Below are 115,343 nucleotides of genomic sequence, written 5' to 3'. Positions count from 1 at the left end.
TTGTATTCACCATCATCCAGCCCGGTAGCAGACATCGCGTCCGTGATCAGTACGATCTGATCGGTAGATTGCTTCAATTGTGCGATGATGGAGATCGCCGCTGGGTGTACATGGATACCGTCTGCAATGACCTCTGCACTGATGCGGGAATCACTGAGCACCGCTCCGGCGGCTCCGGGATTGCGGTGATGGAGCGGTGTCATCGCATTGAACGTATGCACTGCATGATGCAGCCCGGCTTCGACCGCAAGCTGTACTTCTTCATAGGTCGCATCCGTATGCCCTAATGCCGCTGTAATACGCTGCTCGCGCAGCCACGAAATGACTTCCAGCGCTCCCTCACGTTCCGGCGCCAGGGTAACTTGACGGATCAGACCCGGATATTGTTTTTCCCAAGCTTCGAGCCAGGATACATTAGGCAGTACGATATGATCCGGATTTTGTGCGCCGGGCCATTTGGGACTGAAAAAAGGCCCCTCCAGATGTACACCTTCCAGCTGTGCAAAAGGCATGTCGCCGGAACGATAGCTGTCCACTTCAGACAATACCCGATCGAGACTGTCTTTGGGCGCTGTCATGGACGTAGCCAGCATTGCAGTAGTCCCCTGTGTGCTGTGGAATGAAGTGATTTTATCCAACACTTCCTTACTCGCGTCCATAAAATCTTCTCCGTTACCACCATGTACGTGGATATCTATAAATCCAGGGACAATGACGCCATGCTTGGAAACAGGCACAGATACGGCTTCACGGCGAATCTGTTCAGATAATCCCTCTGGTGCGCCAGCATAAAGGATTTTTCCATCCGTCCAGACAAGTACACCATCCTCCATTACACCATCGGGCAGTACGATTTTACCTCGAAGAAGGGAAATGGTTTTTTCATTCTCTTGCTCCTGGTTTTCCATAGGTTCTACGTTCATTTCACCAACCTCCCAGCAGCACGGTCCAGCAATACCACCACATTCGGATGACATTGCAGCAGCGAAGCGGGACATTGTGTTGTAATCGGCCCCATAAAGGCTTCACGAATAATTTCGGCTTTCTCCTCACCACGAGCGATCAGCAAGATTTGTTTGGCTTTTAGAATCGTACCTACACCCATCGTGATTGCCTGCGTCGGAACTTCTTCAATATTATTAAAAAAGCGGGCGTTTGCTTTTCTGGTCTCTTCTTTGAGATCCACCACATGTGTCCGTCCTGTGAGCTCGGTTCCAGGTTCATTAAAACCAATGTGACCATTATGCCCGATGCCCAGCAGCTGCAAATCTACAGGCCCGCGATCGTCAATCCGTTGTTCATAGGAAATACATTCTTGTCCCAAATCCGAAGCCTGCCCATCCGGCACTTGGGTTCTGGCGAGATCGATATCAATATGGGAAAACAATTGTTCATTCATAAAGCTGCGGTAGCTTTCGCGATGCTCTACAGGAAGACCGACATATTCATCCAGATTGAAGGAAGATGCCTGGGCAAAACTGACCAGACCTTTCTGATACAACGTAATAAGCTGTTTATAGATACCTACAGGAGAACTTCCAGTCGCAAGCCCCAGTACAGCCCGGGGTTTCGTCTGTAGCAAACTGGCAATCACACCTGCACCTGTGGCATTCAAATCTTCTTCATTTTCAAAAATACGTATATTCATCTTCTTAGGCACCTCCGTTATGTTGAACTCGATAAGACTGTACATTGTGGTACGATTGTTCCAATTTGGGGATAAAACGGTCAAAGTCGGCACTCACCATACCCGTGAACAAAATATCAATGACATGCAGCAGTGCAATCCGTGAAGCCATATCCCCCCGCCTCATGCCTTCTTCCAGAGAGGATGTAAAAAGCGGAATATCCGACACCCCCGCAAGTTTGTTATTCCCGTAGGATGTCAGCGAAATGGTAGAAGCTCCCGCCTGTTTGGCACAATGCAAAGCATCAATCGTCTCCGGCGTTTCCCCCGAATAGGATACCGCCATCGCCACATCCCCTTCACCTAGTGAAGAAGCCGACGTAATTTGCATATGCGAATCCGAGAAGGCGGTACAGCTTTTGCCGATCCGCACCAGTTTCTGGTAGAAATCCTGCGTAACAATGGACGAGGTTGCAACCCCGTAGAGATCAATGCGACGGGCATGACATAATAACTGAACTGCATGCTCCAGCCTGCCCAGATCCAGCAAGCGGGTGGTATCTGCAATGGATGCGAGATGATTGGCTTCGATCGCTTCCACAATTTTGGATAAAGGATTACCCGCCACGATATCCTGATATGCCGTTTCATTGGATGAATGGGACAATTCTGCAGCCAGCTTCATTTTAAAATCAGGGAAACCCTTAAAATGAAATGATTTGCAAAAGCGGGTTACCGTAGCCGCGCTTGTTCCGCTCTGCTGCGCAAGATGGTTAATGGTCCAGCCCGGAATATCGGATGGAGACTGTAAAATCACCTCTGCTATTCGTCGTTCCTGAGACGGAAGTTCCTTCAGCTCTTGCCGCAACGCATGTAGTATGGCTGCCATAAGCACTCCTTTTTCTGAAAATTATTTTTATAAAATTATAATAAATTAAGAAAATTATTTTTATATCCTCATTTTAATTCAGACTATGTCGCAAATCAAGTGGATTCTCACTGCTTATTCGCCGTAGGCATGATGAAAGATTGAGAAAGCATCTTCTTGATTAAAAAACAGGATTCAGCTTATATTGGAGATAAACTTTGAAGCGAAGTGGATCGTTCATTTCAAGGAAGGAGTACACTTGATGAATCAACGACAACGTCAAAAAATGATTCCTTCCACCTGGATTATTGCCATAAAACAGATCGAAGCTCGTAAATACTATGCCCTGTATGCCATCGACTGGAAGCGCGGAGCACGACTAAGCTGGGAAGGTTGGAGCAGCCTCGCAGATTTATTGAAATTTCATATTCCAATCAAACGTAAAACTGGCGGTACCAAATCCTCCTCCAAACCTGCTGCCAAAATTGCGAAAAAAGCACTCTGTCTGCACCTAAATGAAACACAATACGGTGAATTGGAGCGGCTCTTCTATCAGCCTTTCTCAAAGAAACAATGGAGATCCTTTATTCGGGAGCATGCCAATAACAATATGTAGGTGAGCTATCATGCCATATATGATTAATATTTCCATCACGCTCTGCCCGTAGCAATTGATATCCCCTTGGGATTTCTGCGGGCCGAGCCTCTTACCAAGGGAGCGTGATGATCAATGAAATCTCAGGAACGAAATCAAGCCTATTACAGGCATCACAGAAAGCGCGTCATTCAACGTAAAAAACAGCTTGCTATTCGGTACGGTTGGTCTTACAAGTTCGAAGGGATTTTTGCCAAAGGAAAAATACATTGTTCCTGCTGGTGGTGCTGCGAAAAGACAAATCGTCTTGGCTTCCCTAAATCTGAGTTAACAAAAATAGCCAACTGCGATGAGCAACTTCTGAATCCTGACTTCTGAGAGTATCTATTCAAACCAAGCGATTCCTTCACTTTAGGGATTCGCTTGGTTTTTACTTTTCACCTAAAACAAAAAAGCCTTTCCCCATTCTTCATGATGAAGAATAGAAAAAGACTTTCATGCTGCTTCAATCAACTGTGTAGTATCGCGTCAGATCTTCAGTTCTCCGAGCTTAATCAGCTCTACAACTGCCTGCGAACGACCCTTAACATTGAGTTTCTGCATCACATTCGAAATATGGTTACGCACCGTTTTCTCGCTGATGAATAACTGCCCTGCGATGTCACGCGTCGTTTTGTCCTGAACCAGTAATTCGAATACTTCGCGTTCACGGTGGGTCAACAGAAATTTGCTTTTATGATCGATACCCTTCAATGTTCACCCCTCCTTGCTCGGGTTGTGTTGGTGTAACAAGGTTAAGGGGATACAGTCAACTCATCTTATGTAAGGTCAGGGGCGTTGGTTCAGTATTATCAAAAAAATGGGCAGTCTTTTATCCAAAACAAACATGCCCTTGCAGCTGATGTTACCCATCGCGCAAAGGCATACTTGTTCAACTTAACTTAAGATTACCGATTATTCATCCGGTTCATTATGCCGTCATTGTTGCGGTTCATCAAGCCATCATTGTTGCGGTTCAGGATCCCATCATGATGAACGCCATCACGTTGATTCATTGTGTTGGTTGGGAAAATACGTTCAACCATCGATTGGAATGTATCAATCATGCCGCTAACCGGTTTGCCGTTACGAATATCTGTGGCATAGCCCTCCACATGCTCCACAAATTCCGGATTAGATGATACGTATACGTTCTCGATGTTAGGTGCAAATTGTTTTATTTTCGCCGAGATTTTGGATTTAATCTCTTCAGGTGTGTTGTCATCCGTGCTGTCCACACGTGATGTCTCACTCTTCATCCCATAATGGCCATCGCTCATGGAACGTGCATTGCCATTGTTTGCATTTCCACTGTTGGTCAGTCCACGCATCATGCCATAAGATCCGGTACCCATGGTACCATAGATACTGCGGTCGTTCCCCATGTGGCTGCGATCTGTCGCAGCATTCGTGTTCAATCCCGGTGCGATGCCGCTGGTGCTGTATGGAGACCGCGTTCCGTTATCACCATTCACACGCATTCCGCCCATATCCTGATTTAAGCTTTCCGTACGCATGGTACCATTGGCGCGATTTCCGTGGGTGCCGTTCATTTTGCTTTCCAATTTGCCAGTGTGACCATCTGCCAAACGGACAGCAACATAAGCGTTACGATCGGACAGCATCACTTTTGCTGACTTCACTTCTTTCATTTCGCTGATGCGTTTTGCCAGCTCATGACTTTCTTTCAGGTCTGTGACATTATGCATCCGGTAGCTCTTCGCACGAATACCATCCATCCCATTGGATTCAACACCATAACGGTTAATGCCTTTCACTTCGTGACGAACACTTTGGGTGTGCAGATTATTATTATCTCTTGTATTCGTTCCACAACCCGTTAATCCGGCCATTACGAAAATTGCTGTAGACAAAGATAAGCTGATTGCTGTCGCCTTTTTGGCTGCTGGCATGTCTCATCCTCCAATGTTGTTGGTTTTGGTCACAAAGATAGGATGCACTCCTGTACGTAGCGCTATGCTGAAAGGATATGGAACACCAACCAACCTGTATTTATGTTGCACCTCTCTTTTTCCATAAAAAAAGCAGTGCTTGCAACAAGTGCAGCACCGCTTTAACCTCATTACTTATCCAGTTGAAACATTCATCAGATGAAAGGCTCAGTTTCAATTCAATTACTTGGATGACGTCCCCTTGTCCGCGTTCTTCCCAGTAGACGACGCTGTATCCGAATTCTTGATCGAATTCGGAAATTGCTCCGCTTCCTTCAGACTGGCTGTATCCATGGAATAAGCCCACTGACCATCGGGTGTAATCACCCAGATCTGATCCGGTTCCGATGGAACAGTAAGCCCCCGATACACATCCGTAACAGACTCTCCATTCACCGTCTGCTCAACCGATAATGTAAAACGTGGCACAGTTCCTTTCAGTTCAGAAGCTTTGCGAACATCGTCCGCAGTGGACAGATTTTTAATTTTGCCAATCAGCGAAACAGCATCTGCAGCTTCAATCACTTCGCCATTAAGCGTCCACTTCTGCTCTGCTGCATCCTCTTCAAGAGAAGATTTGAGCATCCAGGTGGCTGCTTCGCCTTCCCATTCAAGCGAGGTAACATTCGCTTCATCCAGATTAAATGGTGTCGTATCCAGCAGATCATGTCGTGACCGTTCAATATTGCTAATTACTTCCGTCTGCACAGCAACGACGGGTCCGGAGTCTACACGCACATAACGAGCATCATCCGCTGGCAGCTGACCTCCTATGGTCAGCTTGATTACACGATTATCATTTAATTGAATGTCCAGCAACGCTGCATTTGTACCCAATCCATATTTATCGAGATCCTTCGGTTTTTCCTCGACAACCATTTCCTGATCCGCACCACTCAAGGCATCAAGCCAGCTGCTTACGGTATACCCATTCAGAGGATAATCCTTCGGTTCCACCATATTCCAAATGCCATTTTTTAGTTCCAGCTGCGAGGTGGAAGGCTTTGTCGCACTGGATGTGCCCGCAGGGGTGTCATGAATCGTGATGGATTGGATGTCTCCAGACTGGATGCCAAGCAATTTCACCTTCTCTGCTTCCTCTTCACGAAAATAATTCTGACTGGCCGCATAGACCCAGCCGATGATCAAGACCAATACGACCAGAATCGTTGGGAACCATTTTTTCATACGCGTCTGCGCCTCCACCATAAGAATACACCTATCATAACAAAGATGAGCGGGAATGCGACAATCGCCACAAAGAAGATGGTTCTGGCCTGTTGGCCGTTCAGGTATGCCATTTGATAACCGGATTGTACGCGTGGTCGGATGGTCACCCCATCTTCTTTTTCACTCAGATAATTAACGGCATTCAGGATAAAGTCCCGATTGCCTCCATTCGCAATTTCCGAATCCTGCATGAAAATGGATGATCCCAAAATTACAGCCTTTGGTTTGCCGTCGGTTGTATCCGCAGCATATCCAAGTTCGACAGGACCTTGTACATCCTGATCCGGATCATTGGATGTCTCATTTTGTAATAGTCCTGCGATATTGGTCTCCCCATAACTGTCATTCGACGAATGGATAAGAGGTGACAGCTTGTATTTGTCCTGCTCTTTGCTCGTCAACGCAACGGACAGGGATAACATCGGATATAGCTTGCTCTCTGATAGCTTATCCGTGATGGCATGTGTCCCATACTCAGGCACGACCCATAGCGGGCCCATTGTGCTGGCCTGTTGGTTATCCACCATGACGGCATGCTCATCAACAACGCCATAATCCGTCATGAGTGCATCGATATTTTTCCATGTCACTTTCATATCCTGATGAAATCCAAGAGACAACAGCAACTTGCCTCCGTTACTCAAATAAGTCCGAATAGCCTTTAGTTCGGTATTACTGATATCCCGCTGTGGACCGATGATAGCAAGCACGTCGGCATCTTCTGGAACCTGACCTGCCTGATTTAGCTGAAGTTCTTCTGTTGTGACATTATTCTGCTCCAGAGATGAGCGCAGCGTAGTCAGCTGATCCAGACCAAGCTCTTCATGCCCTGTGAGGAAGACCATTTTGTTCGTTTCCGTCGAAGACAGATTGATTAAAGCTTGTGTCAGCTTCTCCTCACCCGTGAACTGGTACGATCCATCACTACCATCACCTACAGCCGTAAACAGGCTCGCGATGTCAATGACTTTGTTTTGATTCCCCTGTTCCAATACGATTGAGCTGCCTGTGATCCCATATTTCGAGGCCAGCGCTGGTTCCTGAGTCAGGTTGTATTGCTTCATCGTCAATTTGCTGTTGCGTTTTGTATATTCCTGAACCATGTCCGTCACTTCGCGGTTCAAGACCGTATTGTTGGCATTTTCGACGGTTAACACCAGGATGTTGACGTCTTCTTTTACGTTTTTGATCGCAGTAAGTGACTGGTCTGATAAGGTGTATTGCTTGTTGGAGGTCAGATCCAGCTGGAAGCCCCCAAGTGAATTCAGGAACAGGGTCAGCAAAATAAAGATGCCAATAATCGCTACAGACAGCACGGTACTGTTGGTATGACTTAACCATTTTTTCATCTTCTCACCTCCACCGCTTCCGTTCCACAATCTGAATGCTTAACAGCAGAAACACACCTGAGAGCGTTACATAATACAATATATCCGGGCCACTAAGTACACCCTTCGTAAAGCTGTCAAACCGATTCGTCAGTGCAAAAGGGTCCAGCCATTGCTGTAACGCCGATCCGGTATTGCCTGCAAATGAATCAAGCATCCACAATACGAGCAATATAATAAAACCGGCTACCGCAGATACCATTTGATGCTGGGATAGTGTAGAAGCAAACAGTCCAATCGCCATCATGCTTCCGCCCAGGAAGAAGAGACCCAGCGCAGACAACCATACCGAGGTCAGATCCAGTTCACCGAAGAAGGACATGATTAACGGGTAAACCAGACTGCACAGGATCAATACAACAAGAATGGCGAGCGACGCCAGATATTTGCCAAAAATAATCTCTGTCACCCGTGCAGGTGAAGTCAGCAATAGTTCATCCGTCCCCTGCCTGAATTCCTCGGCCACCAGTCTCATGGTCAGCAGCGGTACCACAAAAAGCAGCATGGATAACGTATCCCCCAGCACCAGACGGTAATCCACAATGCTTGGCTGGTAATACACAAAGCTGGAATAGAACAACAGGCTTGTCATAAGTACATACACGGCAAAAGCAAAATACGACGTCGGTGACAGGAAATAAGCCTGAAGTTCTTTATTGCAAACTGCCATCATTCGTCTCATTTGGAATCCTCCCCTGTGCGGGAATCAGATGAAGCTCTCTCGGAATGAGTCGTCTGTTTCAGATCTGAAGCAGTGTCCGAATCGACCTCTGCATCTGCCGCCAGATTGGCGAGCTGCGCTTTATCAGCTTCAGGCTCCTGTGCTACCAGTTCCGGCCCGGATTCGGATTCCGTTGTGGTGAGCTTCAGGAATATTTGTTCCAAACTGAGATTTTCTTTCTTCATCTCCAGGATTGGCAGGCCTGCACCGGACAAAAGATAGAACAGTTCTTCCCGAAAATCATCCGAGGATTCGCCGGTAAGCACCATTTTGACCGTATCAGCAGAATCGGCAGACGCCTGTCCATCCGCTGATTGAATGACTTCGCTCCGAACCTTCTCCCAAGGTGTCAGCAGGTTATGTAATTGCTGCTCTGTAGCTTTCACTTCAATCGATACTTTGAATTGTTCACCCATGGATGAGCCAAAATGCTGCGGTGAACCGTCCAATACAAGCTGTCCCTGGTTAATAATCAACATGCGGTTACAAAGCGCGCTTACTTCCGGCAAAATATGTGTACTGAGCAGCACGGTATGATTCTCACCCAGCTCACGGATCAGATCCCGTATTTCTATAATCTGATTCGGATCGAGACCTGAAGTCGGCTCATCCAGCACGAGCAGGTCCGGTTTGTGAATAATGGCTCCTGCCAGCCCAAGACGTTGTTTGTACCCTTTGGACAGCCCGCGAACCAGTTGTTTTTCCCGATCCTGAAGACCCAACCTGCTAACCATCTCACTGACCCGCAATTTCACTTCACGTGCCGGGACATCTCTCAATTTGGCGACGAATTTGAGGTACGATTGCACCGTCATATCCGGATAAAGCGGTGGTGTCTCCGGTAAATAACCGATTTTGGAGCGAACGCTCCGGCCCTGATCGTGCACGAGTATGCCATCCACTGCGATGGAGCCAGCTGTTGGATGCAAATATCCGGTGATCATTCGCATTGTTGTTGTTTTTCCGGCACCATTCGGTCCCAAAAAGCCAACAATCTCACCGCGCTCCATGGTGAAATCCAGTTGATGCACGCCGCGCCGTCCATCAAATACTTTGCTTACCTGTTTCACTTCGAGCACATCATTCATCCTTTCCCGTTAAAATACCCGTGTGCCATCATCGCTTTCTTCAGATGGTCAACACGGGAAGTTCCTTGTATCTTACGGGCTGTATCCTAAATACAGCTTAAGGTCACTTAAAAGAGAGCTTAAAAATATGTGTCTAAATCGTGAACACCTCTTCATTCACCCACACCCTGTACTCTGGGGCAACGTACCATACAGTACAGGAGCATCAGCACCTGCACAAAAGTCAGAGGGTGAACCGTGTGAAAGTACTATTCACATTTTTTGTTCCAAGCGGCGGTGTAGATACGTTAAACCGATTGCGTACCGCTGTACTCCAACGCCACGGCATCGAAGCGCATGTGTTGTATCTGTACCCTGGCTCGGGAATGCAGAACCATAGCAACATGCCGGTCTTCACCGCTTCCAGTGATGAAGAGATTCAGAATCTGATTCATCACCATCAATATGATGCCATTATTGTCACCTCGGATATTGCCATGCCGGGCAGATTAAGAGCCCTCGGGTTTAACGGTCGAATTATCTATGAAGCACAGGGTCTCGGGACACGTGAACAAGCTTTGGAAACGATCCAAATGGGAATGCCTTATCTGCAAGCCCACTGTAATGCTGCGGTCATTCCTCCAACGGATCATTTACTGGAGCTGTTCATCCATCTGTGCCCTTGGCTTCATCGGTTTGTCATTCCCAATATGCTGGATACCAATACATTTGCCCCAATTTCGGTGGATACCCCGCCCTATCCGGTACTTGCATGGGTGGGAAGGCTGGAACACAACAAAAATTGGCGGGAATATTTGAAGATATCCAGAAAAATCATTAAAAAAATTCCAAAAGCCAGACTATGGTTATTCCACGATCCCACTTTGGCTAACCCCGAAGATGAGGTCATGTTCCGACACATGCTCGCGGAGTACGGGCTCGAAGATCGGATTGGTATTTTTATCAACGTACCTCATTCCGAGATGCCCACATTCTATTCCATGATTGCAGCTTCCGGGGGAATTATGCTGTCCACTTCCCTGCTTGAGGGATTTGGATACGCCGTTGCAGAAGCCATCAGTTGCGGCTGCCCGGTGCTCAGCACGGATTCAGATGGCGTCCGTTCCTTTATCACACATAACAGAACGGGAAAATTCTATCCGGTTGGCAACGTGAACGCTGCTGTATCTGAAGCCGTTGACCTTATGCGCAACACCGAACTAAGGGAATATATCCGCATTCAGGGCAGACAACATATGGCCCTTTCCTTCTCACCTGACCGATATGCCGTATCATTTCGGGAAATGATGACTGCCCTAAGCATTTTCTCATGAACATGGTAAAAAGGCAGTTCAGAAAGATTCTCTGAACTGCCTTAGATTAATTTAATACCATAAAGGATTTTCAAAACTTTATTGAAGTTGTGCTATGAATTCATACAGCCCAAATTGTACCATTAGTGACCCATCATCATCGCCGGATCAGGCTGATCCCCAGTTTGAAGGGTTTCTTCCTCCATCCGTTTCGGTTTGCGCAGAATCAGACTGAGTACACATCCAAACAAGGCAATGCAAGCAGCCAGGAAGAACGTATCGTTAAAACCAGCGACCAACCCATTAACCACAGCCATCCCATCCGTTGAGCCAGCCGTATTGCTAGCAATGCGGGAAGTGAGGAATCCCGTGAGCCCAGCAACTGCAAAAGATACAACGACTTGTTGCGCAGCAGCGGTAAGCGGAGTAACCCGACCTACCAGCTTGCGTGGAGCCGCATTCAGCACGTGCGTATTGAGCGGCATCATGGACAGACCCATACCCAATCCCATCATCACAAGACTGGTAATGATCAGGCCAAGACCCGTCTCTGCCGTAATGGAGGATAGGATAAACAGTGCACCCGAGATGATACCGAGTCCGACAAATGCCAGTGGTCTTGCACCGATTTTATCAAATAACCGGCCACCTAGCGGCATACCCACACCCGAGGCCAGCGCCTGCGGCAGCAGAATGAGTCCTGTTTCCAGCGCGGTGTAGCCTTTGATCTGTTGCAAATATAGCGGAATCAGAATCATCGCTCCGAACAGAGCGACTTGCGACACCCATGCCAGGATAATACCCCGTGTGAAATCAGAGGATTTAAACACCCGAAGTTCCAGCAGCGGATTTTTGTGCCGAAGCTCAACGATAATGAACAGAATCAGGGCTACCCCCCCGACAATCACACCGGTCAGTGTAGTTGCAGACGTCCAGCTTGTTCCGCCCTCACTTACACCATATGCGAGCATCGAGAATGCAATGGGTGCCAGAATCATGCCTAGCAGATCAAGTGCAGGTGTGCGCCCGCGATCCGTATCCGGCAGGAATTTGATACATAGAATAAAAGCGGCAATCCCGATCGGCAGGTTGATCAGGAAGATCCAGTGCCAGCTGAGGGATTGAATGAACCAGCCCGATAATACCGGTCCCAGTGCAGGAGCCAGCAGCATGGGAATACCAAGCATACCCATGATGGAGCCTCTTCTTTCCGGAGGAGCCAGACGGAACACCATAGCCATACCAATCGGTGCCACCATGCCTCCGCCAATTCCCTGAATGATACGGTAAATGATCAATTGTTCAGGGGACTGTGCGATAGAGCATAACACTGAACCGAGAGTAAACATGGCAATCGTGAACAAAAATACTCTTTTGGCACCAAATCGATCGGTCAACCATCCTGCCAGCGGAATGACGGCTGACAAGGCCAACGTGTAACCTGTAACCGTCCATTGGATCGTCTTCAGGTCTGTCTCAAAATATTGAACCAGATTTGGAATCGCCACGTTAACTACCGTGCTGTCCAGAATGACCATAATCATCCCGACGATAATGGACAGTAGCGGCAGAATAATCGTTTTAATCGAAAACTCGGCCGGGTCTTGGGGAACTGCTGTTTGTTGTTTCACTCTCTCCACTCTCTTTTCCGGCCTGGAGGCTTATCTGTGTATGTCTCTCCATCGGCCTTATATTCACGACGTTTCAAACTTTTGTTTTAAACTGTCGTTTTAAACTCCTGTTTTAAGTATAGGTTAATTCTAATGAAAATACCTTTGCTGTCAAGCTATTTTTTTGTTGAATCGGTATAGGTATGTATGCCAAAAAATGGACCAGGTCTTTATCCTGCTCCACCCCTTTTGGTTAATCAAGCCTCCGATTGAACCTTTATTAATCTGCCAGCTTGATCATCTGGTGTTCCGAAAGTATACCCAGAGTCAACCCATTTTCACTTCTGCAATACATACGAATCACGAGATGATTCGGTGAAGAACTATTGCTGATGATCCTCAGTTCGCACGGTTCGGACGATACCGACAGGTTATGGATAATGTGATTGGAACTCTCTTTTTCGACCTCAGCTCTCGTATGAAACAAATAACGATATAGTTCTCCTCGGGTCGAACTGACTCCACCAACAAATACATCGACTTCGTCGTTTCCCACATAGGCGATCTCAATGTCCATGTACCTCATCGGAACACCGGTTTGTAGCAGGTTCTCATGAATCTCCAGCAAATATGCAGCCACTGTATATCCCCCCTTAAGCCTGAACCCTTTCTTAAGATATGGTATGCCTTCACTCGTCCGTTGCTATTTGTATTCACCCATTTTGACCATTTACTCAGTAATGCCCACCCTTTCGGTGGCCTTTTTTCATAGAATAACAGGATAGAAGCTCGGCCTGTGCAGGCCCTGACAAGGAGGTACCTATGAGAGTTCTGATCGTGACCTATTGGGAGCTTACGCAGATGGGTGGAATATGGACATATGTGAAACATCTGGCTGACAGACTGATGGCACTTGGCGTTGAGGTCGATATCATGGGCACCAACGGAGCCAAAAATGAAGTGTATATTCGCAATCTCAATCGTTCCTTTTCCAAAGATAAAGTATGGCCCATGCTGCAAGCCAAGCTCAACCCTACGGATCTTCCCCATTTCACAGCCGATCCTCTCGTGGCTTATTATGAATTAAACAGATATGCCTTTGAAATGGGGGCCGCTTATCTCGGCGTTGATCATTACGACGTCATACATGCGCAGGATCCGGTAGCCGCCGTTGCGATCAAACGTATTTTGAACCGCAACACACCGCTGGTGACCAGCTATCATGGAGCCCTTGCGCGCGAAACCTTCTATGATGCCCAAAACTCTAATGCACAACTGACCCTCCCTGCATACTTACAATCCAAACGCGGTCGCTACTTTCTCTCATTGGAGGAGCGGAGCGCTGAACAATCCGAGCTTATATTGGTGTCCAGCAATTGGATTAAGAGCACACTGACGGAACTTCATGTTCCGGAGTTGAAATTCCGGTTAATCCCTTATGCTGTCGATCTTCCATCCTATCGCGCGCAAGCAGCGGCCAGGTTCCGTCAGCGTAAGCCAGCAGGCAAAAAAGTAATCGCTTTTACAGGAAGGCTGGAGTATATCAAAGGAGTGCATGTGTTAATCAAGGCAATCTCTAGTCTGAAAAAAATCCGTTCAGATTGGGTCTGCTGGATTGCTGGAGAAGGGAATCTGAGAGATGAATTGTATGCACAAGCCATGAAGGAAGGGGTAGATTCGGACATTGTATTCTGGGGCAAACTGGACAACATCCCTTCCTTCCTCCGCCGTGCCGATATTTACGTACAACCCAGCTTACAGGATACACAGCCTTTCTCGGTCACAGAGGCACAGCTCGCCGGACTGCCTGTCATTGTCAGTGATACCGCAGGCATGCCTGAGATGGTTCAGCCTGAACATACCGGCTGGGTCGTGCCCCCGCAAGATGCGGAGTCCCTTAGTACATTATTGAACGCCCTTTTACAGGACGATGCCACCCGTACAAAGGTGGGGGCAGCTGCCAAAGCATGGGCTGAGCAGCATCGTTCACTGGAAGAGATGGGGCTGCGTACACTTCATGTCTACCAGGAAGCTATACAGATGGGAGGTCACCGAAAATGACACTGCTTGTACCCAGTGATTTGTACAATCGTTGGTTTACCACGCCTGTGTCGACGGCTCACATCGAGGTGGATTACGCTGTAATGAACGAATTAATGAGGAAGCTGCCCAAAGGGTACGTATTCCCTGATCCGGCAACGATGCACATTCTCACCTCAGAGAACAACTAGAATCCAGAGACCAATAACGACCAATCGGAACAAACAAGAGGATATTCGCTCCTGCCGCGCGTTCTTCGAACGGCAATCGAATACCCTCTTTTTCTTGCGGCTTCTCTTCTAGCATTCGGACCTTCACACGAAAGCCAACTTTTATTTCCAATAACCGCCAACCTGCTGCAGATTAAGCAGGATGGGGCGATGCTTCGCCTGAACAAGCTCCATCTCGGCTTTTAATGCCTCGAAGTGTTTCTTGGTCCCCATGGCTTCATGAACCCGGTAACACAGCAGTGGTTCATTGAAGTAGAAAAGTTCATAGACCGGAAACAGTCTCAGCCACATCTCGTAGTCGTGCGTATACCGAAAATCCGTGTCGAACAGGCCAAACCTTTCAAAAGCTTCCATCTCCAGCATGACAGTACAGCCATTGATCGGGCACCCTTCCATGAGCACTTGCAGCACTTCGAGCCGACTCCCTACTTCAGGCCGCACCGTGTCCACCCATTCACTGTCCGCATTGACATAATGATAAGCCCCGTGACAGAACGATGCCTTGACTTCAAGCATGAACTTCAGTTGTTTTTCCACCCGGTCCAGCAGCATCACATCATCCGAGCTGAGCCACACAAAATAATCGCCTGTCGCCTGTTTAATCCCCTCGTTCAGTGCTGTGGCCGTGCCACCATTCTCTTTCCGAATATAACGAATGCGATCCATGAATGGTTGCAGCAGCTCCACATACTGTGTAGAGCCATCGTCCACCACAATGACCTCAATATGCGGATATGTCTGGTGAACGGCACTGTAAACAGCCTGCTCGATGTACGCGCAATTATAAAAAGGAATGACAATCGATACCCTTGGCTCCATTCGGGCCTCCCCTTTCTCCGCTTAAAAAATCACGATTTTCCCTATTATATGAGCATGAATGGGTTAGGTATCAGGCATCTGTGACACCGCTACAGCATAAATACGATGTCTCTCCTGTGTCCACGTAGAGCTGCTCATAGAAAAGGGGTGCTACTCAGCCGCATTGCGGCCTCATATAACCCCCATCTACTGATTTAGCCTCCCAGGACTGCGATACGCTGCAACAAAGGTTCACGATATCTGGACCATACCATGGAGGCCTCCCGGCCAATAATATTCGCATGACGTACCGAACCCATCCCACCGTGCCATCGATATGCCGTAAGCGGTTCATTCAAATATGGAAAACGATGTCCGTTCAGCAGAATACGCATCCATAGGTCCAGATCATGCGTATACGGCAGCAGTTCATCGAACAGGCCCACCCCACTGAACAGATCTCTGCGGAACATCACGGTACAGCCGTTCACCGGATTGCCGTTAACGAAGAGACGCAGCCAATCCAGTTCGGCCGCTGGCTCTGCTCCCCCATTCAACTTGGTCACCGCAGAATGCTCATTAATGTAATGAAAGTTGGTATGTGAGACAAGTGCATTTTCCCGTTGCATGAATTCAACCTGATGACGGATCTTATCCGGATAAAGGAGATCATCCGAACTCAGCCACGCGATATATTCCCCGGAGGCATGACGAATGCCGTGATTCAGAGCCGAAGCTGTCCCGCCATTACTTTTGCCAAGAACATGAATGTATGGAAGATAGGGCTGAAGCAGGTCCGCATGCAGGGTCGAGCCATCGTTGACGATAATGATCTCCACATCGGGATACGTCTGGTTCATTGCACTTTGAATCGCTTGAGGAACATAGGGACAATTGTAAAACGGAATGACAACGGACACTCTTGGATTATTCACCCTGTCGACCTCCCTTGCTGGGTACGCACATCGCTAAGAATGTCCTGAAGCGATTGGGCAAAAGGAATCTGTGGCTGCCAGCCCAACTTGCGCAGCAGTGACATCTCCTCCTGTTCTCCAGCCCCGTCCGGACCGGACGAAGCTCCATCCCAGCGTACGGGTACTTCCGCTTCGGTCATGGTCAGCAGCGTATCCGCTATCTCGCCCAGGCTGCGCTCTTTACCCGACACAACAGGATAAACTGTACCTGACATGCCCTTTACAAGCAAGGTTGCATAGGCCCGAACCGCATCCCGTACATCCAAAAAATCACGGGTATTATCCCGGCCAGATAGACGGAAAGGCTCCGTCTTGCCTTCCTGTTCACAGGCGACAACATGACGTGCCAGCAGCGAACATATGCCTGTCGAAGGGCCAGCACCGATCAGATTACCCGGCTCTGCCAGCATAATTTGCTGTCCAAAGAGGGACATCCACGACAGCGACACCATCTCCTCCAGTGCTTTGCTGAGACTGTACGGGTGGGGAGGCTGCGGATGCCGTCCGGGTTCTGGGGTATATTTTAACCGTGAACCTACGATAACGGTCCGTGCCGCTGGACAGCTTCGGAGAGCATCCAGCAGATACAGGACAGCCATTACATTGGTCTCCAATACAAGCAGCGGATCAGACCAGGAGTCCGGCACCGAATTTTTGCCTGCGAGATGTAAAGCATAGTCCGGCTGCACTTCGTCAATCAGATGACGAACTTGCTGTTTATCATTGAGATCACAGACATGTACAGCTACGCCATCGCCGAACGAGTGCACACCGACTCGCCTGACCACCGCGACAACCACTGCACCAGCTGCCCGGAAATATGCAACCGCATGCCGTCCGGTAAAACCGGACGCACCTGTGATCAGCACCTTTTTGCCTTTCAGCTCTGCTCCATCCATAATGCCAGCTCCTTCAGCATTGTAGAATAATCCGGAAGGTCTGTCTTCACGTCCTCACGTGTGGACACCAGCGTACGATCCTGCACTACGCTATCATCCGGTACGACAACAACATCTTGCTTACCCCATGTCTGTTGGAACAGGAGAAGCAGATCATGCTTGCTGACCGGTTCCGGATGACCCAGATGAATGAGACCGCTAACCGGGGACGACAAATAATGATCTACCCATTTGGCCAATTCAAGGGTGGTTACCCCGTTCCAGAAGACGCGTGTATATCCGCCAACTTCTCCTGTACTGGACATGAACCAGTGCATCAGACCGATGCCGCCCTTCCGAATTTCAGGTCCTATAATGGACGTACGAATCGTCAGGTGTCCGGGGTCCTGGACTTCACCCAGTGCTTTTGTGATTGCATAGGCAGATGTTCCATCCGTAATATCATTCTCCCGATACGCTCCCCGGTCCCCACTAAACACACAGTCCGTACTGATGTGAATCAGGCGTGCTCCAATCGTGTCGGCCACCCGCCGCAAACGATGCGGCAGGAAACCATTAATGTGATAGGCCGTAATTTTGTCTTCATCTGCAAAGCTGTTCAGGACACCCACAGCATTTACGATGACATCCGGGTGCACCGCTTCTACCAGCCGGTCAACCATATAGCTGTCATTTACATCCAGCAACAGACCGTTAGGATCAGACACATCCCGAGTCGTATAAAAGACGCTGTGGACGCCTTGACGGCGGAAATAGTCGACCAGAATATGGCCGGCCATTCCGTTCCCCCCAAGTATCAGCAGCTTCATGACAAGAACCCTCCGCGCTGCAGAATGTCACGAATCTCCTGTTTGGTCATCAGCTGATGTTCCGAACTAAAACTACTGAAAGAAACAGGGGGACAATTGGTATAATGTTCCTTCAGTCCTGGAATGCCGAGCGTAGGCAGAATCACCAAGTATTGCTCATCATATACAACGGTGGTCATGCTCTCAAATTCACTCATCAGGATTTCATGAATCTTCTCGCCTGGCCGGGTGCCGCGCTCCACAATGGACACATTCTCCACACCTGAATCCTCAATCAACACTTCAGCGAGATCCACAATTTTGCACGTCGGCATCGTCATGACAAAAATTTCGCCGCCAACGCTTTCCACCGATGCTTTGAACAGCAAAGTAATGGCATCTTTCAAGGTTAGAAAGAACCGTGTCATGTTCATGTCGGTAATGGAAACTTGGCCCTTCTGACGAATCTGATTTTTGAACAAATGCACGACACTTCCGTTCGTTCCGAGTACATTGCCCCCGCGCACAGTGACAAACCGCGTATTGCTGTGGAGCAGATTCGCATATACGATCAACTTCTCACCGATCGCCTTGGTCATGCCGTAGAAATTGGATGGATTGGCGGCCTTGTCAGTCGAGATGTAGATGACTTTTTCCACGTTATTCTCGATGGCAGCCTCGATGACATTTTGGGTGCCAATTACATTGGTTTTGAGTGCTTCGTAGGGTTGATCTTCACACACGGGAACATGCTTGAGCGCTGCAAGATGGAACACATAATCCACATGCTGACAAGCAACCGTTAATGCATCCTTGTCTCGAATATCACCAATGCGAAAATGAAGACGCGGGTCTTCGAATTCACGGCTCATCGCCACTTGGCTGGACTCATTCCGGGAGTATACAATAATCTCCTTAGGCTGCTGGGGCAGCAGTTGAGCCACAAGTTCATAACCCCATGATCCCGTACCGCCAGTCACGAGTATACGCTTATTTTCAAACATGCATTTTCCCTCCAAGCAGAAATTTGACCACTTTGCTGGATACATCTGTTGCTTTGTAACCCTGCGGGCATTCCCAATCGTTTGGCATTTCGGTCATCACTTTCACACAGCCCGCAATACGCTCCGCATCCAGACCAGAGACCACATTACTGCCGCAATCCACCGTCTCCGGCCGTTCCGTTGTACGACGCATGGTCACCGTAGGCACCCCCATGATGCAGCACTCCTCCTGGACGGTACCGCTGTCCGTGAGTGCACAGCGGGCATGTCGTTCCAACATGACAAAATCGAAAAATCCGAATGGCTCGTGAAATTCGACCAGCGGGTTCATCTCCAATTGCAAATGCTCGGCAATGCGAATGGCCGTTCGAGGGTGAATGCTGCATATGACTCGCATCGCATGTTCCTCAGCAACCTGATTCAAACCTTTCATAATCTCCAGCAAATGAGGGGGATGATCGACATTCTCTGCCCGATGGGCCGTAACCAGAAAATATTGCCCGGACTTTAGCTTCAATTTTTTCAAAATTTTGCTGGAATTCACTTGTGTGTCGTAATGACGCATCACTTCATAGATCGGATTGCCTGTCAGCACAATTCGGCGACTGGGAACCCCCTCACTAACCAGATGCTTTTTGCTCTGTTCCGTATATGGCATATTAATGGTGGAAATGGCGTCAATGACCCTGCGATTTTTCTCCTCAGGCACCTCCAGGTCAAAACAGCGATTGCCCGCTTCCATATGAATGACAGGTATGCCCATCCGCTCCGCAAGTACAGCACATAAAGCACTGTTCGTATCGCCGAGCAGCAGCACCTTGTCAGGCTTCTCCTGAAGCAATAAGTCTTCCATTTGCATGAACATCGAGGACAACTGACGGCCCAGGGAGGCCGCTTCATCCTGAAGAACGTAATCCGGGGCACGCAGGCCCATCTCCTTGAAAAACAGACCGCTGAGACTCTCCGTGAAGTTCTGTCCCGTGTGTACCAGAATATGTTTGGACGCGTACTGGTCCAACTTGGAAATGATCAGGCTGAGACGTATAATTTCAGGTCGCGTACCCAGCACCGTCATGATCTTCATCGTCATCCCTGCCTTCATCGTCTATTGGATGCTCTCCGGCGAACCAGGTTTCGTCTGGCTTTGCCAGGTGCACGTTTGCGAGCAGACGGTTGCCCTATGCGCACACGCTTCTTTTTGCTTACCTTCCGTTTTCTCCTGCCAGTTCCCGTCCCCCGTTTCCCTCCATCACGAATCCTGCTGCGATGAGACGGTCTCTGGTGACGACTCCTTCCCGTACTGCTGCTTGAGCGGGAATCTGCTGCTTCGTGGACAGGCTGGCCTATCACAATCGGAGGTAACGGTGAGAGCGGAAACGCCTGGAACACAGTCAGTGGAAGTAAAAGCGCCCGAACCGTGGCCGATTCCAGAACCAGCACGGTTCTCAATCCCCCCTCACCCCATGTGTACACTGGACCATTCGGAGGCTGAATATACGGAAACCATCCGGGAAACCGCATTAACCACTGTGTCACCATCGTATGCAGCTTTTCCCTGTAGGTTTCAATACCGTACAGCTTTTCCGCTTCTGTCCGATTACGCCATCCGGTATCGGAGGCCAGTTCAGGATCATTCAGCAAGGTTGTTGCCAGCGTGACCAGCGCTTGACTCTCACCAGGCGGAGCCAGAAATGCGCCACTGCCTACGGATTCCAGCAATTCCTTCAGTCCGCCTTGAGCAAAAGCGATAACCGGTTTGGCGAAATAGAGTCCCTCCAACGCGGTCATTCCAAATCCTTCTTTGACCATACTCGGGATGACAACGATATCCATGGCCGTATATGCCAGCGATATGTTCTCTTCGAATTTGGTAAAGGTGAACCTGCGAGAGTAACCTGACTTTTTCACCCGTGACACACACTCGTCATAGTACTTTTTGTCCGCTGATGTGCCAATGATCCAGAACCGGCAGCGTGAATGAACCTCACACAATTGCAGCGCCATATCGATAAACGGTTTTAGACCTTTGGCATCATATATAAAAGAAGAGATATAACCGATACAGATTTGCGATGGCTTGAAACCAAGCTCTTTGCGTTTGCGTTCCCGTAAGTGCACCCATCGGTCCGGGTCCGGCAGAGACGGGTCCCAGGTTGGAGAGATCACGGTGAGTTTATCGCTCATGCCAGCTTGTTTGAATGGAGCTGCCGCCGTTTCGGATATGCCTAAGATCCAATCCGAGTAACGACCAATCATCTGTACCGCCTCGGTTGTATCTTCATTCGCCTGAATAATTTCGGTAATCTTCCAGATGACCGGAATTTGCAGAGACTTCGCTGCTACAGCTGGCATCACATTGACACAGGTATTCGTTAACACCATTTCAGGCGCAGTCTCCCGGATCAGGGAGACCACCTCCTGGAAGGCTGGTGAGTGGCGAAGCTGTTCTGCATCCGTAGCGATCCCCCGGTAAGGTGTGTACACACCGTGAAGCATCGGCAGGAAACATATTTTGACCTGGATATCGAATCTCCGCGCAAGTCCGGCGAGCTTTCCTTCCTGAGGGACCACAAGTACACAATCGAAGATGGTGCCCATTTCCCTCATAAAATGAAGCAGCAGCTTCTCGGCCCCCGTAATGCTGCGGGTGTTGCACACATGTGAAAACAACATAAGTTTAGGTTTAATCGCCATGGCCGCACGGACCCTGCATGCGAACATACAGGTACAGTGCACACCTCCTTCCGGCCAAGATTAAGGAAATATAATGGTCAACAGTTCATTGATTCTTTTGCCATACGTGTGGTCTTTCAATGTGCGTTCCAGGCCGCGCAGAGCAATTTCACGACGCTCTTTCTCATGCGAGATATAGTACTCCACCTTGTCGAGTAATTCCTGAGGGGATGAGTACGTTTCGATCTCCACACCTGGTTTATAGAAACGTGCCAGGTCATCACGGGCATCGGTCAATTGAAGGGTAGCGGAAGCTGCAATTTCAAACGTTCTCGGGTTCGGTGAAGCTGGCGGGATCTTAACATGATTGTTGTTGACTGAATCGTCTTCGTGGGAGCGATGGAGGTTAATGACAATCTTGGTTCCGTTATACACATCATTGGTTTCCTGTGGACTCATCCAGCGACCCAGTTCAATCTTTTCACCGTAAGCAGTATAGTCAGGCAGACGGTCCCACCAGATACCATTAAACACGGTATTGTGTGACATCAGCTGTGCCATGATCGGATTAAAGAAATACACCCGGTTCCAGTAAGCCGAACCGATAAAGCTAACTTCCCGGTGGAGCGAAGATGGTGTTGTAATTGGAAAGTAGTGGTTGGTGAAGGCAGCAAACGGCAGGTAATGCACCGAAGGGCAACCGTTCTGGCGATACAGATCCACACAGTTCAGTTCCAAGGTGAAGACATGATCAAAATGCTTCACGGTCTCCAGCGTCATATCCGTGTAATACGGATCATCTGTAAGCCAGATTGCCGTCTGTATGCCTGCTTGCCGAATCGCATCGAGATGCTCCAATGGAATATCCATGCCATCCAGAACAAGTACAAGGTCAGGCCGGGTTTGCAATGCAATTTCAGATACGGGCTGGCGGGGATCGGAAAGGGTCACCTGAGCTACCATGCCCTGCAATGTAGCCATAATTGCCTCGTCCAGTGGAGAGTAAGGAAATCCTTTACCTGAAGATACGTACAGAACGTGGATCTGTCGGAAAGGCAGTGGCTCCTGTGCACAATTGACAATATAGTTGGCACGGCCGCGCAGATATCCTTCTTCCTTGCCCGCATCATATCCGGCATGCTGCCCGTTTTTGCGTGCTTGGTCAGCCAGGCTGAGCACTGGCGCATCGTACTTTTTCGTTTTACGGTGTTTGAGAGACATACCGCCACTCCTTTTATTTTTGGGATAGGATTCTCTTTACTTCTGTAATACAGATGGGATCTCTACACATGCCCCAGCAGCTGAGCGATACGACGGGTGAACGTATGCTGATTCATCGTGGTGAGCAGCCCCCGCCAAGCCAAGGCTTGGCGTTCTTCTTCATGATGAAGGTAATACTTGATTTTGCGCTGGAGCTCAGCCGCGGTTGTAAAGGTCTCAATGTCATATCCAGGCCGGTAATAACGGGGCAGATCCTGGCGCGCATCCGTAATCTGCATCGTTCCGCAAGCACTGATCTCATACGTACGCGGATTAATGGAATGACCCTCGAGATGATGCGTATTGCGATTGTCTTCTCCATTTTCGCAAGTCCGGTGAATGTTAATGACGATTTTGGCGCCGTTATAATAATCGACGGTTGTTCCGGGATCAATCCAGCCTTCATGGATGAAGCGGCCAAGAACATCGAAGCGTGTAAGACGGTTCCACTGGCTGCCGGCAATAAACACTCTTTTGTCTGCCAGAAAAGGAGCCAGCTCGTCGAACAGCGCAATCCGGTTCCAGAACCCGGTGCCGATAAAACAAATGTCGTACTGGTGCTGAGGTGCCGTACGCCTTGGTTGAAACATCCCCGGATTCACACCGAGCGGCATATAAATCACCCGATTCGCTCCATGTGCCGTATAGAAGGGTACAGCCGCTTCCTCATGCGTGAACACGACATCATAATGCTGACAGATGGTTGTTGTATCTTCGGTAAAATACGGATCATCCACAAACCATACCGCCGTTCGAATACCCAGTGCCCTTATGCCGTTCACCTGTTCCAGATGATCGGGAGGAAATACGTGCAGTCCATTCATAACCAATACCAGGTCTGGTCTGTGCTGGCTGGCATCCTGCAGCATGGTTGCCGGCGATCCGACAACACACTCACGTACAGATTGCTGCAATGCCAAAGTGACGCCTTCATCGATGGCATCGAATCCCTGCGGAATATACAGCACTTTCATATCCCGCACGGTCGGCTCAAACATCTCCACTCGCTCCATCATCGCTTGACAGCCGCCAAATCTGCGGCCTTCTGCATATCCGCCGCGGTATGCCGTCTCCGCTTCTGTAGGCGGTCTGTGTCGTCGTTTTGCCACATCCTTCACCCTGTCTTCCTTCAGGAGATCCGATTTCGGATTCTCCCCGAGATTGGTGTTCCCTCTAAAGGATATGCCCCGGGGTCAGATGCATCATGGACGGGTGTCCTGCAAGGCGCAAAATTGGCGTCTGCCCTCCACATCTGCCTGCACGGGCATGTCCGCATCTGCGGTAACACAAATAACCCGGAGGGATCTGTCCCCCCGGGCAATCGTCATACACTGGACATGTATCTATAACCACCAGGTACATGCACACTTATTCTGTTATTGCGCTTTGTAAGCCAGTTGATGTCCGTCCTCGAACCCCTTGGCGAAACCCGCGTTGAATCCCTCGTTGTACGCTTCGTTGTACCCCTGGCTGTAGGCGCTGTCCGGGTTCGGATCGGTAGGGGTAGCCGGGACGAACGGTTGTGCCGGCTTCAGACTCCGGTGCCGTCGTACCGCACGTTTCTTTTTTTTGAGCCACGCACTGCGTCCTTTAAGGGTACGTTTGTGCAATACACGTTTGCCTCTGAGCGCACGCAGTTTACGGATTTTACGCAGACGGGCTCCGCGGGCAAGCAGAGTTCTTTTCGTTCTCAGACGTATTTTTTTCTTCTTTAACATGTGAACATTCCTCCTGTATATTCCGGACCATACGTAACGCATAGCCAGGGTCCTTGAGCCAAGGCGTTCCAGGCTCTCCATGCTGGATCCGTGCCAGCCTTATACCCGTAACCATCCGGGACATCTCTTCTTGATAACGGCTCAGCAAACGAATGTTCTCGGCGAGACTGCGGGCGGATACTTCCGAGTGGGCAGACACGCTGGCCACACTGTCCAGAATACGGGCAAGCGCCTGCTGACTATGTGCGATGGATTCAATGAGGGCCAGTTTCGCTTCCTGCTCACGCCGCAACAAACTCATTTTTCGAGATCCCCCATATCCATACCGCCAAACATGCCGCTGTCCATACCGCCCTCTTCACCATCGTTCTGCACCATGATCGCTTTCAAATTGTTGCACAATCCGGTTTCCATCCGGGTCAATCCTTCCAGTATTTCCACCAGCTGATCATGCATTTTGAGTGGCTCTGCCACCTGATCACCATGGGTCAAAAAAGCTTCACCGTTCAGATGGTTCAGCGCCCAGTTCCTTACCTTCTCGGCTTCGATCGCCTTAGCCTCCAGAATGAGGGCAATATTCCACTGCATTTTGGCGGCTGCATCCAACATCAGGATAAGGCTTTGTTCTCTACTCATGTCCATTCACCCGCCTTCCGGGCTTATTCTTCCTCTTGAACCGCCATCTCCTTCATGACCTGGGTCAGCGTTTCGGCTACAGCTTCTTCCAGATCTGCAAGGCCTCCCAAATAGGAGATGATACTTTTGTTGATTTGTCCCGAGCTATCCAGCAGACCGTCAACGCCATCCAGCTCCGGTTCGATATCTGGCAAATGATTGATGATTTCAGACATGCGCACAGCGACTTGGCGTTTGGCATCCAGCACACGTGCGATCTGCTGGTGGGAATGTGCAATATGTGTGATGATTTCATCGATTTTGCTCTGCATGATCCTCCTCCTTACCGTCACGGCCTGCTTCACCCATAGAAAAACCCGGCCTATCAGCATTTGCCTGCTACAGCATATGCCGGGCCGGGATCGTCAGTTACTCCAGCTTGCGCCTATATCGTCAGATGACATAACTCCAGTCAGAAGAATATCGACTGAGGAATTGGCGAGTGCGTTCCTGTTGGGGACGTACAAACACTTCTTCCGGTGTTCCTTCCTCCACCACGGAACCTCCATCCATAAAAACAACCCGATTCGCCACTTCACGGGCAAAACCCATTTCATGGGTGACCACAATCATGGTAATGCCTTCCTGGGCAATGGATCGAATGACGGACAGTACTTCGCCCACCAGCTCCGGATCAAGCGCCGAAGTAGGTTCATCGAACAAAATCACCTCGGGATTCAGTGCCAGCGCCCGTGCAATGCCTACCCGCTGCTGTTGTCCACCTGACAACATGCTGGGGTACTCATTGATTTTGGCGGACAGTCCCACTTGTTCAAGGACACGCAACGCCCGTTCACGAGCGTCTGCTTTGGATACTTTTTGGGCGATGATTAACCCTTCCGTAACGTTATCCAGCACTGTTTTATGTTTGAACAGATTATAATGCTGGAACACCATTGCCGTTTTTCGCCTTAACTGCACGATATCATGTTTACGCGCATGCTTGCAGTCTACGGTAAATCCGCTGATCTGTACCTTGCCCTCATCGGCACGTTCAAGAAAATTCACACAGCGCAGCAATGTCGTTTTACCCGACCCGCTCGGTCCAAGAATGGCAACAACATCCCCCTGCTCCACAGTCAGATCAATGCCTTTCAACACTTCCTGCTGACCAAAAGATTTGTGTATATTCGTCAGTGAAATCATGACACCCCTCCTTTGCTATACACGGCAACTCTGCGTTCAAGCAAAGCTGTAATCCGTTCAGCGATCACTGTCAGAGCCCAATAGATCAATGCGGCAGCAATGAAAGCCTCCAGAAATTTCAGGCTGACCGAAGCGACCACATCCGCTTTGCCGAGAATATCCATCTGCGACACGGTAAACGCAAGTGTTGATCCATGCAGAAAACCAACAAACATGCTGCACAGATTCGGCAGAACCGCACCAACCGCCTGAGGTAAAATAATCCGTCTCAATGCCTGGGAGGTACTCATGCCTACCGCATGTGCAGCCTCCATCTGCCCCGTGTCCACCGCCAGAATGCCGGATCGGATAATCTCAGACATATAGGCTCCCGCAGTTAACGAGAAGGCGAATAGCACAAACACCAGAATCGGAATGGAAGACGACTGAAAGGCCCAGCCGTACCGGGCAGCAAGCTTGTCGATAATCAACGGAATTCCGTAATAGATTAGGAACAAGTGCATTAGCATCGGTGTCCCCCGAAAAAACGAGACATAGAAATCAGCGATTCGATAGAGCCAGGAAACCTTATAGATTCGAATTAAAGCAGTGACCAAACCAACGCCAAAGCCTGCGATCAACGGTACAATCGTAATGACGAGTGTCAGTGGCAATGCCTTTAGAATCTGGAAAAAGGATGTATAGATAAAGTTGAAATCAATAGACATTCACTCACCCCGCTATTCGTTTCAGGCGTTCAGCTCTTACCGCCGGCCCGCGTACTTCCCGCTTACGTTCATGACGCTGGAGTCTGCGTTCTGCCAGCGCAAAACCTTTTTCAAGGACAAGTACGATAATATAGTAAACGACGGACAGACTGATATACACTTCAAGCGCATGCGATGTAGCCGAGATCAGCGTTTGTCCTCTGCCCACCATGTCCATAACTCCAATGGAAAAAGCCAGTGACGTATCCTTTAACGAGCCAATCAACGTATTCGCCATATTCGGAAAAGCAACAATGAGTGCCTGCGGAACCACAATGCGCCGAAACGACTGAAACGTAGTCAAGCCCGCAGCATAAGCTGCTTCCGTCTGTCCCTTGTCTACACTGCGTACAGCTCCGCGAAAGATTTCGGCAAAGGACGCTGCATCACTCATCGCATAGGTCACGATGACGAAAACCAGCGGATCGGTCCTCGACAGATCCATGCCCATGGGTTTAAGCAATTCAGGTAATCCATAATAGACTAGGAACAACTTGATGAGAATCGGTGTGCCCCGCATGAAAGAGACGTACAGGGTCGCAAGCTGGCTCAGCACCGGAATCCGGTATAATCTCGGAACCGCCAGAAGCACACCGCCCACAAGGCCCAGTACAATGGAACCGCCTAGCACAATCAGTGTAATATGCAAATATCGCAGCAGTTCAGGGACGAAATCCAGAACCAATGACAGATCGAATGATTTACCCATAACCGTCGCTCACCTTTCCCAACGAACTATTCCTCAACCGTGTAATCCGCTCCCAGCCATTCGGTGCTCAATTTGCTCAATGTTCCATCTTCCTTGATTGATTTGAGCGCATCATCAATTTTCGTTTTGAGCTCCTCCTCGTCCTTGTTCAGGATGAAATACACTTTGGAGTTGGACAGAGCGTCTCCTACAGTTTTCAACTGTGCATCCACCACTTTATTCTGATAATCGATAGCAAACTGCGTGCTGATGGTTGCATCCACCCGCCCTGTTTTGATCTGAGTATTCGTATCTTCCCCTGCTCCGGAATAGACAATATCAATGGCGTTGCCATTCGCTGCATTCCATTTCTCAGCCAATACGGCCGCATTACTAGTAGCCCCGACAATCAGTTTTTTACCCTTCAGATCCTCGATGGACTTTACATCCTGGTTTTTCTCACTGACGACAATTTTATTTGGAAAAATATTATAGGCTTCATCATTAAACAGGAACTTGGCCTGTCGTTCTTCATTGACTTCCATCTGATGAGCGATCAGATCAATCTTCTTCGTTTCCAGACTTAACAGCAGGTTTTTGAACTCCATGGTGCTGAATTCAAATTCATACTCAGGCAATCGTTTATCAATCTCGCGAATCAGCTCTACATCGTAACCTGTCAGCTTGCCATTCTCATCAATGAAGCAAACATTCGGGAACTGCGTACCCGTACCCACGATAATCTTCGTTACTTTATCTTTACCGGATGCCGAAGCTGAGTCACTTTCTTTCGCTGCATTGCCTGAGCTGCATCCTGCCAGCACCGCCAGCATCGTCATGAACAGCAGCGCCGTCCGAATTCTCTGAATCCCCCGCTTTTTCACCATTCCCATTCTCCTCCATAAGCTGTGATTCACAGCCAATATAATATCTACTCCAGCCTCTGACTTTAACAAACCATTCTTACTTGTATAGTCGGAATTAGGTTGATCAAAGAATAGCACTGTATGTCATATCGAGGCAATATATATGCTAATAGGACATCCTGATAACATTATAGATTTTCTCTATGTGTAGGCATTACCTGATTCAAGAGCGTATCAAAAAGAAGCCATCCTGAACGGGACAGCTTCTTCAAACACGGATTACTTTAATTTAACACACGCCTCTATCTTCGACTTGCCCATTTAATTTTACGCGCCACTTCCAGACGTTGCAATTGCAAGCGTTCGATTCGTTCCTCAAACTTCTCGCGTTCATCTTTGGAATGAGCTGCATGAATCTGGTGGCAGAGACCTGTCAATTTGCTGTTGATATAATCTAATCTCATCCATAATTCTTGTTCAGGTGTGCGCTGCTCCGCTTCCGGCTGAAATATCTTGAGTTGGTGGATAAGGGACTGCTGCCATTCCTGATCCTCAATCTGAATAGCAAAATGCAAAAGATCCAGATAGTCGTCAATTTGCAACGATACACCGCAATCCGGTTTAGTATTCATAAACGTCTCTCTCCTCATTTCAGTTCTTGGCTGGAATCAGTCACTTCTATTTTACAGGATAGAGCATGCTTAGGCGAGTCCTGAACGATTAAATTATGGAAAAAGTTTTGTTATTTTTGCATATAGAAGCTTTCGATGGACGTATAGACAGATCTGATTTGAGAATTATATTCCCCCATTGAAATTCATGATAAAATAACACCAAAATATTTAAACCAACTTAACGGGTTGGAATAGTTAATTTTCATAGAAGGGATTGATCGCCATGACCGAACAATACCGATTGGCTACACTTGAAGATGCCGAACAATTGCAGGCTGTTACCGTTGATGCCTATGAGACGATTCGGGCCCTGAACATTCCTTTTCCAGCCGGACACGCTACACTGGAAGTCATCCAGAATAATATTGTACAGCATGAATGCTACATTCTTGAAAAAGGGGGAGCAATCATTGCCACCGTTACCCTTGATCGAGCCGAAGATGTACAGCGGCAGGCCATCAGCCCCTATCCTTTCATCCGCTGGTTCGCGGTAAGTCCGGCCCATAAAAGCCAGGGTTATGGCTCCAAACTGCTGGATTGGGTAGAGCAACATATCATTCTGCAAAAGCTTGATGCCCCTGCCGTATTTCTGGCAACGGCGACCCGCCATCCCTGGCTTGCTCCCATGTATGAACGGCGGGGATATGAACCTTTTCACCTCAAAACGGTACAGACACCTGATCGGCAGGAAGAGATTGTATTTATGATCAAAACGCTCGACCCTTCACGTTATCAGACACCTTCTGTACAAATAGGCTGAACAAAGAACGGCTTGGTTGAACGTTAGCATACATGATATTCGGTATACGCAGCCTGTGTAAATGAAAACCCGCTCCGAGGAAAGATTCCTTGAGCGGGTTTTTGAATGCTCATCCCTATCCCTTTCAATTTAAATGGCCCAAATTACGCCTTCCCGTCACGCGGCTGTCTGGTTAAGAGCAGCATGATAAATGAAATGATAATAATAGAACCCGTCCACGCCCAGGCCATCGTCTGATTGCCTGAATCCACAGCCACATAGATCGCAGTGGGTACCGTTTGCGTTTTGCCCGGAATATTGCCTGCGATCATGAGCGTGGCCCCGAATTCCCCCAGTGCGCGAGCGAAGCCCAGGATGAAAGCCGTCATCAACGCTCTGCCCGCAAGTGGAAGCGAGATATAACGAAATACCTGCCATTCGTTCGCTCCAATAGAGCGGCCTGCATCTTCCAGATCACGATCCACACCACTGAATCCCGATTTCATCGTCTGATACACAAGTGGAAAAGCAACCACCACCGAAGCAATCACCGCAGCCCACCAGGTGAAGATAACCGGTGCGGAGAATATGGCTTCAATCCATTGTCCAAACAGACTTTTACGCCCCAGTATGACAAGTAACAGAAATCCAACCACCGTAGGAGGAAGGACTAACGGCAGCATAAATGCTGTTTCCAGCAGAATCTTTCCCCGAAATGAAGAACGTGACATCTTCCAGGCTATCGCAATTCCGAGCACAGTGGCCACCACGCTGGATAACAGCGCAACCTGAAGTGACAAGCGCACCGGTGACCAGAATACGGACCAGTCTATGGCGTTCACAGTCATTCCGGAATTGTGAATCCGTATTTCGCGAAGATATCCAGTACTTCAGGGGTTTGTAAATACGCATAAAATTGTTCGGCCTCTGTACGGTGTTTGGTTCCTTCAATAATGCCTATTGGATAATTGGCTGGTGTGTAGCTGTTCTTGTCCACCTCAAACGCAATTTTCACCTGATCCGAAGTAAGAGCATCCGTTTTATATACAAATCCTGCATCAGCGTTGCCTGTCTGTACATATTGAAGAACCTGTCTAACGTCTTTCCCCTGCACAAGTTTACTTTCCAGTTCATCCCACAGCTTGGCATTGGTCAGAGCTTCCTTGGCATAGGTTCCCGCAGGAACACTTTCCGGAATCCCAATGGCTACCGTCTTGATGGAGTCGCTGGTGAGATCCGTTTCACTGGTTACTGTGTGGGTCCCATCTGCTGGCACTATGGCCACCAGTGAATTCTGTAGCAGATTCTTCTGATCGCCCGATGCAATCAGGTTTTCATCCACTAGCGCATTCATATTTTTTGTTGCCGCCGATACAAAGACATCAGCCGGGGCACCCTGTTCAATCTGCTGTTGCAAGGCACCCGAGGCGCCAAAGTTAAAATTAAGTTCTATATGAGGATTAGCTAGCTCATAATTGGTTTCAATCTCTTTCATCGCATCGGTCAGACTTGCCGCCGCAGAGATTGTCAGATCTACCGTTTCCTGCGGATCGTTATTTCCTGCTGATGAACTTTCACCTGATGCAGCTGGCGTTGAGGTTGTTTGTTCTGCACCCGTGGATGTATTCGTAGTGCCCGTGTTTGCGCCGCAACCAGCCAATACAAGAGCCAGTCCCAGTGACATACTTCCCAACACATATCCGATTCTCTTTCTCATTCATTTCTCCCCCAACGTTATCTTTAGATATAACTAGTTATAATTGATTATATCTAATTATACACAAGACAAAAAAAATGGGAAGGTGATTAAGATCACATTTGATTTTTGTTATCTGTCCTATGCGTTTATTGCGTGTTCTCAGGTTTATGGCATCCCTCAATTAATGATATAGTACAAGAAACATTCATAATAAAACCATAATTGCTCTATACCTTTGAAGGAGGATCTTCACTTATGACGGAGGAGCAATCCTACACAACCGAAGAAATATCCAAGCTACTCAAAATATCGAAACTGACGGTCTATGACCTGATCAAAAAAGGAGACCTCGTCGCATACCGTGTGGGTAAACAAATGCGAATTGATGCAACCGATCTGGAGGCATATAAACGTCGCTCCAAGCAACTTCAGTCCTCAGGTCAACGTATCCCGACTTCTCATCAGACCTCGGAATCAGGGACTCAGCCAAGTCAGGGTGATTTTCAGGGAACTTCCTTACAATCGACTACACCCGTTGGGTCTCCGCATGCGATTACTCCAGCGAGTTCTGCTCTTGCAATGACTGCTGTACCACGGCATCTGGTCATAACAGGTCAGGATGTCAGTCTGGATATTCTAATGCGCCATATGGAAAAACAAACTCGGGACATTCGTCCGCTACGCTCGTTCATGGGTAGTCTGGATGGGCTTATCTCGATGTATCGCGGTGAGTCCGATCTGGTCAGCACCCATCTGCTCGACGGAGATACCGGTGAGTATAATCTGCCGTACATTCGCAAAATTTTGACGGGTCGGTCTTATGTTGTGGTGAACCTGCTATCACGTCCTGCCGGACTGTATGTACAGCGTGGCAATCCGCAGAACTTACAGAATTGGACCGATCTGAGCAAGCCTGAACTTCGACTCGCTAACCGGGAGATAGGTTCTGGCGCGCGAGTATTGCTGGATGAGCAACTTCGACTGCATGGAATTCCTGCCGCAGGTCTGATCGGATATCAAGTCGAAGAAACCAGCCACATGGGCGTGGCGGCCAAAGTCAGTTCAGGAGAAGCTGATGTCGGAGTTGGCATTGAAAAGGCTGCGCGACTTGTGGGACAGGTTGATTTTGTCCCGCTCACTCAGGAGCGCTATGATCTGGTCATGCTGAGGAAGCAAGGTAATGAAGCTTGGACAGAATCTGTCCTGCGAATTCTCCAATCGCCGGAGTTCAGGCAGGAACTGCAATCATTCGAGGGATATGACGTATCCCGGACAGGTGAGATTTTGTACGAAGCATAGTTATACGAAATACAACCAAAAACACTCATGCTTAATGGATGTTACACATCACATCATGCATATACAAAACGCCTTGCAATGGCTGCAAGGCGTTTTTGGTGTTTCTTTCTATATATAATACATATGTGGATGAATGAATTTCTTAATGTGGCAAATCGATCTCAAAAATGAATACACCACACGCGGGCATGTTGATCTCATTCTGAAGTGTTGTACCTGACAGTAACTCTTTTGCTTGCTTCTTAAGCTTGATAGCCACTTGTTGATCCGAGTAGTTCAGTAAAAAGACATAAGCTTTATCCTTACCGGAACGGATACCAAGCTCAACTTCGGAAGGTACCTCTACCAGGTCACCCACAGGTGAAGATAGCCCTATTTCATCCAGGAGAGCATCTACGACCGGTTCATTGTAAGCCGCTCCATAATACCATACTTGCCCCTGACCTACCGTACGTTTGGTCAATGCAGGACTACCTGCATAATATTCGGATGTATACTCAGCCACAACCTGTACGTCAGCATGCTCCACATGAAGAACTTCGTTAAATCCGGCCGTTGACGTTCCCTCCCGAAGTCGCTCACTCCCCCCACTCCATTGCAGTTTGGCTGCGGGAATGGTTCCTTTGATTAATGTAAAGTCCTCTACGGTTACACCACACAACTCAGCGACAGCCCCAGGGAATGGTCTCATATAACAATGCCCCTTGAGATCCTTATATCCGGTGCGAGCACCGAAAAACAGAGTGCCTCCTTGACTGACATAGGCTTGGAGAAGTTCTGCTGTCTCGTCTGTCATGATGGCCGGGTGAGCATAGATGATCACCTTATATTCGGATAACTCTTTCAGTGTAGTCGTTGGTTGCAGTGTAACCATGTCCGTCGGAATATGACGATACTGGAGCTGCTTATACCAGGAGCGTACACTCTGTTGCTGAAGCGGACCGTGCCATTCGTCCAACTCTCCGTCCCAGATGTTATCGTAATCTTGTAGGATCGCAACATCGGCTTGATATGTAGTGCCCGCAATAACACGCCCGATCTTGGCAAACTCTTCCCCTACTTGTGCAACCTCGCGTACCCTTCTGTTGGGTTGATTATGGTAATCATTGATGCCATGCCAGTACATCTCGGTGCCAAATGTTGCCGTCCGCCAGCGGAAGTAGACGAGCAGATCTGTTCCGTGAAGAACAGATTGATACGACCATAATCGGATCTGTCCCGGTCTTGGCGTACCCATACCGATACTATCAACCCAACCTCCTGGTCCAGACTGTTGTTCCATGACGCAAAAGTTCGGTGACATATTGCGTACGTTCGACAGTTTCATGCTCCAGGCCCGATCTTGTAATGAGTTACCGTCTGTCCCTGGGAAGATCGTCGCAAACTGCGGATACGAATCATAGGAGAAGAAATCCAACAGGTCTTCTGTCATTTCATGATTATCCAAATGTCCAAACGTACCATTTGTTGTGATCCAATGTTTCGGATCCAGTTCCCGAATGATGTCCACCTGAAGCTTGGCAAATGAAATGGTATTTGCTGAGATGAATCTCTTTTCATCTAGTGCCAAATGAGGGTTGGGCGATTGGCTGACCATATTTCGGGTAAGGTGAACTTGCTCCCAGTCAGTATAGGTCTGACTCCAGAAAACGGTTCCCCATGCTTGGTTCAGGTTCTCCAGCGATTCATAACGATCCTTTAACCATTCACGGAAGGCGATATGGTCAGCCTCAGCATAGAAAACATCCATATGACAATTGAATTCGTTATCGATCTGCCATCCAATGAGAGCCGGATGATCTTTATAGGCACTCACCATATTACGCACGATTTTTTCACATTGCTGTCTGTAGATTGGGCTGCTGTAGTTGGTATGACGCCGCATACCGTGTTGATACAATACCCCGTCCTTATTCGCGTTTAATACTTCAGGATATTTGGATGTTAACCACGCTGGTGGAGTTGCAGTAGGTGTTCCCAAAATAACGCTCAAACCATATTGATGCGCCAGATCCAGTGCCTTCTGGAAAAAACTAAAATCGAACTGACCTTCTTCCGGTTCAAAGATGGACCATGCGAATTCAGCCATCCGAATAACTGTGATATTCATCTCTTTCATTCTACGGAAATCGTCCTCCCACAACGCTTCCGACCAGTGCTCAGGGTAATAACAGACCCCCATTTTTAATTCATCCATTTGGATTGATTTTGCCACCTTTAATTGCCCCCTTAACCTGCCATATTGCCTCCATTCTATTGGAACCTTCACATATAATAAATGACAAGATTATGCGACTTATAATAAAATATTGTCATTGCCCAAGATTCAAATAACAGTGGGCTGAATCTATTTCAGTTCACTACATAAAAATATTGCGTTCAAATGGAGGATGCACGTGAAAGAACACATCTTTCTCCCCAAGCCGGTTTTCCCCAGACATGTATGCTTTCCCGATTTTATTGGAGGGTACAGTGACTTTCCGAAGCATCATGTGAATCGGGAATATCGAACCAAAGAAATTAATTTGGATCAATGCTACAATTTGCACCTTGTCCTGGACGGTAAAGGATTCCTGGACACGGGAACCACTCGTTATGAGCTAACACGGGGGCAGGGATTCCTCTATGGTCCCGGTCTCAGACAAACCTACTACTCAGATTCGGATGATCCTTGGAGTATTCGTTGGATTCATTTTTATGGCGTTCGTCTCGAAGAACTGTTAAATGGAAAAGGAGTGGACGAGCCATGGCTGTTTCAATGTTCCAACTTCCCGGTGATTACCAGGCTGATGGATCGATTACTAGACCTAGGAAGAGGCTATCAAGTGGAAGATGAACACAGCATGGCAGCTACTCTATATGAGCTTCTGACCCGATTGCAATCCGCAGCGAGCCGAATCAATGTTTCGTTGAATCACACTTCAGAGCGAATTCGTGAAGCAGGGAATTATATTCGTTCCCATAGTAACGAGCATATTACACTTGAACACGTTGCCGGGATAGCCGGATACAGTACAACATACTTTAGCCGTAAGTTCAGTCAGACGTTTGGAATCTCTTTCCCGGAATTCCTCTTGGAATCCAGGCTACTACACGCAAAGCAGCTGCTCGCGACAACGAACCTTTCCATTAAACAAATTACGCTGGAAACGGGATTTTCACAGTCAAGCTACTTCATCCGATGTTTTAAAACCCAGGAAAATGTAACGCCTATGCAATTTCGAATGATGCACAATCATTCCTTATAGGCACAAGTTCCTTGATATGCTGACGCAAAAGAAGACTCTGCATATAATATGCAGAGTCTTCTTCGCTCATTTTTCAGGAATGCGCATCCGTATCTTCATTCTCGTCGGCCTTATATTCCAATATATCTCCAGGCTGACAATCCAGTGCTTTACAGATGGCATCCAGAGTGGATAAACGGATCGCTTTTGCTTTTCCTGTTTTTAATATGGAAATATTGGCGATCGTGATCTCAACTCTCTCTGCAAGCTCGGTAACCGTCATTTTCCGCTTTGCCAACATCACATCAATATTGATTATAATGGCCATATATTCACCTCAGACCACTAGGTCATTTTCTGATTTAATATCAATCGCTTCCTGTAACAATCTTTGGAGCACAGCGGAAAACACTGCGATGACCAATGAAGCAAAAATAGGAACCATTCCCATTAGAATGAGGCCTGGGGCATCATCTTTCTCTGCTACAACATAAACAAATGGCAACATCACAAAATAGAGACTACTGATTACAATAGCACAATATTTTATTGTTTTTAAGGATTTCACTGACATTAGAGAGAACGCTTCATTTTTGTCGATGTAGCTCAGCAGACGGAATGCCTGGTACAGTGCAACGATAAACGGAATAACTGACACATACATAATAATCACTATAGGGTATAGTACACCTGCATAATTCGGATTCACCGGATTGTTCGCTAACCAGGGTATGCCGAATATACATAAGGCAAGAATGGGAACACCAATAAGCAACACAGCTAATTTTAAAAAGATGGTTGTACCTCGCTTCACAAAAAGCACCTCACTTGTTTTAAGTGATATGAATTTATCATAATATTTATCGTTTCACAATAAATTTTTATTGTAAAACAGATTTTATTTATTCTTTTACCCATTAAGGAAGGAAGATCAAAAGATCGTCTCCCTCTTTGCTTCATTGATTCTTGGACACAAAAAAAGCCCAAAGATAGCCACTGAATGTGGTTATCTTTGAACTCGCTCACATGCGCCAGAACAGTCCAGCCTCATCCCGTTCCACCTGCTCAAGCACATTCTCAAAATCAGAACAAGGTGTAATAACATCTACCGGATTCCAGCTGCTCTGTTCATCTCTGGCATACACTTTCCACTGATTTTCTTCCCAGTAAAATCGAGCAATATGCATCTTGTCCCATTGATACCGTTCCTCGGCGGGTCTTTCTTCGGTCAGGATCAATTCATTGTCATTCATCACATACGTCAACTTCACCATCGTACGCAGTGGCGCGGGTACCTTCTCGTGAATATATCCGTTCATTACGGACTCAATTCTCCGTAACGTAAACAAGTCCAGCATGAAGATGCACATCCTTTCAGCGAAATACCACCCCTTGATCATTTTACCAGCTGGATTTTGTTACGCCAGGAATCTGTCCTTGATGGGCCAGTTCTCTGAACTTAATTCGAGACACCTTGAACTTGCGTAGATAACCTCGCGGGCGACCTGTCACTTCACAACGGTTCTTCAAACGAGTTGGAGATGCATTCCGTGGCAATTTCTGCAATGCCTCGTAATCCCCTTTTTCCTTCAGCTCCCGGCGCAGGTTCGCATATTTTGCTACTATCGCCTGGCGTTGCTTCTCACGTACCACTTTTGATTTCTTAGCCATGAGTTACAGCTCCTTTATCCATTGAATTTATGTTTAGAACATCAACTTCCCAGTTATACGACTTCCACAGGCCATGGCAGGGGATTGTCGAAATGACCCCAGTCGGCCAGCATTTCTTCATCACTGAGCAGACACTGATCCAGCTCATCTTCAATGCTGGCACGTTCCATGTCGATTCCGATCATGACAAGCTCCGTTTGACGATCTCCCCACTGGGCATCCCATTTCTCCAGAACGTCCGGCTCGTTACGCAAAATTTCTTCCTTATCCGCTTCCGGCAACGCCGCGACCCAATGTCCCGCAGGACCGAACTGAATGGATGGCCCTGCCTGACTAAGGCTTGCAGCAACATCCCCTTCAGCCGCGAGCCATACCAATCCTTTGGCACGTACTACTTCTTCCGGCCAGTAACTCATGAACTCAGCCAGACGAGAAGGATGGAATGGCTTTCTGCGGCGATAGACGAAGGAACCAATGCCATATTCCTCGGTTTCCGGTGTATGCGACTCCTTCTCCAGCTCCTGAATCCATCCAGCGGACATGCTCACTTTCTCAAAATCAAAGCGACTCGTATTCAGAATCTCAGACGGATTCACCTGTCCATTCTCAGTCCGAATGATCTTGGCGTTAGGCTGTAACTTGCGGATGACCCCTTCGAGCTTGTTCAGCTCGGTGTCATCGACCAGATCACATTTGTTCAGCAGCAGCACATCACAGGTTTCGATCTGATCGATCAACAAGTCTACGACGTCACGGGTGTCCTCATCTCCGGTCGCCTGATTACGATCCAGAAGACTCTGTCCTGATCCAAAATCATGCCAGAATCGATTGGCATCCACCACCGTTACCAGACAATCCAATCGGGCTAGGCGAGTCAGATCAATACCCGATTCCTCATCGGCGTATGTAAAGGTCTGTGCAACTGGAACAGGTTCACTGATGCCGGTGGATTCGATCAAAATATAGTCATACTTGCCTTCGTTCACCAGCTTTTCAATCTCCTGCATCAGATCATCCCGCAAGGTGCAGCAGATACAGCCGTTCGACAACTCCACCAACTTCTCTTCGGTTCGAGACAAGGTTGCCTCCCCCTTAACCAACGCAGCATCAATGTTCACCTCACTCATGTCGTTGACGATCACCGCAACTTTGAGCCCCTGTCTGTTGTTCAACACATGATTCAAAACAGTCGTTTTCCCTGAACCGAGGTAACCACTCAGTACGGTTACCGGAACTTGCTTTTGTGTCATAGATCTCTACTCCTTATATTTGCAGTCTGTGTAACCTGGACTTTAATAGTAATTATTACGATTAACAACAATGACTATAATCCTGTTGAACGATGTTGTCAAATCATTTTTAATGAAAAATCAAAAAAACCTCAGCCAAAAAAAGGCCTATGACCTGCCTCCTGTAGCTTCGAATCATAATGATGTGTCTCCAGAAAAAATCAGTCCATACGCCTTTCATTTTTTTCTTATATACGCCGCCATACAATCAGGTCGCCGCCACCGATTTAGCCCTATTCCCTGCTTCCATTCGTTGCCTGAAGGCCAAGACGAGAATCATGGCTGTAACGGATAACAGCGTGCAGATTGTAAACATGGTTGAATACGAACTTATTTGTACAATTAATCCCATCGCAAGCCCGCCCAGAGAGAATCCCAGATCATACGAGGACATGAAAATACCCATGAGTACATATCTGGAATCGGTCGGCAGTACAAATGATAAATAAGTGGTTAATGTCGGGTACAGCAATGCCACGGCAAAACCACTGAACACCGCAGACAGGTACACCAGCGGACCGATCGTCTCTGACAGGGCGAGCAGCTGGGTTCCCAGTGCTGCACATAACAGCAGACCCGCCATCAGCCATGTATTCCAGCTGCCGTCGGAAGGAATTTTTTTGCGCAGAATGAATCTGCACAAGATGACAACCAACCCCTGGATCGTTAAAAACACGCCCGCGCTCGCCTTTCCGGTCGATACCATATACAGCGGAAGAAAGGTCGCGGTGGCTCCAAATACACATGAAGCAAACAGCATAACTACGCTGCTGATCAACAGTGGTGTGCTGCGCCAGATGCCGCCGAATGACCGCACCATATCCCCCAGCGTATACGATTTATTCTGGACCGTGCTTCGGGGCAAGTCCACGTAATAGCCGATCAGGAGCGGAAGGGCCGCCAAACCGATCATTAGCAAAGTAAACCAGATGTCGCTGGCATTTTCCCAGATCTGGATGGCGAGTAGGGGAATGACCAGAGACGGTACCATCGTAAAAAGGGTATACATGGACAATCCCTGAGCCCGCTCCTTGTCCTCCAGCTTTTCCACAATGCCAGCCTGCATCGTCATGGAAAAAAAGGCCGTAGCTACACCTTGCAGCGCCCGCAGCCACAAATACGTCTCCACACCAAAAACAACAAACAACAGCAACGTTGCAGCATGCAAAATTAACAGCCACTTCATTACCTGTAGCGGACCGTAACGCCCTAGAAGCTGTGCAGCAAAAGGCCTGAGCAGCATACACGTAAACATGTACGCCCCCATCATCAGGCCAATCTCGGCCTGGTTCAACCCCGCTGCCTCACTCCGCAAAGGGAGAATAATCGTCAAAGCTGAATTCGCGGCAAAAAATAAAAAGGCTAACAAATAAAACCGGATAAATGAAAAAGATACCGGGTTTAATGTGCCACCTGTCGTTACAGAAGGCTTCAAAACATCGTCCCCACTTTCTAGCTGCAGTTAACTCACAGACACATCGGTGACTGGTTTTCTTCGTTCGTAGGCAAAAGCCATCATTACCGCCCCTAGGATAGCACAAATCATGTACATAAACGAGTAGGAGGATAGATCAGCGATCGGTCCCATCAACACCCCGCCCAGAGATACACCCAGATCTGCTGTCGCAATAAATAAACCGATTAACACATTCCGGTTCAGCTGTGGCAGCACAAAGGATAAATAGGTGGTTAACGTTGGATAGAGAATGGATTGAGCGATACCCATCAAGATGGCCCCCACATACAAAAGGACAGCTCCTCCTGTGATTGCCCGGCTTACACATAGTGCGGCTGCGGCCAACAGCAGCATCGTTCCCATGATAAAAGGTGCGTGCCACCTGCCATCAGAAGGGATTTTTTTACGTAACATGATCCGAGCGAATACAACGGTTCCTGCCTGAAGCATCAGATAGACACCCGCATTGCCGCTTGGCAATTGACTGGCGTACAGGGGAATAAAGGTCGTGATGGCACCGAACACAACGGAAGCACTGAGCATTAATACACTGCATCTAAACAAGAATGGATTTTGCACCAATTGACGAAAGGATTGAAACATGCTTACGGTCTGCTCCGATGGATTTCCAGCAGGATGCTGCTCTTTGCTCTTGTCCATCTTGGCCGTATAACCGAAGACGCCTGTACAAACGGCAATACCGATCAGAACGACTGTAAAATAGTCCATCCCGCCTGTCTGCCAGATTCCTAGCGCCAAGACAGGTCCCACAATACCGGGAATATAACTGAACAACGAATAATAGGAAATGCCCTGGGAACGGTCTTTCTCCGGCAGGGCATCAATAATGCCAATCTGCAAAGCCATGGAAAAGAACGCGGTCGATACCCCCTGTAAAATACGAGCCACCAGATAGCCCCCAAGACCAGTAAACGTATATAAAATTAAGGCAAAACCGTTGATAATCAGAATAAAACGCAGCACTTTAATCGGCCCGCGCTTTTGAATGATCCGCCCGGCCCATGGCCTGAAAAACATGGTGGTAAACATATAGGCGCCCATAATCAGCCCAATGGTTGTACTGCTCGCTCCCAAGGATTCACCCTGTAAAGGGATAATCACATTAAGAATGGCGTTTGCACTAAAATACAGAAGAACTAGGATATACAAACGCAGAAAGGGCCAAGACATCGCTCCACTCATCCTTGGTCCTCCCCCTGGAACGTAATTAAATAGGTTAATAATTTCCTGGCATACTCGGACTGAACATCCTTCAGCTGCTCAATAGGTACCATTTCCTCAATCTGACCGTCCCTGAAAATAATAACCCTGTCGCAAATATAGGCTGCCGCCTGAATATCATGCGTAATGAATACGTAGCTCATCTGATAGAATTGCTTTAATTCTTTTAACAATCGCAGCACCTGAATCTGCACAGACACATCCAGCGAACTGATGGCTTCATCGAATACAATGCATCGGGGTTCTGTGGATATGGCTCTCGCAATACACACTCTCTGTGCCTCTCCACCGGATAATTCATGCGGATATTTGAGCCTGTAGGAAGAGTCTAATCCCACTTGATGCAACAATGTATCCACTTTGCTTTGCATATGGGCTTCCACTTTTCCCTGAGCCTTCAAAGGCTCCATAATGGCTTCCTCCACCGTAAGAAACGGATTTATGGAGGATGTATAATTTTGAAATACAGCACTGATGCTGCCCATTCGCACGCTACGATTATTCACGTTTTTCCCCTCAAATAAAATACGCCCGCGATCAGGCTTCTCGAGACCCAGGATCAGACGGCCCAATGTCGACTTACCGCTTCCGCTTTCACCGATGATGCCGAGACATTCGCCATGCTGGCATTCAAATGCAACTTTTTTCAATATCTTCTGTCTTTGTTTGGAGAATAATCCGCCTTGTTTATAGGACTTTTCAATCCCATCCACCTTGAGCATCTGTATCCCCTCCCTGCATCAATTTCCTGAAATGATTGCTCAGCTCCAACCGGGTGGAAACCAAATATTGAGTATAGGCATGCTTCGGCTTCGTAAAAACAGACCGAATGTGCCCACTTTCGACAATGGCTCCGTCTTTCATGACCATCACTTCATCTGCAATCTTCTGGACCACACCGAGGTCATGGGATATAAACAGCATGGAACAACCCATTCGTTCGCGCAGTCGAATCAATTGTTCAACCACTTCATATTGAGAGATCGTATCCAGTGCCGTTGTAGGTTCATCCGCAATGATCAGATCCGGCTCCAACACAAGTGCCAATGCAATCATAATTCGCTGCAGCATGCCCCCTGATAGCTGATGTGGATATTGATTCAGGATTTCCTGCGGATTCTTTAACATGACGCCTTCCATGGCGCTAATAATCTTCCGTTCGCTCTCTTTGTTATTCCAGTCGAAATGCGTCTGTAGCGTCTCACGGATATGAACGCCGATCACTGAAGAAGGGTCAAATGCGCTCATGCCATTTTGCAGAATCATGCACAGGTTTTTGCCTCTTTTTCGTCTCATCTCTTGTTCAGAAAGCTGGTTCATGTCCTCGCCTTTGAAGAGAATCGTTCCGGATTGGCGAATCCAGGGTTTATTCAAACGCATAATGGACCTGCATGTGACGGACTTGCCACTTCCGCTTTCCCCGACAATGGCCAGACAGCTTCCTTGTTTGACCTGAAATGAGCTGTTATGAATAATGACCTTGTCCGTATGGGCATCCCAGATCTTCAAATGTTTAACCTCTACTATATTCATAAACGGCCTTTTCCACCTCTTTATTACGAAGCTTACCTCGGGAAGTCGAAGTCACTAATTGGGGGTCCAAAGCGACCTGAAGTGCATCCGACAAAAAATTAAAGGCTGACACCACAATGACAATGGCTAGTCCAGGTGCCAGCATCAACTCCGGTCTGGAGAACATGACTTCCCTAGTCTCATTCAACATCATCCCCCATTCGGCATGTGGGGCCTGGATTCCCAAACCCAGAAAGGAGAGCCCTGAAATCTGTAACATCATTGAACACATGGAGCTACTAGCGACCACCGCAACATCGGCAAATGTAACCGGAACAATATGCCTGGTTATAATTCTAAAGCTGCCAATGCCAGAGGCTTTGGCGAATTTTACATAGTCCATCTCGGAGAACTGCATCACCGATGTCCGAATGACGCGGGCAAACCACGCCCATTTCATGACCACAAACGCAATCAGAATATGTTCAAGTCCCGCACCCAGAATGCCGACCACTGCCAGTGTCATGACGTATCCCGGAAAAGACAGCATGACATCACATAGTCTCATGATCCAAGCATCTGTCTTCCCCTTGAAGTACCCCGCGATAAATCCGACGACAGCTCCGACCAGAACAGATATCATCAAGGCAACCAAAACCCATAGCACACTGGGACGAATACCATAAATGAGTCTGGATAACACACATCTGCCCAAATGATCATTTCCTAACCAATAACTCCAAGAGGAGGCAGCATATCGAAGCTTCATATTCACTTCCTCCGGATCATGAGGTGCACACAACGGCGCAAATATGCCCGCAGCAATAATGATCACAATAACAGCGAGCGATGTCATCGCAAGCTTGTCTTTGCTTAAATTTCTTAATACTCGCATTAGAGATCCTTTCTTAATCTGGGATTCATCGCCGCATTGATCACGTCAGAAATCGTATTAAACAGCACAAAGGTTACGGCCAAAATAAGAACATACGCCTGAATAATTGGGAAATCCCGATTGAGGATGGACCGCACGCTCAACCTCCCGAGTCCCGGCCAGGCAAACACATTTTCAATCACAACCGTACTGCCGAGCACAATGGGGATCGCCATGCAAAATATGGATACCGCCACTTGCAGTGAATTTCGTAAAATATGCAGGGTCACCTTCCGTTCACTTAAGCCGCTTGCCCTTCCATAGAGCACGTAATCCTCATTCATGTTGCTTAGCATTGAACTCCGGACCGTTCTAAAATAAATGCCTGTATAACTCACCGTAATCACAATCACCGGGAGAATATAACTCTTCAACGAATCCATTCCGCTCGTAGGCAGCAAGTCCAACTTGACGGAAAAAGTCCAGATCATGATAGCTGCGAGCCAGTACGATGGCATTGCGGTCAGGACAAACGAGAGGCCTCTGACCGATTTATCAACGGCTTTTCCTTCTCTCATAGCACAGATCACACCCAACAGGATGGAGAATCCAATAATGAACACCGATGATGCCAGCGTTAATTTTAATGTGTTCAGTAAGGCAGGACCAACCAGGGACCACACCGGTTCACCGGATACATACGAGCTGCCAAAATCAAGCTGCATACAGGCCATCAACCAATTCACATACTGAATGACGAACGGTTGATCGAACCCCAATGCTTCATTCGTTCGAGCGATTAATTCATCCGTGATCTGAGGAACCTCCTGTGCCTGTAATACAACTACGGCGGGGTCCAGGGGCGAAAGGTTAATGAGTACAAACGTTATCAATGAAATGACGAACAGCAGGGGTATGGCGAGCAATATCCGTTTGACTATATAACTTCCCATATCCATCCCCGCTCTATTTAAATTTCATTTGCTCAAATGGCAATTCATATTGAGTCTGTTTGAATGAGATTCCGTCCAGATTTTTGGGAGCCACGACCGTAACCCGCCCATTGGTAATCGGAATAAACACAGCTTCATCATGGACCAATTTCATAATGTCGGCGTACAGGGATTGACGGGATGCTTCATCTGTAGAGACCATGACTTCATCAATTTTTTTATATAGTTCATCCGCCTGGGCAATGCCGCTTGTTGTATGTTTATAGGCAGAATCCGATGTAAACGCAGAGATGGTGCTCTGTGGATCGTACGCCAGTCCCCAGGTTTGATTAAACAGCAGATCATATTCCCCGGTTGCCCTTCTGTTCGCGATGGAAGTGGATTCCTCACCGACAATCTCCAGCTGAATGCCCAAATCTTTTAAGGCATGCTGGATCAATTCCGCCTGTGTTTTTTGCGAAGATGAATTGCTGTCATAATACAATGTCAGAGCTAATGACTGGCCATTCTTCGTTCTCACTGCCTTACCGTTTGTTAATGTCCAACCTGCCTTTTCCAGAAGCTCTTTTGCATTTTCGGGATTATACTCCCGCTTCTTCAATTCAACATGGGCATAGTTAACGTTGGTCGAGAATAAGGTGTCCGCTGCGGTCTGGGTTCCGTTAAAAATGTCATTGCTGATCGTTTCCCGATCAATCGCAACCCATATCGCTTCACGAACAGCCGTTTCGTGGACCGGGTTATCCACTTTGCTGCTATTGGCTACGATCATAGTCGTATTCATCGCTTCACTTCGGACCACTTGAAAATCACCCGAGTCAGCCAATTGATTCATGGCTTCAACATCAATGCTGTCGGCACCCCGATCATCGGTGAATACAAAGTTGATTTCGCCCTTCTGTAATGCCAGTAATGTCGTTTCCCCTGCCGGAAGAACCTTGGACGTGATTTTTTGGATCTCGGGTGTGCCGCCCCAGTAATCTTTATTGGCTTCGAACGTTGCATTCTGATCTATTTTATGTCCGGTGAGCTTGTAGGGTCCTGTACCGTCATAGCCACTCACCCCGTCTTTGGTACCCCCGTTCGTAAAATCTTTGGGTGATATAAATACATACGGTCTGGTCATGGACAGCTCCACCAAAGCTGGGTAATAGGGATCGGAAAGCACCAGTTCAAATGTGTATTCATCCAGGACTTTTGTGCTTACGATTTTGGTGGATAACTTAATCCAGGCATGTTTTTCGGCATTCGCCTGAACCGCATCGATATTTTGTTTGACCGCCTCGGCGTTAAACGGTTCACCATCATGGAATTTCACACCCTGTCGCAAATGGAACGTATACGTTTTCCCGTCTTCGGCAATATCCCAGGATTCTGCCAGCAATGGCTTGATTCCATCGACCGTGTTTTCAACCAGGGATTCGTAAACCATCCCTTGTGCGGGCATGGAACCGGTGTATAAATGAGGATTCATATCATTAATATCCTTGGCGGATGCATAAATGAGTTCAGACTTGACCTCGCTATTCGCAGACTCCGTTGTTGTCCCCTTATCCTGCCCACATCCAGCGAGCACGGTAATGACAGACAATAACAGCAGTATTAAACCCAAAGCACTACCCTTTTTCACAACATTTCCTCCTGATCATGAAAGATATATACAAGTAAAACCAATAACTTTACACTAGACCACTGCGCGGTCAGAACAACCTTCCGATCGCTGTTATCCCCAGATTTTTTTGATTCCCTTTTCCAAAGGGAAAATCCGGTGATAAAGGCGAACGCATGGCTTCTCCAGGTTTTTTCTGTCCTCTCCGTTATCGTGTAAATATGAGTTAAACTTGTATAGTTGAGCTGTAATTAGACCTCGGTGTTCGCCAGCCCTGTGCAGATCATCCGAATGTCTTCATTGAAGGATTGAACGACAAAGGCATCGGATAAATCCTGATCCGGGTGAGCGTGAGCGACTTCTTGAATCTTCGCCTCATAGGTGGCAATAAACCTATCGATGGTTGGGCAGCTTACCTGCAAATGTCTCGCAATGCCCTGAATGATTTTGACGCGGTAATAATCCTCCTTGGGCATTCTGGGAATGTCCAATGCTCCATCCTGATTGACAAACATCTTCCGGAAGGGAACAGCCGAAAAATCAAAATACTTGCCCTCCGGGTTAGGTTCCGAAAAGGGATCAATCAACAACGAGGTGTATCGTATGTATAATAAGTACTCTTGATGAATGTCCTGCAGCTGATTGAAATTCTCGATATCCTGGCGTGATAAGCTCTCCAATCGGACCGGATAATTATCATCTGTCATGAATTGCAGCAGATTGACACCCTGAATACGGAGCCGATCCGTGATCGTCATCATTTCGTTCCACTGCATCCGCATGTCCCGAATCAAATATTGGGTTACAGGACCTTCGGGGTAGATTTTATATACATATTTCCGAATGTCTGACGCTCCGAAGATGGCATCCAATGAGAAGTCATTCATGAACAGCGGCGGATGTACATATAAAGAAATATTTCTCGCTTCCGCCTCGATTGGAGATGGCATAACCTCCAGGGCAATGCCCAATTGCTCGTACATCTTGCACAGTCTGTCCACATGTTCAGAAGGAGTTGAGGTAGAACCGATATAGACCTTTTTCTTAACTCCAGTTGTGATGACATGATTGGACGGTTGGTCGTTCATCAGTCGGGTATCCCCCAAATAGGTAGAGAAGCTGATCACTTCCGTATCCGCGTGAAGCTTCCTCATATAATGGCTTACCAGCAGGTTGGATCCAAAGGTTGGGGAGACCAAAATAATGAATTTCACTTGTTTGATGAAGTCATTCTTCATTTGTTTCAATACATCGATATAAGCATCCGTTGTCACAGCGAAAATGATCGTATCCCATTCGCCTTCAATGGTCTCATATCCCTTAAACACCCGATCGATGAAGCATTCCCCTGCCAACGGTCGATGCTTTTCATTTTGAATGCTTGCTCCAATGAATCCATTACTTTGCCGAACTGCTTCAAAAAAAGATTCTGAACGCACCGATTCTCTTCCCGCTATGCCTACGGTGCAATGGAATTGCTTTTTGAGCGTTACTGCCAGCTGAATGGATGCAGGGCCAGTTCCGAGCAGCAGCACTCGTTGAAATCCGCTCATATGGACCTCTCTTTCCCAAGCTCAAGCGAGCTATGCTTTTTGGTATAATGCAATATCGAACACATCATCCGGACGCAGAATATTGTCGACCATGTTCCACTTGCTGCTGTCAGTCTCTTTCATCGGATAGTTAAATAACGACTTTAACTGGTTACCGTACCTCATCGCCACTACCACATGTTCATTCGTCAATGCATGCAATTGATCGAGCAGATCATACTTATTGGCAACCGTGGAACTGAAAATGATATGTGTTGCTTTTCTCGTAAAAGCAAGGTCCTGCGCCAATGTTTGCTCCAAATGAATGTTCAAGCCCGCACCCAGCTTCTCCACAACCTTCTGCCCGAGTGTAATGGCTTCTGCGTCAATATCGATGCCAACCACCTCTGCCCCTGTTCGCTTGGCGATAAACAAAGGCGTCATGGGAAATGACCCGGAGCCTACCAGCAGTACTTTGGAATCCGAGGTGACATGAAAGCTGCCAAACTCTTTTTCAATACATTCTTCTATGTTTCTGAAATACTCCGCGATTTCCACATGTCCGTCTTGCAGCTTCAATGCCCGATATTTCTCCATAACCGCCACACACCGTGCAGATTTGTCTCGCAAATCAAGGACTAGTTGATGCATGCCGACTGATTCCTGCTGATCGAGCTGTTCCCAGATTCGTTCATTTTGCTTGTCTGTTATAAACGTGGAATAGTCATCAATTAAAGCCTCCAGCTCTGAGCTGTGCTGAACCGTATGGTCATATCGGCCTGCCAGCTCATCGAATTTCCCGGAAAATTCACTCAAGCATGTTTGAAAATCAATCAATGTCTCCATTCCTCTTCCTCCTATAACTCGTCATGGTCATGCATCTATAAATGCTGTGCCTTGGGCCACGATGCCAACCGATCCTTCGATTGTAATTCGTTCAAGCTCTGCTCCATTCCACTCAGCCATCACTTTAATCGCACCACCAGGCTGCTTGATATGCTGAACGATTTCCTTTTGCCTGCTCCATGCCAGATAGGCTCCCACCGAGGCTGTACCCGAACCGCACCCCCTTTCCCAGATCAGACTATCCAGCTGTGGGACAAATATGAGCGGTGCCAGCTCCTCCGATTGGGAGTTGTATAATAAAATGCCAATCAGCTTATCCCCCAAGGTTAAGCCTAGTAATCGCGCCAGCGCTTGTGCCCTCTTTCTCATCGTTTCATCAAACGCTTCCACTTCGATGACGATATGGATGAACTCCCGATACCGCACGATCACCATATCCATATCGATTCCCTCATACTTGACGGTTCGTTGTTCAATCCGCTCAGGCATGGGCATCGTGACTTGGCAAAAATATTCATTCTGCTCCTGCTTCACCTGACACCTGATTAATTGATCCGTCCCGGAAACCTCCAAGACGATTTCTGTGAAATCAGTGGATTTCAACTCGTTCTCGGACGCGATATATGCAGCCAGGGCCATGCAGGCATTGCCGCAGAACTCTCCACCGGCCATTTCCAAATGGGCAGCCGCCTCCGGCTTTATCGCTCCGCCAATGAACCCCACTTGTTCGGCATATACATTGTCATAGGACATAATTTGGGCGGCAATGTGTGGATATGTCTCAGCTGGATGATTCGTCTTCACCAGAACCGTCATATTTTGCGTGGGATTAAACTTGATAAAATCAATCTCCTGTTTCATCGCAGCCGCTACTCCTATTCTTGTGATGGAATTAAGCCTGAGCTCACTTAGCTATATTTGATTAATAGTAATTATTACGATTAACAGTCGAGAAAAATATAGCACATCCCATTTGAAGGCGTCAACAAATATTTCCATATCAAAAAAAGAGCGTTATGACTGTCATTTTAGGTCCAAACTGGAACAGAGCTGACGCATTTGCGTCAACCCTAATTAGTCCAACGTTTGCTATTAGAGGTACATCAACGACGACTAAAAGGCATCACGGATGCCAGCCATGCTTTTGCATATTCATTCTTGGCATCCGATCAGTGGGTATCCCCCAATGCAGCCAATGGTTCAGCTGAACCACAACTGTTAAATTAAAAATACGGAATCGAGTAGGAAGGAGCGGCTAGCCCCTGTCCTCTCACACCACCTAGCATGCGGGTCCGCACTAGGCGGTTCCGGAAGGTTAACAAAGCTCCAAATAACGAGAAAGTAAACTCTTCAGCCCTTTCGCCTTCCAATAGGAAGTCAGAAGGGCATTATTTATGTTTCGGGACATTTCCCATGGGTCTTTGCGGGAATTAGCCATGACAAAGCTGGCCCACTCCGGGACGCCCAAAGCCCGGAGTTCACGAATGCGTGTGCGGACTCGTTTCCACTGTTTCCATAGGTACATTCGCAGTCTTCTTCGAATCCATTGGTCCAATCTTTCGCAGTGGCCTTTGGCAGACGCGATCTTGAAATAACCCATCCAACCCATGAGGTATCGGTTCAGTTTCGAGATACGCTCTTCCATCGACATGGGCCGGGATCGTTTCGTTATTTCCCGTACTTTCTCCTTCAATCCAGAGATCGTTTTAGAGGCTAGGCGAATCGTCGCCTGTTTGTTCGACAAGAAGCTAAAGCCAAGGAATTTGCGGTTCCATGGCCGCGCTACTGCACTTTTATCCCGATTCACTTTCAGTTTTAACTTTCCTTCCACAAATCGAGTCACCGATTTCATGACACGCTCACCTGCTCGTTTAATTGCGACGAAAATGGTACAGTCATCTGCATAGCGAACGAATCGCAAGCCTCGCTGGGTTAGTTCTTTATCCAGGTCATCCAGCAGAATGTTTGCGAGCAGCGGACTGAGTGGGCCGCCTTGCGGGGTTCCTTTATCCGTCCAAATGAGCGTCGAACATCGGATTCATCACTTGTAAAAGCGCTTGCTGGAGTAGACGGTCCATCACGGTCGGGATGCCTAGCATCCGCTTGCCGCCTCCGGGTTTGGGGATTTTCACCCGTTTGACTGGCATGGGTCTGTAGGTTCCCTCGCAGAGTTCGACTTTCACCGTACCCCAGTATGTTTTCAGATAAGCTTGTAGCTCAGCTACCGTTACTCCGTCCACACCGGGGGCTCCTCCGTTTTGGACCACACGTTGATATGCAGCTCTGAGGTTGTTTCCCTCAAGCATTTGCTCCAGCAGGGTGCCTACTACTTTTAGACTTATTATTGTATTCGTTAATGATTCCATCCAAATGTTGAGACTGCTTGATCACTGATGGATGACCTAAGCCATGATCTTCGATAAGATTATGTAACTTTTGTCTCTCTTCTTCTAGTTTTATATTTAAAATAGAACGATTATTCACAGTACCACGCTCCTATACTGTTATATATTATCTTTTTATGTAAAAAGTTAGAGAAAATAATGAACATCATATTTCTTGCTAAAACAGAAAAGGGCACCCATTGGGTGCCCTATGACTTTTTTAAATTTCATAGTTACCAGCCGCCTGAACCATGGCTACTCGGTGAAAATAGCGGTTTCGGTACAGGTGGTATTTCTCCAGATGCAAACGCACTTAAAGGTACTAAAGTAATTACTAGACTCAAAATCAACATAACTAAAGACAACTTTTTCTTCATGTTAAAACCTCCTCGTAAATCGTCATGATTGTCGTATATCTTTTTAAAGATGTTTCATCGATAAAATGACGAAACTTCTCAACCATGCATGTACACCTCACTATGCATGCGGTATTGTTAATTTTAGCTGATATTGCCAAACTCTCGAGGACGTAATTAATTCCAATACTATATTCATCTTTTCTAGTGTAGTAAGCGCCCACATCGGCTAAAAAATTTGCTAATCCATCGGCTATAATTTCAGTGGTGTATGTTCCCACGTGACTATTTTCCACAATTTGATTCGATATTACATGTTCAAAACGCTGCAGAATGCTATCTATATTAATTTTATACATTTCAGCAGCTTTCACAATTTTGAAGAGAGCTCGTAGTATTTCATTTTCATTTGATGAGATATATTTAACATACTCATCAAGTACACTCACTTCTCCCGACATAAGCCTATACATGTATCTGTTAGCTTTCGCCCACTCTGCAAATTGCTTTTTCGTTGCCTCAGCAAAATCATCTGTCTCAACAATCCAATCGTGAACCTCATATTGAGAAACATATTTTAAGGCATTTTCAAAATCATTCTTTTCTTCTGAAATCGTACCTAAAATTAGATTAGAATAAAGAATATAACCAAATAGTGGCTTTGCTGGTTTAGTTGATTTTTGATTTTTATGATTCTTTTTATACTTTTGTTCATAGAGATTATTTGCTATTCGACCCATTTCTTCCGCTAAGGATTTTGCTTTATCCCATCTGTGTAAAGACATGAGGAGATTTATGAGGTCCTTTAATGCATCCAATTGCTCTGCCTCGCCCAACCTTTTTATAAACGGTTCAAACAGGGCAGCGCATTCCAAATTGATCTCTTGATTATCAGTTAATGAATTTTTAAATATTCTGTATTGGCAAGTCGCTAAACGCTCAGCATGTTGGAAGCGCTCACTTTCTGCAACCTTCTTATATATAATCAAAGCAGCCTCATGGTAGTTCTTGTTATTCAGTATTTCAGCCACATCAAATAGCATAGGTGAGTAATTTAGATTGTCCATCACTATACCAACCAACTGATCAAGACAATCAAGTTTATTTAGTTCAGCACATCTATTAATTAAAGGTTTACACCTTCTCCAATCCGCTGAACTCTCATTAAAACATTCATATATATATATTTCATATAATGCTCCAGGCTCTAAATTCATAGCTTCAGTAATTCGATCTAGTGTCCGAACAGGAACCTGAATAACTCCGTTTATAATTTTGCTGAGTGTACCTGGATTAATCCCTGCTCTCTCAGCAAAATGAGAGATGATTATTTGATTATCTTTTATGTAATTATACAACTCTGATCGGATCGTCTTAGTTGAAAACTCCAAAATACCACCCTCCAAATCAAAAACCCAATATTTTCAATATAACCGCTTATTTAGAAATATAATGTAAAAGTTAACCAGCGGTCAATAGATCAGAATCATTTTTTTGTTTTCTATACAAAAAAAACCAGCTAATTAAAGCAGGCCCTTTACCTGGTACTATGTCTTCATCGACGGAGAAGGAAGTTTAAAACCGGTCCCATACGATCTCGCCCTAGTTTTTGATAGTTATTTACCTTAGAAGTCCCTCAACTGGGATTCACTTTAAGATTACGATAAACTTAAAATTAAATTTTTGTATGTGTAGCACAAAGGCTACTCTCCTTTTAAGAAGGGAGTAGCCTTTAAACTAGCAACTTTTACATTATTATTGTATGCCAATAATCTGCTAGTTATACCTGATTTTAATCCTAAATTTTCAACTTATAAAGCAATAGATCAAAGTAATCGAGAAGCTTAAAACCAGAAGTTCTAGATCGTGAGGTTTAAGACACCTACATAGATTGGCTGCTGGGTGAATGACTAGGTCCAAAATCTTTTCACCAGCAAGTCTGCAATCTAATAAAGTGGAAATTCTCATCGCCCTTAGCTCATTTAGTTTTTCGATGAGAATATGATCTAAATCCTTTGTGTTCGTTCGTATAAAATCCAATTATCATCTCTTTCGCCACGTTTGTATTATGAATGTGTCTATCAATTTACTAACAGTTTGCCGTTTTTTTTCTACTTATTTTATCAGTTGAAAACGTGATATACCTACTGTTCGCTGAAGATTTTCACTTTTCGGAATGAATTATGATACCTATCCACAATTGTCCTTAACTTGAGATTAACAGAAGCAACTTACTTCCAGCCCAAAGTAAATAACCAGCTTGAGTGATGATATACATTGAGCGCTCCACACCTGTTAATGGCCTTTGTCTTTTGATTCTTTTTAAGTGTAGGAAATAAAAAAAGGAACCAACAAGTAAAAAAACCACTCCCAAATCATTAAGTGTGCTTAACATGAGTATCCTAATCAACTCCTTCCCTCTCTTCCTGGTTACATTAACGATCACCAGGAAATCAACAGCTTCAATCACCCTCATTTTACATTATATACAATTTTAAGGAAACAAAAAAATCCCTTTTGTATGCCGCAACATACAAAAGGGATCTGGACAGATCAGTTTAGCCTGCTGGTGCAGCTCCACATGTTAAGCCAAATACAAAAATGGCGACTGGACTTAAAATGACACCACCAATTGCTAAAACTCCAGCAGCAGCAGCCCACTGCTTTGCCTCGACATAACCCAAAAATTCTTTTAGGAGATCGTCGCTAATTCCTACTGCATCTTGCCAGCATCTCTGCCACGCATTGCTTTGAATCGTGACACTGTTCTCATTATTAATGTATTGAATCATGGCACGTACGCCTTGCTTTTCCTCTTGGTTAAACGTGGATTTCGCTAATGCTTGCTCGTCAATAATATATAGACCACGTGCTTCATCCTTATGAGCAATGTTCTCAAAAATATACTCTAATTCAGCAGCCCACGCACGAAGTTCTTGATTAGAAACATTTTTCTGTTTTGCTGCTGCATGAGATGCAGGAGCAAGGATAGTTCCTACCGCTAATACAAAGATGAATGTAAATGCGTAGAATTTCTTTAACATATACAAATTCCTCCCTTGTGAGTGTTAGGTTCTTTTCATTCGTTAAAACAGAAAAACTATTAACTCCCTATACGCATCGCCTCCAATATTCGTCTAACACCCAATTGAGGTATGTCTCAGGAGTAACAATTACAATTATACCAATATTTCACATCTATAAGCAAGATAAAATAGTAATTTTTATAATATATAACTCTCTTTAACATTAAGTTTATATCTTTAGTAATTTCAATTCGCCATCGAGAACGGCCATCGCCGTCTTGAGTGTGTTTGCTGCCTAATTAGGAAACCCACGCAAGACCTCTCACTTTATCTTGCAAGGAAAAAAGCTAGCTAGTTTCATTCCTCACTAACCACACCATTGAAGAATGCTCTGTAAATTCAAATTAATATGGATAAGGATCATAAATCTTACTACTATCAGGATGTTCATGAGAAACAATATCGTCTGAAGAAAGTATTATGTAAATCATGAAAGATAAATGATTAAGTGATTCTTTGTTACTTGAACTATCTATTATATTTTCTTGATAAGGCTGTCCTATAACACCATCTAGAGGAACATCACAAGCAAAAATAGTTGGTTTTCCATTCTTTTTTAACTCATCTCTCAGATAAAACTGTGTTAAAACAGAATTAATGAACTCACTACAAATAGAGTAGATAATGCCCTGATCTTTTAACAATTTCTTCTTTTGTAATAGCGAACCATACCCGATTTGGCTCGGTCCATAATTGATTGAAAGTACTCATAATTTTTTCTTCACTGATATATTTTTTTGACTTTAAGGTTGTTTGAATTTGCTCGTATGCCCTTTCTTTTGTTAAGGGTGTAATCCTTCTGTTTAATAGCTATTTAGACTGTTTGTTCTACATCCATGGAATGCTCTAATGTGCGTGAAATTTTTGAAAATATCGATACCAGTATAATCCTCGCCTTCATGATAAACAAAAACTTGTTTCATAAGATGAATCTCCTTATTTTTTGTATTTTTCTAGCACGTCAAAGTAGTTTTTTTAGCTGGGATACGCGGCCTTGACTGATACCCATTCTCTCAGCAGTTTCTTGTTGTGAAAGATAAGGATGATGTTCAATAATTTCTTTTAACTGTATAAGTTTACTGGCAGTTTTTTTAATGAGTTTAGAGTATTTGTCCTTCTTTATATTTTTTGTTTCGTAATTTGATCCATTGTTTTCATACAAATTATGGCTGGAATGCTTTGAAGATGCGGATGACTTTACTGGCTGAAGGGGGAATTGTTGAGGATTGTCAGATGGTTGCTTTAATTCTTGTGCACACGCCGGGCAAATGAATTGCTCCTTATGTTACGGTTACGAAGGTACTTCGCATTTTTTTCTCCCGCAGGCCTCTCCAGATAAGAACGTCATCTACCCGCCCGCGACCACCTAAGTTTACAGCGCCAGCCCTTGGCGGCTTAGGATTTCGTCTTGTATTGGAGACTCATCCGACGGGTACTGCCTCAAATTAGGTTCGTGTACCTTGGCCCGTGCATTTGCCTCAGCTTCCTTCAGATTCGGCCTCGCGGCCGACACCCTTGCCCTTGGCTACGGTAGGCGCTGGCCAGCCCCCGTTCGGGACTTTCATCCTAAAGATGACGCCCATGCTGGGCGTACAACAACAAAAAAGGTCACCTGTTTGAGGTCACCGTTTTTTGCGTCCATTGCTATTGTATTACCTTATTAATTATTCATTATTCGCGCATTTACGTAGCAGTTATCGCTTATTCTCCGTTTGACTGCAACTTTTGCAGTGCCTGTTCAGCCAGCGCTGCCAGAAGATGTGCGCCAAGCGGCAGCGCCCGTTCGTCCACATCGAATGCAGGATGATGCCATTCGTGCGGACCTGACGTTCCGAGGAAGAGGAACAGACCCGGAACCTCCTTTTGGTAAAAGGAAAAATCTTCGCCCGCCGGGGAAGGTATCGGTCTGATACTGTTCAGCCCAATCTCGCTCGCGACCTGCTCTGCCGCAGCAGCCAATGACGCATCATTGACCACGGCGGGTGGTCCCTGAATCCAGCGTACGGTAGCCTGTGTCCCGTAGGCTGCTGCGACACCGGCAACCACCTGGTTGAAACGCTCGCGAATCCGGGCACGAACCTTCTCGTCAAAGGTACGCACAGTACCGTCCAATATGGCTTCTTCCGGAATGACGTTCCAGGCGGTGCCGCTGTGAATTTTGGTCACACTGATCACGGCACTCTCCTGTGCTCCGACATTCCGACTCACGATGGCCTGTAATGCAGTCACAATATGAGATGCAACCACTATCGGGTCAATACCTGCTTCCGGTACTGCCGCATGGGTTCCCACACCCTCGACTTTAACGACAAAACCATCTGCCGCTGCGAGCAGCGCTCCTTCACGGATACCTACCGTACCGACCTGCAGATCCGGTTTGTTATGCAAGCCATAAATAGCCTGCACATCGGACAGCGCTCCACTCTGAATAACCTGCCGTGCACCCGTCGCCTTCTCCTCCGAAGGCTGGAAAATCAAACGAACCTTGCCCGGCAGCCGGGATTCACGCTGTTTCAACAATCGTGCGGCACCGATCAGAATAGCGGTGTGTGCATCATGACCGCAAGCATGCATTCGACCAGCAACTTGTGACGCATACTCCAGCTTCGTTTCTTCCTGGATTGGCAGGGCATCAATATCTGCGCGCAAAGCCACTACGGGGCCATCGCCCTTGCCTATTTCAGCGATAATGCCCGTTCGCAGCGAATATTCATCTGCAATCCGTGCCCCTTCCTCTACCAGCCAGCCCCGAATGGCTTCTGTCGTTTCGCGTTCCTCTCCAGATAGCTCGGGGTTACGATGCAAATGTCGCCGAATCGCCGTTAAGCGCTCTGCGAATTCTTCATCCTGCCCAACGTCAAGTTCATGCTTGTGGCCCTGTTCTTCTTGCACTGCCTGCTGCTCAGGCTGTTTCAGATCACTGCTCACGACATTGCCTCCTTTTATTATCGTATGGTCCCATGTAAGATGGATTAATATATTACACGGGAACTTCACTTCAACAGGTATGCTCTATACCATGTATATGTTTAACCGATCACCGCTTGCGCAGGTGTCGATTCATTCGCAAATTCGCCAAGTCCCTGCTCATCCAGCAGCTCACGCAATAATTCGAATGAACGAATACGCTTGGCAAAATCACGTGTGGCTGTAGTAACCATCAGTTCATCCACGGCAAAATCCTGCTGGAACCTCGCCAGAGCATGACCGACCGTTTCCTTCGTACCTCTCGTCACACTTGGCTCCAGAATCTCGATCCGATACTTCTCGTTCGATTGCCGTCCGAATTCTTCTGCCTGCTCGACAGAACCAACCGTCAATACCTTGCCATTCTCCAGATGGATCTTGACCAGCATATGTTCGCTTGCCAGCCCTTCAGCTTCTTCCGCACTCTCCGCCACAATCAATGATATAGCGAGAATGGCATACGGCTCCCGCCCATGTGAGCGGTCGAACTGTTCCCTGTAAATACGCAGAGCCTCCAGAGCAATCTCCGTGTTGCTATTAATAAACAATGAAAATACATAAGGCAGCCCCAGTTCTGCCGCCATGCCTGCGCTATCGACACTTGCCCCAAGCACATAAAGCTCGGCCGGAATTTCGGATACAGGTGCAGCGCTTAAGCCTGCCAAAGGATGTGTTTCATCTTCATGCGGTTCATTATGGATGAACTGCTTCACCTGATTAATTTTATCCTTAAGTGAAGCGGCCTCCTGAATCCCTTGTTGTAGTGCCTGTGTGGAGCGGGGCAATCCCCCCGGCGCACGTCCAATACCGAGATCGATTCTTCCCGGACCAAGCGCAGAGAGCACATTGAAGTTCTCGGCCACTTTGTAGGGACTATAGTGTTGAAGCATTACCCCGCCAGAACCGAGACGAATCCACTCCGTATGCGCCAGCAAGTGGGATATGAGCACTTCCGGTGAGGAGCCCGCAACATGGCCTGAATCATGATGTTCCGATACCCAGAACCGATGAAATCCAAGCTGTTCAGCCCGTTGTACCAATTCAATCGTATGCCGAAAAGCATCAATCGGCGTCTCTCCTTCATAGATCGGGGTTTGATCCAATATGCCAACACGAATACCCATCCTATTCTCCTCCTTCGATCATGCCGAACCTGACTTATTAAATCCTTCCTGCTTCCTTAATGACGCTCTATAGCTGCCGCAGCAGTTCCCCGAAAGGCTCTGCAAAAGGCGAATGTTCTTCTTTTAACGTAACGACGCTGATCTGCAACGATACACCTGCAACCTCGTGCACCTGAATGGGGAACAGTTCCTGCTCCCGCACTTCCTTTTGCACGGTTAACCCAGGCAGAAAAGCGATGCCTGCCCCCTGCATAACCAGTTTCTTCGCCGTTTCCGAATGATCGACATGATATGTAATATCCGGCGGATGTTCCAGCGAGTCAAAGGCCCGGTGAATGCGCAGCCAGTCCAGTGAACCACATTCAAAAAAGACCAGTCGCTCATTCCGAATTGCTTCCATACTGACATGCCCACGTTCTATAAACGGGTGTCCTTTGTAAACGTAAAGTTGAATGGGATCTTCATAAAAAGCAACCGTGCGGATCGCCGGATGCATGACTTTGCGTACAAACGCCAGATCAATCTCTTGACTGAGCAGCTTGGCGACCAATTGGTCTGTCGTTGCTGTCGTCAGCTTCACGCTGACCTCAGGATAAGCTTCCTTAATTTTGGGCAGAAAGTCTGGAATGACATAGTTGGATACGGATACCGTACTTCCAAGTCGCAGTGCGTCGGGCGTCGTACGGCGTTGCTGGATCTTCTGTCTTCCCTTCTGAATCACTTGCAGCACCTGCTGGGCGTAGGGAAGGAATTTTCTCCCTTCTTCCGTGAGCACAATCTGTTTGCCCAGACGGTCAAACAATTTGCAGCCGAGTTCACGTTCAAGGGACTGAATACGAGCGGTGACAGAAGGTTGGGACAAAAAGAGTACCTCGGCAGCCTTATTGAAGCTTCCGTAATGATTGATGTATACAAATGCTTCAATGTTCTCAATATTCATAAGCGCCCCCCGAATTACAAATTGAACGAAGAAGATTTACACTTGCCACTCCGATGACAGAACAACCTTCCGATCGCTGTTACCCCCAGATTTTTTTGATTCCCTTTTTCTAAGGTGAAAATCCGGGGATAAAGGCGAAGCGTATGCTTCCGATGCAGCTTTCTTTCAGAAAGCTTTTAGCTCCGCTTCTTCAGGTTTTTTCTGTCCTCTACGTTCTTGTGTAACTGTTTGGTTCAATTTTATATCTATTTATCCAATGAATTTACTTGGTTTTATGATATCGTAATACCATTCTTTTCCAGAGTCAATATCAATTCTTCCAGGGAACGATCCAATCGTGTAGTGATATCCCCTGAAAGCACATACTTTCCGTCATCAAGTCGGTCAATTCCCTGATCCACCGCGTAAACTCCGCCGAGAATATGTCTGCCGCCAAGTGCTGCCAGAACAGGCTTCAATGCATAATCGATCGCAAGCAGATGGGCGATCGAACCGCCAATGACTAATGGAAGGGACAGCTTACCCCGCAGTCCTTCCTGTGGAATCAGATCCAGGAACAGCTTCAGCACGCCTGAGTACGATGCTTTGTATACCGGTGTAGCCACGATGACTGCATCTGCGGCTTCGACAACAGCCAGCGCATCCCGAATGAACGAGCTATCGAACCTGGCCTGCACCAGATCTTCCGCTGGCAGGTCCGCTACATGAATTACCTCCACGGTAATGCCTGCCTCTCTTAATTTATTGCTGCTGTAATCCGTAAGGCCTGTCAAACGCGAACGTTTGGAAGGCGATCCGGCAATAATAACGACATGTGACATCATGATTCCTCCTTGGCATAGCGGTCAAGCCGCTCCTTTTACTTTGGGGTCCAACCGGTCGCGAATATCGTCTCCAATCAGATTAACCGCCAGCACAAACATGGTAATTGCGAGTCCCGGGAAGGTACAGATCCACCAGGCAACCGTCAGATAACCTCTCCCTTGCGAGAGCAATGCTCCCCAGTCCGGAATTTCCTTCAACACGCCAAGTCCGAGAAAGCTGAGCCCGGAGCCTGTCAGAATGGAGGTACCCACGCCCAGCGTCCCCATAACGAGCAACGGTGACAACGAATGAGGCAGTACATGCTTCCAGAAAATACGGGCATTGGAGCCCCCAAGTGAACGTGTAGCTGTAATGAAAGGCAAACCTTTAACGGACATGACCTGCCCACGCATCACCCGTGCGTACCCCGGAATAGAGGATACCGCAACAGCCAGTGCAATGTTAAGCAGACCAGGTCCCAATGCTGCCGCAACGGATAATGCCAGCAACACGCCAGGAACAGCCATCAGAATATCGACTGCCCGCATGGTGATGGTGTCCAAAACACCTCCTGCATAGCCAGCAATAATGCCAAGGGCACTACCCACAAGTCCCCCTACCAGCACCGAGGCAAATCCAATCAGCAGTGAATCCCTGCTGCCATGTACAACCACACTGAAGATATCCCTGCCAAAATAATCGGTCCCAAATAAGTGCGCAGCAGAGGGAGCCTGCAGGATAGCGTCCGTCATCATCTGAGTTGGATCATAAGGAGCAATCCAGCCCGGCACGATTGCACAAGTGACGGTAAATACCACCACCAGCACAGCTGCATAAAAGAATAAACGGGATACCGCGAATGATACGCGGTAACGCAGGGGACGGCGACTCCAGAGGCGTAAACGTCCTGTTCTGGCCGTCCAACTTTTTTTATCACCCACCAATGGTTTCATGCTCATAAGACTCCTCCTTCCTCACTACGCGTTCAGATGTTTCAGACCGTTCCATCCGTCCTCATGTTCGGACTGCACGCCTAACCCGGGGATCAATATACGCATAAGAGATATCCACAAGTAGATTCAACACGACATAGATAATCGCTGTAAAAAAAACTACGCCCTGCACGACGGGCAGGTCTTTGGCCATCAATGCATCCGCGATGATTCTGCCGATCCCCTGTCTGGAGAAGACCGTCTCCACCACGACGGTTCCTGCAAGCAAATCACCAATCAACATGCCGATGACCGTTACAGCAGGAATCAGTGCATTACGCAGCGCATGACCGTACATGATGGTCCGCTGTGAAAGACCTTTTGCTCGTAATGCCACGATAAACGGTTCGTTCACCACTTCCAGCATGCTGTTACGCACCATACGTACGATGAACCCCGCACCGACGAGACCCAGTGTTGCAGCAGGAAGCACCAATGAACTGAATCCGTCGGAACCCATTGCCGGAAACCATCCGAGCTGAACCGAGAACAACAGGATCAACAGAATGCCGGTCCAGAAGGTCGGCATGGAGATGCCAAACAATCCAACGAGCCGGGCGATAAAATCAATCACGCCATTACGATGAATGGCAGACAGTACGCCGAGCGTAATGCCAATGGTTATTGCTATGATTGAGCTGAGCGCGGTCAGCGCCAGTGTGGCAGGGAAATGTTCCAATATTTTGGGCAGCACCGGGTCGGAATTAATCATGGATTTGCCGAAATCCCCGCGCAGCATGTCTCCGAAATAGTTGGCAAACTGGATGTAAAACGGCTGATCCAGACCAAGCTGAACCCGCAGGTTCTGAATCATCTCGGGTGTTGCCGATGACGGGTCCAGCATAAGCAGGACCGGATCACCCGGCAGCAGATACATGATGCAGTACACCAACACCGAAGCTCCCAAAATAACCAGAAGCGATGTAGCAAGTCTTGTCAGTATCGTTTGAACCATACCGGGTCGTCTCCTTCCTGTTGCATAATTCACGTTTCGTGTTATGGCTGAATCCGAACATCGTTAAAGAGCGGATACCCGAGTGAATCAAACTTGATACCTTGCACCGACTTGGATGCAGCCACCGTATAAGGGAACACATAGATCGGCAAAATTACAGCCTGCTCGATCAGATATTGCTGAATCTGATTATAGATATCCACGCGTTTATCCGGATCAGTCTCCACCGCTCCCTGTTCCAGCAGTTTATCGATCTTCGGATCGGATAAACCGGATAATGTCGGACGTTCACCTTCTGCACTCGTATGATAGAAGGCGTAGAGAGCATTCGGATCGGAGTTGACCTGGCTGTTGCCATAGAGATCATAATCCCAGTTCTGATAGATGACAGTTGCAATATCCTTCGTAATTTCAACTTCAACAGCTATGCCGACCTGCTTGAGCTGCTGCTGAATAATCGCAGCAATGTCGTTACGCTTCTCCCGGTTCGGTGAACCGTCCACATAATGCAGGGTCAGCTTCTTACCATCTTTTGCACGAATTCCATCTGCTCCCTTGACCCAACCTTGCTCATCAAGCAGCTGATTGGCCTTGTTGATATCCGGTTTGATGCTTCCTTCCAGAGAAGCATCATAACCGAGGATTCCCGGAGACAGTGCAGACCACGCTCGTTCGTAGTTGCCCAGATACAGTGTCTTCACGATGGATTCCACATCAACTGCAGATTGCACCGCCTGTCTGACTTTCACATCATCCCAAGGCGCTTTGCGCAGATTGAAAAAGAGAGTATACGGCAAGCCAACGGTATTGGCCTGCAGCAATTGCTGGTTCGGAGCGTTCTTCAGGGCAGCAATATTTTGCGGTGGAACGGTCTCGGCGGCGAGTACCTGCTTACTCTGTACACTTCCGATGCGCGTTGCTTCTTCCGGTACAATTTTAAACGTAATCGTATCGATATGAGGGGCACCTTTATTTTCAACGGTTGCGGGAGCCCAGTTATAATCCTTATTTTTGGCGACAACGATATCCGCATTTTCATCCCATTTCACAAAGGTATACGGACCGGTCCCCACCGGGTTTTTACCCAGTTGATCGCCATATTTCTTGGCCGCTGTAGGTGATACGATTCCTAGCAGGGCCTGACTCAAGTTGCCGAGAAAAGCTTGTGAAGGTTGTTCCAGATTCACCTTGATGGTGTATTCATCAATGACCTCCGAGGAGCTATAGGGTCTGATCAGGGCAAGGGAATTGGCGGCTTTGGTGGCAGGATCGATCACCCGATCCAGATTGAACCTCACGGATTCTGCGTTAAATGGAGTTCCATCATGGAACTTCACATCTTCACGCAGTTTGAACGTATAACTTTTGCCATCCTCCGATACACTCCACTCCTTGGCGAGCCAAGGTTTGATGGAACCATCCGGCAGCTGAACCACCAGATTGTCATAGATCGTTCGGATCGCACGTACGGTGACGGCAAGACCACTTCGATGCGGGTCCAGCGTATCCGGAGATGTGGCCAGTGCGTAGGTCAGGTTCCCACCTTCTGCTTGCCCAGTCGCCTGCTCCCCGCTGGAAGCCTGAACTGTACTGTTCGAGTTACCTGTCGCTCCGCAACCGGATAATACCAGCACCAATACTGCCGCCAATGCCATATATTTCATCCATGAGATAGACCTGTTCATATAGCTTCCCCCTCTTTGTATACAGGTGTCATTGATTCATTGAATTAATGATTTAATGAATTATAGATTTTTCATCAACATAACCTATCTGTTAACTTGGTTTTATAGCATCATTCGGCACCTTCCGCATATGCAATCCGAATAGTTCACCCGAATCCCTCATTCCTAGACTGTTACCGAATTTCAGCTCTCCAGTTACTTAAGCCTCGGTTCCTACTTGCTCCCGGGCAGCCGTGTAACGGTTCGCTGGAATTTGCACGCCGAGATTGCCGCGCAATGTATCATGCTCGTATTCGGTGCGATAGATGCCGCGCTCTTGCAGAATCGGAACAACCAACTCCACAAAATCGGACAATCCACTTGGCAGTTCGGAATGAATGATGAATCCATCTGCCGCTTCCGCTTCAAACCATTCCTGAATCTTGTCAGCCACCTGCTCCGGTGTTCCGAGGAATTTGCTTCTCGGTGTCGCTGCCCGCAGGGCTACTTCGCGCAGCGTCAATCCCTGCTCTTTGGCATCCCGCTTGATTTTGTCCGTACCACTGCGGAAGCTGTTGCTGCCAATGCCATTCAGCTCAGGGAATGGTTCATCCAGCGGATATTGGGAGAAGTCATGATGCTCGAAGAAACGTCCCAGGTAATCCAGCGCCTTATCGATAGTCACCAGACTGGCAATCTCCTGATATTTCTGTTCTGCTTCCTCTTCTGTCCGTCCAATGATTGGATTGATCCCCGGCAAAATAACAATATCCTGTGCGGATCGTCCATAAGTGGCTGCACGGGTTTTGACATCGTTGTAGAAGGCCTGTGCATCCTCAATTGAATCATGTCCCGTGAAGACAGCATCCGCTTCTTTGGCAGCAAGGGTCTTGCCATCTTCCGAGGAACCTGCTTGGAAAATGACCGGCTGACCCTGCCTTGAACGTGCAATGTTAAGTGGGCCCTGTACGGAGAAGAACTCTCCCTCATGATTGAGTGTGTGCAGCTTGGATGGATCGAAGAAAACCCCGCTTTCTTTGTCTCTGACAAAGGCATCGTCTTCCCATGAATCCCACAAGCCCTTGGTCACCTGCAAATATTCGGTTGCAATCCGATAACGTTCCGGGTGGGATGGATGGTTGCTTTTACTGTAGTTTTTGGCTGAACCTTCAAGCGGGGATGTAACCACATTCCAACCAGCGCGTCCATCACTAATCAGATCAAGGGAACCGAACTGTCTGGCAACAGTGAATGGGTCACTATAGGAGGTGGAAAGTGTTCCCACCAGCCCGATCCGGGATGTAATGGCCGCCAGGGCGGACAACAAGCTGATTGGCTCAAATCGATTCAAAAAGTGAGGTATGGATTTCTCGGTAATATAAAGACCGTCAGCGATAAAAACGAGATCAAATTTCCCTTCTTCTGCCTTCAACGTCTGGCGTTTGTAAAATTCAAAATTCACACTGGCATCCGATTGAATCTCCGGGTGTCTCCAAGTCGTCATACTGCCTCCGACACCGTGGACAATTGCTCCAAATTTCAAACTGCGCTGAGCCGTCATAACCATTCCGCCTTCCTTGGATTAGGATATATCGAGAATTTTCTAAAGTCCGATCTGATATGGATTACGAATGAAGAAAAATCAAAAAAGTTAACTATTCCTATGAGTTTGGTCAGCTTTAATTTCACAAATCTTATCACTGCCCCGCACATCGGTCAACAGCGTTACTTATAGAACTTTTCTATATAAGGATTGGATATCTGAATACAAGGAAAAACAATGTCTTAAAGGGGATTTAAACGTCCCGACTGCTGCACACTGAAATGACAGCCTTGAGCAGCCGGAAACTGCTTTATCCAGAGATCCGCCACGTTCGGTCAGACTGCTGCTTCATCAGGCTGGGCGAGAAGTTCCGCCAGTTTCTCCAAATCAGGCTCCAGCAATGCTTCATACTTGCCGTCTCCACCCACCTCAATGACAGGTACATGTCGAATGCCATATTTGGCTTCAAGCACGTCCCTCAGCACATCGTTGCCCTGCACTTCAATGTTTTCAAAAGGCTGGTTGCGGGCTGTTAGGAATGCCTTAACCTCCCCGCAGAAATGACAGCCTGTTTTGCTCCAGAGCACTACTTTTTTCGATGAAGAAGACATCGGCATACCTCCTGATTGATTTATAGGGATGGGAGATCCAAGTGCAACTACCACCCAGACCACTAATTCCTATCTGTTAAATAAGAATTATGGCTATAAATGTACTCCTCACCTCTTCAAGCGTCAATGGATCTGCCAATAGAATAAACCTATAAGAGGATAGAAAGATTAAATAAATTTAAAATAATTCTAACGATCTTCAGGGACGGTATTTCGGTGTAAAGCACCCGTCAGAGCCTCAAAAGAGACCTCATCGATGAAATAACCGCCCCTGGGATTCGTTGCATCTCATAACGGTGCGTATAGGACCGAATAAGGTGTTTCGGATTCGTTAGTCCAAAATAACGTGAACAAGGACCCTGCCCCCAAGGCCTTAAAAACGATCCCTAACCATGTGAAGGACCTGTTTCGCAGAACCCGCATAATCGTTAACCTGCTCCGGACGTTTATCGATAGCCCATCGGAGGGTATCAAAGGCTTTTAACAGCAGCACATGCCTCGCCAAATCCAGCTCCTCTTCACTCATTCCGTATCCATCCGAGAACGCTTTCAATTCTTCTGTATCAGGCCCCTCACCCCGGAGCTGACACCGCATCAGATGAATCACATCTCCATAGGGCACGACAGTAACTTCGGCACTCCCCCAATCCAGCAATATCAGCCGACCTGTCGGATGAACCATCGTATTTTTCAACGAGAGATCGCCATGACATAAACCGAAACGGAACTTTACATCCTTCAACTGCTCGAACCATTGTCGTACCATCTCCGATTCCCTCTTCTTGATTACGCCCAACTCTAGCAACGGATCATGCTCTGTCAAACTATCGATATTGTACTGCACATATCCCTGCCAGCTGCCGTCTGATCCTGGATGAGGCGGAGAATGGAATTTACCCTGAATGGGATCAGTCAGCTCCTCGCCAAAACCGTTCACTTGAATGGAATGAATTCGTTTCGCATATTCACCGAGCCTCCTCCAGATGTCGGACGGGGCTACCTTGCTGTCCAATCCGTTATCCCCCTCGACAAACGTTTGAATCATATATGCCGTTTCATCCTTAACCCCAACGGACCATGTATGTGGCCCAGGAATACCCGCTGCTGCTGCCTGCTCAATACACCATTTCTCCTTGATGAAGATGGGGTAATTATCCTTATTGTTCATGCGGACGACGACTTTATGACCTTCCGTCTCAACCACGCAAACCTGATTGACAAAGCCTTTTCCGATAATCGGATATGAGGATTTCACTTGTTCCAGGAGAAATTCACCAGCAATTCTTTGGGCTTGTATTACCATCGTGTCATTCATCGTGCATTCCCCCTGGCTTGATATACGTAAGCATGCTTGCGAAAATTGAATTGGTCATAGTGTAAAAGTAAATCGCTAATCTTTCAATCGTTACTTTTCATAGATTCGTGATATATGTAAAGTTCGGATGCGGAATGAAGTATAGCGATACAATACGCTGTACATCACATTCCGCATCATGCTATCGAACCGGTTTACAAGGCTGCCTAACCCCGTCACTTACAAATCTTCATTCAAAAGCTGCGGGGGAGCAATGATGGGCCAGCCTTCTTCCATCGAATGCAATTGGTTGACAGATACATGAAGAACATGCCCGGATTTCACTCCCCACCGTTCCGCAGCATAGGGGGTTACAAACCTTCTGCGCTTACCTTCACTAATCTGGTACCATACATCCCGGTCATTCGTTGTAGCTACAATCATGCCTTCCTCCAACGCCTCGCGGTTGCCATGAACCGGTTGAGCATGAACATGATTTCTTTCCAATGGCCAGCCCTGTACCTCACCCGCAGAGATCAGCGGCTCACCTGCAGGTACACCGAGCAAATCCAGTTTGGCAACCAGAACGGGAGAAATGCCGCGCGGAACGGGGATGTTCAGCTTGCGCCGCTGTCCATGCATCAGTCGGTAGACATCCCCTTTGATATCACAGATGAAACAGGCCTCCGGGTAAAAATCCGTGCTCCGTCTCAGGTGAAGCGTTATATCGCTGCTTCCCTTGGTAGACATGCGCTGTCTCAGGTCAGGAGAGTCCATCTTGTCAAGGGATGGTGTGTTCTCATGCTGACCGGACGACACTTTGGCATGCAGCGAGAGCCGGGAAGTTTCCGTAACCAGCGCATGGGGATCTCCCCATTTCCGGGTATAAAACTGTTCATTATCCTCATTCACAACAACATAATCCTGCTCTCCCAGCGCCTTCATACTAATACTTCCATAGTGATGAATGAAGGCATCCCCAGCCACCGCCAGCCTGTATCCCGCCAGCTTCGCCCGGATGATCCAATCGTCATCTTCAAAGTTGCCCACGGCATAACCTTCATCAAGATAACCTACTCGCTCCAGCAATTCCCGTGAAAACAGCCAGCAAAATCCGACCAGTCTTTCGGTCTCCCGATGTTTATTGGCATCCGGCCGATTATGTCGGGCAGCAAAAGACCACATGTCCTCCACTTCCTTGTACGGGACTTCAATTTGCTGATCTCCGCCAATGTAATTCGTTACCGGACCCACAACGCCTATCTCGGGATGGCTGTCAAGACAAGTCATCATGTTGTCCAGCCAACCCGGGGTGACCAGTGTGTCGTTGTTCAGCACGACAATGTGTCGACCTCTCGCCATCATCAGCCCGTGATTGACGCCTCCGGCAAAACCACGATTTTTATCCAGCGCAGCGACTCTAATCATGCCGCCTTTGCGAAGCACGGCTTCTGCGGTGCCGTCTTTGGATGCGTTATCCACAACGATGATTTCAAAAGGCGCAGGCGTATGTTTCTCGATACTGGACACACATTGCAGGACATACTCGCGCTGATTGTACGTCGGGATAATGATACTTACTCCTTCGAATACCAGCCCGAATGAGCTCTGTCCCTGCCGTACGCCCTCATCATACCCTCGGTGGTAGCCCTGTTTATACTGCTTTTCCCTTTTGGCCCCCCGCGCTCCTGTACGTTTGCGCTTCAATTTGGGTACAGTTCGACTTCGGACAGAATGTAAAATAACGGTTTCAGTCCGTGATTCTTTTCGCTGTCCTGAACGTCTGCCTGATGTGCTCATGTTGCTTCCCCCATTTCCCCTTGACTGATGCATCCGGAATAGTGACCCCCGCACCCGACCTTCCATTAGAGTTGAAGCTCTCCTGTAACCAATTTGTCAGCCAAATGTCCAAAATCGATAGCAACCCGCCCCAGCTCGCCAGCCATTCGGCGGCACAGAATGACGGCAGGAATTCCTGCTGCTACAAGAGCGATATCGAATGAATGCTCCGCAGTTTGCTGCATTACTCTCGGGATGTCCGCCACCCCCTCCACTGCGCTGATAACGCCTGTCACATGAATGCCTCGGCTGTGCAACAAAGCTCCAAGCTCCGCAGCTCGGCTCCCGACCAGCAGCACCCGGCGTCCATGTAACACGGGCAGCAGCAGACCTGACTGGTGCATACTGTAGTTAATCGTGGAACTGGTCAGATTCAGACAAGACCAGTCCATGCCGAAATGGCGTAATACTGGAAATAGCAGCCCCTGAAAGGTAGGAGCACGCGAGATGGGGACGCCTACCCAATCTGCGCCGCGAATCGCTTCCGCGAGCGCAGCCCGGATGTCCGGTGTAGAGCGCGGCACCCCTGCATAGGGCAGAAACGGTGCCAGCTCCTGCACTTGTTCGCCAGGCAGCACGGTGTCTGCGGCGAGGGTCAGCAGTTCGCCATCTCCGAGGCGAACGACAGACAGGGGGCGCTGCGTATCCAGCGCCCCCTGGATGTGGCCAGCCATCTCATGAGGGCTGGCCAGCCGGGTGAGGCTGGGGGCGTATTGGCGGAATCCCGCCTCGATCAGTTCTGCCGCCGCGGCTGGCAGAATATGATCGGGCGGGATATGCTGCGCCACCAGCCCCTCCCCGCCCGCGAACACGCCGTCGCGGAAGCCCTCGGCGTAGCCGCTCTCGGGCACTGCAGCCGGCTGCGCAGGCGCAAGTGCCCTTGCGCTGCCCGCATTCGCGGCAGCGCTCTCCCGCCCCGCGGGGGCGACACCACCGTGACGGTGTGTCGCTTGCCGCGGGGCGGGGCCAGCACCGCTGGCAGGCATCGCCTGTGGCGTGCTGGCCTTCGGTGCTGGCCCGGGCGCACGCTGCGCAGCCGTGCGCCGTTTGCTGCGGGCGCCTGCGGCCCACCCGCTACGCGGCGCAGCATGCCCGCGGCTGGCAGCTGCGCGCTTGCCCGGTTTGGCTCGTGCCCTTTTGCCGCCACGGCTTACGCCTGCACGCCCGTCTGCGCTCACCCGTGTTCCTGCGTTCCCTCGCCCTTGGCCTGTTCTTGCTCCCGGTTTGGCTCGTGTGCCGGCACGTCCAGCACGTTTTGCACCAGTGCGTGCGCTGGCTTTGATTTTGAGTGCTGCATGCAGCTTTCGCTCTATTCCTGTAAGTGCCATACCATTCAGCTTCCTGCCTTCGTTTCCCAACTCAAGGTCTGAATTCGCTTGGGGCAGCATTCCTACAGATACGAGCCAGGTTCTGGCACGACTGCCCCGTGTCTTCTTTTTGACCCCATCGCTGCGTTTTGCTACTCTCACGGCATTCCCTCCCTTGGCATGCACGAGGAGTGCCGCCGCTGCACAAAGCGCCGGAGCATTCTTCCGGCTCCGGCGCAGGTTAATCTGATCTCATGGAATACCTCACAGCGGCAGCATCAGGCGCATATATTTTAGGGCAGTTGTCCCTTCATGCGGATGGCTGCTTCCTGAAGCGATTGGAATGTTCCTGCATCACTCCAATATTTTTGCAAAATATCGTATTCCAGTCCTCCAGCAGCTGCATAATGATTGTTTACGTCCGTAATTTCGAGCTCGCCACGTGCAGAAGGTGCAATGTTTTGAATGAGGTCAAATACATGGTCATCATACATATATATGCCGGTAACACAATAAGAGGTCTTGGGATCACTCGGTTTTTCCTCAATGTAAGAGATCCGTTCCGGATGCTGTGGGTCAAACACGGGTACCCCATAGCGCCGCGCATCGTCCACTTCCTTGAGCAAAACACGAGCCGTACCCGTTGGTTGCTGCATATATCGATCGACATAAGGCTTCAAATCGTCGCTAAACAAATTGTCTCCCAGCAGGACAACGAATTTCTCACCCGGAAGGATAAAAGACGTCGCCAGATCCAATGCTTCAGCAATCCCGCCTGCCTTTTCCTGAATCCGATACGTAATCTTGACGCCATGATCTGCTCCACTACCCAAATACTCCGTGTATAACCCGGCGGAATGTTTGTTGATGACCATCAATATTTCTTCAATACCTGCCTGGCGGAGTCTGTCGATGCCATACATAATCATCGGATGCTTGCCGACTGGAATCAGATGCTTGTTAATCAGCCGGGTCAGAGGGTACAGCCGTGTTCCTGTTCCGCCTGCAAGAATTACACCTTTCATTCCACTATCCCTCCTTCTTAAGATGTCTCAATATAATTAAGGGGATCGACATGCCATTTGTTGATAAAAATGGATCGATTGCGCTCAAGCAGCTGTTTCCATGCTACAGGATCGGTCTTCAGGAAACTCGCGCTGCCGCGATGATGTACCAGAACATCTCCGCATACCAGCAAGCGATACCCTCTCTGGCAGGCCCTGTAGCAATAATCGTCATCTTCATAGTGTCCCGGCGAATAGACTTCGTCAAGCACACCAATGTCCTCCATCACACTTCTCCGCATCAGCATGCATAAACCGACAATCCGTCTGACTTCCTTCCATCTGGACGAATCGACTATATTGTTGGCAGCAGCCAGCTCCTGAAAATGTGCCATATCCCGAAATTCCAGCTCCACTTGCTGAATGCCGCTGGCATAGTTGGTCACCGGACCTGTAATTCCGATGCTTCCATCACTGTAGAGGGCTGAACGCAGATTTTCCAGCCAGCGGGATGTGACCGTAACATCATTATTCAGCAGCAGCAGTTCATCACCACATGCTGCACGGAGTCCGGCGTTGCACGCTGCCGGGAACCCCCGATTCTCCGGTAATCGGACAAAACGAATTCGTTCGCGGGCACAGTACGCTGCGGTTCCATCAACCGAACCATTATCCACAACGATAATTTCATATGGCGTATGGATACCGGTATACTTTCGAATGGCATCGATGCATGGCTTCAACAGGTCCAGCCCGTTATATGTTGGAATAATAATACTCGTCAGCGTCATCTGGCATTCCTCCTATAGGCCACTTCGGCACGGGAAAGCAAGTGGGCTTGCGGAGGGCTTCCGCCCATTTCCAGCCAAGCTGCCAGCGCCTCCAGGTGGTCCCCGATGATCAGTCTGGCGACTTCGTTGCCGCTGCCCATATTGGTGGAACGCAGACGATTGGAACGAATGACATCCACTTGACTTGGTGCTGTTACTTTTAATCCATGCTGAATGGCAAGACTTTGCGCCTTGGGAGGCACGGCGAGCGCCTCCGGTTTTACGATCTGGATCATGTTACGCGAAAGGGCATGAGGTACGGCCGTCAGCGAGTTGGAACCCAGATCCGATCGGTTCAATACGCGGTTAAGATAAGCTTTGATCCGGCTCACTTCATCCTGGCGGGCAAAGGGAGGCAAGAGGGATGAAAGATTGTTCAGTGCCACATCATCTCCCCGATCGACCGCATACAAGAACGGAGCAAGTTGCTCCGCCGGGACGACCATATCCCCATCTACAAAGAGAAGGGTGTCCGCCTCCGTCAGTTTGGCCCCCAGTGCGCGGCCCACATCATGTCCAGCCCGATCTGGTTCATACACCAGTGTAACGCCAGGCTGTTCTAGCACCTGGGTTAGACTATTGTCGGTTGTTCCGTTCAACACCACAACGATATCCTTCAAAGGTAATCGTTTCAGTTGTGCTAACACTTTCCCCAGTGTAAGTTCCTCATTACAGGCACAGATGACCGCAGCAGCAGATTTATGAAGGGCAAGTGGAACGATATTCAATGAACGCCCTGAAGCATGAGCATAACCCTGCATAAAGGCTTTCCCTGCCTGCATGGCTGCGCTATAGCTCCTTAGCTCCGCCGAGATCTTTGCTTCATGCTCCTGCCAAGCCCCACGCGCATGTTGTTCAATGGATTCATTATTTTCCAGCATCTTGCTTCCTGCCGTAATACCTGCTTTCCAAGATTCATGCATTACGAGGCTTCTCGCTACGTGCTTGTTCGCTGCTGAACTCTTTACCGGCGATTTGGTCAGAGCCCTCCTGCCTATGGTTCTGTTCCGGGTTGTTCGTCTTCTTACTGTCCGGTGACGACGGACACCCCTTGAACGCCCCTTCATTTCCTCACCTCCAGCATTCTGCATCTTTTGACGTGTCGCTTTCTGGCTTTATGCAAAATACTTATGCGCATGCTCACCTTGTCAAGCTGCGAACACGCCCCAGATCGGAATGTCCTCCGCGTGGGCCAAGCTTATCGGTAATCCACCTGATTGCGGTCAGATGATCATTCCATACCAATTGACTGAGCAGATCAGGCCCGCCGCGTTTCTTGACTCGCAATGGATTCATTTTGCCCACAGGCACATGATGAACGGCACGTACCTTCAACCCACCAGTCACTGCCATTGCGTGTGCCAGCGGTGGAGTCTCCAGTGTATCCGCACCTATTACCTCAAGTGCCCTGCGACTTAATGCATGCGGAATGGCGGTCATGGAAGCTCCTTTCAGATCTGGTCTAGCAAGCATGCTATTCAGGGCATGTTTAGCCTCGACCACAGGGTGAACAGGGATACGCGTAACCGGACCATCATAATCATTAAGCGCGACATCCGTCCCCTCCAGAATCGCCCGTACATAAGGTGCCAGATGTTCTGCCGGAATGGGTATGTCTGCATCCGTAAACAACAGCACCCTGCCCCGAGCCGCCGCTGCACCGACTCGTCGCCCTCCATCATGTCCCAATGCTTCTGTATAACGAAGCACCTGTGCCCCCGCCCTTCTTGCCACTGCTGCCGTCCCGTCCGTTGAACCATTCACAACAACGAGCACTTCAGAATCACGGCATATACGCAGCGCCTGACGAACGACTGCCCCAATGGTCCGCTCTTCATTCATGGCAGGTATAACAACCGAAAGCATAGGTTGATGCGAGTTTGCCGTCCCCTGCGCGAGTGTATCTCTCATGGCCTGTTCCGCTCCGAGCTCTGGGACATCTGCAAGTTCCACTGGTGGAATCACGTACTTATAGGCCTTTGTACCCTTTTTGTATGCTGATTTCAAACGACGTTTCTTTACTTGTGCCTTTCGTTGTACCCGATTCGATTTGGATGCATAAAAAGCAGTATTACGGCGTTTTTGCAACACAGTCACCTCCCGGGTGTACATCATCGGCATGCAAAGGGAGTACACGTTATTCTATGTATTCATGGAGCAGTGGAAACGGCGTATGTCCTTGAACCGAGCAGGTTCTGTCTGCCGCAGGGCCAAGTCAATCCATTTATTTAGACAGTATCCGTCAAAATATGCAAAAACCGCTAAAGCTCCCCTACTTCAGACACAATTTTAAGAAAAATTTAAAATTGCATCTTTTCCAAACTTTTACATTGTGATAATATACGTTGCAAGCAGTTATTTCCAAATAAATCCTAACAAAGAACAAATGTTCCATGTTTGTATTCGCGTTTATTAATTGACCTTAGGTTAATTTGGGATGCAGGAATACAGGGGCTGTTAACAGGTTTCTGACCTGCAACTTGAAAGGAGTGATGCCGCACAAAACGTAATTCGGGTATGAGTTCGGGACAATCGCCCGGCTCGATAGAACATCTTCTGCTTCGCAAGTGGACAAGACCCCTTGGCTTCTGAGAGAGGAACCACAATAAACGACTAAGCCTTCCGGCTGAACCGAGTAAACGGTATTCCTTTTACGGTCCAACCCATGGACATAGGCTCTGCCGACTTTGTTCCATATCGTTTCTTGTCATATTCCACGCTTCAGGTTCAGCCCCGCGCTCCGCGCTGCCCAAGTTGCAGACGGAACTCCAACCGAGATTGGCATAATTCCGTGTTTCCACCAAAAATTATATTGAGAATGGGAGAGTTTACTATGAAATTTGCCAAAGTTATGCCAACAATTCTTGGGGGAGCTCTTTTGCTCGCTTCCGTATCTTCTGCTGCTGCAGCTCCATTGTCTGATCAATCCATTCCATTGCAGGCCCCTTATGCCTCGGAGGAAGGGATCCCGTTGACCAGCGGATCGGATGAAACCATCTTTAATTTCCTCGGACAACAGGAACAGTTCCTGAATTCTGATGTGACATCCCAGCTCAAAATTATTAAACGAACGACGGACACTTCTGGTGTAAGACACTTCCGCCTGAAACAGTATATTAAGGGGATTCCGGTCTATGGTGCTGAACAAACCATTCATTTGGACAAAACAGGTCAGGTTTCATCCGCACTTGGTGATCTTCCACCGGTTGAAGAACAGTCCGTCCCCAATGACGGCGTAGCTGAAATTAGTGCAGAAGATGCAATCCAGATTGCATCGGAAGAAGCCACTTCCCGCATTGGAGAGCTTGGCGAGCCCCAGAAAACAGCTGATGCTGAATTGAACATTTACTACAATGAAGAGGACGGCCAAACTTACCTCGTGTATATTACGGAAGTCAACGTGCTTGAACCTGCCCCATTGCGTACCAAATATTTCGTGAATGCCGTTGACGGAAGCATCGTATCCCAGTATGACCTCATCAACTTTGCCACAGGTTCAGGTACAGGTGTACTCGGGGATACAAAGACCCTTACAACCACTCAATCCGGCAGTACCTACCAACTGAAAGACACCACTCGCGGCAACGGAATTCAAACCTATACTGCAAACAATGGCTCCTTCATTCCAGGCACGCTCCTGACCGATTCTGATAACGTATGGACTGATCGCGCCGGTGTAGATGCCCACGCCCATGCTGCTGCCACGTATGATTTCTACAAAAACAAATTCAACCGCAATGGTCTGGACGGCAACGGATTGTTAATCAAATCCACGGTGCATTACGGCTCCAACTATAACAACGCTTTCTGGAACGGTGTACAGATCGTATTTGGTGACGGTGATGGAACGACTTTCCGCTCCCTGTCCGGCGATCTGGATGTGGTGGGCCACGAATTGACTCATGGTGTCATTGAGTACACAGCCAATCTGGAGTATCGCAATGAACCCGGTGCATTAAACGAGGCCTTCGCGGATATCTTCGGCAACACCATCCAAAGCAAAAACTGGTTGCTTGGTGATGATGTTTACACACCTAACATTCCAGGAGATGCCCTGCGTTCCTTGTCCAACCCAACCTTGTATGGACAACCAGATAAATACAGTGACCGTTATACCGGATCATCTGACAACGGCGGTGTTCATACCAACAGCGGTATCATCAACAAGGCCTACTATCTTGCAGCACAAGGCGGCACACATAATGGTGTGACTGTAACGGGAATCGGACGCGACAAAGCCATTAAAATTTTCTACAGCACACTGGTGAATTATCTGACACCAACATCCAAATTTGCTGCGGCAAAAACAGCTACCATCCAAGCGGCTAAAGACCTGTACGGTGCGACTTCCGCTGAAGCTACTGCAATCACCAAGGCTTATCAAGCTGTAGGACTGTAAAAATAATTACGGCATGTTTTTGCACTCATATTAAATCGTCCAGGCACCCCCTCACCGTCCGAACGGATCGAGCTTATTCATGAATAAAAGCGGTGTCCCGGACATATCCGGGAACCGCTTTTATTCAGCTTTGCATAATTCGATTTTTATATCTTGCTGAATGGAAGACGCTCTGGGGATTTATTCAAAATGATCATCTATTTACAGTACATACGATTTCGTATGAATTATTTGGAAGGCCCTGCGGCAATCCATGACAATAATCCGTACGTGTGTGTGCATCCTGTTACGCGTGACACTTCCAGTACCGCTTCGTCTTCACTCTGGGAGAGAAGTGACACCTGAAATCCCCGATCATTACACATGGCTACAATCACATAATGCTCCGATATAAATGACTCCTCAAAGGCTACAGTCACTTCCACACACGCTTCATTCTCTGGCAGTACAAATGCCTCCATGCCGAACTGCTGTACAACAGGCTGACGACTCACACTGCGCACAGGCTGGAATGCCAGATGTTTGGGCTGAACCGACCCGGGTTGCAGCTGACTACTGCCCACTGCATCATCACACAGATGTTCCTGCGTAATCGATTGTTCACTCAACATTAACTCCGTCGTTCCACCGATCTCCTGTGACAGTCCAAGCTGTGGTTGCTGAGCCTGAACGGTCTCTTCTGTCGTCAATGAAGCAGCTGCCAATGATTCTTCTAGCTGGTCCGTCTGGGATGCCAGCTCTTGTTGTTCCCCCAACTGCTGATTCGATGTCTGGTGAATTTGTGTTTCTTCCAGATCGGCACCCGGCAGTGCCTCGACCATTGCCTGCTGTGATGGCTGTACTGCCTCGCTCTCTGCCAAAAGCGATGCCTCTTGTCTTTTGATCGCTGCCAGCTGCTCCAGCGTTTCTCCACTGAACTGGCGAATTGCATTCCATATCTCTTCGCTCAAATGCGCCGGACCTACTATTCCCGCATTCAAGTGATTGGATGTAATACTTTGTTCACTCAGTTTGCTGCCATCAATGGCGCGGTCAGCAAGATGCGCGGATGTTACCACACCGTCGGCCAATTTGCTGCCGTTAACGCTGCCGTCGGCCAATTTAGCACTCGTTACGGACCCATTTTGCAGATGGACCCCGCTAATTACTTCCTCTTCCAGATGGGTTGTGCGAATACTGCGTTCTTGAATATGATCAGCAAGGATCGTTCCATCCTGAATATGCCGAGATTGCACACTTTTGTCTGCCAAGTGGACAGCCGAAACCGCACCCTCAAGCAGCTTGCTGCCGTTTACACTGCCGTCAGCCAGTTTGGCACTTGTTATGGAACCATTGTGCAGGTGAATCGCACTTACCGATTCCGCTTTGAGGTGGGAGATCCCAATGCTGCGTTCTTGTATATGGTCGGCATGAATCGCTCTCTCTTGGATATGACGGGACTGCACACTTCCATTGGCAATATGGACCTCCGACACCGCATCTTCTAGCAATTTGCTGCCGCTCACACTGCCATCGGCCAGTTTGGCACTCGTTACGGACTCATTTTGCAGATGAACCGCACATATTGCTTCCTCTTCCAGATGGGACGTGCCTATGCTGTGCTCCTGAATATGGTCAGCAAGGATCGCTCCTTCCTGGATATGGCGGGACTGCACACTTTCCGATGCGATATGAATCCCCGATACCGCATCTTCTAGCAATTTGTTGCTGTTTATGCTGCCATCAGCCAGTTTGGCACTCGTTACGGACCCATTTTGCAGATGAACTGCACTTACTGCTTCCTCTTCAAGATGGGATGTACCTATGCTGCGCTCCTGAATATGCCCAGCATGAATGGCCTCTGCCTGAATATGCCCGGATTGCACACTTTCCGATGCGATATGAATCCCCGATACCGTGCCTTCGAGTAACTTGCTGCCGTTTATACTGCCGTCCGCCAGTTTGGCACTCGTAACCGATCCATTTTGCAAATGGATTGCACTTACCGACTCCTCTTCCAAATGGACTGTGCCTATGCTGCGCTCTTGAATATGATCTGCAAAGATTGCTCCCTCCTGAATATGACGGGATTGCACACTTTCGTCTGCAATGTGAATATCCGATACAGCCGCTTCAAGCAATTTGCTGCCGCTCACGCTGCCATCGGCCAGTTTGGTACTCGTTACAGACCCATTTTGCAGATGAATCGTACTAATTGCGTCCTCTACCAGATGAAACGTACCAATACTGTGCTCCTGAATATGGCCAGCCAGGATCGCTCCTTCCTGGATATGCCCGGATTGCACACTTTCCGATGCGATATGAATCCCTGATACCGCACCTTCCAGCAATTTGCTGCCGTTTATGCTGCCATCAGCCAGCTTGGCACTTGTTACAGACCCATTTTGCAAATGAACTGCACTTACTGCTTCCTCTTCCAGATGGAATGTACCTATGCTGCGCTCCTGAATATGCCCAGCATGAATGGCCTCTGCCTGAATATGCCCGGATTGCACACTTTCCGATGCGATATGAATCCCGGATATCGTACCTTCGAGTAACTTGCTGCCGTTTATACTGCCGTCCGCCAGTTTTGCACTCGTAACCGATCCATTTTGCAAATGGATTGTACTGACTGACTCCTCTTCCAAATGGACTGTGCCTATGCTGCGCTCTTGAATATGATCTGCACAGATTGCTCCCTCTTGAATATGACGGGTTTGCACACTTTCGTCTGCAATGTGGGTAGACGTTACTGCCCCGGCTGCTAATTTGCTGCCATCAACACTCCCACTCGCCAGTTTGGAGCGGGTTACAGATTCATCCTGTAATATAATTGTACTTACCGCTTCTTCTTCCAGATGAGACGTTCCGATGCTGCGTTCATGGATATGATGGGGAAGAATCTCACCATCTTGAATATGACGGGAATGTACAGCTCCTTGCTGCAAATGAACTGCACTTGTCGACTCTGCCTGGAGATGCAAACCACTGATCAACCCTGGCTGAAGATGAGCCGCTGTAATGGATAAAGGTGCCAAATGGTCTGTTTCGACAGATCCAGGTGCCAAGTGATGGGATGTGACCACCTGTTCAGCAATATGCTCCTCACGAATGCTGTCTGCCTTCAGATGCTGTGTGTTCACCACATGAGCTCCCAGATGTTCAGACTTGATGCTTCCTTCAGCCAGATGGACTGATTGTACAACAGATGGCTTTAAGTGCTCACTACCTACAGCCTCCTGTTGTAATACTGTCCCGGATACCGATTCTGCTGTCAGATGGTCTACAGTTACAGACCCATGCCGCAGTTTGTTGCCCGTTATACTCCCATCCGCGAATAATTCCGGTGAACGTACTTCCTCCGACAAATGTTCCAGTGAAACGGCATGCTGCTTCAGGTGATAACCACGAATGGTTCCTGCTGGAATATGTTTGGCGTTGATGCTTTCTGACATAATCTTGGAAGAAGTCACACTGCCGTCTGCCAGCTTAGCTGACGTGACAGCAGAATCCGCCAGTTTATCCGTGGCCACACTCTCTGGTGAGAGCTTGGGGGAGGTAATCGCATGATCTGTGAGATGAGGCGGGAAAATGGAACCGCCAGCCAGCTGGGCTGAAGTCACACTGCCAGGAGCCAATTTGTCTGTTGTCACAGCTGCCCGTGCAATAGCGTCCGTTTCAACACTGCCCGGCTGAAGATGAGGTATACCTACAGCATGTTCTGTCAAGTGCTCCGATTTCACGGCATAAGGTCTTAGTGCCTCGGAACCCACGCTGCCTGGAGCCAGATGTGTTCCTGTAACTCCCCCGTTCGCCAGATGCGAGGATACGACACTCCCCGGGGCAAGCGCTCTGCTGCTAACTGAAGCCGTTCCAAGTTTTTCTGCTGTTACACTTCCCTCTGCGAGCTTGTCGTCTGTCACTGCAGCATCCTGCAATTCATACGTCCCCACAGCTGACTCAGCCAGGTGCCGCTCAGTCACAACCCCATCTGCAAGAGCGTCTCCGGATACACTTCCGGCAGACAGATGAGTTGCCTCGATGCTTCCACTTGCAATGTGAATGGAGTGAATGGCGGAATTGTCCACATGTACCGGCGTGATTCCACGATTCGCAATGTGCTCCGCACGAATGGAGCCTTTAGCAAGATGTTTCCCCTGTACAGCTTCATCCGCAATTTTGGAAGAAATGACGCTCTGATCAGAAATTTTGGAGGCCGTAATCGACTGTTCCAGCAATTTTGCTGTGCCAACAGACTGGTCGGCCAGTTTGCTGCTGGTTACGGCACCGTCAGTCAAATGCTCACTGCCCACTTCTCCACTGCCAATATGCTCCTTGCCAACTGCATAAGCACGAATCTGGCTTGAACCGATTGAACCGTCCAGCAGATGTCTTCCGCTTAGCGAACCCTCAGCTAAATGTCTTGTTTGTATGGAACCATCCTCAATCTGGTCACTTCCAATACTGCCAACAGATAGTTGCGAACGACCAACAGCCCCTTCTGCCAGATGTGTCTGTTTAACAGCACCCGCCTGAATATGGCGAGACTCAATGGACTGTTCTTCGATTTTGCTGCCTGTGACAGCACCTTCGCGGATTTTGGATGTAGTCACCGCATCATCAGCCAGTTTGGAGGTATGCACAGCTCCTCCCGTGAGATGCCTTGTGTCCACACCGCTAATCGCGATCTTGTCTCCGGTTACGGCATGATTCTTGATTAATTCCTCCGTAACCAGCATGCGGCTGAGATGTCTTGTGCCGATGGAACCGTCGGCAATTTTGGCTGAATCGATGACCTGGTTGCCAAGCTTTTGCGAAGTGATGCTTCCATCTCTGATTTTCTCACCGGCAATTGAAGCATTTCGTATTTTTTGACCGGACACGGAGCCGTCAATCAGATGCTCCTCGGATACAGAGGCTTCCGCAAGTTTCGCTGAAACAATAGCCCCGTCTGCAATGTGAATGCTGGTCACCGCATAATCCTGCAATGCTTCACTGCCGACCGCATCCGGTTTCAGCTTGGAGGCATCCACAGAGAAAGGAGCCAATTTGCTCTCCGTAACAGCAAATTCACTTAAGTCATCCGTGTAGATAAAGTGCCCGGTATGACCCGGCATCTGATTCTGATTCAGGATCTTCAGCCGATCCTGAGCTGCTGTTTCCGGCTTGTTGATGTCCTGCTCTTCTTCCAGAACAAGCGGAACCACGCTGCTGACCTGAATCTGCTTCTCCGGGCTATCTTGCGTCTCATCTTTCTTGCTATCAGGCTCTACGGGTTCCGACTTGACGGTTTTGGCTACGATCACCAGGTCTTCCAGCTCATTTGTTGAAGCCGGCAGCTCCGTTGATTCGAATAAGAATTCTTCTGATGCCTGAACGGCCCTCGAATCCCGTTTATTTGCATTCAAGCGTTCTTCCCGATTCGAAGTGAAACCTGAGTTCATTGTGTCTGACCGTCGATCGGTCAGATCCAGTTCCTTATATTTGGGACTCACATGCCGCAGCTTCGGCGTAGGAACCTTCTTATTGCCTTTTTTACTCATGCAGCTAGCTCCTTCCTCTGACGTTCGTCTCCGGCATCATATGCTCCGATCTGGGCATCTGCCACTGCAATTCCTGACTTTTGCTGAACTACAGCACTTGGATGTACAAGGTACAACATGTGCATTGACGAACCGTAAGGGTGAAATAGGCTGTACACGTCCGGAGATGTAAGGCGGCTGTCCACGCCTCTGTCTCGGAAATGTCATACGATATGATATAAGCATTTTGCATAGATCCATATGATGCCAAAGAGCTGGTACGAGAAATTGTCGGTGCATATCGATGCATCATGATTCCGGTCTGAGTTATCGTGATGTCCAATCATGCGGTGACAGACCGGCATTCCATGAATGGACGATCCTTGGTCGCGATAACATTGAAGGAGGAACGGTCATGCTACAAGAAACGATCGGCATTATGTTCGATTCACGCATGTACCGGGGGATACCGGCCGGAAGGACCGGTCAGGAATCACTCGCGAATTACGAACAGGCTGCAGCCAGTTATGGATTAACCCCTTGTTTTTTGCGACTGGAAGATATAGATTCGGACACGAAGGCCTGTATTGCTTATATTAAAAAAGAGGGCATATACGTTCGGCAAAAAATGCCACTGCCTTCCGTCATTCATAACCGGGCTCTCCAGCTTCGCCGGACGGAACAGCACAAGGTGACCAAACTTCTTTTGCAGGGTATACAGGTATATAATGTACGCAATCGATATCGTAAGGACCATATTCATGAGATGCTTCATCAGGACTTCAGTTTGAGGCAGTATCTCCCCCATGCGGTCAAAGCCACTCCAGAAGACTTGGTATACATGATGGAACATTATGATGACTTGATTATTAAACCGTGCAGTGGAAGTATCGGACATGGTATTATGCGGATATTTAAGAGGGACGGCCAATGGAAGCTGACCTGTGAGACGAGAGCTTCCCGTAGAGGATGGGCTACTTTTCGACTCACCAAAGGACAACTGCCTTCCGCCACCCTGCGACGTATTTTCCGGCATGCCTATCTCATTGAAGAACGCATTCCACTGGTACGTTATGAGGGAAGGCCGGTCGATCTGCGGGTGTCGGTGCAGCGTGGAAGGGACGGTTTGTGGGGGGTCACGGGTATGTTCGCCAAGGCTGCGCCCGCACATACCTTTGTCACCAATATTGCCCAGGGTGGCAAAGTCATGACGCTGGCTGAAGCACTTGGTACGGTGGAATCTGACATTCATTTACTTGAACTGGCTACCAGAATCAGATCTGTCGCACTCAAGATCGCACAAACGCTGGCTTCAAGCCTGCCACATCTTGCGGACCTTGGTCTTGATCTGGGGATAACCGGGAACGGGGAAATTTATTTTATCGAATGCAACGGAAGGGATCAGCGCTACGGATTTCGCAAGGCTGGAATGAACGAACATTGGAAAGTCAGCTACCAGCGACCCATGGCTTACGGACGGCTGCTGCTGGAGCAGAATTCGCTCATACCGCGACAACCGCAGACTTACCATCGGGGCCCGTATTGATTTCGCGAGCATTCTGTGTCAATATTATGCAGAACGGTCGGTCCTGCCGGCCTTGAAGTTCGCACTAACCCTAAGGGGGATATTCATGGCAAAAACGCTGTTGCGGTTAATGACCGAGCTTTCTTCTCGCAAATGGATCTCCCGGACCGTGGGAGCCTTCTCCAAGAGCCGGGGAAGCAAGGCATTTATCCCTTATTTTGTCCGGACCTACAACATCCCTGTTCAGGAAGCTGAGAAAGACTGGAAGGAATATCGTTCATTGAATGATTTCTTTACCCGTAAATTAAAACCGGGCATGCGCCCGTTTGAACTTTCAGAACATGCACTGATCAGTCCGGTAGATGCCAAAATCACGGCATCCGGTCCGGTATCTGCTGGAACGCTCCTGAATGTTAAGGGACAAAATTATACACTTGCTGAATTGTTAAACCACTCACCACATCTGGAGAAGTATAAGCACGGCTATGCCTTCGTTCTGTATCTTAGCCCTCGCGACTATCACCGTATTCATGCACCTGTCAGCGGTCGCAGAATTGAGAGCGAGCATATCAAGGGCAAGGTATATCCCGTAAATGATTTTGGGCTGACTCATATGAGATCGGTACTGAGTCGAAACGAACGGCTCATTACGTATATTGGTCATGATTTTGGAGAAGTCGCTGTCGTGAAGGTAGGCGCAATGAATGTGAGCAGCATACAGTATGCCAACCCAGACTCAAGTTCCTGGGCACAGGGCGATGATTTGGCTTATTTCGAATTCGGCTCTACTGTCGTACTGTTAACGCAGAGCGGCACATTTGAACCGAAACCAGACTTGCAGCCAGGGGACTTCGTCAAAATGGGCGAACTGCTCGGGCGGTTAAAACCGTTAAACGGAACAAAGTGACGGTCTGGAGAAACAACAAAAGAAGAAATACGTCAACCGGGTAGATGATTCCTGAATAACAGGAGTCATCTTTTTTAATTTCCAAGTATATGGGAACGTTATTGGGGTACTTCTGTCCATGTAAAAAGGTACTCTCAGCCTCAACACCTTCTTAGGAAAGAGTGTTCAGGCTATGAGTACCTTTGCCAAGCGATGATCCGCTTATACTATAAGAGTCAAGATCAAGCCATTTTACAATTCATGTATACGTGCAATACGAAGCTAAGCTCCGTCCTATTGGTTGTATGACCATTTCTCAAAACCATACGTCCTGCTGCAACGCCTCCGCCGGTTTGAAGCGACGCAGGCGGTTCCGGAAAAGATTAAATCCCTTTGTAGAGCAGCCCCGGTTGCGGACCCGACGTTTCCCGTTCATCACAAGTTCCCCCTTTCGATCATCTGGAATGCTACATACTTACCCCTGCGTTCCCGGATTGAAACGTTGTGCTATTTACCCGGCAGCAGGGGTCCTACCGAATTTCGGATGGACTTTTGCCGGTGTACTGCTTGAACTGACGACTGAAGAAAAAGATATCCCGATACCCGAGGGCATCCGCCACTTCGGTTACGTTCATGCCAGTATGCACCAGCAGATGTTCGGCACGCTCGATACGCATGCGGATAATATAGGATTGCACGGACGAACCTATCAATTCCTTGAACTTGATGGAGAAGTATCGGGGCGATAGTCCAGCCCTTGCAGCGAGGTCTTCCACCCGATGTGTTATCCCTGGATGCTGGCGTACATAGTTCGCAACTTCCTGGATGACATCGGACAACTGGTTGCTCACCTTTTTCTCCACAGGTGCTTCAGTATCTGCACGCAGCAAATGAATCATCAACTGCTTCAGAATCAACCGACTTTCCTCGCTTCTTCCATATACATCAGATAGGAACAGTCTTACATACCGCGCCAGCAAATGTTCAAATTCTACCGTTTCCTGCACCTCCCGATATGACTGGGGCACATCGAGAACAGGTACATCTACATCAAAATGAATATATGTCAGTACCAGCGGCTTCTGCCTGTTATGTGTTGCACTTGTATGGTCTCCTGGCCGGAACAGGAAACAGCTGCCTTTGCCAACTTCATACGGCTGGTCGTTCAGCACAACGGTACCCTCACCGCTCCATACATAAAATAGGTCATAGTTTTGCATCGGTTTTTCCCGCTTCTGCCACTTCCATCCCGGTTCGCAGACAATTTTGGCGACAGCGGGCAAAATAACAAAAGATGACGGCGATGCCTGCAGCATGTCGCCACTCCCCCTTGAAAGTTAATCTATCCGTATATTGCATCATCCGATTCAGACCGCTTCCGGGTACAAAATATGGACAGAAAGAAGCATTCTGATCCATACTTTTGCTGATTGAAAAGCGCCCTTTGGCTTTATGCAACATACTACTTTATATATTTTCTACTTCTAGCGAAGCGAAAGGTCTTATCCCATTATACAGCGGAATTCACTGAAACGAAAATGTGCACTTCTCCCAAGCTAGCCGCATTCTCCGGATTCCCTCTTGAATCTCTTCTTTCTCCAGATGTGCGAAGCCAAAACAGACAGCCGGGTGACCCGGTGTCAGCTGATATCGCACCGCATCACGGAATACTACCCGTTCATCCCGAGCCAGCATCTTGAACCGCTGATAGCTGGCGCTATCTCCCTTCCACGTGGCATAAATATGCAAACCTGCATCTCCCGGCTGCATAATGAAGGGTTCGGGTAATTCTCGCTCCATCTCGCTGACAAAAAACGCATGCCGCTCTCCATAAAGCCGGGTCAATCGTCTTAAATGGCGTAAATATCCGCCTCTGGTCATAAATTTTGCAAGTGCACGCTGCTCCAGAATTGCAGAGGGCACCGGTTCATACAGCGTTTTTGCAGCAAGCAGCGGCTTCACCAGACTTGGTGGTAGAACCGCATATCCAAGCCGGAAGGACGAAATCATCGTTTGTGAGAATGATCCAACATAGATTACCCGTTGTTCACGATCAAGCACTTTGAGCGGTTCGATCGGCCTGCCACCCCACCGAAACTCACTGTCATAATCATCTTCAATAATGACAGCATTACGCTCCGAGGCCCATGCAAGTATGGCTCTGCGTCTGTCCAGCCCAAGGACCGCTCCTGTTGGAAATTGCCGGGTTGGTGTTACAAATAACGTCTGTGCTTCCCATGGTTGCGGAATAATGCCTCTTGCATCAATTTTAGCTGGAATAATCTCTCCACCACAGGATTTCACCGCTTGTGCAATGCCCTGATATCCTGGATTTTCCAACACCACTGCAGCCCCTTCCGCGACAAGCAATTGAGCCAGCAAGGTAATCCCTTGCATGGAGCCACTGAACAATACGATCTGTGAAGCATCCGCCTGGATGCCGCGTGTCCACCTCAGATGTGAAGCAATGGCCTCCCTCAGTTCCGGATCACCTGCTGTACCACTTTGTTCACGCCGATCACTCCGATGAACAGCGGCCAGGGCGCTCTTCCATTCCGCTTGCGGGAAATGAGCGGCAGGCATGCGATGCACATGGAAATTGATAAGGGATGAGTCACGCTCAATGACAGATCTTGTATCTCTTTGAATCTGTGTATTCAGCGTGCTCACCCGTTCTCCCCATGGAGAAAGTTGAATCACCGCCTCCTGTCCCGCCTGTTCTTGTTCCGTTAACGTATCTGTAACAAATGTCCCTTTTCCCCGAAATGCCTGCACATACCCATCGGCAAGCAGCATGTCATACACCTGGGCAACAGAGCCCCGCGACATGTCATATTGACGCGCCAGCTCTCGGGTAGAGGGCAGCCTTGTGCCTCCAACCAGCGTCCCGGCATGAATCGCATCACGCAGAGCATGGTACAACGCTTCGTATTTGTATCGATGCTGTAACTCGTATGAGTTCAGGGGCAGCCACAATTCCATCTTGCACCTCTTCTCTATTGGTCATGATCTTGCAGCTTCATCAGCATTCATGAATTTAGTGTATTATATAATTCCAAATTGGCCTATTAAATTGAATGTAAATTGGATCTTTTTAGTTGTCAATGCAGGTTTTATTGTTATGTCTAAGGTCAAACGATTTAATTCATATATCAATCAAGGGGGAACACTAGATGAGAAGAAAAGAATTTACTGTAGATGAAGAACAGGAAATTACAGCCTTTCTGGACCAATGCTCCTTTGGCTTTCTGGGAACGGTTAGTCCGGAAGGGCAGCCGCGGGTAACACCGCTGAACTTCGTATATATGGACGGTTGCTTTTATTTCCATGGGAGTCTGGCTGGAGAGAAGATGAAACAGATCAAACATGACTCCTCCGTCAGCTTTACAGTAGCAGAAGAGTTCTCTCTGATTCCATCCTACTTCAGCGATCCCGAATTGGCTTGTCCTGCAACCTCGTTCTTCAAAAGTGTGATGGCATTCGGTCAGGCAGAGCCTGTACAGGATCTGGACATCAAAGGCAAGGTGCTGCAACGTTTCATGGAGAAACTTCAACCGCAGGGCGGATATACTCCCATTGATGCTGCCGATCCACGGTACAAGGGTCAGCTTAAAGCCGTCGCTGTCGTCCGTATTGTTCCTGAACGGATGAGTGCCAAATTCAAATTTGGACAAAACCTCTCCACCGAACGCTTCGATCATATTAGTGGCGAACTGGAACAGCGTAACGAAGGGCGAGATGCGGAAACTGCCGAAATGATGCGGAAATACTGTCCTTTTCATCAGAAATAGCCTTCATTTCCAACGATAAATCGATGGGGGAAGGTGACATGATCCTTACTTATAACATCTCGCAACAACGCGGTGAAGTGGTATAACTGTCATTGTGCGTAATTTCCGTGACGGGGGGATGGCAAGGTGTTATAATGTTAGGCAGTTGAATCCCAAAGACTTGGAAGGATGAAAAGAATGAATCCACTGGCTGAACAGTTGAACGAAAGTATTCAGGCAGGCAGCAGTCACGTCTACTCGATGCTGTCGCAGCTCGGCAAAGAAATCTATTTTCCAAAAGAAGGTATCTTGAGTCAGTCTGCTGAAGCAGCAAGTCTGGCCAAAACCTATAATGCTACGATTGGTATCGCCCTGGAGGGCGGTGTGCCGATGCATCTAGCTGTTATTCAGGATAAGCTGTCCGCATACCAACCGAAGGATCTGTACCCTTACGCGCCGCCTGCAGGGAAGCCTGAGCTGCGAACCGTCTGGAGAGACAAGATGCTCAAGGAGACTCCTTCGCTCGAAGGCAAAACGTTTGGTAACCCAATTGTGACCAATGCATTAACCCATGGACTGAGTATCGTAGCCGACCTGTTCGCCGACGAAGGGGACGCTGTTATATATCCGGATAAAAACTGGGAAAATTACGAGCTGACCTTCGGAATTCGACGTCATGGCCAGTTGGTTCATTATCCCTTGTTTGATGATCAATTGAACTTCAACAGTACAGGCCTGCTCGAAGCATTGCTTGCGCAAAAAGACAAAGGCAAAGCCATCGTACTGCTGAACTTCCCGAATAACCCGACAGGCTACACGCCTGGGGCCCAAGAAGCGGACGCGATCGTAGACACGATTCGTCAAGCAGCCGAAGCTGGGGTGAACGTGGTTGCCGTGACCGACGATGCCTACTTTGGTCTGTTCTTCGAAGATTCCATCCACGAATCCCTGTTTGGCAAACTGGCGAATCTTCACCCGCGGGTATTGACTGTCAAAGTAGACGGAGCAACAAAGGAAGAATTCGTATGGGGCTTCCGTGTTGGTTTCATCACGTATGCCCATGAAGATGCTGCAGTCCTGCATGCGCTGGAACAGAAAACTCTCGGCATTATCCGGGCAACCATTTCCAGCGGTCCACATCCATCTCAAACTTTTGTACTGGATGCGCTCAAAGCACCTGAGTTCGAAGCTCAAAAACAGGAGAAGTTTGAAATCATGAAAGGCCGCGCCAATAAGGTAAAAGCCATTCTCGATAGCGGCAAATACGGAGAGGTATGGGACTACTATCCGTTCAACTCCGGGTACTTCATGTGTCTGAAGCTCAAAGATGTTGGTGCTGAGGCACTCCGTACCCATCTGTTGCAGAAATACGGTGTCGGCACGATTGCCCTGGGTGAGGCCGATCTGCGAATTGCCTTCTCCTGTATAGAAGAATCCGGACTGGAAGATCTGTTCGATACAATCTATCGTGGAGTTTTGGATCTACAGACAACGTAATTCATATGCAGCAATGCTTATCCAAATATATATGTCAGGAGCGGACTTGCGTCCGCTGCCGACAAACATTAATCCCCTCTTGTATCCTGATGAATGCCTCTGGATACGGAGGGGGTTTTGTTTTGTGTTTTATCCTGAAACGTATTGCCGTCTTGCCCAGGCAAATGCCCAAAACAATGATTTTCGAGCTGTACCGGGCAACGGCCCAATCAGCCTATCCCCAAGGCACATAATATACGATGTACGCAAGGGCGTGCCTAACACGACTTGAAAGGGGAATGACCATGTCTGGAGTTGTTGAAGAAACAAGAGGCGGTTATGGATGCGGCGGTTACGGTTACGGTTACGGAGGATTCACAAATACAGGTGCCATTCTCGTTCTGTTTATCTTGCTCGTCATTATCACTAAATCGTTCCTCTGTTAGTCCATACGTCCTCACAAGGAGTCGGAACAAGGTAAGCTGAATGTAGCACAAAAAAGGGTAATCCGGGATACAGCCCGGATTACCCTTTTTTTTGTGATCTCGTCTAAAGACTCAATGAACAACTTTACCCAGCAACGTGTTTGCTGACCAAACGTCCAGCCGTTTACTCATCCTCTTCTTCCTTCAACCACTTGTTGCCTTGAGAACGCCGCATTAGGTAGATGACCAACACACCAAGGACCAGTGCTGCTGCGGTCATGCCTATTCCACTCCATCCCGCAGCCAGCATCGGCAGCCACATAAGCAAGGCAGCCAGTGCATGCAGATTGGAGATAAATCCAAGCACCTGCGAACGACGGCTCTCTCCCGAGATGGGATAGATCATGATCCAGAAGGATTCGCTATGACTACGCCGCAATGCGCCCAATTGTACACCGATAAGCAGCAGGAAGAACAGATATACACCAATACCGAAATAGCTGCCTGCTGTCCACCAGGACAGCAGCATACCCAGCACAATCAAGCGTACAACAATAGAGAACACTTCAGTTCGAATAAACGTTTTGGTGATAAGATAACGGTAGGCTTTCCCTGCATTCCATGCCAGACCACTCCCCCACTTGCTGAGCCAGCGGCGGGAACTTACTTTCTGTCCGGATGAAGGCACATCCACAAACCATCCCAGTGTCCTCATCACTCGGCCAGCCTGACCCTGTTCCACCTGAATGAGACGTTCCCATGCAACCCGATGCTTCAGGGGTATACGCAGAGCAACGAAATACACGACCGCCACTAGCAGCAGGAACCAGACGCTCCGCTGGGGAGGTTGCCATAACCACGCAGCCATTGCCAAGAAGGCCAGCGCCCAACGCAGCAAACGATACCCTCTAGCAGCACTGATTTGCACCATGCGCAATTCTTGCCAGGCTCCATAGCTGGACAACCCTTTCCACAAAAGCAGAACGAGGATAAACCAGCCAAACGGCCTTGCATCCTGATCCGCGCGAACATAGAGTGGCCACAATGTAACAAATACGAGCAGCATGCCCAGTGTTTTATAGATCATCCCCCGGGCGAAGCTGTTCTTCAGATATTCCTGCATTCTATATTCCTGAGGCCGTAAAAATACGATGTCTGCCGAATGCAGATATGTACGATAACTGCTAAACAGCACTAGTGGTGCCAAGAGCAGCAACGTAATCCAGCGAATCGGAAATCCCGTCGGAATGGTCTGGACAAACGATGTATACCAGGCGGAGAACGCAATGACAAGAAATAAAAAGACCATAGCTACACCGCTCTGGATCACATACCCCAGATAAGGAAGAATTCCGTTCCAGAATCCTGTGCGTCTTTGCTTCCATAGCTGCTTCAGATCCATGCTTAATCCCTGCCTTGTACAAGGGAATAGAACATGTGCTCCAGCGTGGCATCCGATTCCCCGAATTGGGAGCGTAATTCATTCAGCGTCCCTTGAGCAATAACCTGCCCACGGTGCAGAACGATAAAACGGTCACAGTAGTTTTCAATCGTGGACAGAATATGTGAACTCAGCAGGATGGATGACCCCGAAGCTTTCATCTCCAGCATAAAATCAAGCAAGGAGCGAATACCCAATGGGTCCAGCCCCAGAAAAGGCTCGTCGATGATGTATAGTGGCGGTCCGGCCACAAAAGCACACATGATCATGACCTTCTGTCTCATCCCCTTGGACAGGTGCGTCGACAGACTTGTACTTTTCTCATTCATGCGGAACAATGCCAGCAATTTCTCCGTCCGTTGTTTGAAATCAGCCTCCGAGACATTATACGCTCTTGCCGTAAACTCCAGATGCTCCATCACCGTCATCTCGTCATACAACTCGGGAGATTCCGGTACAAAAGCCATGGCGGATTGGTATACCTGCGGATCTTCATCCCGTTTCTTGCCCATAACCCGCACTTCCCCCTGCTGAGGGGTCATCAAACCTAAGATGTGCTTCATCGTGGTACTTTTGCCTGCACCGTTTAATCCGATCAGTCCGACCATCTCTCCGCGTCCAACTTCCAGATTGATGCCGTGGAGGACCGGCCGCTTGGCACTGTATCCCCCGCTTAGCCCGTTGATTTGCAATACGGGTGGTTGAACGTTATCCATCTACCCCTGCACCTCTTTCGTCAGGTATTATTCTTCGGAGCGCGGCTCTTTGCCTTTACTCCATTTGGGTGCTCCTTTGTTTTTACGATCCTGATCGCGCTCCGTACGGCCTGTATTGCCAGTTGGTTTGCTACCTGCTGGACTCGAATTGGAGATTGTAGCTCTGGTTCCCCCACTACGATTGCCCTGACCTGGTTTGCGATCTCTGGACTGTCCTGGTTTCCTGGAGAACGAATGTCCCTCAGGCCGCGTGTCCGGACGCGGGTCAGCCTCCAGTACTTTACCGCCAAAGAGTACACGTTCTTGCAATTCAATACCGAGTTCGCGTGCGAATTTACGCATAATAAAGATCTGTGTTTCATCCACAATGGACAAAACGATACCCGAGCGTCCCATCCGGCCTGTACGGCCTGCACGGTGAACATAGTGCTCCGAGTCAAAGGCAGGGTCATAGTTAATAACCATTGGCAAGCCTTCGATATCCAGTCCTCTGGCAGCGACTTCGCTGGCGATCAGCAACTGAAGTTTACCATTACGGAAGGCAGACAACACGTTGCTGCGGGTCACTTTGTCAGCATCCCCGTACAGTGCAGCAGCCGACAAGCCCAGATGATTCATTTTCGCTTCCACTTCACCAATATCCTCGGTTGCATTCACAAATACGATTGCCCGATCCGGGTTATATTGTCTAACCAGACGACGCAGCATGTCAATTTTGTTGCGGTTCTCTTCTACAAAATAAAAATGCTCAAGGCCCGCAGCCGTAGCGCGGTCCGGTTCAATCCCGATCTGCACAGGCTCCTTCATCTCACGCTTCGCGAGTCCAGCCGTATGCTCATCAATGGTTGCTGAGAGGAAAATCAGCTGACGGTCCCGCAATGCGCTCTTGAGTACAAAGTTCACATCACTTACGCCGCCAAGCTGGAATACCTGATCCGCTTCATCAATGACAATGGTGGAAACGTTATGCATTTTCAGTTTTTTGAGTGTAATCAATTCTTTCAGTCGTCCCGGTGTACCCACAACTAATTGCGGATGCTCACGCAACTTCTCAATCTGACGTTTAGCCGCTGCGCCACCAATCAGACCCAATACGCCGATTTTACGTTCTTCCGCATAACGCTGCGCTTCACGTACAATTTGCATCGCTAGCTCTTGCGTAGGTGCTATGATGAGCTTCTGCGTCCCTTTCACATCACTCTTGATCGATTGCAGCAGTGGCAGCAGATAGGCAAGCGTCTTGCCTGTTCCCGTCTGAGATTTCGAAACCACGTCGCGGCCTTCCAAAATAACCGGGATCGTTTGTGCCTGAACTGGTGAAGGTTCGTTAATGCCATGTCTGGCGAGTACAGCCTCAAGATCCTGTTCTACGCCAATTGAAGCAAATGTTTGATTCGTCATGTATGTCCATCCTTTAAATTTATTCATTTCGATGTTAGCCCTGCTTGTACTAATAAAACCGAAGCCTGTCATCACATTACCTTTCATTATATGCGAAAAAAGCCTGTGGACCAAATCTTATTCAGGAAACGTCTTTTCGCATGCAAAAAAAAGAAAAGCCCCTGTGCGGAGCCTTTCTTTCATCCGGTATATGATGCCCATGGTTGCAACTTACTTCTGATTCATTACCCCGTGCGACAACCTGTCAGCGAGACGTGGAAATAGTTGATACAGCCACACTCCAGCTGAAGCCAGTTTGGGCAGATTCACTTCTTCCTTGCGCTTCTTCATCGCTCGGATCATATGCCCCGCCACTTCTTCCGGCTTCAGCATCATCCAGCGAACATTATTCACATAGTTGCCGGAGGGATCCGCCCGATGAAAAAACGGCGTATCGATGGGTCCGGGGTTAATGGTCGTTACCGTGACTCCGGTCTTCCGCAGCTCCTGGCGCAGGGCATTGCTGAAACCTAGGACGGCATGTTTGGTCGCCGTATATGAGGCGGATTTGGCAGTTCCGATTTTGCCAGCCATGGAAGCCACGTTAACGATTTGTCCCCTGCCCCGTTCCAACATCTGAGGCAACACAGCCTTGGTGCAGCGAACAATACCCATGTAGTTGACGTCCATCATCTCATCAAATTCTTGCACGGACATGTCCGTCATGGCTGCAAATTTGCCGTAGCCTGCATTATTCAGCAGAATATCGATTCGTCCGTACTTTTGCAACATCGCATGAATGGCTGCCTGAACCTGCTCGTCATTTGTGACATCCAACGTAAGCAGTTCATGTTGCCCTTTCAGCGAGGCACCTATCTCTTCTAGCTTGTCCCTCGAGCGGGCAGCGAGAATCGGAATGGCTCCTTCTTCGATCAACAACTGCGCACAGAGCGCACCAATGCCGCTCGACGCACCTGTGATAAAAACAACCTGATCTTTCAGCATACCCGATGTCCTCCCGTATTGAACACATACTGCCTCTTGAGGCGCATGGTTCTATTCTACGAGATCATCACCTGAATATCCATCTCACCGATGCCATCCATCAGCAAGGGAATGCTTAATGCTTTCGTTGCACTAAATGAACTCAGATATTCAGAATTCATCACTTGCGGAGGTGTGATATCTACAACAACACCCTGATTGGACAAAATGGTACTTGCATTACCGCTAATCATGTTACCGAGTTCTGAAATAGCACTTTTACTCATCTCATCCATTTCTGTAATGACAAAACCGCCCATCATGGCAGAAACAATTTTCAATGCAACCGACTCTTGTATGCCAAACACGATATTTCCGCTCAGTTGTCCGGTCATTCCGATCACGATCCAGACATGGTCTGCAATGTACTCTACATTTTTCACGCCAAGACTCCCGGTGGAAGGCGAAATCTGGATGAGCTGTTCGAATACGTTCCGTGCGGATTCCAGGAAAGGATTAATCACTTCCGCTTTCACTGTCTAATGTCCCCCTTACACTGGGTTATTGGTCACACACCAAAAGTCCCATATTCAATAAATTTATTATACTTTATCACGTACAAGAATTCATCAAGAATTCAGCAAGATAGGTGTACTATAATTTATCGACATCCATGGAGTAAATGTTTATAGCTGATTCTATCGAAAAAACGACGCTTTTCGCATCTGCTGCATGAAGGATTTCCATCGTGATGCATGGTGAAAGGCAATTAGGACTTTTTTACTGTTTTCTCGCATATATTATTTTTTTTAATTTCTTGAAATTAAATATTAATTTCTCGGTCTAATGGACCTCCCCAACTCCCCAATGTGCCATTCATTGCCCTGTTGGTCTGAATCACCTATAATTTAAGGAACAAGAACAATGACCAGTTACGGGATTTCATACTTTGACTGATAGAAGATATTTTACCCGCAAGGAGGCCATACATGAATATCAGCCAATTGGAGACGCTGATTACGATCTCAAAAACGATGAGTTTCCGCAAAGCGGGAGAACTTCTGAACCTGACCCAGCCTGCTGTCTCAGCCCAGATCAAAAGTCTGGAGGATGAATTCAGCACCGTGCTGGTAGATCGCAACCAGCCCGTCACTCTCACCGATCGTGGACAGGTGTTTCTGGAACATGCGGAACGCATGCTGGACATCGTAAGTGAACTGAAACAAAAGCTTCTGGATCTCGATGAGACCCCTCAAGGGCATATCAGACTCGGTACAACCACATCCATTGCCATTCAGATTCTGCCACGGGTCTTGTCCTACTTCCAGGATCAATTCCCTCAGATCAAGACCAGTATCCAATCTCTGCCCTCTTCACAGATCTATACCCAGGTCGAGAATGGTCTGGTCGACATTGGAATCGGTTATCTTACGGAGCGCAATCCAAACCTGAATACATCCGTGTTGTACTATGATACGTTCGAACTTGTGGTATCTCCTTCCCATCCACTGGCGAAGCAAAAGCACGCTGCGGTGGATGTGCTCCGCAGCACCCCTCTGATTTTGCTCTCCCCGGATACGGTGGGACGGCGCTTTACAGAAGGTATTTTCAAGAAACATGACATCGAACCTAATATCGTCATGGAGTTGTCAAGCAGTGAGGAAGTCAAACGGATGGTGGAGATCAATCTCGGAGCGGCCGTCATATCCAAACAATCCGTTGCGCATGAGTTACGGCAAGGCACACTTCGCATGATTCCACTCAGTGAACTTGAAGTCAGTCACCCTGTCGGGGTCATCTACAAATCAAGTCGATATCTCAACTCAGCCATGCAGCAGTTCCTGAGCGATCTCAAAGGCATGCCGGAGACGCAGTTCATCAGTTCAGAATGATAAATGAGCGATAAGAAAGGAAGGATATCCATATGAAATTCGATCTTCACACACATCATTTCCGCTGCGGTCATGCAGACGGCAACATTCGGGACTATATCGAAGCAGGAATTGAAGCAGGACTCCAGGCCATCGGTATCTCGGATCATACCCCTTACTTTGGCCGTGAGGAAGAGCAGGCTTTTCCTCGAATTGCGATGGGCAAGTCGGAGTTGCAGCACTACGTGGAAGAAGTATTGGATTTGAAGGAACAATATGCGGGTAAAATTGACGTGCTGCTTGGCATCGAATCTGATTATTTCCCTGTCCATGCCGAGTTGTATCGCAGTACACTGGGGCAGTATCCTTTTGACTATATTATTGGTTCAGTTCATCATACGGAAGATGTTAGCATATTCAATAAATCCCGTTGGAATGGATTAAGCGATGCACGTAAAGTTGAAGTGAAAGAGAGTTACTATGCGTTGATCCGACAATCAGCTCAAAGCGGCATGTTCCAGATCCTCGGACATATCGATGCGATGAAAGGAAACTATCCCCCCTTCTCCGAGATTATCGCGGATCAAGCCATTGATGAAACGTTGCAGGTCATTGCAAAATCGAACGTGGCTATTGAGATTAACACCTCGGGAAAAACCAAGCTTAGTGGTGGCTGGTACCCGTCAGATGCCATTCTGGAGCGTGCACATCATTACGGAGTGAAGGTGACCTTCGGATCGGATGCACACAAACCGCAGCGGGTTGCTGATGAGCTGGATGACGTTCGTACACGTCTGCAAGAGATCGGGTTTACGGAATGGGTGTACTTTAAACAGAAACAAATGCAGATTGTTCCGTTTTAAACATAGAACATCACAATAGCCCTCATGGCGTAAAAAAACGCTGTGGGGGTTTTGGTTTGTATCCTAATAAAAAAAGATATTATATAAGTTCATTTCATTTCAAAAAGGATCCAATAAAATCTGGGGATAACAGCGATCGGAAAGTAGTTCTGTCATCGGAGTGTTGGCATAGAAATTCCATAGTTAAACTTATAGACAAAAAATATAGACAAAAAAATGAACCCGCTAAGCGCGGGTCCCAACAGCATAATCTATTTATCAAAAAGGGGGTCATGAGATAAGTTTACCCGCTGTCTGTTAGAGTTCAATTGCAGCAATATTTCAATTGTGTAACAAATGATTGAAGTTCGTTTCAAACCTCTACAGTTTCATGTTATTCAGCATCCTCTATTTCTATGTTACTCGTGCTTGTCGGATACCAATGTTGGAATACGCTTCTCCTGAGGTGAGCCGATATACTGTTCACGGTGCAGACTATACACCTTAACATCCAGCAGGGTATCCGACGTCTCGCCATCCTCATGGTTCATAACAAATGAGGGCAGGGTTCGTTCATGGCACATGCCGCATTTGATAAGTACCCGTTCGGAGGACACGTTCGCATCGTAACAGCGCGCTTCCATTTTCCGCAGATTGAGCTCGGTAAAACCAAAACCAATCAATCGATGTACCGCTTCAGTTGCGACGCCCTTGCCCCAACAAGATCTGTCCAGAATGTAGCCAATCTGTGCTGTTCCATTCTGATCGTTCCAATGTTGGAAAGAAGTAATCCCCATAATTTGTTCGCTGCCTTTCCAACATATGCCGTAATGCAATGAATCCAGTTTGGCACTGCTGCTGCGAATCTGGTTCAATAGCCGCCGAGCACGGATAGGCGTTGGCTGGCTTCCCCTGTTTACATAACGGATGACCTCCGGATCTGAAAATAGTTCCGATAACGTGCTGTAATCACTCTCACGTAATGATCGAAGAACAAGGCGCTCTGTCGATAAAGCAGGCAGTCCTTGGCCCAGCATTTTTCGGGTCAGCATGACAATCTCTCCTTTTGCTTAACGGGTTCTAGTCCGGTAAGACAAGCATGCTCTAAGGATGATCCGGCGTAAATAGAATACATGGATAGATACTGAAACATCGATTATACTTGGCAATACCTCGATCTGCTGCTTGAACAGTAGTATGCCAATTCATTACAGAGGTTTATTCCTGAATGAACTATTCTGTCTGCAAGCCGCGATAGACGCCTGTACGAAGTTCACGGATATAGAAATCAAGTGAAGGCACTTGAGCCTGCTGTGCAGCCTGTACTTCCCGTTCAATATCATAAGGTACTCTTACAAACTGAAGATTAAATGGAGTATTCCGGTCAGTGCTGTTTTCCCCTTCAAGAATACAATACGAAGCCTGGGTAAAATCGAGCGGGTTACCCACACTACCTGCATTGAACAACATTTTTCCATTCATGAATTGCAGGAATGCATTATGCACATCCCCATATCCCACAACATCCGCTCCACCAAGCTTCGGTTCACCAGCAGGAGGATCGAACATCGCTAACCTCTTCTCGATCTCATCCCACGGTTGTACGCGGTGATATACACTTTGGGGGGATGCATGCACCAGGCGGATAGTACGACCGCTCAACTCCAACTGGTGGCTAAATGGCAGGTTTGACAAATACGCCACTCGTTCCATCCCCAGCTTTTTGGCTTGCCAAGTAAAATTCTCGTTGTCGAGGTTCGCTGCAACCAGTTCATCCCAGTTTCCCCGGATAACCTGCTCGCATGTCGTTCTGACTGAATCAACAACCTGTACAGGGTCAGGCCCTTTACCAACGAGGTCGCCAAGACAAAAGATTCGCTGTAAGCCGCGACTCCGAATATCGTTCAATACCGCTTCCCAAGCAGTCATGTTGCCATGAATATCGGATACAATCGCAATTCGTTCCATCTGGCCAACCTCCCTTTATACTGTATATTCTTTATGTTGTTAACCCTTTAGTTCAAAAACAGTCAATTCTGGCCTGCACAGAAAGCGAATAGGCAGTTGGGTCATGCCAAAGCCACGGTTCACATAGACTGGCATATGCCTTTCGGTAGTATAATATAACCCCTGAATATACTTATGTGATCCTCGCGGAGTGGTCAGTGCCCCGATCCAGGGGAAACGCACCTGTCCGCCATGGCTATGACCAGAAAGCTGCAACCCAAAACCGAATGGAGCCGCAATGTCGGCATAATCCGGTTCATGCATGAGCAGCAATTTCCAGACCGAATCATCCAGTCCCTTCATTGCCTCAAGAGGATTTGGCCAACCCGTAAGCGCGTCATCGAGCCCCACTATAGCCATACTTGAATTCCCTTGTCTGATCAGAGCATGGCTATTTCGAAGCAACGTAAATCCAGCCTCGTGGAACATGGCTTCGACTTCATTCTGCTGCCTTCCCCGATAATCATGATTCCCCAATACGGCATATTTGCCATACTTCGCTTGCATGGAGGCCAATACAGGGATACATTCTCTCATCGGTTCCGCTTCCCGCTCTACCATATCTCCGGTAAAACAGATCAGATCCGGTTGCTGTTCTCGTATCGTTTCCGCCAGCTTCTCCATCTGTTCCACACCCGTATGAAATCCAAGATGCGCATCACTGAACTGAACCACACGCAGCCCTTCAAATGCTTTGGGGAACCCTGGCAGTTTCAATTCAACCTGCTTGATCTCCAGATGACGAGGCTCCCACAGCCAGGCGTAACCTCCCGTGAGCAAACTGGCACTTGCCGTCATTAAGACCATGCGTATCAGAAAACTGCGCCGGGAGGGATCATGATCCTTTTCCTCTCCAGGAAAAATGGGCTTCCCTGGGTCAGACCCATGGTCTGACCGCCGGGGCGGCGGGATCTTGCTGCCCTCACGCGTTGTTTCTCCCATGCGTCTCCCTCCTTCTTCCGCTCCAAATCCATCCCCTTAGTATACCATATTCTGCATGACTAGCCCGGTTCCTCTGACCATGTAGAAAAAGAAGCCGGGATCTTAGGCTGCATACTGCCCGGGATCACGACTTCTTCTAAAGTTTGCAGACTCGAAGCTCTGCATGTTATACAACCAGATTACACGCCCAACCAGCGTTTGAACATATGCTTGGTCGTTTGTTTGTTCATCTCGGCAATGGAGGTGGTGAGTGGAATGCCTTTTGGACAGGAGCGCACGCAGTTCTGCGAGTTACCACAGCCCTCGATACCTCCGTCTTCCATCAGTGCTTCCAAACGATCATCGGCGTTCATCTCCCCTGTTGGGTGAGCATTGAACAGGCGCACCTGCGAAAGAGCAGCCGGACCGATAAAGTCTGTTTTCTCATTAACGTTCGGGCAAGCTTCGAGACATACACCGCATGTCATACATTTGGACAGCTCGTAAGCCCACTGACGTTTCTTCTCAGGCATCCGCGGACCTGGACCAAGGTCATAGGTACCATCAATCGGAATCCACGCTTTAACCCGTTTCAGGGCGTTAAACATCCGGGTACGGTCGATAACGAGGTCACGAACCACCGGGAATGTTTTCATCGGTTCAATGCGAACCGGCTGTTCGAGCTTGTCGATCAGGGCTGCACACGCTTGACGAGGCTTACCGTTGATGACCATGGAGCATGCTCCACAGACTTCTTCGAGACAGTTCGATTCCCAGCAAACCGGGGCAATGGACTTGCCCTCCGTATTGACCGGGTTCCGCTGGATCTCCATCAGGGCGCTAATAACGTTCATGCCGGGACGGTACGGGAGCTCAAACTCTTCGTTGTACGAAGATGACTCCGGGCTGTCCTGACGGGTGATAATAAACTTGACGGTTTTTTTGGCTGTAGCTGTGTCCGTCATATCGTAGTCCCCTCCTTTGGTGACGATGATTGATTGCTGATGCGTAAATTGACGTTTTGAACACGGCAGGCGCTCCGTCAACGGAATGTCCTTTCGACCGCTGTTGCTCCCCCATTTTTAGTGAATGAAACTCTATTGAATAAAATGGGGTATCAAAGGCGGGCGCTTCGCTTCTTCAGGACATTTCCGTCTTCTCCGCTACGTCGTTCTTATAGAGTCGCTTTACTGAAAAGTAGCAATAATTCATTCTGAATGGGCAGTAACTTTGTAAAGCTTGGCGAACGCTTCGCTTCTTCAGTATTCTTCTGCCTTCTCCGTTCAGGTGTTAACTTTTAGATCATGTAAATATAAAATAAAATCCTCTTGGTGTTATGCAGTAAAGGCGGGCGCTTCGCTTCTTCAGGACATTTCCGTCTTCTCCGCTACGTCGTGCACTCAAGAGTCGCTTTACTTAGTCCTTCGAGTAGTCCCGGATCCGTGGAGGGATCAGGGAAACGTCTACAGGCTCGTACGAGATTTTTGGGCCTTCCTTCGACCAAGTAGCGATCGTTGTTTTCAGGAATTCCTCGTCGTTTCTTTCGGTGAATTCCGGTTTGTAATGCGCTCCACGGCTTTCGTTACGCAGCAGTGCGCCCAGAGTCATCGCTTCTGCCAGTTCAAGCATGTTCCACAGTTGACGGGTAAACGCCGCACCCGGGTTGTTCCAGCCGGAAGTGTCGTACATGTTAATTTTGCCGTAACGCTCTTTCAATTCCTTGATTTTGCCGATGGTCGCTTCCAGTTTATCGTTGTACCGTACCACCGTCATGTTCGCCGTCATCCACTCCCCAAGTTCTTTGTGAATGACATAGGCGTTTTCATTGCCCTGCATGTTCAGGATACCTTCGTATTTATCGGTTTGACGCTTCGTGTAACCGTCAAATACGGAGGAACTGATATCTGCAGACGATTTTTTGAGTCCTTTGATATATTCAACCGCTTTCGGCCCAGCAACCATACCACCGTAGATGGCGGATACGAGAGAGTTTGCACCCAATCGATTGGCGCCGTGATATTGGTACTCGCACTCCCCGGCTGCGAACAGCCCCGGAATGTTGGTCATTTGATTGTAATCTACCCACATGCCGCCCATGGAATAATGGACTGCCGGGAAGATTTTCATCGGGATTTTACGTGGATCATCACCCATGAACTTCTCGTAAATCTCAATGATTCCGCCGAGCTTCACGTCCAGCTCCTTCGGATCTTTGTGGGACAGGTCAAGATACACCATGTTCTCGCCGTTGACGCCGAGACCCATGTCCACGCAGACGCTGAAAATTTCACGAGTCGCAATATCACGAGGAACAAGATTACCGTATGAAGGATACTTTTCCTCAAGGAAGTACCAAGGTTTACCGTCTTTATAGGTCCAGATCCGTCCACCTTCACCACGAGCCGATTCGGACATCAGACGCAGCTTGTCATCGCCTGGGATGGCTGTCGGGTGAATCTGAATGAACTCACCGTTTGCGTAATTTACACCTTGCTGATACACCGCACTTGCGGCAGTACCTGTATTGATGACCGAGTTGGTCGTTTTACCGAAAATAATACCGGGACCACCGCTCGCCAGAATAACGGCTTCTGCCGGGAACGTCTGTACCTTCATCGTTTTCAGGTCCTGCGCTACGATTCCGCGGCAGACGCCTTCGTCATCTACAACGGCCTGCAGGAACTCCCAGTTCTCGTACTTCGTCACAAGACCCGCGGCTTCCCAGCGACGTACTTGCTCATCCAATGCGTAGAGCAATTGTTGTCCTGTCGTTGCTCCCGCAAACGCTGTACGGTGATGCTTCGTTCCACCGAAACGGCGGAAATCGAGTAATCCTTCTGGTGTCCGGTTGAACATTACGCCCATCCGGTCCATCAGGTGAATGATGCCTGGTGCCGCTTCACACATCGCTTTGACTGGAGGCTGATTCGCCAAAAAGTCGCCGCCATATACTGTATCGTCAAAGTGTACCCACGGGGAGTCACCCTCACCCTTGGTATTTACCGCACCGTTGATGCCGCCCTGGGCACATACGGAGTGGGATCTTTTAACGGGAACCAGTGAAAATAAATGAACATGGACTCCGGCTTCAGCCGATTTGATCGCCGCCATCAATCCCGCGAGACCTCCGCCCACAATAATTACATTAGTTGATGCCATTGCTGTTCACTCCCTTATAAGTCAGCATTTATGTCTAAATGCTTAAATCAGAACTGTCTTAACTGCGTCAATCATCGAAGTTGCTACCTGGAAATCCATGCTTCGGAAAGCAAGCAGCGATGCGATAAACATGATGGCTACGATTGCAAACAAGCTCATGCAGATGTAGGAAGATACACGCTGCGCACGTGGACCGACGGTAATTCCCCAGCTAACCAGGAACGACCACAAGCCGTTGGCAAAGTGATAGGATGCCGCAACCACACTGATCAGATATAAAATAAACGTTACCGGGTTCATCACGATGTCATGAATGACACCGCCAAGCTCTTCGTGTGTGACATTCCCTAGCGCAACCTGGAAACGAGTCTCCCAAACGTGCCAGATGACGAATACAAACGTAATGACACCGCTGACGCGCTGCAACGTATAGCGCCAGTTGCGCTCATTGCCATAACGTCCCACGTTAGGCTTGGCCTGATAGGCAATGTACAAACCATATACACCGTGATAGAACAGCGGCAACCAGATGAGAAGCGTTTCAAGTACAATCACGAGCGGCAGGCCATTCAGAAATGCAACTGCATCGTTAAAGCCTTCTTTGCCGCCTTCAACTGCCGAGAAGTTCGTCACCATATGCTCAATGAAAAACAGACTGAGCGGAATGACGCCAAGCAAGGAGTGCAGCTTTCTGGAGTAAAACCCTTTCATAAAATGTCGATCCCCTTTCGCTAAATACAACGTTTTCATAAATAAAATTCGTTTATCATGACACAAACCTTTCCCAAGGAAAGGTTCGACAAATTGTTCCGTTTTCTTCAGGTGTGAACAACTTGTGTCACGACTCATGTTACTCCTTTTTTTCTTATAAGGGAATTGCAATATAATTATTAAATGTTATAACCTATAGGTATAAGTTGTAAACATCGGATGTGCAGGCCATACAACATGGTGAAGTATTTGACAAGGATATGCCTCACAGCCCCGTACGCCAGTAGAAAAGAGGTTAGTGCTTATGTTCGAAGAACTAAACGCTTTTGCTGCAGTTGTAGAGCAGTCCAGTCTGAATCGTGCATCCAAATTGCTGAATCTGTCACAGCCCGCGCTGTCACGCAAAATCGCCAAATTGGAGGATGAACTCGGGGTGGCGCTCTTTCATCGCCGTGGTAAACGACTCGAGTTAACCAGTGTGGGCCAGGTTGCCTACACTTTTGCGGTAGAACAGAAGCAGCAGCAGCAGAAATTTTTGACCATGCTGGCCCAATACAAGGATGAAGAGCAAAGTTCAATTACGCTCGGTGCCAGTCTAACGACACTTCAGACCACCTTACCACCTCTGGTTAATGCATTTATGGAGAAACATCCGAACGCGGAGATCAAGCTGGTGACGGGGAAAACCCATGAGATCGTCTCTTTTGTCCGGGACAAAAAAGCAGACGTTGGCATTGTTGCCTCTTCAATTAGTGAAGCCGGGCTGAACTGTGTTCCGCTCTTTGATGATCATCTGGAGCTGGTTGTGCCACTAACCCATCCCCTTTCCGGCCAGGAGGCGGGAATGGAGCATTTGCAGGATCTGCCGATGATTACGTTCTCCAAGGGTACATGGTATCGCAAATTAACGGACGACCTGTTCCAGCGCTGCGCCGTGATGCCCGATATTCGCATGGAGATTGATTCGTTCGAAGCCATCGTCCGCCTTCTGCCCACCTGCAAAGCCGCAGCGCTGCTGCCCAAGTCATACCTCCGCCCTCAATTGCTTGCGGATAATGATCTTGTCTCTGTGTATTTGCCACAACTTCAACAGACCCGTCGCACCACCTGCATGATCTATGGTGAAAAGGAAGACCTCAGCGAAACGTCCAGACAGTGGGTCAGGGAGACGGCTGCTTTATTCACAGCAAAGGCGCCGCTGCCCTCACGGAGGACCACGACGCCTTAGCCATTATATCAATTCGAATGCCGAGCTCTATGCTCGGCATTCATATTCCGTATCGATAGATCAGCCCTCCTGGCTGATCACCTCTTCCTCAAACCGATCAATGTCATCATTCATGCCAATAATCACCATGATATCCCCCATCTGAAGCGAGTCCAGAGCGGTTGGGGCGATTATGACCCCGGTTTCCTTTTGCAAGGCTACAATGCTGCAACCAAAGCGTACTCGTGCATTCAGAGTGGACAGCGTTTTATTATGCAGACAGGCTGGAACCTTCATCTCTACAATACTGTAATCATCGGATAATTCGATATAATCCAGCAGATTTGGGGTGACCAGTTGATGGGCAACCCGGATGCCCATGTCACGCTCAGGGTACACGACACGATCAATTCCCAGCTTATCCAGTGCCCGTCCATGAAGAACCGAGATCGCCTTGGCCACAACCGTTTTTACGCCGAGCTCTTTCAATAGAATGGCAGTGAGAATACTGGTCTGGATATCCGCACCGATGGCAACGATGCAGCAGTCGAAATTGCGGATGCCCAGGGAACGCAGCACTTCTTCATCGGTTGAGTCCGCGACGACGGCATGGGTGACCAATTCACTCATGTCTTCGACAACTTCTTCATTTTTATCAATACCCAGCACTTCATAGCCAAGCTCCATTAATTCCTGTGCCAGACTGGAACCAAAGCGCCCAAGCCCAATCACTGCAAACTGCTGTGTTTTCATTGTTCTTCACGAACCCCTCATCCAATAATCATTTTGCCTTCCGGATACCTGTACAACTCTTTACCCTTTTTCTGTCCGAGTGCATACGCGAGTGTAATAGGTCCAAGACGCCCTGCAAACATGGTGAAACAGATCAAAAGCTTGCCGATCGTGGTCAGCTTCAGCGTAAGTCCCATAGACAAACCGACCGTACTAAAAGCTGATGTTGTCTCAAATAAAATCGTCAGAAAACTGCTGTCTTCCGTTGTACTGAGCACCATCGTGACCGCGATAATCAGCAACAGTGCGAGGAGCGTAATCGTCAATGCTTTGAAAATCCGTTCCTGTAAGAGCCGGTACCTGAAAAAGACAATATCTTCCCTCCCACGAATCATCGCGACAACAGCCCCGATCATAATCATAAAGGTGGTCGTTTTGATCCCGCCTCCCGTGGAACCCGGAGAGGCCCCGATAAACATCAGTATAATGATGAAAAACTGCGTTGCCTGCCTAAGGCCCGCAATATCAACCGTATTGGCACCTGCCGTCCGCGGCGTGACCGACTGGAAGAACGAACCGAGAATTTTACCACCCCAGTTCAACCCACCAAGTGTCCGGGGATTACTGAATTCAAATATAAAAATAACCAGTGCTCCAAATACGATTAACAATCCTGTTGTCAGCAATACCACTTTGGAATGCAGCGACAGCTTCTTTGTCCTCCGATACTCCACCAGATCAGACAGAACGACAAAACCGATACCCCCTGCAATAATCAGGAACATGGCTGTAAAATTCACCAGCGGATCATATACATACCCCGTTAAGCTGCGGAATTCTCCGAACATATCGAAGCCGGCATTGTTGAACATGGAGATGGCATGCCAATATCCATAATAAATGGCCTGCCCCATTGGCATGTCGAACGACCAGCGAATGGCGAATAACGTGCCACATATGCCTTCCAAAATGAGCGAGTAGATCACAACCTTGCGAATAAGGCGGACAATTCCCTCCATCGTACTCTGGTTCATCGCTTCCTGCAAAATCAGCCGCTCACGCAGTGAGATCCGCCGTTTGAATGCAATCGCCACCAGTGTCGACATCGTCATAAAGCCAAGGCCGCCAATTTGAATCAGGATTGCAATTATGATCTGACCCAACGTCGAAAAATGAGTACCCGTATCCACTACAACCAGCCCCGTTACACAGACTGCGGAAGTCGCAGTGAAGAGTGCGTCAATAAAAGAAAGGCTGACCCCGCTTCGACTGGATGCCGGGAGCATCAACAGAAGTGTCCCGAGCAATATAATACCCGCAAAGCCTAGGACCAGAATTCGGGGTGGTGATAGACGCATCCATTGAACATTCATTTTCACTTGAGTATCATCCACCTCTGCCAAAAAGAAAATGACCCCACGACGTGGAGCCTTTCTCCGAAGCGCTTTTCCCAATGACTTGACGGAATACCCAAGCACTTGAAAAGCCACATTTCGGAGCGTAAACATGTATGATTTTCGCTGTAACACATATACATTAGGTTGAAATACATTTTATACTTTCTATTCGTTCCCTTGTTAACCTAAAGACATGCGGAATATTGCACATTTGCTTCAAAATTATAAGCGCTACGGCCTTTGCTTACAAAACGATTTTTCTGTAAATAGCATCGAATTCCGCCAAAAAGGGAAAAACTCAGATATGGCGATGGATGGATCAGATTGTTTCGATCGTTTTCATTCGTTTTCATGCATTTGCACGACTTCTCGTTTCATCATTGGCATTCAGGGCTTGGCCTGTGCTATGTTTACTTTAATATCCATATTAATAAAGGAGGACAATATGAAATGAATCCCTTAGGGCAGCCTTTGGTACTCAAAGCCAACTTCAAGCGTCTGGGGTTGCTTGCGGCGATTGGTCTGATTCTGTTTTTCGTTTTTCAAATCTTCCCCGCCACCTCTTCGCAAACGACAGACATTCAGTCCACTTCCTTCATAAGCAAGGAAAAAGCGGCGGAGTCGGCACGATCTTTTGCAGCTTCTCTACCCGACTATACTCTTCCGACAGATAACGGAAATGAACTGGTGACGTACCAGACTCATTCCGATATTTATGGGTATATGGCCAAAACCAAACAGTTAGAAACCTATAACAAGAAATGGGAAACAACCTATCCTTACGATGTGTACCGCGTTCGTTTGCCCGATCAGGACAAAGGCGGTTATTTGAATGTTGACGTACATATGAGAACAGGAAAAGTGGTCGGTTTTAAGCGCGAACTCCCTTCTTCCCTGTATGCATCCATTGAGGCTGAGCAGGACAAAAGCAAAGTGAATGCTGCCCAACGCTTAGCTGAAGATAACCTTTCCCTAAATGAAAAAGAGCAGCTTGCCGCTGGCGTACTTGGCGAATTTGGGTATACCGTCTCGAAACTCCAGCTAGATACCCGTGAAGAACAAGCCGGGCTGCAATACACAGATAATGAAAAGCAAATTGGAGATTCCAAGCTGGAACTGAATTTTACGTTTGAAAACGGAGCCGTTCGCTCCTTCGAATCAGTCTTCTCGGTTCCTACCTCCCATACCGACTATGTACAAAATCAGACCCGGCAAGCCAACTGGATGACTTACGGCGGTTATGCTTTCCTGACCTTTGTGCTCGGCGTACTCGCGATCATTTATAGCATTCTGACGAGAGCACATACGTCGTTCAAACGCGGAATCGTTCTATCCTTGGTTTACTTTGCGGCTTCGGTGATCGGTACCCTCAACATGATTCCGCTCTTTCAGGCGCAGGGTCTGTCCAACTTTATGCTCACGTTCCTAATGGTAATGCAGGCAGGGATAACGCTGGTGATGAGTGCAACCATTTATCTCTCGCTCGTTGCCGGTGACGGCATGTGGCGCAAAATCGGTTTGAATCCTTGGCCGCGTGCCAAAGAACCCGGATACGGAAAATATGTACTGCACAGTATGTATACAGGCTACTTGTGGGCATTGATTTTGCTTGGCGTGCAATCTGTACTGTTCTTCATTCTGGAGCGCAGTATTGGAAGCTGGTCAACCACATCGGCTGACCAATCCACGTACAACATGAGTTATGCCTGGATCTTCCCGATTATGGCCTGGATGGCCGGGATCGGTGAGGAAACGGTCTATCGTCTGTTCGGGATTCGCATGATGCAGAAGGTTGTACGCAATACGTTCATTGCCTGCCTCATCCCAACATTGATCTGGGCTCTGGGACATACCCTGTACCCGATCTATCCGGTCATCACACGTCCAATAGAGCTCACTGTCATCGGACTTTTGTTCAGTCTGATCATGCTGCGTCACGGCTTCATCGCCGTTGTATTCGCACATGTTATCTTTGACAGCCTGTTGATGGGCCTCAGCCTGATTTTCATGGGTGATGTGCTGAACATTTCCGCTGGACTCTTCTGGATTGTGCTTCCGGCCATCGTCGGGTATGTCATCTACAAGATGAATCCAAACAAAAAAGAGAAGCCGTATGTTACGACTCCTCATCACGAAGTGCTGCAATAATCTGATTCGCCAACTTGTCACCAATAGATAGAGGCCGGAAGTCTTCGACGCTGGCCTCTTTTATTTTGCGCAAAGAGCCAAAATGCTTCAGCAGCAGCTTGCGCCGCTTTTCTCCGATCCCTGGAATGGCATCCAGACGTGAAGTCACCATCGATTTGCCACGCTGCTCGCGGTGGAACGAAATCGCAAAACGGTGGACCTCTTCCTGAATCCGCTGCAACAGGTAGAACTCCTGACTGTCACGTGGCAAGTTGATGACTTCCGGCGGGTTGCCGATCATCAACTGTGAAGTCTTATGCTTCGCATCCTTCACGAGACCGCATACCGGAATAAACAGCCCCAATTCGTTCTCTAAGATGTCCACGGCAGCCGAAATCTGGCCTTTGCCTCCGTCGACCACGATCAGGTCAGGCTGGGTCAGATTTTCTTTCAATACCCGCTCGTAACGGCGACGGATAACTTCTCGCATCGTTTCATAATCATCCGGTCCTTCAACCGAGCGTACTTTGTATTTGCGGTATTCCTTCTTATCCGGTTTACCATCGGTAAATACAATCATGGCCGATACCGGATTCGTTCCCTGGATGTTCGAGTTATCAAAAGCCTCGATCCGACGCAGCTGATCCAGCCCAATAAAGCGTCCCAAACCTTCAGAAGCTTTAGAGGTTCGCTCTTCGTTGCGTTCGATCAGGCGGAATTTTTCCTCCAATGCTACACGCGCGTTATCCACAGCCATCGTGATCATCTGCCGCTTCAATCCGCGCTGCGGAATGTGGACTTTAACTTCCAGCCATTCCTGCAATGCTGCTGCGACCTGAGAAGGATCTTCAAAACCTGGAGGTTGTTTATCAGCCAATACATCTTCTTGCGCAATAGCGTCGTCCTGAATAAACATCTCCATTTCTTCCGCTTCTGCTTCGGTTTGGATATTCCCATAAGAAACACGGGACTCAGCAACACGCAGCTCAATTGCAGAATCTTGCGCCAATCGTGTTTGTTCAGACTCAGCTGTCACCGCGGCAGGTACCGCTCCATCATCATCGAATACATTATCCCCAGTGGCATCACCAACTTCCAGATCTTTTGGCATTTCTGGCAGTAAAATTTCCTGTGGCAATGCTGGATTATCACTGTAGTACTGGGTCACATATGACATAAAATCACTGTATGCCTCTCCATAAAACGGGAACGTCGACACGTGGCGCTCAATCATTTTCCCCTGACGCATATATAGAATCTGGACACACATCCAGCCTTTATCAATGGCAAAGCCAAACACATCGCGGTCTCTGGCATCCGCCATCGTAATTTTTTGTTTTTCCATCATCGCATCAATGGCGATCACCTGATCGCGAAGTTCCTTGGCACGTTCAAAATAAAGATCCTCAGCCGCTTCCTGCATCTTGCGCTGCAAATCTTTCTTGATTTCCTCATGCCCACCGCTCAGAAAGGAACTAATCTCCTGCGAAATCTCATCATACTGCTCCTTGCCCACTTCCTTTACACAGGGAGCAAGACACTGACCCATATGATAATACAGGCATACTTCCTTCGGCATGACGCCGCACTTGCGCAACGGATACATCCGATCCAGCAGTTTTTTCGTTTGGTGTGCCGCGTACGAGTTCGGATAGGGTCCGAAGTATTTGGCTTTATCTTTGAGCACCCGCCGGGTCACTTCGAGCCGGGGATGCTTTTCGTTCGTAATTTTAAGATAAGGAAAGGTTTTGTCGTCCTTGAGCAATACATTGTACCGCGGCATATGTTTTTTGATCAGGTTACACTCCAGAATGAGTGCTTCCATATTACTGCCGGTAACGATATATTCGAAATCACGGATTTCGGACACCAATCGCTGTGTCTTTCCGTTATGGCTGCCGATAAAATAAGATCTTACGCGATTCTTCAGCACTTTGGCCTTACCTACATAGATGATGGTACCTTCACTGTTTTTCATCAGGTAACAGCCGGACATGTCGGGCAGCAAAGCCAGCTTATGGCGGATCTGCTCCAGTGCTTTCTCCTGTTCCTCCAAGTTTTTGACGAATTCATCCATAATTCGGTGGGTCCTCCTTCCCGAAAAAAGTATAAATAAAGGTTACACTGTACCACTCCGATTGCAATACCATCTTCCGATCGCCGTTATCCCCGGATTTTCTATGAGTTCCTTTCTATATTACTTGAATCTAAAGATAATTCACACCGACACTACGTTGACAGAACAACCTTCCAATCGCTGTTATCCCCAGATTTTTTCGATTCCCTTTTTACAAAGGGAAAATCCGGTGATAGCGTATGCTTCCGATGCAGCTTTCTTTCAGAAAGCTTTAGGCGAATGCTTCGCTTTTTCAGGTTTTTTCTGTCCTCTCCGTTACTGTGTAAATAATTAGTTCCATTAATATATAAGGGAGAAGTCTTGGGATAAATGACAAGCGCTTCGCTTCTCCAGATCGGTTCTGCACTCTACGTTATCGTGTAAAAATAATTATACTTTATATTGTCCTATATAAAAGGTTTCGACGCAAAACGCCCCCGGCGCATAACCGGAGGCGTATGTGAAATCTTGGTTAATTATTGGTGTTTTTCGATAATTCCTTTGAGCGCATCTTTCGAGTTCAGACCAACCACTTTATCAACCGGTTGACCATCTTTGAAGAAGATCAATGTTGGAATGCTCATTACGCCGAAACGGGAAGCAGATTCCGGATTTTCGTCCACATTGACTTTAGCAATTTTCACTGCATCGCCAACTTCGGTGGAAAGCTCTTCCAGGATTGGAGCGAGCATTTTACAAGGACCGCACCAAGGCGCCCAGAAATCAACAAGAACCGTTCCTTCGCCTTCGACTTCAGCGTTGAAGGATTGATCGGATACGTTAACAATAGCCATGAAATTGTCCTCCTTATATATACTTACGGTTTATTTTAACCTGTAACGTCGTGAACGACACTTCCAGTATAACACAGGTAATCTAATCTTGTGAAATGAACGGATCAATGTTCATCTTCCCAACATCAAATCTTCACAATTGAAAAACTTGCACGTTCGCTGCAAAATCTTTACAAACGCTTTCTTTTCCAAGTATACTAAAATTACTCCGGGCTTCAGACCCCTGTAAGGGCAAGCTGTTATCCCCATAAGGAGGCAATACCATGGATGCAAATGTGCGGATCAACGACCCGCGTGAACATGTGAACGAGGAACCCCGTAACGATCTGTTTGATCTGATTGCGGGAGTTGCTGGCATGGCCGGCCTGATGACGGTTATCTTTTTCGGAATGGTGATTTTCAAATTTATCACCGAATAGGATCTTCAGGCTGAACGCAGGCCAAAAAAGCCCGGTTTTCGCGACAATGCGAAAGCCAGGCTTTTTTTGGGACTATATGAGTAAAAAATAGATCAGATCGGTAACATAAATAGGAATTAACGTTTGCCCCGCTGGTTCTCACCCCGAACGGAGATCACATCCACAAACGGACGAATCCGGTCCATCAAGCGCTGGCCTTTATTCATTTCCTCGCCGTCTCTGCTGGTGAAGCTAAGATGTTTCTCCAGCCCATCCAAGTTGTAGTTGGACGTGTAGAATGTAGGCTTGCGATTCATACGGTAGTTCAAAATGGAACCCATCACATGATCCCGAACCCAAGGGTTCAGATTCTCTGCCCCAATATCATCAAAGATGAGCAGATCACAGCTTTTCAGAATATCCGTCGTTTCCTTCAGCTTGTTTCCTTCACTGATCATGGATTTCAGGTCCTCCACAAAATCAGGCATGTAGATAATGACACCTGTGTGGCCCACAACCGCGAGTTCATGCAGCAGATAACACATCAGAAACGTCTTGCCCGTTCCAAATGATCCTTCCAAAAACAGTCCTTGCGGAGACAATCCATTCTCCTTGGTCTCGTTAATATAACGCAGAACCTGATTCACCGCCGGAGCACGCATCCGATCCTTGCCCATAATTTCCACATCATTATAACCTGCATTGAGCGCACGCTCGTCCACATAGAAACTGCGGATTCTCTGTTTGATAAGATGCTCATTTTGCCGGGCGATATGTTTGGAACAAGGTGCTTTTTTATCTATAATTTCGGGTTTACCGTTAAAATGCTCTACTTCCAGTTTGCAAAAGTGACCCTGGAAATCGTTAGGACAGTTGTCGAGTCCCGGACAGTTCGCACAGTTCTTCGAATCTTTGGCATACTGATACAGCTTGCTCAGATCGGTAATAAGCTGTGCATCTTTTAGTTCAGGATGACCTGCACGGAATTCGCGTACGTACGGATCTTCCATCAATTCCGCCGCAATCCGCCGCGACTGTTCACGAAAGGAAGGATTCAGCTGCTGAAGCAGTCCTCCCAAGGATTCCATGGCTTCAAGCCCCCTTAATAGTATCAATATAGAATGAACAATTGAATTTTACGATGACCATCATAATGGAGGGTTACCTTCGATCGCTTGTAATTCTACTGTTCATTCTATATAAACTTGAGGAATAACTCAACATTTTCAGCTGGAAAAGCATTATCCATTCCATGACAGTACGCTGAACTCCAGGTAGAGCCTTGCACAAAGATTGATCCGATCACGCTTGCAAAATT

Annotated in this window: 109 protein-coding genes and 1 pseudogene (2 of these 110 running past the window's edge); 19 read left to right on the top strand and 91 right to left on the bottom strand. The window is 48.1% G+C overall.

What is annotated here, in order from left to right:
- The 3 genes in view from nagA to PPA03S_RS15470 are tightly spaced (at most 4 nt apart) and all read right to left on the bottom strand, a layout consistent with a single transcriptional unit that may run on beyond the window.
- Positions 1–923: the 5' portion of an N-acetylglucosamine-6-phosphate deacetylase gene (gene nagA / locus PPA03S_RS15480; protein ID WP_245683630.1), read on the bottom strand. The gene continues 289 nt to the left of window position 1, outside the view; the window shows 923 of its 1,212 coding nt (coding positions 1–923); it begins with the start codon at positions 921–923; the stop codon falls past the left edge of the window.
- Entirely contained in the window at positions 920–1,648 is a 729-nt protein-coding gene (nagB, locus tag PPA03S_RS15475; RefSeq protein WP_062324194.1) for a glucosamine-6-phosphate deaminase, read from the bottom strand. The genes nagA and nagB overlap by 4 nt, the downstream gene beginning before the upstream one ends.
- Positions 1,649–1,652: 4 nt before the next feature.
- Positions 1,653–2,516 carry a MurR/RpiR family transcriptional regulator gene (locus tag PPA03S_RS15470; RefSeq protein ID WP_062324193.1) on the bottom strand — a complete coding sequence of 288 codons (864 nt, stop codon included), beginning with the start codon at positions 2,514–2,516 and terminating at the stop codon, positions 1,653–1,655.
- A gap of 241 nt (positions 2,517–2,757) precedes the next feature.
- On the opposite strand from PPA03S_RS15470, the gene PPA03S_RS15465 reads away from it, so the two are divergent.
- Both PPA03S_RS15465 and PPA03S_RS33690 read left to right on the top strand, forming a co-directional pair.
- Positions 2,758–3,111 carry a hypothetical protein gene (locus tag PPA03S_RS15465; protein WP_062324192.1) on the top strand — a complete coding sequence of 118 codons (354 nt, stop codon included), beginning with the start codon at positions 2,758–2,760 and terminating at the stop codon, positions 3,109–3,111.
- A 114-nt stretch (positions 3,112–3,225) separates the two neighbouring features.
- Positions 3,226–3,468: a hypothetical protein gene (locus PPA03S_RS33690; protein ID WP_217998943.1), complete on the top strand. Its 243-nt coding sequence runs from the start codon at positions 3,226–3,228 to the stop codon at positions 3,466–3,468.
- Positions 3,469–3,618: 150 nt separating this feature from the next.
- On the opposite strand, the gene PPA03S_RS15460 is transcribed toward PPA03S_RS33690, so the two are convergent.
- From PPA03S_RS15460 to PPA03S_RS15435, 6 genes are all read right to left on the bottom strand, one after another.
- Complete coding sequence (locus tag PPA03S_RS15460) at positions 3,619–3,843, bottom strand: helix-turn-helix domain-containing protein (RefSeq protein ID WP_017692532.1); 225 nt, start codon at positions 3,841–3,843, stop codon at positions 3,619–3,621.
- Between the two features lie 194 nt (positions 3,844–4,037).
- A complete protein-coding gene (locus tag PPA03S_RS15455; RefSeq protein ID WP_062324191.1) occupies positions 4,038–5,042 on the bottom strand; it encodes a YhcN/YlaJ family sporulation lipoprotein in 1,005 nt (334 codons plus the stop codon).
- A gap of 222 nt (positions 5,043–5,264) precedes the next feature.
- Positions 5,265–6,269: a DUF4340 domain-containing protein gene (locus tag PPA03S_RS15450; protein ID WP_062324190.1), complete on the bottom strand. Its 1,005-nt coding sequence runs from the start codon at positions 6,267–6,269 to the stop codon at positions 5,265–5,267.
- On the bottom strand, positions 6,266–7,660 hold the full coding sequence (locus tag PPA03S_RS15445) for a GldG family protein (protein WP_062324189.1): 1,395 nt from the start codon (positions 7,658–7,660) through the stop codon (positions 6,266–6,268). Before PPA03S_RS15445 ends, PPA03S_RS15450 begins: the two co-directional genes overlap by 4 nt.
- Before the next feature lie 4 nt (positions 7,661–7,664).
- Positions 7,665–8,381: an ABC transporter permease subunit gene (locus tag PPA03S_RS15440; RefSeq protein ID WP_062324188.1), complete on the bottom strand. Its 717-nt coding sequence runs from the start codon at positions 8,379–8,381 to the stop codon at positions 7,665–7,667.
- On the bottom strand, positions 8,378–9,499 hold the full coding sequence (locus tag PPA03S_RS15435) for an ABC transporter ATP-binding protein (RefSeq protein WP_068964122.1): 1,122 nt from the start codon (positions 9,497–9,499) through the stop codon (positions 8,378–8,380). The genes PPA03S_RS15440 and PPA03S_RS15435 overlap by 4 nt, the downstream gene beginning before the upstream one ends.
- A gap of 248 nt (positions 9,500–9,747) precedes the next feature.
- On the opposite strand from PPA03S_RS15435, the gene PPA03S_RS15430 reads away from it, so the two are divergent.
- Entirely contained in the window at positions 9,748–10,821 is a 1,074-nt protein-coding gene (locus PPA03S_RS15430) for a glycosyltransferase family 4 protein (protein WP_068964120.1), read from the top strand.
- 122 nt (positions 10,822–10,943) lie between these two features.
- On the opposite strand, the gene PPA03S_RS15425 is transcribed toward PPA03S_RS15430, so the two are convergent.
- Together PPA03S_RS15425 and PPA03S_RS15420 are read right to left on the bottom strand one after the other, a co-directional pair.
- The gene (locus tag PPA03S_RS15425) at positions 10,944–12,431 is read right to left on the bottom strand and encodes a DHA2 family efflux MFS transporter permease subunit (protein WP_062324186.1); all 1,488 of its coding nucleotides are present in this window, start codon (positions 12,429–12,431) and stop codon (positions 10,944–10,946) included.
- Between the two features lie 259 nt (positions 12,432–12,690).
- Positions 12,691–13,050: a hypothetical protein gene (locus PPA03S_RS15420; protein WP_062324185.1), complete on the bottom strand. Its 360-nt coding sequence runs from the start codon at positions 13,048–13,050 to the stop codon at positions 12,691–12,693.
- Between the two features lie 182 nt (positions 13,051–13,232).
- Here PPA03S_RS15420 and PPA03S_RS15415 point away from each other — a divergent pair, with 182 nt between their 5' ends.
- Both PPA03S_RS15415 and PPA03S_RS33365 read left to right on the top strand, forming a co-directional pair.
- Positions 13,233–14,471: a glycosyltransferase family 4 protein gene (locus PPA03S_RS15415; RefSeq protein ID WP_062324184.1), complete on the top strand. Its 1,239-nt coding sequence runs from the start codon at positions 13,233–13,235 to the stop codon at positions 14,469–14,471.
- Positions 14,468–14,641 carry a hypothetical protein gene (locus PPA03S_RS33365; RefSeq protein ID WP_167666048.1) on the top strand — a complete coding sequence of 58 codons (174 nt, stop codon included), beginning with the start codon at positions 14,468–14,470 and terminating at the stop codon, positions 14,639–14,641. Before PPA03S_RS15415 ends, PPA03S_RS33365 begins: the two co-directional genes overlap by 4 nt.
- Before the next feature lie 141 nt (positions 14,642–14,782).
- Here PPA03S_RS33365 and PPA03S_RS15410 read toward each other — a convergent pair whose 3' ends face one another.
- From PPA03S_RS15410 to PPA03S_RS15325, 18 genes are all read right to left on the bottom strand, one after another.
- Positions 14,783–15,499, bottom strand: coding sequence for a glycosyltransferase (locus PPA03S_RS15410; RefSeq protein WP_062324183.1), 717 nt, complete (start codon positions 15,497–15,499; stop codon positions 14,783–14,785).
- Between the two features lie 194 nt (positions 15,500–15,693).
- Positions 15,694–16,413, bottom strand: a complete 720-nt coding sequence (locus PPA03S_RS15405; protein ID WP_062324182.1) for a glycosyltransferase — start codon at positions 16,411–16,413, stop codon at positions 15,694–15,696.
- On the bottom strand, positions 16,410–17,351 hold the full coding sequence (locus tag PPA03S_RS15400; RefSeq protein WP_062324181.1) for an NAD-dependent epimerase/dehydratase family protein: 942 nt from the start codon (positions 17,349–17,351) through the stop codon (positions 16,410–16,412). Before PPA03S_RS15400 ends, PPA03S_RS15405 begins: the two co-directional genes overlap by 4 nt.
- Positions 17,333–18,160, bottom strand: a complete 828-nt coding sequence (locus PPA03S_RS15395; RefSeq protein ID WP_062324180.1) for a dTDP-4-dehydrorhamnose reductase family protein — start codon at positions 18,158–18,160, stop codon at positions 17,333–17,335. The genes PPA03S_RS15400 and PPA03S_RS15395 overlap by 19 nt, the downstream gene beginning before the upstream one ends.
- The gene (locus PPA03S_RS15390) at positions 18,157–19,143 is read right to left on the bottom strand and encodes a polysaccharide biosynthesis protein (protein WP_062324179.1); all 987 of its coding nucleotides are present in this window, start codon (positions 19,141–19,143) and stop codon (positions 18,157–18,159) included. The genes PPA03S_RS15395 and PPA03S_RS15390 overlap by 4 nt, the downstream gene beginning before the upstream one ends.
- Positions 19,136–20,227, bottom strand: a complete 1,092-nt coding sequence (gene wecB / locus PPA03S_RS15385; protein ID WP_062324224.1) for a non-hydrolyzing UDP-N-acetylglucosamine 2-epimerase — start codon at positions 20,225–20,227, stop codon at positions 19,136–19,138. Before wecB ends, PPA03S_RS15390 begins: the two co-directional genes overlap by 8 nt.
- Before the next feature lie 14 nt (positions 20,228–20,241).
- Positions 20,242–21,816 carry a glycosyltransferase family 4 protein gene (locus tag PPA03S_RS15380; protein WP_245683629.1) on the bottom strand — a complete coding sequence of 525 codons (1,575 nt, stop codon included), beginning with the start codon at positions 21,814–21,816 and terminating at the stop codon, positions 20,242–20,244.
- An 81-nt stretch (positions 21,817–21,897) separates the two neighbouring features.
- Entirely contained in the window at positions 21,898–23,037 is a 1,140-nt protein-coding gene (locus PPA03S_RS15375; protein ID WP_245683628.1) for a CgeB family protein, read from the bottom strand.
- Between the two features lie 62 nt (positions 23,038–23,099).
- On the bottom strand, positions 23,100–24,194 hold the full coding sequence (locus PPA03S_RS15370) for a CgeB family protein (RefSeq protein ID WP_062324178.1): 1,095 nt from the start codon (positions 24,192–24,194) through the stop codon (positions 23,100–23,102).
- Between the two features lie 258 nt (positions 24,195–24,452).
- Positions 24,453–24,794 carry a hypothetical protein gene (locus tag PPA03S_RS15365; RefSeq protein ID WP_157284181.1) on the bottom strand — a complete coding sequence of 114 codons (342 nt, stop codon included), beginning with the start codon at positions 24,792–24,794 and terminating at the stop codon, positions 24,453–24,455.
- The gene (locus PPA03S_RS15360) at positions 24,724–25,095 is read right to left on the bottom strand and encodes a hypothetical protein (protein ID WP_326100026.1); all 372 of its coding nucleotides are present in this window, start codon (positions 25,093–25,095) and stop codon (positions 24,724–24,726) included. The genes PPA03S_RS15365 and PPA03S_RS15360 overlap by 71 nt, the downstream gene beginning before the upstream one ends.
- Positions 25,092–25,430: an alpha-helical endospore appendage domain-containing protein gene (locus PPA03S_RS15355; RefSeq protein WP_062324222.1), complete on the bottom strand. Its 339-nt coding sequence runs from the start codon at positions 25,428–25,430 to the stop codon at positions 25,092–25,094. Before PPA03S_RS15355 ends, PPA03S_RS15360 begins: the two co-directional genes overlap by 4 nt.
- 23 nt (positions 25,431–25,453) lie before the next feature.
- Entirely contained in the window at positions 25,454–25,741 is a 288-nt protein-coding gene (locus tag PPA03S_RS15350) for a hypothetical protein (protein ID WP_062324176.1), read from the bottom strand.
- Between the two features lie 121 nt (positions 25,742–25,862).
- Complete coding sequence (locus PPA03S_RS15345; RefSeq protein WP_062324175.1) at positions 25,863–26,615, bottom strand: amino acid ABC transporter ATP-binding protein; 753 nt, start codon at positions 26,613–26,615, stop codon at positions 25,863–25,865.
- Entirely contained in the window at positions 26,612–27,322 is a 711-nt protein-coding gene (locus PPA03S_RS15340; RefSeq protein ID WP_062324174.1) for an amino acid ABC transporter permease, read from the bottom strand. The genes PPA03S_RS15345 and PPA03S_RS15340 overlap by 4 nt, the downstream gene beginning before the upstream one ends.
- Positions 27,323–27,326: 4 nt before the next feature.
- Positions 27,327–28,070: an amino acid ABC transporter permease gene (locus PPA03S_RS15335; protein WP_062324173.1), complete on the bottom strand. Its 744-nt coding sequence runs from the start codon at positions 28,068–28,070 to the stop codon at positions 27,327–27,329.
- Between the two features lie 26 nt (positions 28,071–28,096).
- Positions 28,097–28,936 carry a transporter substrate-binding domain-containing protein gene (locus PPA03S_RS15330; RefSeq protein WP_062324172.1) on the bottom strand — a complete coding sequence of 280 codons (840 nt, stop codon included), beginning with the start codon at positions 28,934–28,936 and terminating at the stop codon, positions 28,097–28,099.
- Positions 28,937–29,217: 281 nt separating this feature from the next.
- On the bottom strand, positions 29,218–29,547 hold the full coding sequence (locus tag PPA03S_RS15325; protein ID WP_062324171.1) for a hypothetical protein: 330 nt from the start codon (positions 29,545–29,547) through the stop codon (positions 29,218–29,220).
- 265 nt (positions 29,548–29,812) lie between these two features.
- On the opposite strand from PPA03S_RS15325, the gene PPA03S_RS15320 reads away from it, so the two are divergent.
- Complete coding sequence (locus tag PPA03S_RS15320) at positions 29,813–30,349, top strand: GNAT family N-acetyltransferase (RefSeq protein ID WP_068964118.1); 537 nt, start codon at positions 29,813–29,815, stop codon at positions 30,347–30,349.
- 143 nt (positions 30,350–30,492) lie between these two features.
- Here the strand turns inward: PPA03S_RS15320 and modB are convergent, their stop codons facing one another.
- Positions 30,493–31,176: a molybdate ABC transporter permease subunit gene (gene modB / locus PPA03S_RS15315; protein ID WP_062324170.1), complete on the bottom strand. Its 684-nt coding sequence runs from the start codon at positions 31,174–31,176 to the stop codon at positions 30,493–30,495.
- The gene (modA, locus tag PPA03S_RS15310; RefSeq protein ID WP_062324169.1) at positions 31,173–32,045 is read right to left on the bottom strand and encodes a molybdate ABC transporter substrate-binding protein; all 873 of its coding nucleotides are present in this window, start codon (positions 32,043–32,045) and stop codon (positions 31,173–31,175) included. Before modA ends, modB begins: the two co-directional genes overlap by 4 nt.
- A gap of 237 nt (positions 32,046–32,282) precedes the next feature.
- Here modA and PPA03S_RS15305 point away from each other — a divergent pair, with 237 nt between their 5' ends.
- Positions 32,283–33,326: a helix-turn-helix transcriptional regulator gene (locus PPA03S_RS15305; RefSeq protein WP_062324168.1), complete on the top strand. Its 1,044-nt coding sequence runs from the start codon at positions 32,283–32,285 to the stop codon at positions 33,324–33,326.
- Between the two features lie 142 nt (positions 33,327–33,468).
- Here the strand turns inward: PPA03S_RS15305 and PPA03S_RS15300 are convergent, their stop codons facing one another.
- On the bottom strand, positions 33,469–35,541 hold the full coding sequence (locus PPA03S_RS15300; RefSeq protein ID WP_062324167.1) for a beta-galactosidase: 2,073 nt from the start codon (positions 35,539–35,541) through the stop codon (positions 33,469–33,471).
- 181 nt (positions 35,542–35,722) lie between these two features.
- Between PPA03S_RS15300 and PPA03S_RS15295 the strand changes: the two genes are divergently transcribed.
- Positions 35,723–36,574, top strand: a complete 852-nt coding sequence (locus PPA03S_RS15295) for a helix-turn-helix transcriptional regulator (protein ID WP_062324166.1) — start codon at positions 35,723–35,725, stop codon at positions 36,572–36,574.
- Between the two features lie 73 nt (positions 36,575–36,647).
- Here PPA03S_RS15295 and PPA03S_RS15290 read toward each other — a convergent pair whose 3' ends face one another.
- The 38 genes and pseudogenes from PPA03S_RS15290 to PPA03S_RS15120 all read right to left on the bottom strand — a co-directional run bounded on the left by PPA03S_RS15290 (position 36,648) and on the right by PPA03S_RS15120 (position 75,328).
- Positions 36,648–36,881 (bottom strand): helix-turn-helix domain-containing protein, encoded by a 234-nt coding sequence (locus PPA03S_RS15290; RefSeq protein ID WP_062324165.1) that lies wholly within the window; start codon positions 36,879–36,881, stop codon positions 36,648–36,650.
- Positions 36,882–36,890: 9 nt separating this feature from the next.
- Positions 36,891–37,367, bottom strand: coding sequence for a DUF2975 domain-containing protein (locus PPA03S_RS15285; RefSeq protein ID WP_062324164.1), 477 nt, complete (start codon positions 37,365–37,367; stop codon positions 36,891–36,893).
- Between the two features lie 208 nt (positions 37,368–37,575).
- Entirely contained in the window at positions 37,576–37,911 is a 336-nt protein-coding gene (locus PPA03S_RS15280; RefSeq protein ID WP_245683627.1) for a DUF3024 domain-containing protein, read from the bottom strand.
- Between the two features lie 43 nt (positions 37,912–37,954).
- A complete protein-coding gene (gene rpsN / locus PPA03S_RS15275; protein WP_062324162.1) occupies positions 37,955–38,224 on the bottom strand; it encodes a 30S ribosomal protein S14 in 270 nt (89 codons plus the stop codon).
- 53 nt (positions 38,225–38,277) lie between these two features.
- A complete protein-coding gene (locus PPA03S_RS15270) occupies positions 38,278–39,474 on the bottom strand; it encodes a GTP-binding protein (RefSeq protein ID WP_062324161.1) in 1,197 nt (398 codons plus the stop codon).
- 247 nt (positions 39,475–39,721) lie between these two features.
- Positions 39,722–40,948, bottom strand: a complete 1,227-nt coding sequence (gene cntE / locus PPA03S_RS15265; RefSeq protein ID WP_068964112.1) for a staphylopine family metallophore export MFS transporter CntE — start codon at positions 40,946–40,948, stop codon at positions 39,722–39,724.
- Between the two features lie 27 nt (positions 40,949–40,975).
- Positions 40,976–42,172, bottom strand: a complete 1,197-nt coding sequence (cntE, locus tag PPA03S_RS15260) for a staphylopine family metallophore export MFS transporter CntE (protein WP_062324160.1) — start codon at positions 42,170–42,172, stop codon at positions 40,976–40,978.
- A complete protein-coding gene (locus PPA03S_RS15255) occupies positions 42,169–42,933 on the bottom strand; it encodes an ABC transporter ATP-binding protein (RefSeq protein ID WP_062324159.1) in 765 nt (254 codons plus the stop codon). Before PPA03S_RS15255 ends, cntE (PPA03S_RS15260) begins: the two co-directional genes overlap by 4 nt.
- Entirely contained in the window at positions 42,911–43,744 is an 834-nt protein-coding gene (gene cntD / locus PPA03S_RS15250) for a staphylopine uptake ABC transporter ATP-binding protein CntD (RefSeq protein ID WP_062324158.1), read from the bottom strand. The genes PPA03S_RS15255 and cntD overlap by 23 nt, the downstream gene beginning before the upstream one ends.
- Entirely contained in the window at positions 43,725–44,618 is an 894-nt protein-coding gene (gene cntC / locus PPA03S_RS15245) for a staphylopine uptake ABC transporter permease subunit CntC (protein WP_062324157.1), read from the bottom strand. Before cntC ends, cntD begins: the two co-directional genes overlap by 20 nt.
- Entirely contained in the window at positions 44,618–45,550 is a 933-nt protein-coding gene (opp1B, locus tag PPA03S_RS15240; protein WP_062324156.1) for a nickel/cobalt ABC transporter permease, read from the bottom strand. Before opp1B ends, cntC begins: the two co-directional genes overlap by 1 nt.
- Positions 45,551–45,563: 13 nt before the next feature.
- Positions 45,564–47,180, bottom strand: a complete 1,617-nt coding sequence (gene cntA / locus PPA03S_RS15235) for a staphylopine-dependent metal ABC transporter substrate-binding lipoprotein (protein WP_062324155.1) — start codon at positions 47,178–47,180, stop codon at positions 45,564–45,566.
- 230 nt (positions 47,181–47,410) lie between these two features.
- Positions 47,411–48,712, bottom strand: coding sequence for an opine metallophore biosynthesis dehydrogenase (locus PPA03S_RS15230; protein ID WP_062324154.1), 1,302 nt, complete (start codon positions 48,710–48,712; stop codon positions 47,411–47,413).
- 30 nt (positions 48,713–48,742) lie between these two features.
- Entirely contained in the window at positions 48,743–49,537 is a 795-nt protein-coding gene (locus PPA03S_RS15225; protein WP_062324153.1) for a nicotianamine synthase family protein, read from the bottom strand.
- A gap of 27 nt (positions 49,538–49,564) precedes the next feature.
- Positions 49,565–50,398, bottom strand: coding sequence for a histidine racemase CntK family protein (locus tag PPA03S_RS15220; protein WP_062324152.1), 834 nt, complete (start codon positions 50,396–50,398; stop codon positions 49,565–49,567).
- Positions 50,399–50,852: 454 nt separating this feature from the next.
- Positions 50,853–51,903, bottom strand: a pseudogene (locus PPA03S_RS32045) (group II intron maturase-specific domain-containing protein).
- Positions 51,836–52,021, bottom strand: coding sequence for an aspartyl-phosphate phosphatase Spo0E family protein (locus PPA03S_RS32330; protein ID WP_082704172.1), 186 nt, complete (start codon positions 52,019–52,021; stop codon positions 51,836–51,838). The pseudogene PPA03S_RS32045 and the gene PPA03S_RS32330 overlap by 68 nt, the downstream one beginning before the upstream one ends.
- Positions 52,022–52,154: 133 nt before the next feature.
- Positions 52,155–52,298, bottom strand: coding sequence for a hypothetical protein (locus PPA03S_RS32905; protein ID WP_157284179.1), 144 nt, complete (start codon positions 52,296–52,298; stop codon positions 52,155–52,157).
- A complete protein-coding gene (locus tag PPA03S_RS15205; RefSeq protein ID WP_157284177.1) occupies positions 52,295–53,668 on the bottom strand; it encodes a helix-turn-helix domain-containing protein in 1,374 nt (457 codons plus the stop codon). Before PPA03S_RS15205 ends, PPA03S_RS32905 begins: the two co-directional genes overlap by 4 nt.
- 1,167 nt (positions 53,669–54,835) lie before the next feature.
- Complete coding sequence (locus PPA03S_RS15200) at positions 54,836–55,321, bottom strand: hypothetical protein (RefSeq protein WP_062324149.1); 486 nt, start codon at positions 55,319–55,321, stop codon at positions 54,836–54,838.
- A gap of 386 nt (positions 55,322–55,707) precedes the next feature.
- Positions 55,708–56,007: a hypothetical protein gene (locus tag PPA03S_RS32900; RefSeq protein WP_157284175.1), complete on the bottom strand. Its 300-nt coding sequence runs from the start codon at positions 56,005–56,007 to the stop codon at positions 55,708–55,710.
- Between the two features lie 317 nt (positions 56,008–56,324).
- Positions 56,325–56,525, bottom strand: coding sequence for a sigma factor-like helix-turn-helix DNA-binding protein (locus PPA03S_RS34380; RefSeq protein WP_167666046.1), 201 nt, complete (start codon positions 56,523–56,525; stop codon positions 56,325–56,327).
- Positions 56,526–57,064: 539 nt separating this feature from the next.
- Positions 57,065–58,255, bottom strand: coding sequence for an amidohydrolase (locus tag PPA03S_RS15195; RefSeq protein ID WP_062324219.1), 1,191 nt, complete (start codon positions 58,253–58,255; stop codon positions 57,065–57,067).
- Positions 58,256–58,392: 137 nt separating this feature from the next.
- Positions 58,393–59,454 carry an LLM class flavin-dependent oxidoreductase gene (locus PPA03S_RS15190; protein ID WP_062324148.1) on the bottom strand — a complete coding sequence of 354 codons (1,062 nt, stop codon included), beginning with the start codon at positions 59,452–59,454 and terminating at the stop codon, positions 58,393–58,395.
- Between the two features lie 67 nt (positions 59,455–59,521).
- Positions 59,522–60,394, bottom strand: a complete 873-nt coding sequence (locus PPA03S_RS15185; RefSeq protein WP_062324147.1) for a LysR family transcriptional regulator — start codon at positions 60,392–60,394, stop codon at positions 59,522–59,524.
- Between the two features lie 272 nt (positions 60,395–60,666).
- Complete coding sequence (gene ssuE, locus PPA03S_RS15180) at positions 60,667–61,215, bottom strand: NADPH-dependent FMN reductase (protein ID WP_062324146.1); 549 nt, start codon at positions 61,213–61,215, stop codon at positions 60,667–60,669.
- A gap of 24 nt (positions 61,216–61,239) precedes the next feature.
- A complete protein-coding gene (locus PPA03S_RS15175) occupies positions 61,240–62,157 on the bottom strand; it encodes an ABC transporter permease (protein WP_082704170.1) in 918 nt (305 codons plus the stop codon).
- A gap of 55 nt (positions 62,158–62,212) precedes the next feature.
- A complete protein-coding gene (locus tag PPA03S_RS15170; RefSeq protein ID WP_062324145.1) occupies positions 62,213–63,145 on the bottom strand; it encodes an ABC transporter permease in 933 nt (310 codons plus the stop codon).
- A gap of 41 nt (positions 63,146–63,186) precedes the next feature.
- Entirely contained in the window at positions 63,187–64,830 is a 1,644-nt protein-coding gene (locus PPA03S_RS15165; RefSeq protein WP_062324144.1) for an ABC transporter substrate-binding protein, read from the bottom strand.
- 199 nt (positions 64,831–65,029) lie between these two features.
- Positions 65,030–66,370: an LLM class flavin-dependent oxidoreductase gene (locus tag PPA03S_RS15160; protein ID WP_062324143.1), complete on the bottom strand. Its 1,341-nt coding sequence runs from the start codon at positions 66,368–66,370 to the stop codon at positions 65,030–65,032.
- Between the two features lie 317 nt (positions 66,371–66,687).
- A complete protein-coding gene (locus PPA03S_RS15155; RefSeq protein WP_062324142.1) occupies positions 66,688–66,963 on the bottom strand; it encodes a glutaredoxin family protein in 276 nt (91 codons plus the stop codon).
- Between the two features lie 373 nt (positions 66,964–67,336).
- Positions 67,337–68,278 (bottom strand): phosphotransferase family protein, encoded by a 942-nt coding sequence (locus PPA03S_RS15150; RefSeq protein ID WP_062324141.1) that lies wholly within the window; start codon positions 68,276–68,278, stop codon positions 67,337–67,339.
- Positions 68,279–68,497: 219 nt separating this feature from the next.
- Positions 68,498–70,057 (bottom strand): glycosyltransferase family 2 protein, encoded by a 1,560-nt coding sequence (locus PPA03S_RS15145; protein WP_167666045.1) that lies wholly within the window; start codon positions 70,055–70,057, stop codon positions 68,498–68,500.
- A 65-nt stretch (positions 70,058–70,122) separates the two neighbouring features.
- Entirely contained in the window at positions 70,123–71,565 is a 1,443-nt protein-coding gene (locus PPA03S_RS33940; RefSeq protein ID WP_245683626.1) for a GT-D fold domain-containing protein, read from the bottom strand.
- Between the two features lie 131 nt (positions 71,566–71,696).
- On the bottom strand, positions 71,697–72,428 hold the full coding sequence (locus tag PPA03S_RS15135) for a sugar phosphate nucleotidyltransferase (RefSeq protein ID WP_062324139.1): 732 nt from the start codon (positions 72,426–72,428) through the stop codon (positions 71,697–71,699).
- A gap of 17 nt (positions 72,429–72,445) precedes the next feature.
- Complete coding sequence (locus PPA03S_RS15130; RefSeq protein WP_062324138.1) at positions 72,446–73,198, bottom strand: glycosyltransferase family 2 protein; 753 nt, start codon at positions 73,196–73,198, stop codon at positions 72,446–72,448.
- The gene (locus tag PPA03S_RS15125; protein ID WP_245683625.1) at positions 73,195–74,304 is read right to left on the bottom strand and encodes a glycosyltransferase family 2 protein; all 1,110 of its coding nucleotides are present in this window, start codon (positions 74,302–74,304) and stop codon (positions 73,195–73,197) included. The genes PPA03S_RS15130 and PPA03S_RS15125 overlap by 4 nt, the downstream gene beginning before the upstream one ends.
- 73 nt (positions 74,305–74,377) lie before the next feature.
- Positions 74,378–75,328 (bottom strand): glycosyltransferase family 2 protein, encoded by a 951-nt coding sequence (locus tag PPA03S_RS15120; RefSeq protein ID WP_245683624.1) that lies wholly within the window; start codon positions 75,326–75,328, stop codon positions 74,378–74,380.
- 742 nt (positions 75,329–76,070) lie between these two features.
- Between PPA03S_RS15120 and PPA03S_RS15115 the strand changes: the two genes are divergently transcribed.
- On the top strand, positions 76,071–77,636 hold the full coding sequence (locus PPA03S_RS15115; RefSeq protein WP_062324136.1) for a M4 family metallopeptidase: 1,566 nt from the start codon (positions 76,071–76,073) through the stop codon (positions 77,634–77,636).
- Positions 77,637–77,863: 227 nt separating this feature from the next.
- Here PPA03S_RS15115 and PPA03S_RS15110 read toward each other — a convergent pair whose 3' ends face one another.
- Together PPA03S_RS15110 and PPA03S_RS33685 are read right to left on the bottom strand one after the other, a co-directional pair.
- Positions 77,864–83,161, bottom strand: a complete 5,298-nt coding sequence (locus PPA03S_RS15110; RefSeq protein ID WP_062324135.1) for a WIAG-tail domain — start codon at positions 83,159–83,161, stop codon at positions 77,864–77,866.
- The gene (locus PPA03S_RS33685) at positions 83,158–83,346 is read right to left on the bottom strand and encodes a hypothetical protein (protein ID WP_157284173.1); all 189 of its coding nucleotides are present in this window, start codon (positions 83,344–83,346) and stop codon (positions 83,158–83,160) included. The genes PPA03S_RS15110 and PPA03S_RS33685 overlap by 4 nt, the downstream gene beginning before the upstream one ends.
- 209 nt (positions 83,347–83,555) lie before the next feature.
- Here PPA03S_RS33685 and PPA03S_RS15105 point away from each other — a divergent pair, with 209 nt between their 5' ends.
- Positions 83,556–84,686, top strand: a complete 1,131-nt coding sequence (locus tag PPA03S_RS15105) for a YheC/YheD family endospore coat-associated protein (protein WP_062324134.1) — start codon at positions 83,556–83,558, stop codon at positions 84,684–84,686.
- A gap of 85 nt (positions 84,687–84,771) precedes the next feature.
- Positions 84,772–85,572, top strand: a complete 801-nt coding sequence (gene asd / locus PPA03S_RS15100) for an archaetidylserine decarboxylase (RefSeq protein WP_062324133.1) — start codon at positions 84,772–84,774, stop codon at positions 85,570–85,572.
- 509 nt (positions 85,573–86,081) lie between these two features.
- Here asd and PPA03S_RS15095 read toward each other — a convergent pair.
- Together PPA03S_RS15095 and pdxR are read right to left on the bottom strand one after the other, a co-directional pair.
- A complete protein-coding gene (locus PPA03S_RS15095; protein ID WP_062324132.1) occupies positions 86,082–86,867 on the bottom strand; it encodes a helix-turn-helix domain-containing protein in 786 nt (261 codons plus the stop codon).
- A gap of 208 nt (positions 86,868–87,075) precedes the next feature.
- Positions 87,076–88,533 carry a MocR-like pyridoxine biosynthesis transcription factor PdxR gene (gene pdxR / locus PPA03S_RS15090; RefSeq protein ID WP_062324131.1) on the bottom strand — a complete coding sequence of 486 codons (1,458 nt, stop codon included), beginning with the start codon at positions 88,531–88,533 and terminating at the stop codon, positions 87,076–87,078.
- A gap of 191 nt (positions 88,534–88,724) precedes the next feature.
- Between pdxR and PPA03S_RS15085 the strand changes: the two genes are divergently transcribed.
- The 3 genes from PPA03S_RS15085 (at position 88,725) to PPA03S_RS33360 (ending at position 91,243) form a co-directional block, all read left to right on the top strand.
- Positions 88,725–89,342 carry a pyridoxamine 5'-phosphate oxidase family protein gene (locus PPA03S_RS15085; RefSeq protein WP_062324130.1) on the top strand — a complete coding sequence of 206 codons (618 nt, stop codon included), beginning with the start codon at positions 88,725–88,727 and terminating at the stop codon, positions 89,340–89,342.
- Positions 89,343–89,519: 177 nt separating this feature from the next.
- Positions 89,520–90,818 carry an aminotransferase class I/II-fold pyridoxal phosphate-dependent enzyme gene (locus PPA03S_RS15080; protein ID WP_062324129.1) on the top strand — a complete coding sequence of 433 codons (1,299 nt, stop codon included), beginning with the start codon at positions 89,520–89,522 and terminating at the stop codon, positions 90,816–90,818.
- Between the two features lie 284 nt (positions 90,819–91,102).
- Complete coding sequence (locus PPA03S_RS33360; RefSeq protein WP_167666044.1) at positions 91,103–91,243, top strand: hypothetical protein; 141 nt, start codon at positions 91,103–91,105, stop codon at positions 91,241–91,243.
- A gap of 163 nt (positions 91,244–91,406) precedes the next feature.
- On the opposite strand, the gene PPA03S_RS15075 is transcribed toward PPA03S_RS33360, so the two are convergent.
- From PPA03S_RS15075 to PPA03S_RS15055, 5 genes are all read right to left on the bottom strand, one after another.
- On the bottom strand, positions 91,407–92,624 hold the full coding sequence (locus PPA03S_RS15075) for an ABC transporter permease (RefSeq protein WP_062324128.1): 1,218 nt from the start codon (positions 92,622–92,624) through the stop codon (positions 91,407–91,409).
- A 2-nt stretch (positions 92,625–92,626) separates the two neighbouring features.
- Entirely contained in the window at positions 92,627–93,379 is a 753-nt protein-coding gene (locus PPA03S_RS15070; RefSeq protein WP_062324127.1) for an ABC transporter ATP-binding protein, read from the bottom strand.
- A 27-nt stretch (positions 93,380–93,406) separates the two neighbouring features.
- Positions 93,407–94,780, bottom strand: a complete 1,374-nt coding sequence (locus PPA03S_RS15065; RefSeq protein WP_062324126.1) for a DEAD/DEAH box helicase — start codon at positions 94,778–94,780, stop codon at positions 93,407–93,409.
- A 210-nt stretch (positions 94,781–94,990) separates the two neighbouring features.
- Entirely contained in the window at positions 94,991–95,764 is a 774-nt protein-coding gene (locus PPA03S_RS15060) for an SDR family NAD(P)-dependent oxidoreductase (RefSeq protein ID WP_062324125.1), read from the bottom strand.
- A 56-nt stretch (positions 95,765–95,820) separates the two neighbouring features.
- The gene (locus PPA03S_RS15055; RefSeq protein ID WP_062324124.1) at positions 95,821–96,279 is read right to left on the bottom strand and encodes a chemotaxis protein CheX; all 459 of its coding nucleotides are present in this window, start codon (positions 96,277–96,279) and stop codon (positions 95,821–95,823) included.
- A gap of 453 nt (positions 96,280–96,732) precedes the next feature.
- Here PPA03S_RS15055 and PPA03S_RS15050 point away from each other — a divergent pair, with 453 nt between their 5' ends.
- Together PPA03S_RS15050 and PPA03S_RS15045 are read left to right on the top strand one after the other, a co-directional pair.
- Entirely contained in the window at positions 96,733–97,635 is a 903-nt protein-coding gene (locus tag PPA03S_RS15050) for a LysR family transcriptional regulator (RefSeq protein WP_062324123.1), read from the top strand.
- 32 nt (positions 97,636–97,667) lie between these two features.
- Positions 97,668–98,477 carry a histidinol-phosphatase gene (locus PPA03S_RS15045; protein WP_062324122.1) on the top strand — a complete coding sequence of 270 codons (810 nt, stop codon included), beginning with the start codon at positions 97,668–97,670 and terminating at the stop codon, positions 98,475–98,477.
- A gap of 398 nt (positions 98,478–98,875) precedes the next feature.
- Here the strand turns inward: PPA03S_RS15045 and PPA03S_RS15035 are convergent, their stop codons facing one another.
- From PPA03S_RS15035 to PPA03S_RS15010, 6 genes are all read right to left on the bottom strand, one after another.
- Entirely contained in the window at positions 98,876–99,508 is a 633-nt protein-coding gene (locus tag PPA03S_RS15035; protein ID WP_062324120.1) for a GNAT family N-acetyltransferase, read from the bottom strand.
- Positions 99,509–99,689: 181 nt separating this feature from the next.
- A complete protein-coding gene (locus PPA03S_RS15030) occupies positions 99,690–100,424 on the bottom strand; it encodes a metallophosphoesterase family protein (protein ID WP_062324119.1) in 735 nt (244 codons plus the stop codon).
- Between the two features lie 39 nt (positions 100,425–100,463).
- Positions 100,464–101,405 (bottom strand): metallophosphoesterase, encoded by a 942-nt coding sequence (locus PPA03S_RS15025; protein WP_062324118.1) that lies wholly within the window; start codon positions 101,403–101,405, stop codon positions 100,464–100,466.
- 179 nt (positions 101,406–101,584) lie between these two features.
- Complete coding sequence (gene sdhB / locus PPA03S_RS15020) at positions 101,585–102,349, bottom strand: succinate dehydrogenase iron-sulfur subunit (RefSeq protein ID WP_062324117.1); 765 nt, start codon at positions 102,347–102,349, stop codon at positions 101,585–101,587.
- Between the two features lie 451 nt (positions 102,350–102,800).
- Complete coding sequence (sdhA, locus tag PPA03S_RS15015; RefSeq protein ID WP_062324116.1) at positions 102,801–104,543, bottom strand: succinate dehydrogenase flavoprotein subunit; 1,743 nt, start codon at positions 104,541–104,543, stop codon at positions 102,801–102,803.
- Positions 104,544–104,585: 42 nt separating this feature from the next.
- Positions 104,586–105,254 carry a succinate dehydrogenase cytochrome b558 subunit gene (locus tag PPA03S_RS15010; RefSeq protein WP_062324215.1) on the bottom strand — a complete coding sequence of 223 codons (669 nt, stop codon included), beginning with the start codon at positions 105,252–105,254 and terminating at the stop codon, positions 104,586–104,588.
- Positions 105,255–105,558: 304 nt separating this feature from the next.
- On the opposite strand from PPA03S_RS15010, the gene PPA03S_RS15005 reads away from it, so the two are divergent.
- Positions 105,559–106,482 carry a LysR family transcriptional regulator gene (locus PPA03S_RS15005; RefSeq protein ID WP_062324115.1) on the top strand — a complete coding sequence of 308 codons (924 nt, stop codon included), beginning with the start codon at positions 105,559–105,561 and terminating at the stop codon, positions 106,480–106,482.
- Between the two features lie 60 nt (positions 106,483–106,542).
- On the opposite strand, the gene PPA03S_RS15000 is transcribed toward PPA03S_RS15005, so the two are convergent.
- Positions 106,543–107,214 carry a potassium channel family protein gene (locus PPA03S_RS15000; RefSeq protein ID WP_062324114.1) on the bottom strand — a complete coding sequence of 224 codons (672 nt, stop codon included), beginning with the start codon at positions 107,212–107,214 and terminating at the stop codon, positions 106,543–106,545.
- Between the two features lie 17 nt (positions 107,215–107,231).
- The gene (locus tag PPA03S_RS14995) at positions 107,232–108,566 is read right to left on the bottom strand and encodes a TrkH family potassium uptake protein (RefSeq protein ID WP_062324214.1); all 1,335 of its coding nucleotides are present in this window, start codon (positions 108,564–108,566) and stop codon (positions 107,232–107,234) included.
- Between the two features lie 474 nt (positions 108,567–109,040).
- On the opposite strand from PPA03S_RS14995, the gene PPA03S_RS14990 reads away from it, so the two are divergent.
- Positions 109,041–110,738, top strand: a complete 1,698-nt coding sequence (locus PPA03S_RS14990; RefSeq protein WP_062324113.1) for a CPBP family intramembrane glutamic endopeptidase — start codon at positions 109,041–109,043, stop codon at positions 110,736–110,738.
- Here the strand turns inward: PPA03S_RS14990 and uvrC are convergent.
- Together uvrC and trxA are read right to left on the bottom strand one after the other, a co-directional pair.
- Positions 110,707–112,794 (bottom strand): excinuclease ABC subunit UvrC, encoded by a 2,088-nt coding sequence (uvrC, locus tag PPA03S_RS14985; RefSeq protein WP_062324112.1) that lies wholly within the window; start codon positions 112,792–112,794, stop codon positions 110,707–110,709. The genes PPA03S_RS14990 and uvrC overlap by 32 nt on opposite strands.
- Positions 112,795–113,309: 515 nt before the next feature.
- Positions 113,310–113,627 carry a thioredoxin gene (gene trxA, locus PPA03S_RS14980; protein ID WP_036605788.1) on the bottom strand — a complete coding sequence of 106 codons (318 nt, stop codon included), beginning with the start codon at positions 113,625–113,627 and terminating at the stop codon, positions 113,310–113,312.
- 263 nt (positions 113,628–113,890) lie between these two features.
- Here trxA and PPA03S_RS32885 point away from each other — a divergent pair, with 263 nt between their 5' ends.
- The gene (locus PPA03S_RS32885; RefSeq protein WP_090810527.1) at positions 113,891–114,046 is read left to right on the top strand and encodes a YqzM family protein; all 156 of its coding nucleotides are present in this window, start codon (positions 113,891–113,893) and stop codon (positions 114,044–114,046) included.
- 116 nt (positions 114,047–114,162) lie between these two features.
- Here PPA03S_RS32885 and dnaI read toward each other — a convergent pair whose 3' ends face one another.
- Both dnaI and PPA03S_RS14970 read right to left on the bottom strand, forming a co-directional pair.
- Positions 114,163–115,113, bottom strand: coding sequence for a primosomal protein DnaI (gene dnaI / locus PPA03S_RS14975; protein WP_062324111.1), 951 nt, complete (start codon positions 115,111–115,113; stop codon positions 114,163–114,165).
- A 228-nt stretch (positions 115,114–115,341) separates the two neighbouring features.
- A protein-coding gene (locus PPA03S_RS14970; protein WP_062324110.1) for an alpha-mannosidase crosses the window boundary here: on the bottom strand, positions 115,342–115,343 show a 2-nt sliver of it. 2,800 nt of this gene lie beyond the right edge of the window; a 2-nt sliver of its 2,802-nt coding sequence is all that appears in the window; its start codon lies beyond the right edge, outside the window — the gene reads right to left on this strand; its stop codon straddles the right edge of the window (only 2 of its three bases are visible, at positions 115,342–115,343).

The organism is Paenibacillus pabuli NBRC 13638 (assembly GCF_001514495.1).
In the GTDB taxonomy this organism is placed as follows: domain Bacteria; phylum Bacillota; class Bacilli; order Paenibacillales; family Paenibacillaceae; genus Paenibacillus; species Paenibacillus pabuli.
This window is presented reverse-complemented; position numbering and strand designations above follow the sequence as displayed.

Coding starts and splice junctions, on each gene's coding strand:
- cntC (WP_062324157.1), bottom strand. CDS start 44,618: ATGCGAGTATTAAGAAATTTAAGCAAAGACAAGCTTGCGATGACATCG.
- PPA03S_RS15225 (WP_062324153.1), bottom strand. CDS start 49,537: ATGGAGACATTGATTGATTTTCAAACATGCTTGAGTGAATTTTCCGGG.
- PPA03S_RS15060 (WP_062324125.1), bottom strand. CDS start 95,764: ATGCTGAAAGATCAGGTTGTTTTTATCACAGGTGCGTCGAGCGGCATT.
- nagB (WP_062324194.1), bottom strand. CDS start 1,648: ATGAATATACGTATTTTTGAAAATGAAGAAGATTTGAATGCCACAGGT.
- pdxR (WP_062324131.1), bottom strand. CDS start 88,533: ATGGAATTGTGGCTGCCCCTGAACTCATACGAGTTACAGCATCGATAC.
- PPA03S_RS15065 (WP_062324126.1), bottom strand. CDS start 94,780: ATGACGAATCAAACATTTGCTTCAATTGGCGTAGAACAGGATCTTGAG.
- PPA03S_RS15185 (WP_062324147.1), bottom strand. CDS start 60,394: ATGAATATTGAGAACATTGAAGCATTTGTATACATCAATCATTACGGA.
- PPA03S_RS15160 (WP_062324143.1), bottom strand. CDS start 66,370: ATGACGGCTCAGCGCAGTTTGAAATTTGGAGCAATTGTCCACGGTGTC.
- PPA03S_RS15455 (WP_062324191.1), bottom strand. CDS start 5,042: ATGCCAGCAGCCAAAAAGGCGACAGCAATCAGCTTATCTTTGTCTACA.
- PPA03S_RS15325 (WP_062324171.1), bottom strand. CDS start 29,547: ATGAATACTAAACCGGATTGCGGTGTATCGTTGCAAATTGACGACTAT.
- PPA03S_RS15395 (WP_062324180.1), bottom strand. CDS start 18,160: ATGAAGCTGCTGATACTTGGGGGGAACGGAATGGCCGGCCATATTCTG.
- PPA03S_RS15255 (WP_062324159.1), bottom strand. CDS start 42,933: ATGCTCAAGGTGGATGGGATTGAAAAGTCCTATAAACAAGGCGGATTA.
- cntD (WP_062324158.1), bottom strand. CDS start 43,744: ATGAATATAGTAGAGGTTAAACATTTGAAGATCTGGGATGCCCATACG.
- ssuE (WP_062324146.1), bottom strand. CDS start 61,215: ATGTCACATGTCGTTATTATTGCCGGATCGCCTTCCAAACGTTCGCGT.
- PPA03S_RS15105 (WP_062324134.1), top strand. CDS start 83,556: ATGCTACAAGAAACGATCGGCATTATGTTCGATTCACGCATGTACCGG.
- PPA03S_RS15365 (WP_157284181.1), bottom strand. CDS start 24,794: ATGTTAAAGAAGAAAAAAATACGTCTGAGAACGAAAAGAACTCTGCTT.
- PPA03S_RS15440 (WP_062324188.1), bottom strand. CDS start 8,381: ATGAGACGAATGATGGCAGTTTGCAATAAAGAACTTCAGGCTTATTTC.
- PPA03S_RS15400 (WP_062324181.1), bottom strand. CDS start 17,351: ATGGATGGAGCAGAGCTGAAAGGCAAAAAGGTGCTGATCACAGGTGCG.
- PPA03S_RS15190 (WP_062324148.1), bottom strand. CDS start 59,454: ATGGGTATTCGTGTTGGCATATTGGATCAAACCCCGATCTATGAAGGA.
- PPA03S_RS15350 (WP_062324176.1), bottom strand. CDS start 25,741: ATGCAGAGCAAAATCGATGAAATCATCACACATATTGCACATTCCCAC.
- PPA03S_RS15465 (WP_062324192.1), top strand. CDS start 2,758: ATGAATCAACGACAACGTCAAAAAATGATTCCTTCCACCTGGATTATT.
- PPA03S_RS15330 (WP_062324172.1), bottom strand. CDS start 28,936: ATGGTGAAAAAGCGGGGGATTCAGAGAATTCGGACGGCGCTGCTGTTC.
- PPA03S_RS15165 (WP_062324144.1), bottom strand. CDS start 64,830: ATGAACAGGTCTATCTCATGGATGAAATATATGGCATTGGCGGCAGTA.
- trxA (WP_036605788.1), bottom strand. CDS start 113,627: ATGGCTATTGTTAACGTATCCGATCAATCCTTCAACGCTGAAGTCGAA.
- PPA03S_RS32905 (WP_157284179.1), bottom strand. CDS start 52,298: ATGAAGAAAAAGTTGTCTTTAGTTATGTTGATTTTGAGTCTAGTAATT.
- PPA03S_RS32885 (WP_090810527.1), top strand. CDS start 113,891: ATGGATGCAAATGTGCGGATCAACGACCCGCGTGAACATGTGAACGAG.
- PPA03S_RS15380 (WP_245683629.1), bottom strand. CDS start 21,816: ATGTTGTTTTCACATGTGTGCAACACCCGCAGCATTACGGGGGCCGAG.
- PPA03S_RS15050 (WP_062324123.1), top strand. CDS start 96,733: ATGAATATCAGCCAATTGGAGACGCTGATTACGATCTCAAAAACGATG.
- rpsN (WP_062324162.1), bottom strand. CDS start 38,224: ATGGCTAAGAAATCAAAAGTGGTACGTGAGAAGCAACGCCAGGCGATA.
- PPA03S_RS15155 (WP_062324142.1), bottom strand. CDS start 66,963: ATGTCTTCTTCATCGAAAAAAGTAGTGCTCTGGAGCAAAACAGGCTGT.
- PPA03S_RS33365 (WP_167666048.1), top strand. CDS start 14,468: ATGACACTGCTTGTACCCAGTGATTTGTACAATCGTTGGTTTACCACG.
- wecB (WP_062324224.1), bottom strand. CDS start 20,227: ATGAAGATCATGACGGTGCTGGGTACGCGACCTGAAATTATACGTCTC.
- modA (WP_062324169.1), bottom strand. CDS start 32,045: ATGAGAAAGAGAATCGGATATGTGTTGGGAAGTATGTCACTGGGACTG.
- PPA03S_RS15220 (WP_062324152.1), bottom strand. CDS start 50,398: ATGAAACAGGAGATTGATTTTATCAAGTTTAATCCCACGCAAAATATG.
- modB (WP_062324170.1), bottom strand. CDS start 31,176: ATGACTGTGAACGCCATAGACTGGTCCGTATTCTGGTCACCGGTGCGC.
- uvrC (WP_062324112.1), bottom strand. CDS start 112,794: ATGGATGAATTCGTCAAAAACTTGGAGGAACAGGAGAAAGCACTGGAG.
- PPA03S_RS15035 (WP_062324120.1), bottom strand. CDS start 99,508: ATGCTGACCCGAAAAATGCTGGGCCAAGGACTGCCTGCTTTATCGACA.
- PPA03S_RS15010 (WP_062324215.1), bottom strand. CDS start 105,254: ATGAAAGGGTTTTACTCCAGAAAGCTGCACTCCTTGCTTGGCGTCATT.
- PPA03S_RS33360 (WP_167666044.1), top strand. CDS start 91,103: ATGTCTGGAGTTGTTGAAGAAACAAGAGGCGGTTATGGATGCGGCGGT.
- PPA03S_RS15095 (WP_062324132.1), bottom strand. CDS start 86,867: ATGCTGCAGGCATCGCCGTCATCTTTTGTTATTTTGCCCGCTGTCGCC.
- cntE (WP_062324160.1), bottom strand. CDS start 42,172: ATGAGTGGAGCGATGTCTTGGCCCTTTCTGCGTTTGTATATCCTAGTT.
- PPA03S_RS15450 (WP_062324190.1), bottom strand. CDS start 6,269: ATGAAAAAATGGTTCCCAACGATTCTGGTCGTATTGGTCTTGATCATC.
- PPA03S_RS15470 (WP_062324193.1), bottom strand. CDS start 2,516: ATGGCAGCCATACTACATGCGTTGCGGCAAGAGCTGAAGGAACTTCCG.
- PPA03S_RS15075 (WP_062324128.1), bottom strand. CDS start 92,624: ATGGATCTGAAGCAGCTATGGAAGCAAAGACGCACAGGATTCTGGAAC.
- PPA03S_RS15115 (WP_062324136.1), top strand. CDS start 76,071: ATGAAATTTGCCAAAGTTATGCCAACAATTCTTGGGGGAGCTCTTTTG.
- PPA03S_RS15390 (WP_062324179.1), bottom strand. CDS start 19,143: ATGTTTGAAAATAAGCGTATACTCGTGACTGGCGGTACGGGATCATGG.
- PPA03S_RS15030 (WP_062324119.1), bottom strand. CDS start 100,424: ATGGAACGAATTGCGATTGTATCCGATATTCATGGCAACATGACTGCT.
- PPA03S_RS15045 (WP_062324122.1), top strand. CDS start 97,668: ATGAAATTCGATCTTCACACACATCATTTCCGCTGCGGTCATGCAGAC.
- PPA03S_RS15360 (WP_326100026.1), bottom strand. CDS start 25,095: ATGAGTTTGTTGCGGCGTGAGCAGGAAGCGAAACTGGCCCTCATTGAA.
- PPA03S_RS15080 (WP_062324129.1), top strand. CDS start 89,520: ATGAATCCACTGGCTGAACAGTTGAACGAAAGTATTCAGGCAGGCAGC.
- PPA03S_RS15345 (WP_062324175.1), bottom strand. CDS start 26,615: ATGATTTCACTGACGAATATACACAAATCTTTTGGTCAGCAGGAAGTG.
- asd (WP_062324133.1), top strand. CDS start 84,772: ATGGCAAAAACGCTGTTGCGGTTAATGACCGAGCTTTCTTCTCGCAAA.
- PPA03S_RS15000 (WP_062324114.1), bottom strand. CDS start 107,214: ATGAAAACACAGCAGTTTGCAGTGATTGGGCTTGGGCGCTTTGGTTCC.
- PPA03S_RS15070 (WP_062324127.1), bottom strand. CDS start 93,379: ATGGATAACGTTCAACCACCCGTATTGCAAATCAACGGGCTAAGCGGG.
- PPA03S_RS15280 (WP_245683627.1), bottom strand. CDS start 37,911: ATGCTGGACTTGTTTACGTTACGGAGAATTGAGTCCGTAATGAACGGA.
- sdhA (WP_062324116.1), bottom strand. CDS start 104,543: ATGGCATCAACTAATGTAATTATTGTGGGCGGAGGTCTCGCGGGATTG.
- PPA03S_RS15170 (WP_062324145.1), bottom strand. CDS start 63,145: ATGGTTCAAACGATACTGACAAGACTTGCTACATCGCTTCTGGTTATT.
- PPA03S_RS15130 (WP_062324138.1), bottom strand. CDS start 73,198: ATGACGCTGACGAGTATTATTATTCCAACATATAACGGGCTGGACCTG.
- PPA03S_RS33690 (WP_217998943.1), top strand. CDS start 3,226: ATGAAATCTCAGGAACGAAATCAAGCCTATTACAGGCATCACAGAAAG.
- PPA03S_RS15145 (WP_167666045.1), bottom strand. CDS start 70,057: ATGAGCACATCAGGCAGACGTTCAGGACAGCGAAAAGAATCACGGACT.
- dnaI (WP_062324111.1), bottom strand. CDS start 115,113: ATGGAATCCTTGGGAGGACTGCTTCAGCAGCTGAATCCTTCCTTTCGT.
- PPA03S_RS15230 (WP_062324154.1), bottom strand. CDS start 48,712: ATGAGCGGATTTCAACGAGTGCTGCTGCTCGGAACTGGCCCTGCATCC.
- PPA03S_RS15290 (WP_062324165.1), bottom strand. CDS start 36,881: ATGGCCATTATAATCAATATTGATGTGATGTTGGCAAAGCGGAAAATG.
- PPA03S_RS15150 (WP_062324141.1), bottom strand. CDS start 68,278: ATGAATGACACGATGGTAATACAAGCCCAAAGAATTGCTGGTGAATTT.
- PPA03S_RS15445 (WP_062324189.1), bottom strand. CDS start 7,660: ATGAAAAAATGGTTAAGTCATACCAACAGTACCGTGCTGTCTGTAGCG.
- PPA03S_RS15415 (WP_062324184.1), top strand. CDS start 13,233: ATGAGAGTTCTGATCGTGACCTATTGGGAGCTTACGCAGATGGGTGGA.
- PPA03S_RS15200 (WP_062324149.1), bottom strand. CDS start 55,321: ATGTTAAAGAAATTCTACGCATTTACATTCATCTTTGTATTAGCGGTA.
- PPA03S_RS15335 (WP_062324173.1), bottom strand. CDS start 28,070: ATGGGTAAATCATTCGATCTGTCATTGGTTCTGGATTTCGTCCCTGAA.
- PPA03S_RS15375 (WP_245683628.1), bottom strand. CDS start 23,037: ATGTCTCTCAAACACCGTAAAACGAAAAAGTACGATGCGCCAGTGCTC.
- PPA03S_RS14995 (WP_062324214.1), bottom strand. CDS start 108,566: ATGAATGTTCAATGGATGCGTCTATCACCACCCCGAATTCTGGTCCTA.
- opp1B (WP_062324156.1), bottom strand. CDS start 45,550: ATGGGAAGTTATATAGTCAAACGGATATTGCTCGCCATACCCCTGCTG.
- PPA03S_RS15320 (WP_068964118.1), top strand. CDS start 29,813: ATGACCGAACAATACCGATTGGCTACACTTGAAGATGCCGAACAATTG.
- PPA03S_RS15110 (WP_062324135.1), bottom strand. CDS start 83,161: ATGAGTAAAAAAGGCAATAAGAAGGTTCCTACGCCGAAGCTGCGGCAT.
- PPA03S_RS15125 (WP_245683625.1), bottom strand. CDS start 74,304: ATGAAGGGGCGTTCAAGGGGTGTCCGTCGTCACCGGACAGTAAGAAGA.
- PPA03S_RS15025 (WP_062324118.1), bottom strand. CDS start 101,405: ATGGGAGAAACAACGCGTGAGGGCAGCAAGATCCCGCCGCCCCGGCGG.
- PPA03S_RS14990 (WP_062324113.1), top strand. CDS start 109,041: ATGAATCCCTTAGGGCAGCCTTTGGTACTCAAAGCCAACTTCAAGCGT.
- PPA03S_RS15305 (WP_062324168.1), top strand. CDS start 32,283: ATGACGGAGGAGCAATCCTACACAACCGAAGAAATATCCAAGCTACTC.
- PPA03S_RS15340 (WP_062324174.1), bottom strand. CDS start 27,322: ATGTCTATTGATTTCAACTTTATCTATACATCCTTTTTCCAGATTCTA.
- PPA03S_RS15410 (WP_062324183.1), bottom strand. CDS start 15,499: ATGGAGCCAAGGGTATCGATTGTCATTCCTTTTTATAATTGCGCGTAC.
- PPA03S_RS15355 (WP_062324222.1), bottom strand. CDS start 25,430: ATGAGTAGAGAACAAAGCCTTATCCTGATGTTGGATGCAGCCGCCAAA.
- PPA03S_RS15135 (WP_062324139.1), bottom strand. CDS start 72,428: ATGAAAGGTGTAATTCTTGCAGGCGGAACAGGAACACGGCTGTACCCT.
- PPA03S_RS15085 (WP_062324130.1), top strand. CDS start 88,725: ATGAGAAGAAAAGAATTTACTGTAGATGAAGAACAGGAAATTACAGCC.
- PPA03S_RS15175 (WP_082704170.1), bottom strand. CDS start 62,157: ATGAGCATGAAACCATTGGTGGGTGATAAAAAAAGTTGGACGGCCAGA.
- PPA03S_RS15005 (WP_062324115.1), top strand. CDS start 105,559: ATGTTCGAAGAACTAAACGCTTTTGCTGCAGTTGTAGAGCAGTCCAGT.
- PPA03S_RS15270 (WP_062324161.1), bottom strand. CDS start 39,474: ATGACACAAAAGCAAGTTCCGGTAACCGTACTGAGTGGTTACCTCGGT.
- sdhB (WP_062324117.1), bottom strand. CDS start 102,349: ATGACGGACACAGCTACAGCCAAAAAAACCGTCAAGTTTATTATCACC.